General features: G+C 72.9%; 107 protein-coding genes and 1 pseudogene (2 of these 108 only partly in view). 34 read left to right on the plus strand and 74 right to left on the minus strand.

All coding sequences use genetic code 11. The features are described from left to right. A protein-coding gene (locus AC5L30_RS14560) for an ABC transporter ATP-binding protein (protein ID WP_494867776.1) crosses the window boundary here: on the minus strand, window positions 1–66 show its beginning. It extends 1,818 nt beyond the left edge of the window; only the first 66 of its 1,884 coding nucleotides appear in the window; it begins with the start codon at window positions 64–66; its stop codon lies off the left edge, out of view. Between the two features lie 173 nt (window positions 67–239). Here AC5L30_RS14560 and AC5L30_RS14565 point away from each other — a divergent pair, with 173 nt between their 5' ends. The 3 genes from AC5L30_RS14565 (at window position 240) to AC5L30_RS14575 (ending at window position 3,908) form a co-directional block, all read left to right on the plus strand. Then, window positions 240–869 carry a TIGR03085 family metal-binding protein gene (locus AC5L30_RS14565; protein ID WP_494867777.1) on the plus strand — a complete coding sequence of 210 codons (630 nt, stop codon included), beginning with the start codon at window positions 240–242 and terminating at the stop codon, window positions 867–869. Window positions 870–1,067: 198 nt separating this feature from the next. Then, the gene (locus tag AC5L30_RS14570; RefSeq protein ID WP_494867779.1) at window positions 1,068–1,943 is read left to right on the plus strand and encodes a terpene synthase family protein; all 876 of its coding nucleotides are present in this window, start codon (window positions 1,068–1,070) and stop codon (window positions 1,941–1,943) included. A gap of 138 nt (window positions 1,944–2,081) precedes the next feature. Continuing rightward, complete coding sequence (locus AC5L30_RS14575; RefSeq protein WP_494867780.1) at window positions 2,082–3,908, plus strand: AMP-dependent synthetase/ligase; 1,827 nt, start codon at window positions 2,082–2,084, stop codon at window positions 3,906–3,908. A 66-nt stretch (window positions 3,909–3,974) separates the two neighbouring features. Here the strand turns inward: AC5L30_RS14575 and yczR are convergent, their stop codons facing one another. After that, window positions 3,975–5,429 (minus strand): MocR-like transcription factor YczR, encoded by a 1,455-nt coding sequence (yczR, locus tag AC5L30_RS14580; protein WP_494867781.1) that lies wholly within the window; start codon window positions 5,427–5,429, stop codon window positions 3,975–3,977. Window positions 5,430–5,488: 59 nt separating this feature from the next. Between yczR and yczE the strand changes: the two genes are divergently transcribed. Together yczE and AC5L30_RS14590 are read left to right on the plus strand one after the other, a co-directional pair. After that, on the plus strand, window positions 5,489–6,160 hold the full coding sequence (gene yczE, locus AC5L30_RS14585; protein ID WP_494867782.1) for a membrane protein YczE: 672 nt from the start codon (window positions 5,489–5,491) through the stop codon (window positions 6,158–6,160). A 101-nt stretch (window positions 6,161–6,261) separates the two neighbouring features. Continuing rightward, on the plus strand, window positions 6,262–6,723 hold the full coding sequence (locus AC5L30_RS14590) for a hypothetical protein (protein ID WP_357712758.1): 462 nt from the start codon (window positions 6,262–6,264) through the stop codon (window positions 6,721–6,723). Window positions 6,724–6,728: 5 nt separating this feature from the next. Here AC5L30_RS14590 and hisF read toward each other — a convergent pair whose 3' ends face one another. From hisF to hisD, 12 genes are all read right to left on the minus strand, one after another. Further along, entirely contained in the window at window positions 6,729–7,496 is a 768-nt protein-coding gene (hisF, locus tag AC5L30_RS14595; RefSeq protein ID WP_112582731.1) for an imidazole glycerol phosphate synthase subunit HisF, read from the minus strand. Window positions 7,497–7,569: 73 nt separating this feature from the next. Further along, on the minus strand, window positions 7,570–8,565 hold the full coding sequence (locus tag AC5L30_RS14600; protein WP_494867784.1) for an NADP-dependent oxidoreductase: 996 nt from the start codon (window positions 8,563–8,565) through the stop codon (window positions 7,570–7,572). Window positions 8,566–8,612: 47 nt separating this feature from the next. Beyond that, entirely contained in the window at window positions 8,613–9,044 is a 432-nt protein-coding gene (locus AC5L30_RS14605; protein ID WP_494867962.1) for an organic hydroperoxide resistance protein, read from the minus strand. Window positions 9,045–9,049: 5 nt separating this feature from the next. Continuing rightward, window positions 9,050–9,496, minus strand: a complete 447-nt coding sequence (locus tag AC5L30_RS14610; protein WP_494867785.1) for a MarR family winged helix-turn-helix transcriptional regulator — start codon at window positions 9,494–9,496, stop codon at window positions 9,050–9,052. A gap of 81 nt (window positions 9,497–9,577) precedes the next feature. Beyond that, window positions 9,578–9,967, minus strand: coding sequence for a RidA family protein (locus tag AC5L30_RS14615; protein ID WP_350861187.1), 390 nt, complete (start codon window positions 9,965–9,967; stop codon window positions 9,578–9,580). Then, on the minus strand, window positions 9,964–10,689 hold the full coding sequence (gene priA, locus AC5L30_RS14620) for a bifunctional 1-(5-phosphoribosyl)-5-((5-phosphoribosylamino)methylideneamino)imidazole-4-carboxamide isomerase/phosphoribosylanthranilate isomerase PriA (RefSeq protein WP_238661682.1): 726 nt from the start codon (window positions 10,687–10,689) through the stop codon (window positions 9,964–9,966). The genes AC5L30_RS14615 and priA overlap by 4 nt, the downstream gene beginning before the upstream one ends. Before the next feature lie 14 nt (window positions 10,690–10,703). Further along, a complete protein-coding gene (locus AC5L30_RS14625; protein ID WP_184177053.1) occupies window positions 10,704–11,027 on the minus strand; it encodes a hypothetical protein in 324 nt (107 codons plus the stop codon). Window positions 11,028–11,063: 36 nt separating this feature from the next. After that, a complete protein-coding gene (hisH, locus tag AC5L30_RS14630; RefSeq protein WP_494867787.1) occupies window positions 11,064–11,696 on the minus strand; it encodes an imidazole glycerol phosphate synthase subunit HisH in 633 nt (210 codons plus the stop codon). Window positions 11,697–11,709: 13 nt separating this feature from the next. Next, the gene (locus tag AC5L30_RS14635; protein WP_494867788.1) at window positions 11,710–11,880 is read right to left on the minus strand and encodes a hypothetical protein; all 171 of its coding nucleotides are present in this window, start codon (window positions 11,878–11,880) and stop codon (window positions 11,710–11,712) included. A gap of 58 nt (window positions 11,881–11,938) precedes the next feature. Further along, a complete protein-coding gene (gene hisB, locus AC5L30_RS14640; RefSeq protein ID WP_030334475.1) occupies window positions 11,939–12,550 on the minus strand; it encodes an imidazoleglycerol-phosphate dehydratase HisB in 612 nt (203 codons plus the stop codon). Next, window positions 12,550–13,620 (minus strand): histidinol-phosphate transaminase, encoded by a 1,071-nt coding sequence (locus tag AC5L30_RS14645; RefSeq protein WP_494867790.1) that lies wholly within the window; start codon window positions 13,618–13,620, stop codon window positions 12,550–12,552. The genes hisB and AC5L30_RS14645 overlap by 1 nt, the downstream gene beginning before the upstream one ends. Before the next feature lie 76 nt (window positions 13,621–13,696). Then, a complete protein-coding gene (gene hisD / locus AC5L30_RS14650) occupies window positions 13,697–15,019 on the minus strand; it encodes a histidinol dehydrogenase (protein ID WP_494867791.1) in 1,323 nt (440 codons plus the stop codon). A 106-nt stretch (window positions 15,020–15,125) separates the two neighbouring features. Between hisD and AC5L30_RS14655 the strand changes: the two genes are divergently transcribed. Further along, the gene (locus tag AC5L30_RS14655) at window positions 15,126–15,830 is read left to right on the plus strand and encodes an LON peptidase substrate-binding domain-containing protein (RefSeq protein WP_494867793.1); all 705 of its coding nucleotides are present in this window, start codon (window positions 15,126–15,128) and stop codon (window positions 15,828–15,830) included. Here AC5L30_RS14655 and AC5L30_RS14660 read toward each other — a convergent pair. The 25 genes and pseudogenes from AC5L30_RS14660 to mraZ form a co-directional block, all read right to left on the minus strand. Next, window positions 15,745–16,509 carry a DUF2567 domain-containing protein gene (locus AC5L30_RS14660; protein WP_494867795.1) on the minus strand — a complete coding sequence of 255 codons (765 nt, stop codon included), beginning with the start codon at window positions 16,507–16,509 and terminating at the stop codon, window positions 15,745–15,747. The genes AC5L30_RS14655 and AC5L30_RS14660 overlap by 86 nt on opposite strands. Before the next feature lie 302 nt (window positions 16,510–16,811). Further along, window positions 16,812–18,518, minus strand: a complete 1,707-nt coding sequence (locus AC5L30_RS14665; RefSeq protein WP_494867796.1) for a MinD/ParA family ATP-binding protein — start codon at window positions 18,516–18,518, stop codon at window positions 16,812–16,814. A 74-nt stretch (window positions 18,519–18,592) separates the two neighbouring features. After that, the gene (locus tag AC5L30_RS14670; protein ID WP_494867797.1) at window positions 18,593–19,621 is read right to left on the minus strand and encodes a hypothetical protein; all 1,029 of its coding nucleotides are present in this window, start codon (window positions 19,619–19,621) and stop codon (window positions 18,593–18,595) included. A 42-nt stretch (window positions 19,622–19,663) separates the two neighbouring features. Then, the gene (locus AC5L30_RS14675) at window positions 19,664–20,608 is read right to left on the minus strand and encodes an RluA family pseudouridine synthase (protein ID WP_494867798.1); all 945 of its coding nucleotides are present in this window, start codon (window positions 20,606–20,608) and stop codon (window positions 19,664–19,666) included. Further along, window positions 20,605–21,219 carry a signal peptidase II gene (gene lspA, locus AC5L30_RS14680; RefSeq protein ID WP_494867800.1) on the minus strand — a complete coding sequence of 205 codons (615 nt, stop codon included), beginning with the start codon at window positions 21,217–21,219 and terminating at the stop codon, window positions 20,605–20,607. The genes AC5L30_RS14675 and lspA overlap by 4 nt, the downstream gene beginning before the upstream one ends. 64 nt (window positions 21,220–21,283) lie before the next feature. Next, window positions 21,284–21,703: a TraR/DksA family transcriptional regulator gene (locus tag AC5L30_RS14685; protein ID WP_124770807.1), complete on the minus strand. Its 420-nt coding sequence runs from the start codon at window positions 21,701–21,703 to the stop codon at window positions 21,284–21,286. Between the two features lie 225 nt (window positions 21,704–21,928). Next, window positions 21,929–23,428, minus strand: coding sequence for a potassium/proton antiporter (locus tag AC5L30_RS14690; protein WP_494867802.1), 1,500 nt, complete (start codon window positions 23,426–23,428; stop codon window positions 21,929–21,931). A 22-nt stretch (window positions 23,429–23,450) separates the two neighbouring features. Continuing rightward, window positions 23,451–23,756, minus strand: a complete 306-nt coding sequence (locus AC5L30_RS14695) for a DUF167 domain-containing protein (RefSeq protein WP_494867804.1) — start codon at window positions 23,754–23,756, stop codon at window positions 23,451–23,453. A 10-nt stretch (window positions 23,757–23,766) separates the two neighbouring features. Further along, entirely contained in the window at window positions 23,767–24,453 is a 687-nt protein-coding gene (locus tag AC5L30_RS14700) for a hypothetical protein (protein ID WP_494867806.1), read from the minus strand. An 80-nt stretch (window positions 24,454–24,533) separates the two neighbouring features. Further along, window positions 24,534–25,343, minus strand: coding sequence for a DivIVA domain-containing protein (locus AC5L30_RS14705; protein WP_036411965.1), 810 nt, complete (start codon window positions 25,341–25,343; stop codon window positions 24,534–24,536). A gap of 44 nt (window positions 25,344–25,387) precedes the next feature. Continuing rightward, window positions 25,388–25,693 (minus strand): YggT family protein, encoded by a 306-nt coding sequence (locus AC5L30_RS14710; RefSeq protein ID WP_030334503.1) that lies wholly within the window; start codon window positions 25,691–25,693, stop codon window positions 25,388–25,390. Window positions 25,694–25,723: 30 nt separating this feature from the next. Continuing rightward, complete coding sequence (locus tag AC5L30_RS14715; RefSeq protein ID WP_238660713.1) at window positions 25,724–26,416, minus strand: cell division protein SepF; 693 nt, start codon at window positions 26,414–26,416, stop codon at window positions 25,724–25,726. Between the two features lie 191 nt (window positions 26,417–26,607). Next, the gene (locus tag AC5L30_RS14720) at window positions 26,608–27,351 is read right to left on the minus strand and encodes a YggS family pyridoxal phosphate-dependent enzyme (RefSeq protein ID WP_494867808.1); all 744 of its coding nucleotides are present in this window, start codon (window positions 27,349–27,351) and stop codon (window positions 26,608–26,610) included. A 9-nt stretch (window positions 27,352–27,360) separates the two neighbouring features. Then, window positions 27,361–28,476, minus strand: a complete 1,116-nt coding sequence (gene ftsZ, locus AC5L30_RS14725) for a cell division protein FtsZ (RefSeq protein ID WP_494867809.1) — start codon at window positions 28,474–28,476, stop codon at window positions 27,361–27,363. Window positions 28,477–28,721: 245 nt separating this feature from the next. Continuing rightward, a complete protein-coding gene (locus tag AC5L30_RS14730; protein ID WP_494867811.1) occupies window positions 28,722–29,540 on the minus strand; it encodes a cell division protein FtsQ/DivIB in 819 nt (272 codons plus the stop codon). Beyond that, complete coding sequence (gene murC, locus AC5L30_RS14735) at window positions 29,537–31,102, minus strand: UDP-N-acetylmuramate--L-alanine ligase (protein ID WP_494867813.1); 1,566 nt, start codon at window positions 31,100–31,102, stop codon at window positions 29,537–29,539. Before murC ends, AC5L30_RS14730 begins: the two co-directional genes overlap by 4 nt. Beyond that, window positions 31,099–32,205, minus strand: coding sequence for an undecaprenyldiphospho-muramoylpentapeptide beta-N-acetylglucosaminyltransferase (murG, locus tag AC5L30_RS14740; protein ID WP_494867814.1), 1,107 nt, complete (start codon window positions 32,203–32,205; stop codon window positions 31,099–31,101). Before murG ends, murC begins: the two co-directional genes overlap by 4 nt. Continuing rightward, entirely contained in the window at window positions 32,205–33,647 is a 1,443-nt protein-coding gene (locus tag AC5L30_RS14745) for an FtsW/RodA/SpoVE family cell cycle protein (RefSeq protein ID WP_494867963.1), read from the minus strand. The genes murG and AC5L30_RS14745 overlap by 1 nt, the downstream gene beginning before the upstream one ends. A gap of 226 nt (window positions 33,648–33,873) precedes the next feature. After that, entirely contained in the window at window positions 33,874–34,998 is a 1,125-nt protein-coding gene (gene mraY / locus AC5L30_RS14750) for a phospho-N-acetylmuramoyl-pentapeptide-transferase (protein WP_030334519.1), read from the minus strand. Next, window positions 34,995–36,392: a UDP-N-acetylmuramoyl-tripeptide--D-alanyl-D-alanine ligase gene (locus AC5L30_RS14755; protein ID WP_494867815.1), complete on the minus strand. Its 1,398-nt coding sequence runs from the start codon at window positions 36,390–36,392 to the stop codon at window positions 34,995–34,997. The genes mraY and AC5L30_RS14755 overlap by 4 nt, the downstream gene beginning before the upstream one ends. Beyond that, window positions 36,389–37,951 (minus strand): UDP-N-acetylmuramoyl-L-alanyl-D-glutamate--2,6-diaminopimelate ligase, encoded by a 1,563-nt coding sequence (locus tag AC5L30_RS14760; protein ID WP_494867816.1) that lies wholly within the window; start codon window positions 37,949–37,951, stop codon window positions 36,389–36,391. Before AC5L30_RS14760 ends, AC5L30_RS14755 begins: the two co-directional genes overlap by 4 nt. A gap of 52 nt (window positions 37,952–38,003) precedes the next feature. Then, window positions 38,004–40,211 carry a peptidoglycan D,D-transpeptidase FtsI family protein gene (locus AC5L30_RS14765; RefSeq protein ID WP_494867817.1) on the minus strand — a complete coding sequence of 736 codons (2,208 nt, stop codon included), beginning with the start codon at window positions 40,209–40,211 and terminating at the stop codon, window positions 38,004–38,006. Between the two features lie 3 nt (window positions 40,212–40,214). Next, the gene (ftsL, locus tag AC5L30_RS14770) at window positions 40,215–40,820 is read right to left on the minus strand and encodes a cell division protein FtsL (protein WP_494867818.1); all 606 of its coding nucleotides are present in this window, start codon (window positions 40,818–40,820) and stop codon (window positions 40,215–40,217) included. Then, window positions 40,810–41,920, minus strand: a pseudogene (gene rsmH, locus AC5L30_RS14775) (16S rRNA (cytosine(1402)-N(4))-methyltransferase RsmH). Before rsmH ends, ftsL begins: the two are co-directional and overlap by 11 nt. A 206-nt stretch (window positions 41,921–42,126) precedes the next feature. Continuing rightward, on the minus strand, window positions 42,127–42,558 hold the full coding sequence (gene mraZ, locus AC5L30_RS14780; RefSeq protein ID WP_030488958.1) for a division/cell wall cluster transcriptional repressor MraZ: 432 nt from the start codon (window positions 42,556–42,558) through the stop codon (window positions 42,127–42,129). 355 nt (window positions 42,559–42,913) lie between these two features. On the opposite strand from mraZ, the gene AC5L30_RS14785 reads away from it, so the two are divergent. The 4 genes from AC5L30_RS14785 to AC5L30_RS14800 are packed head-to-tail and all read left to right on the plus strand — an operon-like array spanning window position 42,914 to window position 46,314. Then, on the plus strand, window positions 42,914–44,161 hold the full coding sequence (locus AC5L30_RS14785) for a MurT ligase domain-containing protein (RefSeq protein ID WP_091407686.1): 1,248 nt from the start codon (window positions 42,914–42,916) through the stop codon (window positions 44,159–44,161). Continuing rightward, window positions 44,151–44,870 (plus strand): type 1 glutamine amidotransferase, encoded by a 720-nt coding sequence (locus AC5L30_RS14790; RefSeq protein ID WP_091407683.1) that lies wholly within the window; start codon window positions 44,151–44,153, stop codon window positions 44,868–44,870. The genes AC5L30_RS14785 and AC5L30_RS14790 overlap by 11 nt, the downstream gene beginning before the upstream one ends. Further along, window positions 44,867–45,550: a TVP38/TMEM64 family protein gene (locus tag AC5L30_RS14795; protein WP_494867819.1), complete on the plus strand. Its 684-nt coding sequence runs from the start codon at window positions 44,867–44,869 to the stop codon at window positions 45,548–45,550. The genes AC5L30_RS14790 and AC5L30_RS14795 overlap by 4 nt, the downstream gene beginning before the upstream one ends. Further along, window positions 45,547–46,314: a phosphotransferase gene (locus AC5L30_RS14800; RefSeq protein ID WP_494867821.1), complete on the plus strand. Its 768-nt coding sequence runs from the start codon at window positions 45,547–45,549 to the stop codon at window positions 46,312–46,314. The genes AC5L30_RS14795 and AC5L30_RS14800 overlap by 4 nt, the downstream gene beginning before the upstream one ends. A 104-nt stretch (window positions 46,315–46,418) precedes the next feature. Here the strand turns inward: AC5L30_RS14800 and leuS are convergent, their stop codons facing one another. Further along, the gene (gene leuS, locus AC5L30_RS14805; RefSeq protein ID WP_494867822.1) at window positions 46,419–49,259 is read right to left on the minus strand and encodes a leucine--tRNA ligase; all 2,841 of its coding nucleotides are present in this window, start codon (window positions 49,257–49,259) and stop codon (window positions 46,419–46,421) included. Between the two features lie 402 nt (window positions 49,260–49,661). Here leuS and AC5L30_RS14810 point away from each other — a divergent pair, with 402 nt between their 5' ends. Genes AC5L30_RS14810 through AC5L30_RS14820 form a run of 3 tightly spaced genes read left to right on the plus strand, consistent with a single transcriptional unit; the run spans window position 49,662 to window position 54,502 of the window. Further along, entirely contained in the window at window positions 49,662–50,717 is a 1,056-nt protein-coding gene (locus AC5L30_RS14810; RefSeq protein ID WP_355494220.1) for an AAA family ATPase, read from the plus strand. 1 nt (window position 50,718) lies between these two features. Next, a complete protein-coding gene (locus tag AC5L30_RS14815; protein ID WP_494867823.1) occupies window positions 50,719–52,017 on the plus strand; it encodes a DUF58 domain-containing protein in 1,299 nt (432 codons plus the stop codon). A gap of 16 nt (window positions 52,018–52,033) precedes the next feature. Continuing rightward, window positions 52,034–54,502 carry a transglutaminase TgpA family protein gene (locus tag AC5L30_RS14820; RefSeq protein WP_494867824.1) on the plus strand — a complete coding sequence of 823 codons (2,469 nt, stop codon included), beginning with the start codon at window positions 52,034–52,036 and terminating at the stop codon, window positions 54,500–54,502. A 369-nt stretch (window positions 54,503–54,871) separates the two neighbouring features. Here AC5L30_RS14820 and AC5L30_RS14825 read toward each other — a convergent pair whose 3' ends face one another. The 12 genes from AC5L30_RS14825 to AC5L30_RS14880 all read right to left on the minus strand — a co-directional run bounded on the left by AC5L30_RS14825 (window position 54,872) and on the right by AC5L30_RS14880 (window position 68,405). Further along, window positions 54,872–55,270, minus strand: a complete 399-nt coding sequence (locus AC5L30_RS14825) for an SCO2097 family morphological protein (protein ID WP_030334542.1) — start codon at window positions 55,268–55,270, stop codon at window positions 54,872–54,874. A 116-nt stretch (window positions 55,271–55,386) separates the two neighbouring features. Beyond that, a complete protein-coding gene (locus tag AC5L30_RS14830; protein ID WP_494867826.1) occupies window positions 55,387–56,646 on the minus strand; it encodes a DNA polymerase IV in 1,260 nt (419 codons plus the stop codon). A 62-nt stretch (window positions 56,647–56,708) separates the two neighbouring features. Next, complete coding sequence (locus AC5L30_RS14835) at window positions 56,709–57,878, minus strand: alkaline phosphatase family protein (protein WP_494867828.1); 1,170 nt, start codon at window positions 57,876–57,878, stop codon at window positions 56,709–56,711. Then, complete coding sequence (locus AC5L30_RS14840) at window positions 57,875–58,642, minus strand: methyltransferase domain-containing protein (RefSeq protein ID WP_494867829.1); 768 nt, start codon at window positions 58,640–58,642, stop codon at window positions 57,875–57,877. The genes AC5L30_RS14835 and AC5L30_RS14840 overlap by 4 nt, the downstream gene beginning before the upstream one ends. A 4-nt stretch (window positions 58,643–58,646) precedes the next feature. Then, window positions 58,647–59,570 (minus strand): carbohydrate ABC transporter permease, encoded by a 924-nt coding sequence (locus tag AC5L30_RS14845; protein ID WP_494867831.1) that lies wholly within the window; start codon window positions 59,568–59,570, stop codon window positions 58,647–58,649. Beyond that, window positions 59,567–59,743: a hypothetical protein gene (locus tag AC5L30_RS14850; RefSeq protein ID WP_494867832.1), complete on the minus strand. Its 177-nt coding sequence runs from the start codon at window positions 59,741–59,743 to the stop codon at window positions 59,567–59,569. Before AC5L30_RS14850 ends, AC5L30_RS14845 begins: the two co-directional genes overlap by 4 nt. Beyond that, window positions 59,740–60,687: a carbohydrate ABC transporter permease gene (locus AC5L30_RS14855; protein WP_091407653.1), complete on the minus strand. Its 948-nt coding sequence runs from the start codon at window positions 60,685–60,687 to the stop codon at window positions 59,740–59,742. The genes AC5L30_RS14850 and AC5L30_RS14855 overlap by 4 nt, the downstream gene beginning before the upstream one ends. Before the next feature lie 6 nt (window positions 60,688–60,693). Next, complete coding sequence (locus tag AC5L30_RS14860; protein ID WP_494867833.1) at window positions 60,694–62,046, minus strand: extracellular solute-binding protein; 1,353 nt, start codon at window positions 62,044–62,046, stop codon at window positions 60,694–60,696. An 87-nt stretch (window positions 62,047–62,133) separates the two neighbouring features. Continuing rightward, a complete protein-coding gene (locus tag AC5L30_RS14865; protein WP_494867834.1) occupies window positions 62,134–65,535 on the minus strand; it encodes an error-prone DNA polymerase in 3,402 nt (1,133 codons plus the stop codon). Window positions 65,536–65,568: 33 nt separating this feature from the next. Then, window positions 65,569–67,131, minus strand: coding sequence for a DNA polymerase Y family protein (locus AC5L30_RS14870; RefSeq protein ID WP_494867836.1), 1,563 nt, complete (start codon window positions 67,129–67,131; stop codon window positions 65,569–65,571). Next, the gene (gene imuA', locus AC5L30_RS14875; RefSeq protein WP_494867837.1) at window positions 67,128–67,853 is read right to left on the minus strand and encodes a DnaE2-dependent mutagenesis accessory factor ImuA'; all 726 of its coding nucleotides are present in this window, start codon (window positions 67,851–67,853) and stop codon (window positions 67,128–67,130) included. Before imuA' ends, AC5L30_RS14870 begins: the two co-directional genes overlap by 4 nt. A gap of 102 nt (window positions 67,854–67,955) precedes the next feature. Continuing rightward, window positions 67,956–68,405, minus strand: coding sequence for an SAV_6107 family HEPN domain-containing protein (locus AC5L30_RS14880; protein WP_196918924.1), 450 nt, complete (start codon window positions 68,403–68,405; stop codon window positions 67,956–67,958). Window positions 68,406–68,850: 445 nt separating this feature from the next. Between AC5L30_RS14880 and AC5L30_RS14885 the strand changes: the two genes are divergently transcribed. The 6 genes from AC5L30_RS14885 to AC5L30_RS14910 are packed head-to-tail and all read left to right on the plus strand — an operon-like array spanning window position 68,851 to window position 74,168. After that, entirely contained in the window at window positions 68,851–69,339 is a 489-nt protein-coding gene (locus tag AC5L30_RS14885; RefSeq protein ID WP_494867838.1) for a YbaK/EbsC family protein, read from the plus strand. A gap of 17 nt (window positions 69,340–69,356) precedes the next feature. Further along, window positions 69,357–70,115: a monooxygenase gene (locus tag AC5L30_RS14890; RefSeq protein WP_494867964.1), complete on the plus strand. Its 759-nt coding sequence runs from the start codon at window positions 69,357–69,359 to the stop codon at window positions 70,113–70,115. Continuing rightward, entirely contained in the window at window positions 70,112–70,663 is a 552-nt protein-coding gene (locus tag AC5L30_RS14895; RefSeq protein ID WP_494867840.1) for a GNAT family N-acetyltransferase, read from the plus strand. The genes AC5L30_RS14890 and AC5L30_RS14895 overlap by 4 nt, the downstream gene beginning before the upstream one ends. Beyond that, entirely contained in the window at window positions 70,660–71,544 is an 885-nt protein-coding gene (locus AC5L30_RS14900) for a carotenoid biosynthesis protein (RefSeq protein WP_494867841.1), read from the plus strand. The genes AC5L30_RS14895 and AC5L30_RS14900 overlap by 4 nt, the downstream gene beginning before the upstream one ends. Next, a complete protein-coding gene (locus AC5L30_RS14905; RefSeq protein WP_494867842.1) occupies window positions 71,541–72,668 on the plus strand; it encodes a glycosyltransferase family 2 protein in 1,128 nt (375 codons plus the stop codon). The genes AC5L30_RS14900 and AC5L30_RS14905 overlap by 4 nt, the downstream gene beginning before the upstream one ends. A gap of 12 nt (window positions 72,669–72,680) precedes the next feature. Beyond that, window positions 72,681–74,168 (plus strand): phytoene desaturase family protein, encoded by a 1,488-nt coding sequence (locus AC5L30_RS14910; RefSeq protein ID WP_494867844.1) that lies wholly within the window; start codon window positions 72,681–72,683, stop codon window positions 74,166–74,168. A gap of 89 nt (window positions 74,169–74,257) precedes the next feature. Here AC5L30_RS14910 and AC5L30_RS14915 read toward each other — a convergent pair whose 3' ends face one another. After that, window positions 74,258–74,947, minus strand: coding sequence for a CDP-alcohol phosphatidyltransferase family protein (locus tag AC5L30_RS14915; RefSeq protein WP_494867846.1), 690 nt, complete (start codon window positions 74,945–74,947; stop codon window positions 74,258–74,260). A gap of 44 nt (window positions 74,948–74,991) precedes the next feature. Then, a complete protein-coding gene (gene metF, locus AC5L30_RS14920; RefSeq protein ID WP_494867847.1) occupies window positions 74,992–75,909 on the minus strand; it encodes a methylenetetrahydrofolate reductase [NAD(P)H] in 918 nt (305 codons plus the stop codon). Between the two features lie 345 nt (window positions 75,910–76,254). Between metF and AC5L30_RS14925 the strand changes: the two genes are divergently transcribed. Both AC5L30_RS14925 and AC5L30_RS14930 read left to right on the plus strand, forming a co-directional pair. Continuing rightward, window positions 76,255–76,644 carry a hypothetical protein gene (locus AC5L30_RS14925; RefSeq protein WP_494867848.1) on the plus strand — a complete coding sequence of 130 codons (390 nt, stop codon included), beginning with the start codon at window positions 76,255–76,257 and terminating at the stop codon, window positions 76,642–76,644. A 9-nt stretch (window positions 76,645–76,653) separates the two neighbouring features. Then, on the plus strand, window positions 76,654–77,736 hold the full coding sequence (locus tag AC5L30_RS14930; protein ID WP_494867850.1) for a polyprenyl synthetase family protein: 1,083 nt from the start codon (window positions 76,654–76,656) through the stop codon (window positions 77,734–77,736). Window positions 77,737–77,857: 121 nt separating this feature from the next. Here the strand turns inward: AC5L30_RS14930 and AC5L30_RS14935 are convergent, their stop codons facing one another. Continuing rightward, the gene (locus AC5L30_RS14935) at window positions 77,858–78,247 is read right to left on the minus strand and encodes an Rv2175c family DNA-binding protein (protein ID WP_494867851.1); all 390 of its coding nucleotides are present in this window, start codon (window positions 78,245–78,247) and stop codon (window positions 77,858–77,860) included. Window positions 78,248–78,435: 188 nt separating this feature from the next. On the opposite strand from AC5L30_RS14935, the gene pknB reads away from it, so the two are divergent. Both pknB and AC5L30_RS14945 read left to right on the plus strand, forming a co-directional pair. Continuing rightward, window positions 78,436–80,424 (plus strand): Stk1 family PASTA domain-containing Ser/Thr kinase, encoded by a 1,989-nt coding sequence (gene pknB, locus AC5L30_RS14940; RefSeq protein ID WP_494867852.1) that lies wholly within the window; start codon window positions 78,436–78,438, stop codon window positions 80,422–80,424. Then, window positions 80,424–81,293, plus strand: coding sequence for a deoxyribonuclease IV (locus AC5L30_RS14945; protein WP_494867854.1), 870 nt, complete (start codon window positions 80,424–80,426; stop codon window positions 81,291–81,293). The genes pknB and AC5L30_RS14945 overlap by 1 nt, the downstream gene beginning before the upstream one ends. A 125-nt stretch (window positions 81,294–81,418) precedes the next feature. Here AC5L30_RS14945 and AC5L30_RS14950 read toward each other — a convergent pair whose 3' ends face one another. From AC5L30_RS14950 to AC5L30_RS14965, 4 genes are all read right to left on the minus strand, one after another. Continuing rightward, complete coding sequence (locus AC5L30_RS14950; protein WP_494867855.1) at window positions 81,419–82,459, minus strand: threonine aldolase family protein; 1,041 nt, start codon at window positions 82,457–82,459, stop codon at window positions 81,419–81,421. A gap of 89 nt (window positions 82,460–82,548) precedes the next feature. After that, a complete protein-coding gene (locus AC5L30_RS14955; RefSeq protein WP_494867856.1) occupies window positions 82,549–83,955 on the minus strand; it encodes a class II 3-deoxy-7-phosphoheptulonate synthase in 1,407 nt (468 codons plus the stop codon). 87 nt (window positions 83,956–84,042) lie between these two features. Beyond that, window positions 84,043–84,555: a hypothetical protein gene (locus AC5L30_RS14960; protein WP_494867857.1), complete on the minus strand. Its 513-nt coding sequence runs from the start codon at window positions 84,553–84,555 to the stop codon at window positions 84,043–84,045. Window positions 84,556–84,736: 181 nt separating this feature from the next. Continuing rightward, the gene (locus tag AC5L30_RS14965; RefSeq protein WP_494867858.1) at window positions 84,737–86,362 is read right to left on the minus strand and encodes a glycosyl hydrolase family 18 protein; all 1,626 of its coding nucleotides are present in this window, start codon (window positions 86,360–86,362) and stop codon (window positions 84,737–84,739) included. A 167-nt stretch (window positions 86,363–86,529) separates the two neighbouring features. Between AC5L30_RS14965 and AC5L30_RS14970 the strand changes: the two genes are divergently transcribed. Both AC5L30_RS14970 and AC5L30_RS14975 read left to right on the plus strand, forming a co-directional pair. Further along, window positions 86,530–87,024 carry a glutathione peroxidase gene (locus AC5L30_RS14970; RefSeq protein WP_494867859.1) on the plus strand — a complete coding sequence of 165 codons (495 nt, stop codon included), beginning with the start codon at window positions 86,530–86,532 and terminating at the stop codon, window positions 87,022–87,024. Window positions 87,025–87,256: 232 nt separating this feature from the next. Further along, complete coding sequence (locus AC5L30_RS14975; protein WP_494867860.1) at window positions 87,257–87,931, plus strand: NADPH-dependent F420 reductase; 675 nt, start codon at window positions 87,257–87,259, stop codon at window positions 87,929–87,931. A 32-nt stretch (window positions 87,932–87,963) separates the two neighbouring features. Here the strand turns inward: AC5L30_RS14975 and AC5L30_RS14980 are convergent, their stop codons facing one another. Next, entirely contained in the window at window positions 87,964–89,565 is a 1,602-nt protein-coding gene (locus tag AC5L30_RS14980) for a glycosyltransferase 87 family protein (RefSeq protein WP_494867862.1), read from the minus strand. Between the two features lie 214 nt (window positions 89,566–89,779). Between AC5L30_RS14980 and AC5L30_RS14985 the strand changes: the two genes are divergently transcribed. Both AC5L30_RS14985 and AC5L30_RS14990 read left to right on the plus strand, forming a co-directional pair. Further along, window positions 89,780–90,643 carry a DUF4397 domain-containing protein gene (locus AC5L30_RS14985; RefSeq protein ID WP_494867863.1) on the plus strand — a complete coding sequence of 288 codons (864 nt, stop codon included), beginning with the start codon at window positions 89,780–89,782 and terminating at the stop codon, window positions 90,641–90,643. Continuing rightward, the gene (locus AC5L30_RS14990) at window positions 90,640–91,317 is read left to right on the plus strand and encodes a class F sortase (protein ID WP_494867864.1); all 678 of its coding nucleotides are present in this window, start codon (window positions 90,640–90,642) and stop codon (window positions 91,315–91,317) included. Before AC5L30_RS14985 ends, AC5L30_RS14990 begins: the two co-directional genes overlap by 4 nt. Window positions 91,318–91,448: 131 nt before the next feature. On the opposite strand, the gene AC5L30_RS14995 is transcribed toward AC5L30_RS14990, so the two are convergent. From AC5L30_RS14995 to AC5L30_RS15015, 5 genes are all read right to left on the minus strand, one after another. Continuing rightward, on the minus strand, window positions 91,449–91,799 hold the full coding sequence (locus tag AC5L30_RS14995; protein ID WP_036412622.1) for a DUF2203 domain-containing protein: 351 nt from the start codon (window positions 91,797–91,799) through the stop codon (window positions 91,449–91,451). A 46-nt stretch (window positions 91,800–91,845) separates the two neighbouring features. Further along, entirely contained in the window at window positions 91,846–92,664 is an 819-nt protein-coding gene (proC, locus tag AC5L30_RS15000) for a pyrroline-5-carboxylate reductase (RefSeq protein WP_494867865.1), read from the minus strand. 73 nt (window positions 92,665–92,737) lie between these two features. Further along, complete coding sequence (locus tag AC5L30_RS15005; protein ID WP_091408060.1) at window positions 92,738–93,766, minus strand: 6-phosphofructokinase; 1,029 nt, start codon at window positions 93,764–93,766, stop codon at window positions 92,738–92,740. A 161-nt stretch (window positions 93,767–93,927) separates the two neighbouring features. Further along, complete coding sequence (locus tag AC5L30_RS15010; protein WP_494867866.1) at window positions 93,928–94,431, minus strand: pyridoxamine 5'-phosphate oxidase family protein; 504 nt, start codon at window positions 94,429–94,431, stop codon at window positions 93,928–93,930. Between the two features lie 78 nt (window positions 94,432–94,509). Further along, window positions 94,510–95,007 (minus strand): polyadenylate-specific 3'-exoribonuclease AS, encoded by a 498-nt coding sequence (locus tag AC5L30_RS15015; RefSeq protein ID WP_112582786.1) that lies wholly within the window; start codon window positions 95,005–95,007, stop codon window positions 94,510–94,512. Between the two features lie 269 nt (window positions 95,008–95,276). Between AC5L30_RS15015 and AC5L30_RS15020 the strand changes: the two genes are divergently transcribed. Continuing rightward, window positions 95,277–95,969: a Crp/Fnr family transcriptional regulator gene (locus AC5L30_RS15020; protein ID WP_091407574.1), complete on the plus strand. Its 693-nt coding sequence runs from the start codon at window positions 95,277–95,279 to the stop codon at window positions 95,967–95,969. Window positions 95,970–96,120: 151 nt separating this feature from the next. Here the strand turns inward: AC5L30_RS15020 and AC5L30_RS15025 are convergent, their stop codons facing one another. Next, window positions 96,121–96,270, minus strand: a complete 150-nt coding sequence (locus AC5L30_RS15025; RefSeq protein ID WP_494867867.1) for a hypothetical protein — start codon at window positions 96,268–96,270, stop codon at window positions 96,121–96,123. A 210-nt stretch (window positions 96,271–96,480) separates the two neighbouring features. Here AC5L30_RS15025 and AC5L30_RS15030 point away from each other — a divergent pair, with 210 nt between their 5' ends. Further along, window positions 96,481–97,701, plus strand: coding sequence for an MFS transporter (locus AC5L30_RS15030; RefSeq protein WP_494867868.1), 1,221 nt, complete (start codon window positions 96,481–96,483; stop codon window positions 97,699–97,701). 56 nt (window positions 97,702–97,757) lie between these two features. Here AC5L30_RS15030 and AC5L30_RS15035 read toward each other — a convergent pair whose 3' ends face one another. After that, window positions 97,758–98,015, minus strand: a complete 258-nt coding sequence (locus AC5L30_RS15035; RefSeq protein ID WP_084597913.1) for a hypothetical protein — start codon at window positions 98,013–98,015, stop codon at window positions 97,758–97,760. A 137-nt stretch (window positions 98,016–98,152) separates the two neighbouring features. On the opposite strand from AC5L30_RS15035, the gene AC5L30_RS15040 reads away from it, so the two are divergent. After that, the gene (locus AC5L30_RS15040; RefSeq protein ID WP_494867965.1) at window positions 98,153–101,644 is read left to right on the plus strand and encodes an AAA family ATPase; all 3,492 of its coding nucleotides are present in this window, start codon (window positions 98,153–98,155) and stop codon (window positions 101,642–101,644) included. Between the two features lie 27 nt (window positions 101,645–101,671). Here AC5L30_RS15040 and AC5L30_RS15045 read toward each other — a convergent pair whose 3' ends face one another. Beyond that, the gene (locus AC5L30_RS15045; RefSeq protein ID WP_196918951.1) at window positions 101,672–102,364 is read right to left on the minus strand and encodes a lysophospholipid acyltransferase family protein; all 693 of its coding nucleotides are present in this window, start codon (window positions 102,362–102,364) and stop codon (window positions 101,672–101,674) included. Between the two features lie 325 nt (window positions 102,365–102,689). Between AC5L30_RS15045 and AC5L30_RS15050 the strand changes: the two genes are divergently transcribed. Both AC5L30_RS15050 and AC5L30_RS15055 read left to right on the plus strand, forming a co-directional pair. Continuing rightward, window positions 102,690–103,550 carry a DUF308 domain-containing protein gene (locus tag AC5L30_RS15050; RefSeq protein WP_494867869.1) on the plus strand — a complete coding sequence of 287 codons (861 nt, stop codon included), beginning with the start codon at window positions 102,690–102,692 and terminating at the stop codon, window positions 103,548–103,550. A gap of 157 nt (window positions 103,551–103,707) precedes the next feature. After that, window positions 103,708–105,204, plus strand: a complete 1,497-nt coding sequence (locus AC5L30_RS15055; protein ID WP_494867870.1) for an alpha,alpha-trehalose-phosphate synthase (UDP-forming) — start codon at window positions 103,708–103,710, stop codon at window positions 105,202–105,204. A gap of 19 nt (window positions 105,205–105,223) precedes the next feature. On the opposite strand, the gene AC5L30_RS15060 is transcribed toward AC5L30_RS15055, so the two are convergent. The 6 genes from AC5L30_RS15060 to AC5L30_RS15085 form a co-directional block, all read right to left on the minus strand. Further along, the gene (locus AC5L30_RS15060) at window positions 105,224–106,018 is read right to left on the minus strand and encodes an alpha/beta hydrolase (protein ID WP_494867966.1); all 795 of its coding nucleotides are present in this window, start codon (window positions 106,016–106,018) and stop codon (window positions 105,224–105,226) included. Window positions 106,019–106,209: 191 nt separating this feature from the next. After that, window positions 106,210–107,616, minus strand: a complete 1,407-nt coding sequence (locus AC5L30_RS15065) for a flavin-containing monooxygenase (RefSeq protein WP_494867872.1) — start codon at window positions 107,614–107,616, stop codon at window positions 106,210–106,212. 117 nt (window positions 107,617–107,733) lie between these two features. Next, window positions 107,734–108,426, minus strand: coding sequence for an endonuclease/exonuclease/phosphatase family protein (locus AC5L30_RS15070; protein ID WP_494867873.1), 693 nt, complete (start codon window positions 108,424–108,426; stop codon window positions 107,734–107,736). A gap of 11 nt (window positions 108,427–108,437) precedes the next feature. Further along, window positions 108,438–109,385: an ROK family glucokinase gene (locus AC5L30_RS15075; RefSeq protein WP_494867874.1), complete on the minus strand. Its 948-nt coding sequence runs from the start codon at window positions 109,383–109,385 to the stop codon at window positions 108,438–108,440. 75 nt (window positions 109,386–109,460) lie between these two features. Beyond that, window positions 109,461–110,165 carry a hypothetical protein gene (locus AC5L30_RS15080; RefSeq protein ID WP_494867875.1) on the minus strand — a complete coding sequence of 235 codons (705 nt, stop codon included), beginning with the start codon at window positions 110,163–110,165 and terminating at the stop codon, window positions 109,461–109,463. Window positions 110,166–110,196: 31 nt separating this feature from the next. After that, window positions 110,197–110,652 (minus strand): SRPBCC family protein, encoded by a 456-nt coding sequence (locus tag AC5L30_RS15085; protein ID WP_494867876.1) that lies wholly within the window; start codon window positions 110,650–110,652, stop codon window positions 110,197–110,199. 118 nt (window positions 110,653–110,770) lie between these two features. Between AC5L30_RS15085 and AC5L30_RS15090 the strand changes: the two genes are divergently transcribed. Then, window positions 110,771–112,585, plus strand: coding sequence for an AMP-dependent synthetase/ligase (locus AC5L30_RS15090; RefSeq protein WP_494867878.1), 1,815 nt, complete (start codon window positions 110,771–110,773; stop codon window positions 112,583–112,585). 14 nt (window positions 112,586–112,599) lie between these two features. Continuing rightward, window positions 112,600–113,950: the 5' portion of a sensor histidine kinase gene (locus AC5L30_RS15095; RefSeq protein ID WP_494867880.1), read on the plus strand. 341 nt of this gene lie beyond the right edge of the window; 1,351 of the gene's 1,692 nt are visible here — the first part of the coding sequence; it begins with the start codon at window positions 112,600–112,602; its stop codon lies beyond the right edge, outside the window.

A 113,950-nucleotide genomic window follows, 5' to 3' on the forward strand; every position in this document is an offset into this window, starting at 1 on the left:
CCGGATCGCCTGCCGCAGGACTCCCAGCCCTCGACTGAGAACGTCCCGACTTGTCTTGCTCGCCACGCTCTCCCCCGCCGTAAGCCGCAATTATCTCCCTCATCCTTACCGGTCGGAGCCAGCACCGCCGACCCTGACCGGATATGTCGACCATCACGTACCGGACGGCGGCGAGCCCGCCGGCGCCGACCGGCGTCCGCTGTCGCGCGCCGGCGGGCCAAGCGGCCTACGATCGGGCCATGCCGCGGTACGCCCGAGCCGAGCGCGAGGCGCTGGCCGATCTTTTGCTGGCCCTCGGGCCAGCCGCTCCGACGATCAACGAGGGCTGGGCGACCCGTGACCTCGCCGCGCATCTGGTGCTGCGGGAGCGCCGTCCGGACGCGGCGGGTGGGATCGTGCTGCCGCCGCTGCGCGGTTACGCCGAGCGGGTCCGTCGGCGACTGGCCGCACAGCCCTACCCCGACCTGGTGGCGCAGGTGCGGCGACCGCCGCTGTGGAGCCCGGTCAGCAACCCGCTGACCGACGAGCTGGCCAACACGATGGAGTTCTTCATCCATCACGAGGACGTCAGACGGGCCGGCGCGGGGTGGCAGCCGCGCGATCTGCCCACCGGCATGCAGAGCGCGCTCTGGAAACGCGCCGCCCCGATGGCCCGGCTGGCACTGCGCCGCTTTCCGGCGGACCTCTACGTGCAGGCCCCCGGCCACGGTGAGCTCTCCCTCGGTCGCGGCGGTGAGCCGTTGCGCCTGGTCGGCGCCCCGGCCGAGCTGGTGCTGTTCTGCTCCGGCCGGCAACGGGTGGCCCGGGTCCAGCTGAACGGTTCGGCGGAGGCGGCTCGGCGGCTGCGCGCCGCCAACCTGGGCATGTGACTGCTTGTACGTAAACGGTCACCAAAGAGCTGTGTAATTCCCCACACCCAGCGAACACGCTGATACCTCCTCCCGTACGCTTCACCGCGCCGCTCCGCGCCGAGCGGCACGAAGTGGGGGCGCATTGTGCGGGACTTCGCGATTTCGGCGCTGCGGGAACCCCCGTTTCCCACGGGCCGCCATCGGGCCACGGACCAGGTGGCGAGCGAGAGCGTCGAGTGGGCGCGCGCGTTCGGGCTGGTCGATTCCAGCCAACGGGTGCACCGCCTGGAACGGGCCGACGCCGCCGGACTGGCCGGCCGCGCCTGCCCGGACGGCTCGGTGGAGGGGCTGCGGCTGCTCACCGACCTGATCAGCTGGCTCTTCGTCATGGACGACGCCTGCGACGAGGACGGCCTCGGCGCCGACCCGGTCCGACTCGGTCCGGCGATCAGCACCCTGCTCGACGTGCTGGACCGCTGCGGTGACCCGGACGTCGTACCGCCCGCCGTCGGGCCACTGGGTGACGCGCTGCACGACCTCTGCCGCCGGACCCGGCTGCACGACCACGCGTCACTGCTGCTGCGGTTCGTCAGCCAGATGCGCGAGTACCTGTTGGCGCTGCTCTGGGAGGCGGGCAACCGGGAACGTCGGCGGGTACCCGAGGTGGCGGAGTACGTCCAGCTGCGCCGGCACATCGGCGGGGTGCACCCCTGCCTCACCCTGACCGACCTGGCGTCGACGCGGCCCTCCGGGCCAGCCCAGCGCGCCGACCCCGGGCTGGTCGCCCTGGACCTGTTGGCGGTGGACCTGGTCTGCTGGTGCAACGACCTCTTCTCCTACGGCAAGGAGAGCCGGTCCGACCCGGACGCGCACAACCTGGTCACGGTGATCGCCCAGCACAGCGACGCGGACGAGGCGACCGCGCTCCGCAGCGCGGCGCACCGGTTCAACCAGGGGCTGGCGACGTACCTGGACTCGGAGGAGGCGCTCCGTGCCGCCGGCGACGACGGGATCCGCGACGCGTTGGCCGCCCGGCGCAACTGGGTCCGGGCCACCTACGACTGGTCAGTGGTGGCCGCCCGGTACGCCTGATCCGACCGTACCGGTTGGCGCAATGGGCCGGCCGGACGATCACCGGGGCTAGCCGATGCACGCCGACAGGCAATACTCTTCGGTAACCATCATGACGTGACGACCGTCACGCCACCACCCCCGAAGGCGGCTACAGCGATGGCTCTCGATGTACCGTACCGCTCCATCCCGGACATGTTCCTCAAGCGCGTGGCGGCCACCCCCGACCGGTTCGCGTTCGCGTCCCCGAACCCCGACGACTCGGGGCCCGTCTGGCTGACCTGGGCGCAGGTCGGCCAGCGCGCCAAGGCGGTCGCCGCCGGCCTGCACGGCCTGGGCGTCGGCCAGGAGGACCCGGTCGCGATCCTCGCCAACACCCGGCTGGAGTGGGTGATCGCCGACCTCGGCATCATGTGCGCCGGCGGCGCGACCACCACCGTCTACCCGACCACCGAGCCGGCCGACGCGACCTACATCATCGCCGACTCCGGGTCGAAGGTGCTGTTCGCGGAGAACCCGGCCCAGGCGGCAAAGATCGCTGGCGCGACCCTGCCCGCGCTCACCCACGTGGTGCTCCTCGACGGCGTCGCCGACCCGGCCGCCGCGATCCCGCAGTTGACGCTCGCCGAGCTGGAGGAGCGCGGCACCCAGGCGCTGGCCGCCGAGCCGGATCTGATCGACATGCTGGTGGCCGGCATCGGCCCGGACCACCTGGCCACGCTGATCTACACCTCCGGCACCACCGGCCAACCCAAGGGCGTCGAGCTGCTGCACGGCGGCTGGTGCTGGGAGGCCGTGGCGCAGGCGGAGGTCGGGCTACTGCGCGACGACGACCTCCAGTACCTGTGGCTGCCGCTGGCCCACTCGTTCGGCAAGACCCTGCTCTGCGGCGCCATCCACGTCGGCCTGCCCACCTACGTCGACGGGCGGGTGGACAAGCTGGTCGACCTCCTCTCGGTCATCCGTCCGACGCTGATGTGCGGCGCTCCCCGGGTGTTCGAGAAGGTCTACAACAAGGCCGTGACCACCGCGCAGGGCGCCGGCGGCGCGAAGGCGAAGATCTTCGGCTGGGCCGTCGGCGTCGGCAAGGAGAAGGTCACCCTCGAGCAGGCCGGCAAGCCGGTGCCGGCCGGGCTGAAACTGCGCTACGGGCTGGCCGAGAAGCTGGTGTTCAGCAAGCTCCAGGCCCGCCTGGGCGGCCGGATGCGGGTGCTGGTGTCCGGCGCCGCACCGCTCAGTCCGGAGATCGCCACCTTCTTCGCCGCCGCGAACCTGCCGATCTCCGAGGGCTACGGCCTGACCGAGACCAGCGCCGGCAACTTCGTCAACCCCCCGGCCGGGCTGCGGATCGGCACCGTGGGCCGGGCGATGGGCGACCTGGAGTGCCGGATCGACACCGACGGGGAGATCCTGGTGCGGGGTCGGCCGGTGATGCGCGGCTACCACAACCTGCCGGAGGAGACCGCCGCCTCGTTCACCGAGGACGGCTTCTTCCGCACCGGTGACATCGGCACCCTCGACGAGCAGGGCTACCTCCGCATCACCGACCGCAAGAAGGACCTGGTCAAGACCTCGGGCGGCAAATACATCGCGCCGTCGCACATCGAGGGCATGTTCAAGGCCATCTGCCCGTACACCTCGCAGGCGGTCGTCGTCGGTCAGGCCCGCAACTTCTGCACGATGCTGGTCACCCTCGACCCGGACGCGATCCGGGGCTGGGTCGCCGGCGGGCCCCTCGAAGGGCGCAGCTACACCGAGATCGTCGCCTCGGCTGAGGCCCAGACGATGGTCGAGGAGTACGTCGCCCAGCTCAACGCCAAGCTCAACCGCTGGGAGACGATCAAGAAGGTGGCCATCCTGCCGCGCGACCTGACGATCGAGGACGGCGAGATCACCCCGTCGTTGAAGATCAAGCGGCGTGGGGTGGAGAGCAACTTCGCCGCCGAGATCGACAAGATGTACGCCGGCACCCTCGCCGAGCTCTGACGCGTCGCCGGTGGCCTCGTACCCGCTCGGGGTGCGGGGCCACCGGCGTTCGTGGCAGCGGGGCGCTCAGGCGATGACGGCGGGCTCGCGCCACCGCTGCCGGCCAGCCCGGTCCAGGTCGTAGCGGATCGCCGCGATCCGCCCGACGGCCTCCACAAGGTCCGCCGCGGGCAGGGTGAACGGCAGCCGCAGGAAGCGCTCCAGGGTGCCGTCCAGGCCGAACCGGGGGCCGGGTGCCAGCCGTACGCCGGCCTCCTCCGCGGCCCGGGCCAGCGCGCTCGAGACCGGGCCGTCCAACTCGGCCCACAGTGTCACCCCACCCCGTGGCACGGTGACCCGCCACTCCGGCAGCCGGTGCGCCAGCGCGCCGAGCAGGGCGTCGCGCTGGACGGCCAACTGGACGCGGCGGTCGGCGACGATCGCCTCGGCGTCGGCGAGCAGGTGCACCGCGACCAGTTGGTCCAGCACCGGGCTGGCCATGTCGACCCCGACCCGCACGGCGGCCAGCCGCTGCACCTGCGGCGCGGACGCGCGCACCCAGCCGATCCGCAGGCCACCCCAGTAGGGCTTGCTCATCCCCCCGATGCTGATCACCCGGCTGTGCCGGTCGTAGGTGGCCACCGGGGGCGGTAGCTCGGTGTCGTCCATCGACAGGTCCACGAAGGACTCGTCGATGATCAGATCGGTGCCGACCGCGTGCGCGGCGGCCACCACGCGCTCGCGCAGCGAGGCGGGCATCAGGTGCCCTGTCGGGTTCTGGAACTCCGGAATCAGGTAGGCCAGCTTGGGCCGGGTCTGCCGGAGACTGCCCAGCAGCAGGTCGGGCTCCCAGCCGGCGTCGGCGGCCAGACCGTGGGTGGTGATCCGGGCCCGCCGGCCGGCCAGCGCGGCGAGGGCGTTGGGGTAGGTCGGGGACTCGACCAGCACGGCGCCGCCCGGGGCCAGGGCGAGCCGCAGCACCAGATCCAGTGCGTGCTGGGTGCCGCTGGTGACCATGATCTGGTCGGCCGAGGTGGGCAGACCTCGGGCGGTGTACGCGTCGGCCACCGCCTCGCGCAGCTCGATGATGCCGGTCGGGTGGTAACCGGCCCCGCTCAGGTAGCGGGGCAGGTCCTCGGTGGCGGCCCGAGCGGCGGAGAGCAGTTGCGGCGGGGCAGCCAGCGCGGCGACGCCGAGGTCGAGCATCTCCCGGTCGTCCAGCGGGGTCCACAGGCCGGTGCTGGCCACCCGGTGGTTGCCGGGCAGCATCGTCCAGCTGCCGGCGCCCCGACGGCTGGCCAGGTGCCCGGTCTCGCGCAGTTGCCGGTAGGCGGCGGTGACCGTGGTCCGGCTGATCCGCAGCGCCTCGGCCAACTCCCGTTCGGCCGGCAGGCGGACGCCCAGCGGCAGCCGGCCGTCGGCGAGCAGCCCGCGTACCGAGCCGGCCAGAGCGGCGTAGTCGGGGCTGCGGCGGCGGCCCGGCAGGGCATGCCACTGCCCGAGCAGACGGGCCAATTGGACGCCGCGCACCTGCCCGGTCATAGCCACTCCTCGGATATTGGCTCCTTCCTCGACGAGGATTGGCACCTAGGGTGGCATGCATGGCACTGCTTGGCAATCTGCGGCACCGGCCGGTTCGACGGTTGGTCCAGCTCTACCTCGGGCTCGCGCTCTACGGCGTCAGCATGGCCCTGATGATCCGCTCCCACCTGGGCCTCGACCCGTGGGACGTGTTCCACCAGGGGCTCTCAAAGCTGACCGGGCTCTCCTTCGGCACGGTCACCATCGGCGTCGGCGCGCTGGTCCTGCTGCTCTGGATCCCGCTGCGACAGCGACCCGGCCTCGGTACGGTCAGCAACGTCGTGGTGATTGGCCTCGTCGTGGACGCCACCCTGGCCCTGCTGCCCGCGGGTGGCCCGCTCAGCGTCCGGATCGCGATGCTGATTACCGGGATCGTCGCCAACGGCGCCGCCACCGCTCTCTACCTCGGCGCCCGGCTGGGGCCCGGCCCCCGCGACGGCCTGATGACCGGGTACGTGGCCCGCCGGCCCGGCCGGTCGGTCCGGCTGGTGCGCACCGTCATCGAGATCACCGTGCTGGCGCTCGGCTGGCTGCTCGGCGGCAAGGTCGGCCTGGGCACCGTCGCGTACGCGCTGGCCATCGGTCCGTTGGCGCAGTTCTTCATCCCGCTGTTCGCCGTGCCGGAAGGCACCGAACCCGATCGCGCCGCGCCCCCGCCCGGTAGCGCCGCGCCGGCCGCCCCCACCGGCTGAACCCTCACCGACCGTCCGCGAACCGGTACGTGGCGGTGGTGCTGCGTACCGGTTGGAGGGTGGGTGTTCCCTTCCGCGACGCGCGCCGTCATCATCTCTGCATGGGGGAGAACGGTTGGCGCTGGACGGACGCCTGGATCTTCGTTTCGCTCGTCATCGCGAGCGGGGCCGGACGGCACCGTCGGTCGGCGACAAGTCGACGGCCGGAGGGCGTCCGCCTGACCGACGTGCTCTCCACCGCCGACCACCTCAACCACGCGATCCCGCAGCGACACGAGGTGGAGGCCGCCGTCCAGCGGCTGGTCGGCGCCGGGCTGGTCAGCGTCGCCGACGGCTGGTTCAGGATCACCGCCGAGGGTGAGCAGCTCTGGCGTACCCGCCCCCGCGCGGGCGTGGCGACCATGGTGGACACCGTGCAGGGTGTGTTGACCCGCCGGCACGCGCCCGGCAGCGCCGACTGGATCCTGGACGAGGCCGACCACGCGGCCGCCGTCCAGGAGTACGCGGTCCGTTCGATCCCCACCCCGCGTCGGTCACCGGAGGGGCACTCCGGCGAGCGCTGACCGGCTCAGCGCACCGGATGGCCGCCGAGGCGCAGCGCGTCCTTGACCTCGGCGACGGTCAGCTCGCCGAAGTGGAAGACGCTGGCGGCGAGCACCGCGTCCGCGCCAGCGCCGATCGCGGGCGGAAAGTGGGCCACCTCGCCGGCGCCCCCACTGGCCACCACCGGCACGTCCACCACCGCTCGCACCGCGGCGATCAACTCCAGGTCGAAGCCGGCCTTGGTGCCGTCGGCGTCCATCGAGTTGAGCAGGATCTCGCCCGCGCCCAATTCGGCGCCCCGGTGCGCCCACCACACGGCGTCGATGCCGGTGCCGCGGCGACCGCCGTGCGTGGTGACCTCGAAGCCACTGGGCGTGCCGCCGTTCGGTGACCGGCGCACGTCGAGGGAGAGCACGAGCACCTGCCGGCCGAACCGATCGGCGATCTCGGCGATCAGCTCCGGACGGGCGATGGCGGCGGTGTTCACGCCGACCTTGTCCGCCCCGGCGCGCAGCAGCGTGTCCACGTCGGCGACCTGCCGGACCCCACCGCCGACGGTCAGCGGGATGAACACCGACTCGGCGGTGCGGCGCACCACGTCGAGCATGGTGCCCCGGTCGCTGGAGGACGCGGTGACGTCGAGGAAGGTCAACTCGTCCGCGCCGGCCCGGTCGTACGCGGCGGCCAGCTCCACCGGGTCGCCGGCGTCCCGCAGGTCGAGGAAGTTGACCCCCTTGACCACCCGCCCGGCGTCCACGTCCAGACAGGGGATCACCCGTACCGCCACCGTCATGCCGCGAGCCTATCCTCCGCACGCGGCACGGCGGTCGACCCGATCGGGTCGACCGCCGTGTGGGAGGCCCGCGTCACACCTTGACGAGCATCTTGCCGAGGTTGTCGCCGCGCAGCAGGCCGAGGAACGCGGCCGGGGCGTTCTCGATGCCGTCCACGATCGTCTCGTCGTAGGACAGCGTGCCGTCGCGCAGCCAGCCCGCGACGTCGCGGACGAACGCCGACCGCACGTCGTTGTGGTCGTTGACCAGGAAGCCGCGCAGGGTGAGCCGCTTGCCGATGACCAGCGCCAGGTTGCGTGGCGCGGCCGGCGGCTCGGTGGCGTTGTACTGCGCGATCATGCCGCAGATGGCGGCCCGGCCGTGCAGGTTCATGGCCGAGATCGCCGCCTCCAGGTGGTCGCCGCCGACATTGTCGAAGTAGACGTCGACGCCGTCCGGGGCGGCGGCCCGCAGCGACTCGCGGACCCCGTCGTGGTAGTCGAAGGCGGCGTCGAAGCCCAGCGAACGCAGCCGCTCGACCTTGGCCGGCGAGCCGGCGCTGCCGATCACCCGACCGGCGCCCTTGAGCTTGGCGATCTGGCCGACCAGGCTGCCCACCGCGCCGGCCGCGGCGGAGACGAAGACCGTCTCGCCCGGCTTCATCGCGGCCACCTTCAGCAGCCCGGCGTACGCGGTCAACCCGGTCATGCCGAGCACGCTCAGGTACGCGCTGACCGGGGCGATGCTCGGGTCGACCGGACGGGCGGCGGCGGCGTCGAGCAGCGCGTACTCCCGCCAGCCCAGCCCGTGCAGGACGGTGGCCCCGACGGCGATGCCCGCCGCCTCGCTGGCCACCACCTCGCCGATCGCGCCGCCGTCCAGCGGCGCGTCGAGCGCGAACGGCGCCACGTACGACTTGACGTCGTTCATCCGGCCGCGCATGTACGGGTCGACGGACATGTACTGGTTGCGGACCACGATCTGGCCCGGTCCCGGCGTCGGAACCTGGGTCTCGACGAGCCGGAAGGTGTCCTCGGTGGGCCAGCCCTGGGGGCGGCTGGCCAGGTGGATCTCGCGGTTACTGGTCACGGGGTGGTCGTCCTCTCGTCCGCGGGTGGGGGCCTGGGGCCGCGAGGTCACGCGGGCAGGGTCTCGCGGACGGTCCGCGTGACGTCGACGTTGCCACGGGTGGCGTTGGAGTACGGGCAGACCTGGTGGGCCTGCTCGACCAGTTGCTCGGCGACCTCGCGGGGCGCGGCGGGCAGGTCGACGACGAGCTGCACGGTGAGACCGAAGCCGCCGCTGCCGTTCGGGCCGATGCCCACCTCGGCGCCGACCACGGAACCGGTCACGTCGGCCTTGGCCCGGCGGGCCACCAGCCGCAGCGCGCTGTGGAAGCAGGCCGCGTAGCCGGCGGCGAAGAGCTGCTCGGGGTTGGCCGCGCCGCCGGCGCCGCCCATCTCCTTCGGCACGGCCAGGTCGAGCGCGAACGTGCTGTCGGAGGTCTCGACGTGGCCGTCGCGGCCGTCGCCGCTGGCGGTCGCGGACGCGGTGTAGAGCACCTGCATGGTGGTCACTGCTCCTTCTGTCGGTGGATGGTGTCGGTGACCCGGGTGAGGGTGTCGCGCAGCGCGACCAGCTCGCCGAAGCCGAGGCCGGTGGCCTGCGCGATCCGCAGCGGAACGTCGCAGAGCCGCTCGCGCAGCGCCCGGCCCTGCTCGGTGAGGCCCACCTCGACCCGCCGCTCGTCGCGGGCCGACCGCCGGCGCACCACCAGGCCCGCCCCCTCCAGCCGCTTGAGCAGCGGGGAGAGCGTGCCGGAGTCGAGCCGCAGCTCGGCGCCCAACTCGGACACGGTGGGGGCGTCGTCGGGACGCTCCCAGAGCACCAGCAGCACCAGGTACTGCGGGTAGGTCAACCCGGCCTCGTCGAGGATCGGCCGGTAGACGTCGGTCAGTGCGCGCGACGCGGCGTAGAGCGCGAAGCACACCTGCCGGCGCAGCACCAGGTCATCGGTCACCGCTGAACCGTAGGCCACAATTAAGTTGTGCACAATTTATCGAGCCGCAGACCGACCAGCACGCCGCCCGGGGCGGGCACCTCAGCGATCGCCGAGGTACGCCTCCAACTCCACCTCCACCAGGTGCTCCGGGTCGAGCAGACCGGCCACCACCACCAGGGTCGCCGCCGGCCGGACCGCGCCGAAGACCGCGTTGTGCGCCCGGCCCACCTCGTCGGCGTGCAACCGGTCCGTCACGTACATCCTGGTCCGGACCACGTCGCCCGGCTCCGCACCCACCTCCGCGAGCGCGGCCAACCCGATCCGCAGCGCCTGCGCGGTCTGCGCCGCCGCGTCACCCACGTGCACCACCCGGCCGTCCACCGTCGCCGTGCAGCCGGCCGTCCAGGCCCGCTCACCAGCCCGGACCACCCGGGAGTAGCCGTAGCGCTGCTCCCACGGGCCACCCGACCCGAGCCGGGTCGCCGTCACGCCTCGGCCAGCGTCCGCAGCGCCTCAGCCACCGTGAAGGCGCCCGCGTAGAGCGCCTTGCCGGCGATCACACCCTCCACCCCGGCCGACTCCAGGGTCGCCAACGCCCGCAGGTCGTCCAGGGTGGACACGCCACCGGAGGCGATCACCGGCCGGTCGGTACGAGCACACACCTCACGCAGCAGATCCAGGTTCGGCCCGCGCATCGTGCCGTCCTTGGTGATGTCCGTGACCACATACCGGCTCGCGCCCGCCTTGTCCAGCCGCTCCAGCACCTCGTACAGGTCACCGCCGTCGCGGGTCCAACCCCGCGCCGACAGGGTGTGACCCCGCACGTCCAGCCCGATGGCCACCCGGTCGCCGTACTCCGCGACCACCCGGTCACACCAGACCGGGTCCTCCAGGGCGGCGGTCCCGATGTTCACCCGGGCCGCCCCGGTGCCCAGCGCCGCGCGCAGCGACTCGTCGTCACGGATGCCCCCGGAGAGCTCCACCTTCACGTCCAACTGGCGCACCACCTCCGCGAGCAGGTGCGCGTTGGTGCCCCGACCGAACGCCGCGTCCAGGTCGACCAGGTGGATCCACTCCGCGCCGTCCTGCTGCCAGGCCAGCGCCGCGTCCAGTGGCTCGCCGTAGATGCTCTCGCTTCCGACGGCGCCCTGCACGAGCCGGACGGCACGGCCGTCGGCGACATCCACGGCGGGTAACAGGGTGAGGCTCAAGGTCTTCTCCTCGATCAGGTACGACGGTCCAGGGCGATCACGACGATCGCCGGCAGTACGAGCAGCAAGAGCACGATCAGCGCGATACGCAACGCCAGGTTGTCGACGAACGTCCAGATCAGGATCAACGCCGCGCCGGTGAGCAGCACGATCGCGGCCCGCTCACCCCGAGTGTGCCGGGCCAGCCGCCCGGAGCGACCCCGCCGCAGCCGCGGCGTCAACCTCCGGACCACCGCGCGACGGCGCTGCCGGCGAGCGACCTGGCGCTGCCGTACCGCCCGCTCCCGGGCCTGCTCCGCCTCCCGCTCCGCCCGCCGGCGGGCGCGCTCCCGACTCACCGCGACACCCGCCGCTCGGGCACCGCGTGACGACGCTCAGCCACCGCTGGGCAACGTGGCGAGCCAGTTACGCAGCAGCGCGGCACCGGTGTCGGCGGACTTCTCCGGGTGGAACTGGGCCGCCGACAACGAGCCACGCTCCACCGCCGCGACGAAATCCGTGTCGTGGTGGGCGGTGGTCACCGTGGCGCCGGCAGCGGCCAGCGTCGCCGGGTCGCCCATGGCGTACGAGTGGACGAAATAGAACCGGCTCTGCTCGGTCAACCCGGCGAACAGCACCGACTCACGGGGCGCCCGGACCGTGTTCCAGCCCATGTGCGGCAACCGGGTGGCGGCCAGCCGGGTCACCCCGCCGGGCAGCAGCCCCAGCCCCTTGGTCACCACGCCGTGCTCCTCGCCGTGCTCGAAGAGCACCTGCATTCCCACGCAGATGCCGAGCACCGGCCGGCCGGCAGCCACCCGTTCGGCGATAACCGGGCCGGCGCCCAGCGCCTCGATTCCGGCCATGCACGCCGCGTACGCGCCAACACCCGGCACCACGAGACCATCGGCGGCAGCCGCCGCGGCCAGGTCGTCGGTCACCCGGACGTCCGCTCCGGCGGCGGCCAGCGCCCGCTCCGCCGAGCGCAGGTTGCCCGAGCCGTAGTCGAGCACCACCACGTCACTCATGTCGTCACCCCGATCACCCGTTCTCCGGCAGCAGCCGCAGCACCCCGGCGGCCGTGGCGAGCACCGCGAGCGCCGCGGTGATCAGCACGGCGGCCTTCGGCGCGCCCTGCCGGTAGAGCGACCAGGAGCCACCCACCAGCACCCCGGCCAGGATCAGCAGCAACGTCGGCAACGCGGCACCCATCAGAGCCACCTTTCATTCGCGGCTGCGGGGCTCCGCTGCGCTGCACTCCTCGCGCTCATCAGAGCGCGCCCTTCGTGCTCGGGATCGCCCCGGCCGAACGCGGGTCGATCGAGGTGGCCTCGCGCAACGCCCGGGAGACCGCCTTGAACTGCGCCTCCACCACGTGGTGCGCGTCCGGGTGACCGCCCGGCCGGGCCGCCCGCAGCACGTCGACGTGCAGCGTGACCCGGGCCGCCTGGCCGAAGGACTCCCAGATGTGCCGGGTCATGCTGGTCGCGTACACCGGCCCGATGTAGGGGGCGAGCACCGGCTCGTCGTGCACCACGTACGGCCGACCGGAGAGGTCCACCGCGGCCCGGACCAGCACCTCGTCCATCGGCACGGTCGCCGAGCCGTACCGCCGGATGCCGGCCTTGTCGCCCAGCGCCTGGTCGAACGCCGCGCCCAGGGCGAGCGCGGTGTCCTCGATCGTGTGGTGCGCGTCGATCTCCAGGTCACCCACGGTGCGCACGGTCAGGTCGAAGCCGCCGTGCCGGGCGATCTGGTGCAGCATGTGGTCGTAGAAGCCGACGCCGGTGCTGATCTCGGCGGCGCCGGTCCCGTCGAGATCGATCTCGACGAGAACCTTGGTCTCCTTGGTGATCCGCTCCACCCGGGCGGTCCGACTCATCACAAAGTCTCCATCGCAGAAAGAAAGGCGTCGGTCTCGGCGGCGGTGCCGGCGGTCACCCGCAGCCAGCCGGGCAGGCCGACGTCACGGACCAGCACCCCCTGCGCCAGCAGGGCGTTCCAGACAACGGTCTGGTCGCCGCCCACCTCGAAGAGCACGAAGTTGGCGTCGCTGTCGGCGACCCGCACCCCCCGCTCGCGCAGCGTCGCCACGATCCGGTCCCGCTGCGCCATGATCGCGCTCACCGTACCGAGAAGGGCATCGCGGTGGGCCACCGCCGCGCGCGCGGCGGCCTGGGTGAGCGCGGAGAGATGGTACGGCAAACGGACCAGCTGCACCGCCCGTACCACCGCCGGGTCGGCGGCCAGGTAACCCAGCCGGCCGCCGGCGAAGCCGAACGCCTTGCTCATCGTCCGGGTGACCACCAGTCGCGGGTGGCCGGGCAGCACCGCGAGGGCGCTGACCGTCCCGGGTCGGGCGAACTCGGCGTACGCCTCGTCGACGACCACCATGCCGGGCGCGACGTCGAGCACCGCGGCGATCACCGCCGGGTCCAGTGCCGTGCCGGTGGGGTTGTTCGGCGAGCAGAGGAAGACCACGTCCGGCCGGTGCTCGCGGACCTGGGCCACCGCCTCCTCGGCGGTCAACCCGAAGTCGACGCCGCGCGCGGCGGGCACCCACCGGGTGCTGGTGCCGAGGGCCAGCAGCGGGTGCATCGAGTACGCCGGAACGAAGCCGAGCGCGCTGCGCCCCGGCCCGCCGAACGCCTGGAGCAGTTGCTGCTGGATTTCGTTGGAGCCGTTGGCCGCCCACACCTGCTCGACGGTGAGCCCGTGCCCGAGATATTCGGCCAGGTCGGCGCGGAGCGCCACCGCGTCCCGGTCCGGGTAGCGGTTCAGCTCGCGCAACTCGGCCGCGAGCGCCTTGCCGATCGCCTCGACCACCGGCTCCGGCACCGGGTGGGAGTTCTCGTTGGTGTTGAGCCGCACCGGCACGTCCAGTTGCGGCGCCCCGTACGGCGACAGCCCCCGCAGGTCGGCCCGGATCGGCAGATCGTCCAGGCTGGTCACGCCGCCTCCCCGCTTCGCGACGAGGCGGCGTGACGCATTAAAGGTCTGAGCCAGCTGGTTCGCTCGCTGCGCTCGCTCACGCCGACCCTCCCGGGAAACGGGCCTGGACCGCCTGGCCGTGCGCGGGCAGGTCCTCCACGTTGGCCAGCGTGACCACGTGCGGGGCCACGTCGCGCAGCGCGGTCTCGGTGTATTCGATCAGGTGCACGCCGCGCAGGAAGGACTGCACGGACAGGCCGGAGGAGTGCCGGGCGCAGCCGCCGGTGGGCAGCACGTGGTTGGAGCCGGCGCAGTAGTCGCCGAGCGACACCGGCGACCAGGCGCCCACAAAGATCGCCCCGGCGTTGCGGACCCGCAGCGCCCACTCCCGGGCGTCGACCGTCTGGATCTCCAGGTGCTCGGCCGCGTACGCGTCGACCACCCGCAACCCCGCCTCGAGGTCGTCGACCAGCACCACGCCGCTCTGCTCACCGGTGAGCGCCGTGGTGACCCGCTCGGTGTGCTTGGTCGCCGGCACCTGCCGGGCCAACTCCGCCTCGACCGCCTCGACCAACGCCACCGACGGGGTGACCAGCACGCTCGCGGCGAGCGGGTCGTGCTCGGCCTGACTGATCAGGTCTGCGGCCACGTGCGCCGGGTCGGCCGTGTCGTCGGCCAGGATGGCGATCTCGGTCGGCCCGGCCTCGGCGTCGATGCCGACCACGCCACGCAGCAGCCGCTTGGCCGCGGTCACCCAGATGTTGCCGGGGCCGGTGATCAGGTCGACGGGGTCGCACCGCAGCTCACCCGCCGGGTCCACCGCCGCGCCGTACGCCAGCATCGCCACCGCATGGGCCCCACCCACGGCGTACACCTCGTCGACGCCGAGCAGCGCGCACGCGGCGAGCACCCGGGCGTCGGGCAGGCCGCCGTTGTCCTTCTGCGGCGGGCTGACCACCACCAGCGAGCGCACCCCGGCCGCCTGGGCCGGCACCACGTTCATCACCACGGTCGACGGGTACATCGCCAGGCCACCGGGCACGTAGAGGCCGACCCGGTCGACCGGCAGCCACCGCTCGGTGACCGTGCCGCCGGGCACCACCTGGGTGGTGTGGTCGGTGCGCCGCTGGTCGGCGTGCACCCGACGGGCCCGGGCGATGGACTCCAGCAGCGCGGCACGCACCGCCGGGTCGAGCACCCCCTCCGCCTCGGTGATCGCCTCGACCGGCACCCGCAGCACCTCCGGGGAGATGCCGTCGAATCGTTCGCTTGCCTCCCGGATCGCCGGGTACCCATGCTCACGGACCGCCTCCACCAGGGGCCGGATGCGCTCGACGGCGACGGACACGTCGAGCTGGGCACGGGGCAGCAGGCGGCGCGGGTCACCGAGACCGTCGCGCAGGTCGATCCGATTCAGCACTCTTGCGAGTCTAGGCGGCCGGCCCGACGAGCACCCGAGCCGCCCGTCCGCCGGGACGGTGAGCCGGGCCACGCCCCGGGGGGCGAGATTGGTTAGGCTCGACCATGTGACCGCACGGCTGCCGGTGTTCCCGCTCGCAACGGTGCTCTTTCCCGGGTTGGTGCTGCCGCTGCACATCTTCGAGGAGCGCTACCGGGCGCTGGTCCGACACCTGGTCGACCTGCCCGAGGGCGCCTCGCGGGAGTTCGGCGTGGTGGCCATCCAGGCCGGCTGGGAGGTCGCGCCCGCCGGTCCCGGCGGCCGGGCGACGCCGAGTGGCGGCGAGGTCACGCTGCACGAGGTGGGCTGCACCGCCGAGCTGCGGCAGGTGACCGAGCTGGCCGACGGTGGTTTCGACATCGTCACGGTCGGCCGCCGTCGGTTCCGGATCGCCGAGGTCGACGACAGCGCCGAGCCCTACCTGACCGCTGACGTCGAGTGGCTGCCCGAGCCGGGCGGCCCGGACGAGGTGGCCGATCTGCTGGCCGCCCGGGTGATCGCGGTGTTCCGGCAGTACCTCGGCCTGATCCGTTCCGACCCGGAGGAGATCTCCGAACAGCTGCCGGAGGACCCGACGGTGCTCTCGCACCTGGTGGCGGCCACCGCGGCGCTCACCGTCGACGACCGGCAGCGGCTGCTGGCGATCGACGACACCGCCTCCCGGCTCCGCGCCGAGCTGCGGTTGCTCAACCGCGAGGCGGCTCTGCTGCGTCAGGTGCGGGCGGTTCCGGTGCCGCTGGCGGAGCTGGCGTCCCCGCCGACACCCAACTGAACTCCCCCGGCTCGGGCTCCGGGCGTAGCCCCGGCCAGCGCGACCAACCAGCCAGCAGGGTGTACATGACCGCGGCCCCGAACGCCGGCAGCAGCAGGTTGCCGTGCGGCACCGGCAGCACGCCGAGCAGCCAGTCCACCCCGCCGGCGCGCAGGTCGGCAGGTTTGCTGAAGGCATGTCCGGCCGGGGCGGTGGCCAGCAGCCGGTCGAAGGTGGCCAGGCCGATCCGCCGCCCCACCTGCCAGGCCACCGGCGCGGCGACCAGAGCGCCGAGCACCGCGGCGAGCAGCCCGACCGGGCCGCGCCGCCGACGCAGCACGAACCACAGGGCGAGCGCCACGAGCAGCCCGAAGGCGAGCCCGAGCAGGCTGAACCAGCCGTCGGCGGCGATCGGCTGCTCCGGTTGCGGCTCGGCGTAGATCGCCCCCTCGGCGGTCTTGAGCACCGGGGTGTCCGGCGCGAGCGCGGCCCAGAGCAGCCCGAGCGGAACACCCAGCGTGGCCAGCGCGAGCACGGCACCCAGCACCGTCGCCAGGGCGCGCAGCGGACGCCGCGGCTCGTCGAACCGCAGCTCCAGCGAGCTCTGGTACGCCGCCGAGGCCGGCAGCGGGCCCGGGCCGAACCCGGCCGGCGCTGTCCCGGCCGGCGCTGTCCCGGCCGGCACTGTCCCGGCCGGCACTGTCCCGGCCGGCGCTGTCCCGGCCGGCGCTGTCCCGGCCGGCGCTGTCCCGGCCGGCGCTGTCCCGGCCGGCGCTGTCCCGGCCGGCGCTGTCCCGGCCGGCGCTGTCCCGGCCGGCGCTGTCCCGGCCGGCGCTGTCCCGGCCGGCGGGTCGACCTCCGGCGGTTTCGTGCCCGGCGGACGGGGTGACGCGGGCTGGTCGGGCTCGTCGACGGGCCGCTCAGGGTCGGGGTTGTCCGGGCTCACCCGATGATCCTCTCAGGCCCGGTGCGCGGCGAGGGCCCCGGTGGCGGCAGACCAGCTCACCGGGCGAACGGCTCCACCATCATCGCCGCGGCCCGCAGCCACGCCTGGCGGGTCTCCGGCTGGAGCTGGTGGTACTCGATCGACGACCCGGTCTCCAGAGCCGGGTCGTACGGCACGACGGCCACGCCACGGGTACGGGTGGCGAAGTGCCGCTCCAGGTCGTCCTGGAGCGTCGAGCGACCCGGGGTCGGGCAGGAGATGAGGGTGATCGCGTTGTCCGCCAACTCGCCCATGCCCTCCTCGTGCAGCAGGTCGAGCATCCAGTCCGCGCTGAACGCCGCGTCCTCCCGGGGCACGGTGGTCACCACCAGTTGGTCGGCGGCCTGCATCACGGTGCGCCAGTTGGGGCTCTCCACGTTGTTGCCGGTGTCCACGCAGACCACGTCGTGGGTACGCCGCAGCAACTCCAGCACCCGTCGGACGGTGAACTGGTCCAGTCGCTGGGCGAAGCGCGGGCTCTCCTCGCCGGCCAGCACGTCGTACGAGCCGTCGGAGGCGTGCCGCAGGTAGTCGTCCAGCCGGTCCAGCAGGGTCGCGCCCTCCAGGATCTCGATCTGGGCCAGGTCGCTGATCAGGTGCCGGATCGTCCGGGCGTGCCGGGCGCTGCCGGCGCGCAGGCCGAGGGTGCCGCGCAGCTCGTTGTCGTCCCAGGCCAGCACGCCCTTGCCGCGGACGCTGCCGACCGTCGCCGCGGCGAGCACGGTGGCGGTCGTCTTGTGCACCCCGCCCTTGGGGTTGGCGAAGGCGAACACCCGGGGCGTGCCCAGGTCCCGCTGGAGCACCCCGTTGGCGCGCTCCTGCTCCTGGTCGACGGCCGGTGGGCGCCATTCGATCCGGGCCGGGTAGGCACGTTCGGCGACCGCCGAGCCGACCACCGGGGCGGGTGCCGGGGGGACGGGCGGCGTGACTGGCACGGCGACCGGCGGCGCGGGCGGCGGGGCGACCGGCGGAGGCGGTGGCGCGGCCGCCGGGTAGCCGGTCTCCGGCTGGTAGCCGGTCTCCAGCAGGGCGTAGCGGGACTCCACCGGCGGGTCGCCCGGTCGGTAGCCGTTGTCCAGCAACGCGTAGCGCGACGGGACCGGGTCGGGGGCGCGCGCCGGCGGCTCGGGCTCGGCCCGGTACGTCGGCTCAGCCCGGTAGCCCGGCTCGGCGCGGTAGTCGGGCTCGGCCCGATAGTCCGGCTCGGCCCGGTAGCCGGGCGTGGCGCGGTAGTCCGGCTCGGCGCGGTAGCCCGGCTCGGCCCGATAACCCGGCTCAGCGCGGTAGTCCGGCTGCTCGGTCCGGTACGCCGGCTCCGCTCGATAGTCCGGCTCGGCCCGGTACGCCGGTTCGGCGCGGTAGTCCGGCTCGGCCCGGTACGCCGGCTCGGCGCGGTAGTCGGGCTCGGCCCGATAACCCGGCTCGGCACGGTAGGCGGGGTCGACCCGGTAGGTCGCCTCGGCCCGGTAACCAGGCTCCGCGCCGTACGACAGGTCGGCCGGATGCCCGATGGCGGGTGCCCGACCGGCGTAGCCGTTGGGGGCCGCACGCCGTGGCAGCGGGTCCGGTGGCAGCTCATCGGCGCGCCGTTCCGGCTCGGTCTGCTCCGCGCCGCGACCGCCCAGCCGGGCACGGTCCAACAACGCGCGCCACCGCGGCGCTGGTTCGGCCGGCCGGCCCCAGCCGGTCTCACTGCCCTCCACGGCCCGCCCTCCCAGCGCCATCGATCTCTGTCTGACAGGCTACGAACCCAACCCTATTCGGACCACACCTCAGAGCGCACACCAGCCGGCGCAGATCACGACGACGGCGGCGGCGACGACTGCCCGGCGACGGCGGCGTCCGGCGAGGTGGTGACGCTCGGCGGCGTGGACTCGGTGGGCTCCGGCTTCGACGGCTCGGGTGACGGAATCGTCACGAGGGGTGCGGGTTCCGACGATTCGCCCACGGGGGCCGGCACCGGTGCGCTGATCGCTGGCGCTGGCCGCTCGGCCTGGGTCGGCGCGGGGTTCGGCCCGGTGTCGGCCGGCGGGCGCACCACGTCGCGCTGCTCGGGCAGGGGCGGTGTGAAGACCGTGCGCTCCAACCGGTACACCTCGGGGGCGGGGTCGACCGCGCGCACGTCCGGCCGGGCCGCGACACCGCGCAGCGCCACCGGCGTCGCGCGAACCACCGCCGCGTAGACACAGGCGCAGCCGGTGCGGTACGCGGCCGCCTCGGCGGCGGCCACCTGGGCGCCGCTGACGTACTGCTCCCGCAACTCCCGCTCGCCCACCCCGTCGCCGTCGACCGCGGCGGCCCTGGCCCGGTAGTCCGCCGCCTCGGTCTCCTTGCGGGCCGCCACCTGTGCCATCCCGGCGACCACGTCGTCGGGCACCCGCAGCGCGGGGATCTTGACGATCTCGGTCTGCCGGCCGAGCAGTGGAACCCGCCCGAAGACGGTCGAGACGCCGACGTCACCGAGCACCGATTCCAGCCGCTGCGGTGGCAGATACGCGTCGAGCGTGACCAGCGCGTACGTCCCGCCCTCGGCGGCCGGGGCGGACCCGGGCAGCGCGGCCAGGTCGGCCGCGGCGGACCGCAGGTAGCCGGGGACGGAGTCGCCGTCGGCAACGCCGACCCGGGTCACCTCGCCCACCGTCCGGTCGCCGACCGGTCGGTCGTCGACCGCCCAGACCGCGGTGCCGAGCACCGCCGCCGCGGAGAGCACGGCGGCCCAGCTGAGCACGCCGGACCGCGCGGACCGGTCACCCAACCGGGCCACGGCCCGGGTCAGCGGCGGCAGCAACCGCTGGTCCAGCTGCCGCAGCAGGTTGCCGGCGCGCACGGGCGGGATCCCCTCTGTGGATCGGTGTCGGGCGGTCGCCGCTCAGTCACGCAGGATCTGGAGCGCACGGTCCAGGTCGTCAGGGTAGTCGCTGACGAACCGGACCTCGTCCCCCGTTCGGGGGTGCAAAAAGCTCAGTTCGCGGGCGTGCAGCCACTGTCGGGCCAGGCCGAGACGGGCCGAGAGGGTGGGATCGGCACCGTAGGTGAGGTCACCCACACAGGGGTGCCGCAGGGTGGAGAAGTGCACCCGGATCTGATGGGTCCGGCCGGTCTCCAGCCGGACGTCGACCAGACTCGCCGCCGGGAACGCCTCCAGGGTGTCGTAGTGGGTGATGCTCGGCTTGCCGCCGGAGACCACCGCCCACCGGTAGTCGTGGGTGGGGTGCCGGTCGATCGGTGCGTCGACGGTGCCCCGCAGCGGGTCCAGGTGACCCTGCACCACCGCGTGGTAGCCCTTGTCGACCTCGCGGTACTTGAAGGCCCGCTTCAACGCCGTGTACGCCTGCTCGCTCTTGGCCACCACCATGATCCCGGTGGTGCCCACGTCGAGCCGGTGCACCACGCCCTGGCGCTCGGCGGCGCCGCTGGTGGAGATGCGGTGCCCGATCGCGGCGAGCGCGCCGATCACCGTCGGCCCGGTCCAGCCGGGGCTGGGATGCGCGGCCACCCCCACCGGCTTGTCGACCACGACGATGTCGTCGTCGGCGTAGACCACCCGCAGGCCGGGCACCGCCTGCGGCACCACGGTCGGCGGTACGACCGGGGCGGGCAGCGTGACCTCCAGCCAGGAGCCGGCCTTGACCTTGTGCGAGTTGGGCCGGGCGGCGCCGTCGACCAACGCGTCTCCGGCGTCGACCAGGGCTGCGGCGGCGGTGCGGGAGAGCCCGAACAGGCGGGACACGGCCTGATCCAGGCGCATGCCGTCGAGGCCGTCCGGAACCGGAAGGGAACGGTGGTCGCCGCCAGCGGCGAACGCGGAGGTCATGCCCGCTCCCGCTGCTCGGCGCCCGACGCGGCGTCGGTGGTGGCCGGGTCGCTGTCGCGCCCCGCCCGCCGGCCGTCACGCTGGCGGCCGGTCAGCTCCAACAGGACGGCCAGCAGCACGCCGCAGACCAGCGCACTGTCGGCCAGGTTGAACACCGGCCAGACCTGACCGTACGGGTCGAAGAGGCTGATCATGTCGACCACGTGCCCGTGGAAGGGGGACGGGGCCCGGAAGATCCGGTCGACGAGGTTGCCCAACGCGCCACCGAGCACCAGGCCGAGAGATATCGCCCAGGGCAGCGAGCGCAGCCGCAGTGCCATCCAGACGATCCAGCCGACCACCCCGATGGTGATCAGCGGGAAGATCCAGGTGTGGTCCGCGCCGATGCTCCAGGCCGCGCCGCTGTTGCGGGTCAGGCTCAGGTAGACGAACCCGCCGAGCAGCCGAACCGGCTCCCGGTCGGTCAGCGCGGCCAGCGCGAGGTGCTTGGTGACCAGGTCGGCCAGCAGGGCCACCAGGGCGACTCCGGCGAGAATCGCGACGGCCCGGGGCCGGCGGGTGCCGCCGCCCGGGTCGGTGCGGCCGGGTTCGGCGGACGGTACTGCGGTCATTCGCTCCCCATCGACAGTCTTGGCGGTGATCGCTCACCGTCTCATCGCCGCCGGGGAACGGACCTCAGCGCCGCTCCTCCAGCTGCTTGCACGTCACACACTGGGTGGCCGACGGGAAGGCGGCGAGGCGCTCGACCGGGATCGGGTTGCCGCACCGCTCGCACCAGCCGTAACCACCCTCGTCGAGGCGCTCCAGAGCGCGCTCCACCTGCGTGATCCGTTCCAGAATGCTGTTGGCGAGAGAGATCTCCTGCTCCCGCTCGAGCGTCTTGGTGCCCGTGTCGGCCTGGTCGTCCCCGGCCGAGTCGGTCAGCCGATCGCGCTGCAGCTCGGTGATCTCACTCAGCGTCTGATCGTACTCGGCACGAAGCTCGTCCCGCCGCGCCGCCAGGGCCGCCCGGATCTTCTCGGTCTCCGCCGTGCTGCGGGTGGCCTTGGCCACCGGCTTGCGCCCGGCGGTCCTGGTGTCGGCTGGCTTCGCCATGGGTCGCTCCCTCGGCCGGGGAACCGCGCGGTCCGCGGCGCCTGGACAGGGGGCGCCGACCAGGGCGTCCCCTATGTACGAAAAGGGGCGCGCGGCGACGATGGCCGCGCACTCCGGAGGTTGGCAAGAATACGGAACGTACAGGCGTCCGACAACGTGCCGCACCGTCGCGCCGTCTAACAGCCCCTAGCCCTGCCTAACTGGGGCAAAGGGAACGCTAGCAGATCAATTGACCACCTCATCCCCGTACTCACCAAACCATCGGGCCAGACGACCCCGTCGACTGACCGCCCGCAAACGCCGTTCCGCAGCGTCCCGCACCCCGGCGGTCGCCACGATCAGCAGACTGTCGCCGGTCTTCAACCGGGTGTCCGGTGCCGGCACGAAGCCCACGCCGTCGCGCAGCACCAGGGTCACCGACGCGCCCAGCGGAAGCCGCAGCTCGTCGACGTGCACGCCGGCCAGTCGCGACCCCGGCGGCACCTCCACCTGGAGCAGGTCCGCCCGCATCCGCTCCAGCGGCGCGGTCTCCACATGGATCTCGGCGGCCTCGGCCGGCGCGGTCACCCGCAACCGGCGGGCGAACGGCCCCAGCGTCCCGGTCTGCACCAGCGTGAAGATCACCACCAGCACGAAGACCACGTCGAAGAGCCGCTCCGCGCCGGGCACCCGCTCGGAGAGCGGAATGGTGGCCAGCACGATCGGCACCGCCCCGCGCAGCCCGGCCCAGGACAGGAACGCCTGTTCGCGAAGGCCGACCCGGAACGGCAACGCCGAGACGGCCACCGACAGCGGCCGGGCCAGCAACACCAGCGCCAGCCCGGCGACCACCGCGGGCAGCACCGCCGCGTCCAGCCGGCCCGGCGAGGCCAGCAGACCGAGCAGCACGAACAACCCGATCTGGGCGAGCCAGGCCAGCCCGTCCGCGAAGCCGAGAATCGCCTGCCGGTGCGACAGGCGGGCATTGCCCAGCAACACCCCGGCCACGTAGACGGCGAGGAAACCCGAGGCGTGCAGAACCGCCCCCGCGGCGTACGCCAGCACGGTGATGCCCACCGCGGCGATCGGGTAGAGCCCGGCCGAGGGCAGCGCCGCCCGGCGCAGCGCCCAGGTGCCGGCGACGCCCGCGGCCACGCCGACCGCCGCGCCGACGCCAAGCTCGTAGCAGACCAGCGCGACCTCGTACCACCACGGGTGCGAGAAGCCGCTGTGGGACAGCAGCACCACCAGCAGCACCACCGGGGCATCGTTCATCCCCGACTCGGCCTCCAGGGTCGCCACCAGCCGGGGCGGCAGCCGCAGCCGGCGCAGGGTGGCGAAGACGGCCGCCGCATCGGTGGACGAGAGCACCGCGCCGTAGAGCAGCGCCAACCGCCAGTCCAGCCCCAGCAGCAGGTGCACGGCGACGCCGACCACCACGATGCTGACGATCACGCCGACCGTGGAGAGCGCGGAGGCCAGCCCGAGCACCGGGCGCAACGTGGTCCACCTGGCGGTGAGGCCACCCTCCGCGATGATCACGATCAGCGCGCAGAAGCCGAGGGTCCGGGTCAGCTCGACGTCGTCGAAGCGGATGCCCAACCCGCTCTCGCCGATCGCCACGCCCAACGCCAGGTAGACCAGCAGGCTGGGCACGCCGAGCCGGGTGGAGAGTCGCACCGCGCCGACGGCGACCAGCAGCACGGCCGCACCGAGCAGCAGCGCGATATCCAACCCGGGCGTCACGGCTGCCTTACCTGGGCTGTCCTCACTCGGCGGATCCGTCGCGCAGGCGGCGCAGCACCTCGGGCACCCCCGGGCCGGGCCGATCGACGAGGAAGAGCTTGTCCCGGCTGGCCGCGCCGGCACGCAGTGACACCGCGGCCGGTCGCACGCCCAACGCGCCGGCCAACGCCCGGCGGGCCGCCTCGGTGGCCCGGCCGTCGACGGCCGGGTCGTGGACTGCGATCACGAGGGCGGGCCCGTGCGGCCCGTCGAAGCGGCCACCCACCCGGTCCCGGGAGGCGCCGGGCTTCACCCGTACCGCAACGGTGAGCGTGTCCTGCGCGGGCACCGGCGCCGCTTCAGATCGGCCGGGCGTCGGCGAGCAGAGCGGTCGCTGGCGCGCAGTGCGCGCACGGAGTGAAGCCGAGTTCCACGGCCTCGGCGACCGGCAACGTCTCGGGCTGCCAGCCAATCAGGTGGGGGCAGTCGTCGAGGTGGTAGCGGGGGCGGCCGTCGACGACCTCGACGGCGTCGAGCAGTCGCGCCACCCGGGCCGCCTCGGCGGCCGTGATCTGCTGGGCGGCCGGCTCGTCGACCGCCGGGACCGCTGGGTCGACCATGTCGTCGGTCGACGCCGCGATCGGCGACGCCGGGCTGACGGGCCGGGCCCGCGAGGACACCTCGTCGATCGGGGGCGCCTGGTCGACCGGCGGCGCGGGTGGTTGCCGCCACCCGGTGCCGCCGGTACCAAACGTCGTGGGCACGTGCTGAACCGGCACCTCCGGCTCGACCAGCGGCGGCCCGTACGCGACACCCGGTGTGGCCTGGCTGGCCGTGCGGGGTGCGTCGGGGTGCCGTCGGTCGGTCCGGCCGGGATCCGCCATGGCGCGGTTGGCGGCTGCCTGGCGGGCGCCCACCACCAACGCCACGGCGGCCAGCAGACTGGCCGCGATGGAGATGACCAACAAGAAGCTGGAGCCACCGGCCAGGCCGAGCACCAGTAGCACCACCGCGACGAGGATGAGCAGAAGACTCGCGACTATCACGGCTCACCCCCGCCGCGTCGAACCATCCAGGCCGGGCCGGCGACCGTCACCATTGGCGGACAGCGATCGCCGGCCGGTGCTCAGCGTCCGGCTTCGAGGGCGCCGGAGCGCCCGCCGCCGCCGTACGAACCAGCGAGACCCGCTGCGGCCAGCCCGTTGCCGCCAGCGACCCGGCCGGCTTCGGAGCGGGTCATCTCGGCCTCGAGGCCCTGGCCACGACCGTCGAGGTCACGCAGCTGGCTCTCCAGGTACGCCTTGAGCCGGGTGCGGTACTCGCGCTCGAACTGCTTGAGCTCCTCGATGTGCTTCTGCAGCGCCGTGCGCTTGGCGTCCAGGCCGCCCATGGCCTCCTGGTGCCGCTGGCGGGCGTCCCGCTCAAGGGCGTCAGCCTTCGCGCGCGCCTCCCGGGTCACCTCCTCGGCCTTGCTGCGAGCCTCGGAGAGCAGCTGGTCGGCCTCGCGGCGCGCGTCGGACACGTGGTCGTCGGCGGTGCGCTGGGCCATCATCAGCACGCGCAGGGCCTGCTGCTCACCGTCGCCGGTGACGCCGCCGGCCGGGCCGCCGGTCGCGCGGACCTGCTCCAGCTCGGCCTGCATCGCGCGGGCAGCCTGCTCGGCCGCCGACTTGTCGCGCTGCACCCGGTCAAGTTGGGCCTTGACGTCGTTGAGCTCCGCCGCCAGTCGGGCGTCGCCGCCGGGGCCGGCGGGGGCGCCGCCACGGCCACCGCGCTCCACCTGGGCGCGCAGCTCGTTGTTCTCCTCGATGAGACGGGCGAGCTCGCGCTCGACCTCATCAAGGAAGGCGTCGACCTCCTCCTCGTCATACCCCCGCTTGCCGATCGGCGGCTTTTTGAAGGCGACGTTGTGGACGTCGGCCGGGGTCAGCGGCATCGAAACTCCTCGGGTCAGTTGCGGCCGCGAAAGCGCGTCGGTCATCAGGCAGATGCCCTGATCGACGGCCCTAACACGAACTCCATCAGCACGAACAGGATAACCAGGAGCACAAGGGAGGCCAGGTCGATGCTCACGGTACCAATTCGCAGCGGAGGGATCACACGCCTCAACGCGTTGAGAGGGGGATCAGTGACGCTCCACACGGATTCCAATCCTGCCGATGCTCCACGCCCCGGTTGCCAGCGACGGCCGTACTGCAGGACGGCGCTCAACACGAACCGGGACAGAAGAAGGAGCAGGAAGACATAAAGGATCAGGTACAGCACTTGCAGTAAGATCGACAACACGGTCAGCGACGTCCCTCGGGTCGGGCGGGGTCAACTCAGACTGAAAAAGCCGCCCTCAGCGATCTTGGCTTTGTCCTCAGCGGTGACCTGGACGTTAGCCGGTGAGAGCAGGAACACCCGATTGGTCACGCGCTCGATCGTACCGCGCAGGCCGAACGCCAGTCCGGCGGCGAAGTCCACCAGACGGCGGGCATCGGCCTCATCCATCTCGGTGAGATTGATGATCACCGGCACCCCGTCGCGGAAGTGCTCGCCGATGGTGCGCGCCTCCCGGTAGGTGGTGGGGTGCAGCGTGGTGATCTGGTAACGCTGCTCCTCCTCCGGCAGAGCCCGCTCGCGCGACGTGACCTGCGGCGCGAGGGCCAGGTTGTCCCGCGTGTGATAGGTCAGCGCACCGGACGTCTCGCCCGCCGACGACCGGGTGATCGACCGGACGCTGGACCGCTCGATCCGCTCCGGCCGCTCGCCGTCACCGCGCTCGGACTCACTCAACCGCCCACTCGGCCGCTCGGAGAGTCGACCCCGCCCGCTGTCGCGCGGCCGGGGAGCCGGCGGCTCCTCGGTGTCGTCCTCGTCGTCGTCGGCGAACTCCTCGGCGTACCGGCTCTGCCGGTAACGCGAGTCACGGTAGCCACCCTTGTCGTAGCCACCGTCGTCGTAGGCCCGCTCGTCGTCTTCTTCGACCAGACCGAGCCAGACCCCCGCCTTGCGCAGTGCACCCATCCCGCGCCCTTCCGTCCGCCGTGCGGCACGCGCCCCCGTGCCATGTCGCCCGTCGCGAGTGGACAACCATGCCCATCGGACCGGAACGGCAATCCCCCGGCGCGCGATTCGCGTCGCGCGCCACAACCCCCGACTAGGAGACGCCCGCCCCTGAAACAACACTGATGTAATTTGCTTGTCTCGCGGTCAGGCTACCGCAGCGTGGGACGCATTCCGAGCAACGCGCTACCGACGCGGACAAGTGTCGCGCCGTAACGGATCGCGATTTCGAAATCTCCGCTCATACCGGCGGACAACGCGGTGGCTCCCGGATGGACAGCCCGAAACGCGTCGGCGACCTCCGCGAGCCGGGCGAACGCCCGCTCCGGCTCCCACCCCAGCGGAGCGACCGCCATGAGACCGACCAGACGCAGCCCCGGCGCGTCGGCCACCGCCTCGGCCACCGGCTCCAACCCGGAGCCCGGATCCGCCGAGTCGGGCAGTGCTCCGCCCCGGGCCGCGTCGCCGTCGATACTCACCTGAATCAGGGCGTCGAGCGGCGCCTGCCGGTCGACGGTCGCGGTGGCCAACGCCCGGGCCAGCCGGACACTGTCGACGGAGTGGACCACGTCGGCGTAACGGACCACCGAGCGGGCCTTGTTGCGCTGCAACTGCCCGATGAAGTGCCAGCGGGGACGCACCCCGGCCGCAGCCACCTCGGCGGCCTTGCCGGCTGCCTCCTGGTCGCGGTTCTCCCCCATGTCGGTCACCCCGAGCCCGGCCAGCGCCACCACGTCACTGGCCGGGTAGGTCTTCGTCACCGCGATCATCGTGACCTCGGCACGGTCCCGGCCGGCCTGCGCGCAGGCATCATCGACCCGGGACCGAACCTGTGCCAGACCGGCCGCGAGTTCGGCGTGCCGATCCGGTCGTACCGTGGCTGAGCTGTCGGTCATCGGCGGTGCTCAGGACCCGTTCTTGAGGAAGTCCGGCACGTCCACGTCGTCGAAGAGCACGCGACGCGGCGACTGGGCCGGAGCCGGGTTGGTGGCCGGCGCCGGCACCGGAGTGCTCTGCGGTGCCGGCTGGTTGGTGTTGGTCTTGCGAGGTGCCTCGGCCGCCTTGTACGCGGGCGTGCCGCCGTCGAAGCCCGCCGCGATGACGGTCACCCGCACCTCGTCACCGAGCGCGTCGTCGATGACCGCGCCGAAAATGATGTTGGCGTCCGGGTGGGCCGCGTCGGTGACCAGCTGAGCGGCGTCGTTGATCTCGAACAGGCCCAGGTCAGAGCCGCCGGCGATGGAGAGCAGCACGCCCCGCGCGCCGTCCATGCTCTGCTCCAGCAGCGGGCTGGAGATGGCCGCCTCGGCCGCCTCGACCGCGCGGTTCTCGCCGCGGGCGCTGCCGATGCCCATCAACGCGCTGCCAGCGCCGCTCATCACGCTCTTGACGTCGGCGAAGTCCAGGTTGATCAGACCCGGGGTGGTGATCAGGTCGGTGATGCCCTGCACACCCGAGAGCAGCACCTGGTCGGCCGTGCGGAACGCGTCCATCATGCTGATGTTGCGGTCGCCCAGGGCCAGCAGCCGGTCGTTCGGGATGACGATCAGCGTGTCGCACTGGTTGCGGAGTTCGTCTATTCCCGACTCGGCCTGCACCTGGCGGCGCTTGCCCTCGAAGGAGAACGGCCGGGTCACCACGCCGATGGTCAGCGCGCCGAGCTTGCGGGCGATGTTGGCCACCACGGGCGCCCCACCGGTGCCGGTGCCGCCGCCCTCGCCGCAGGTCACGAAGACCATGTCGGCGCCCTTGAGCACTTCCTCGATCTCGTCGCGGTGGTCCTCGGCGGCGTTCTTCCCGACGTCCGGGTTGGCACCGGCCCCCAGGCCACGGGTCAGCTCCCGGCCGACGTCGAGCTTGACGTCGGCGTCGCTCATCAGCAGCGCCTGCGCGTCGGTGTTGATCGCGATGAACTCGACGCCCTTGAGCCCAACCTCGATCATCCGGTTGACGGCGTTGACGCCGCCACCCCCGATGCCGACGACCTTGATGACCGCCAGGTAGTTGTGCGGAGGTGTCATCTCCGGTCCTTTCCTTCGAGATTGGCTTCGGCCGACCGGGTACGGCGTGGCCAGCCCAGTGGCCGACGACAGCTGTCACCAGCGAGAATCAGGGATAAACCCTAACCCTCTACTAGAGGCTTACAGTTATGTCAACCACTGATCCTCTTCGGGGCAACGTAAGCGCCACCGCCCGATGAGCCAAGGACCCGGGCGGCGTGTCGCCGAGCGGAGCGCGACGGGTCACGTCCCCGCGCGCTCACCGGTCAGCGAAAGGTCACCACGTCCGGGGCGCTCACGTCGATCCGATCGGTCTCCTCGTCGAGCAGCGCGGTGGCCACCCGGGCCTTGTCCGTGCCCCGGGTCGCGTCGCCCCAGACCACCGTCCGGTCCCCCCGCAACCGCAGGCTGATCCGGGCCAGCCCCTCCACGTTCACGTCCACCAGCTCCGCGCGCAGCTGCGGCGTCAACGCGACGAGCACCTCCAGCGCGGCCCGGGTGCCCGGGTCGTCGGCGGCCGGCCGGCCCACCGTCACCTGCGGCAGCCCGGCGGGTCGTCGCTCCATCGTCCGGAACGCCACCCCGCTCTGGTCGATCAGAGCGAACGCCTCCCCCTGCGGCACCACCGCCACCGCGGTCCGCTCGGTCACCCGCACCACCAGCGCGCCGGGCCAGTCCCGGGAGACCGTGGCCCGCTCCACCGCCGGCAGCGCGCCGACCCGCCGGGCGGCGGCGGCCAGGTCCACCCGGGCCAGCGGCACCCCGTCCGGCACCCCGAGCGCGTCGTGCACCTGCACCGGAGTGACCAGGTCGGCGCCCTCCACGCGTACCTCCCGCACGCCGAACAGCCCGGTGCCGAGCACCGTCCAGGCGACCAGCCCGGCCAGGGCGAGCACCCCGGCGGCCACCGCCCACGGCAGCGCCGCACGCATGCGACGCTGCCGGGCCCGGGCCATGAACCGACGGGTCGACGGCGGTACCGCGTCGCGGCCCGCCCGGACCAGCTGCCACCGCCGGGCCGGACCCCGACGCGGGGCGCCACCGTCGGCGGCGCTGGTCCGCCCTCGGGCCGGGCCGGGACTCATCCGGCCGCGGGCGCCGAGCCGCCGGGCACGGCGGTGCCACCGAGAGCCGCGCCGTCGCCGCCGGCCGTGGCCCCACCCGGCACCGGATCACCGATCGCCGGGGTGGTGGCCACCGGGTCGACGGTCGCGGTCGGTGCCGAGCCGGCCGTCCGCTCACCCAGGGCGGCCAGCAGCTCGTCGCCCATCAACGAGATCGGCGGGGCGCCCATGGTGACCACCACGTCCCCCGAGCGGGCCCGACGGGCCACCTCGACCGGGGCCTGTTCCCACGACTCCACGAAGACCTTGCGGTCGGCGGGCAGGTCCACCGCCGCGATCAGCGCCGCCGAGCCCTCGCCGGGCTGACGCAACTCGCCCGGCCCGAAGACCTCCAACAGCACCACCTCGTCGGCGATGGCCAGCGCCTCGGCGATCTCCGCCTGGTTGTCGCGGGTGCGGTACAGCCGGTACGGCTGGAACACGACGATCAGCCGGCCGTCCCCGGCCACCTCGCGCAGCGTCTGCATCGCCAACGTCATCGAGGTCGGGTGGTACGCGTACTCGTCGTAGACCAGCACGCCGTCCGCGACACCCTTGCGCTCGAAGCGCCGGCGCACCCCCGGGAAGACCGCCAGCGCGGCCTCCGCCGCCTCCAGCGGCAGTTCCAGCAGGTACGCGGCCAGCACCGCGGCGGCGCTGTTCAGCCCCATGTGCCGCCCCGGCACCGGCAGCCGGAACTCGCCCAGCGGCCGGCCGTCGATCGCGGCCAGATAACGCACGCCACGCGCGGAGGAGACCATCTCGGTCAACCGCAGGTCGGCGTCGGCCGCCTCGCCGTAGGTGTACACCCGCCGCCCCTCGGACCGCAGGCTCTCGGCCAGCCGCCGACCGCCCGGGTCGTCGGCGCAGGTGATGATGAACCCGTCCGGGTCGGTGAGCCGGGCGAACTCCACGAACGCCGCCTCCAGCGTCGCGTAGTCGCCGTAGGTGTTCAGGTGGTCCGCCTCGACGTTCGTGATGATCGAGACGTACGGGCGGTAGATGAGGAACGAGCGGTCGCTCTCGTCCGCCTCGACCACGAAGTGCTCGCCGGTGCCGTGGTGGGCGCCCGAGCCGACCTCGGAGATCTCCCCACCGATCACGAAGGACGGGTCCACACCGGCCTGTTGGAGGACCATCGTCACCATCGAGGTGGTGGTGGTCTTGCCGTGGGTGCCGGCGACCGCCACCGCCCGACGGCCGGTCATCGCCGCGGCGAGCGCCTCCGAACGGTGCAGCACCCGCAGGCCGCGCCGCCGCGCCTCGACCAGCTCCAGATGATCCTGAGGAATGGCCGACGAGTAGACCACGGTGTCCACCCCGTCGAGGTTGCTCGCCTCGTGGCTGAGGTGGATGGTGCCGCCGAGCGCCCGCAGGCCGGCCAGGGACGGCCACTCCCGCAGGTCGCTGCCGGAGACCCGGATGCCGCGGGTGAGCAGCAGCCGGGCCACGCCGAGCATGCCCACCCCACCCACTCCGATCAGGTGGACGGCGCCCAGGTCCTCGGCGGTGAGCGTGCCGGCCGGGGTGAACTGCGCGGTCATCGGGCCACCGCCGCCAGCACGAAGGAGCGCAGCGCCTCGTCGCCGTCGCGCCGGCCGTACGCCCCGGCCGCGGCACCCATGTTGTAGAGCCGCTGTGGGTCCCGGATGAGGGGGATGACGGTGCGCTCCAGCCAGTCCGGGGTGAGCTCGGCGTCGTCGACCAGCAGCCCACCGCCGGCCTCCACCACGGGCAGCGCGTTGCGCCGCTGCTCCTGGTTGCTGTGCGGGTACGGCACGTAGATCGTGGGCAGCCCGATCGCCGCCACCTCGGCGACGGTCATCGCACCGCCCCGGGCGAGCATCAGATCGGCGGCGGCGTAGCCCAGCTCCATCTCGGACAGGTACGGCAGCGTCACGTACGGCACCGGAAGGTCGCTGGGGATCGGCACCGGCTCGTTGCGGGCGCCCATCACGTGCAGCACCTGCACGCCGTTGCGGGCCAACTCCTTGGCCGCTCCAGAGACCGCCAGGTTGATCGAACGGGCGCCGGACGAGCCGCCGGACACGAAGAGCACCGGCAGGTCCGGGCGGAGCCCGAAGTGGGCGCGGGCGGCGTTGCGCAGCGCGTACCGGTCCAGGCCGGTGATGGCGCGGCGCAGCGGCACCCCGACCACAGTGGCGTCCCGCAGCGACTCGGCCTGGCTCGGCTGATTCGGGAAGCCGACGGCGATGTTCTTGGTGAACTTCATGCCCAGCCGGTTGGCCACGCCCGGTGGCACGTTTACCTCGTGGATCACCATGGGCAGCTCACGACGCCACGCGGCCAGGTAGGCCGGCACCGAGACGTACCCGCCGAAGCCGACGACCACCTCGGCGCGCACCTCGTCGATCACCTTGCCCGCGGCGCGCGCCGCGGTCCACATCCGGCCCGGGGTGCGGACCAGGTTCATGTTGACCGACCGGGGCAGCTGGTACGCCGGGATCTGCCGCAGGTCGTAGCCCTGCGGCGGAATCAGGTCGTTCTCCATACCCCGGGGTGTGCCGAGGCAGGTGATCCGGACGCCCGGGTCGTGTCGGCGCAGGCAGTCGGCGAAGGCGAGCAGCGGGTAGACGTGCCCCCCGGTGCCACCTCCCGCGAGCACCACCGAACGCAGCGGACCCATCAGCGTCTCCTCTCGCTCGCCGTACCCCCGCGGTTGCGGTCCTGGCGGACCCCGCGCGGCGCGGCCTGATCGTCATGGCGCCGCTCGCGGGACCGGGGCACGGACCCTCGGCCAGCGGGCGGCGTCGCCGGTCGGCGACGCCGGCCGGGAAGCGGCGGCAACGGGGCCCAGAGTAGTCGGACCCACCGGGCCGGCGGACGGGCATGCAGTGCTCTGGCCGCATCGGGTTCGGCGCGGGCGAAGGACGCCAGCATGCCGACGCCGGCCAACGTCACCACCAGCGCACTTCCGCCGTCAGAGATGAACGGCAGGGGCAGGCCGGTGATCGGCAGCAGCCCGACCACCCCACCGATGTTGATCACGGCCTGGCTGACCAGCCAGGTGGTCACGGCGGTGGCGGCGAGCCGGCGGAACGGGTCGTCGACCCGTCGGGCGATCCGGAACCCGGTGTACGCGAGGACCGCGAACAGGCTGAGCACCACGGCGCACCCGATCACGCCCAACTCCTCGGCGATGACCGCGAAGATGAAGTCGTTGTGCGCCTCGGGCAGCCAGTCCCACTTCAGGCTGCCCTTGCCCAGCCCGACACCGAACCATCCGCCGTGCTCGATGGCCAGTCGACCCTGGTAGAACTGGTAGCAGGGGTCGCCGCACTTGTCCGGCGGCGGTGGGTTGAGAAAGAGCGTCAGGCGCGCCAGGCGGTAGTTGTCCGCGCCCCGCTCGCCGGAGCCGGCGCCCAGCGAAGCCACCGCGATGAGCAGACCGACGCCGAGCAGACCGACCACCGTCAGCGCGCCGAAGACCCGCATCCGGACGCCGGCGGCCCAGAGCAGGCCGATCACCAGGGCCAGCAGGCAGAGCATCGTGCCCACGTCGTTGTAGCCGACCAGCACGAAGAGCAGGCCCATCACCGGGAAGAGCGGGGTGGCCAGTTCCCTCCACCAACCCAGCGCGGCGCCCTTGCGGGCGATCAAGTGCGCGCCCCACAGCACCAGGGCGAACTTGGCCAGCTCGGAGGGCTGCACCTGGATCCCGCCGATGAACAGCCAGAGCAGCCGCGCCTCGATCGGGCCGATCCGGGCGGAATCCTGATCGGCCAGCCGGGCGTAGGCGAGCAGCAGGTTGAGTAGCAGCAACAGCCCGATCGAGGTGAACAGCAGCGGCCGGCCCAGCGAGCGGTAGGTGCTGGCCGGCAGGCGCTGGCAGACCCAGAACGCGCCGATGCCGATCACCGCGAAGATGGCCTGCTTGGTCACCGACGCCGAGGCGTTGCCGTCCTCGGCGTAGTCCTTCACGCTGGTCGCCGAGAAGACCATGGTCAGCCCGATCAGCAGCAGCAGGCCGGCACAGGACAGCAGCAGATAGTAGGAGGTCAGCGGCCGATCCAACAGGCCACGCAGCGCGGCGAGCCCACCGGCCGCGTCGACACCGCGCAGCGGCACGGGTGCCGCCGGTTCCGCCTCACGTGCCGCCGTGCCCGGCTCCGGCCCCCGCGCGTCGTCGGCTGGCGCAACCGCCTCCGCGGTACGCCCCGCCGCGCCCGGCGACCGACGCGCCCGCCCGTCTGCCCTGCCCTCAGTGCCGATGTCCTCCCCCACCCCGACATCATCACCGCTGAACACGCCCGACACCCCCAGAACGCCCCTCCGGGCGTGTCGGCCCCATGGATCAGGTCATGTTGGCGAGGAACTCGCTGTAGAACAGCCCCAGGGCGATCGCCACGCCGATGCCGGCGATGATCCAGAAGCGCACCACGATGTTGACCTCGCTCCAGCCGGCCAGCTCGAAGTGGTGCTGGAGCGGAGACATCCGGAACACCCGTTTACCGGTGGTCTTGAAGGAGATGATCTGGATCACCACGGACATCGTGATGATCACGAAGAGCCCGCCGATGATCGGCAGCAGCAGGATGGTGCGGGTGGACATCGCCATGCCGGCGATCAGGCCGCCCAGCCCCAGCGCCCCGGTGTCGCCCATGAAGATCCGTGCCGGGGACGTGTTCCACCAGAGGAAGCCCACACAGGCCCCGGCCGCCGCCCCGGCGATCAGCGCGATCTCCAACGGGTCGCGGACCTCGTAGCAGTACGGCTGGGTGTAGTTCGGGTCGGCGCACCAGTGCCGGTACTGCCAGAACGCGATCAGCGCGTACGCGGCGAGCACCATCACCGACGCGCCGGTGGCCAGACCGTCCAGGCCGTCGGTGAGGTTGACGCCGTTCGTCGCGGCCATCACCACGAAGATGAAGATGATCACCGCGCCGACCTTGCTGACCTCCAGGAAGTCGATGTCCCGGATGAAGCTCAGCGTGGTGCTGCCCACCGTCTCGGTGTTGGTCGCCAGGCCCGAACCGTTGGTCATCGTGCTCGGGAACCACAGCGCGATCACCCCGAAGACCGCACCGACCAGGATCTGGCCGAGCAACTTGCCGCGCTTGTTCAGCCCGGCGCTGTTGCGCTTGCGCACCTTGAGGAAGTCGTCGAGGAAACCCACCGCGCCGGAGAAGACCATCAGCCCGAGCAGCACCAGCGCGGTGATGGTCGGCTCCACCTGGGCGATCTGCTGGTCCGGCAGGGTGGTCAGGGCCAGGTGCCCGGCCACGTACGCGATCACCGTGGCCAGGATGAAGACCACGCCACCCATCGTGGGCGTGCCCTTCTTGCCCTGGTGCATGGCGGGGCCGTCGGACCGGATCGGCTGACCGGCCTTGAGCCGGGTGAACACCTTGATCGCGATCGGGGTGCAGAAAAGCGAGACGAGGAAGGCCACCCCGATGGCGACGATGACCGCCCTCATCGGGTCGACTCCCCACCGGCGTCGGCGCGCAGGGCGTCGGCCACCTCCCAGGTCCGGTACCGGGAACCCTTGACCAGGACGACGTCACCCGGTCGTAGTTCGCTCCGCAGCACCTCGACGGCCGCCGCCTGATCGGTGAGCAGCACCGACTCTCCTCCCCAGTTTGCTACCGCTGTCGCGCCTTCGTGGATCGGCGCGGCCGGCTCACCCACCACGAGCAGCCGGTCGACACCCAGCTCGGCCGCGAGTTGGCCGACCTCGGCGTGGCCGTCGTACTCGAACGGGCCCAGCTCGGCCATGTAACCAAGCACCGCGACGGTACGCCGTCCCTGGCCCATGCTGGCCAGCGCCCGCACCGCGACCGCCATCGAGGCCGGGTTGGCGTTGTACGAGTCGTCGATCACGGTCACCCCGTCGGGGCGGTCGAAGACGTCCATCCGTCGGGTCGAGACCAGCCCCAGCTCGCCAAGGGCCGTGGCCAGCTCGGCCAGCGGCATACCCAGCTCCCGGGCGACCGCCGCCGCCGCGAGCGTGTTCCCGACCTGGTGGCGGCCGGCCAGCCGGAGCCGCACCGGTGCGCGCCCCTCCGGGGTGACCAGGGTGTACGACGGGTGCCCCCGCTCGTCGAGCGTGACGTCCTCGGCGCGCACGTCGGCGTCGGGCGCCTCGCCGTAGCGGACCACCCGGGCCTGGGTGCGGCTCGCCATCGCGTCCACCCGGGGGTCGTCGGCGTTCAGCACGGCCAGCCCGTCCGGCGGCAGCGCCTCCACCAGCTCGCCCTTGGCCAGGGCGATGGCGTCCTGCGAGCCGAACTCGCCGATGTGCGAGGTGCCGACGTTGAGCACCACGGAGATCCGGGGCGGCACCAGCTCGCACAGGTACCGCACGTGCCCGACCCCGCGCGCGCCCTTCTCCATCACCAGGTAGCGGGTGTCCGGGTCGGCCTGCAGGGCGGTGTACGGGTGCCCCAGCTCGTTGTTGAACGAGCCGGGTGGCGCCACCGTGGCCCCGAGTCGGGCGGTGAGCTGACCGATCAGGTCCTTCGTGGTGGTCTTGCCGGACGAGCCGGTCACGCCGATCACGGTCAGCCCGGGCAGCCGGTCCACCGCCGCGCGGGCCAACCGGCCCATCGCGGTCAGGGCGTCGTCGACCAGCACCATCGGCACCCCGGGCACCTCGCGGCTGCCGAGCACCGCCACCGCGCCGGCCTGGATCGCCGTCGCCGCGTAGTCGTGCCCGTCGACCTGCTCCCCCGGGAAGGCCACGAAGAGCGAACCGGGCCCCACCTTGCGCGAGTCGAACTCCACCGAACCGGTGACGGTGGCGGCCGGGTCGGCGGCCACCAGCCGCCCGTGGACCGCCGCGGCCACCTCGGCCAGGCTCAGCGTGATCACCGCTGACCCGCCAGGTCCCCGAAGCGGGCCCGCAGCGCGTCGGCCAACTCGATGCTGTCGTCGAACGGAAGCACCTGACCCGCCACCTCCTGGCCGCGCTCGTGCCCCTTGCCGAGCAGCGCGATCACGTCGCCCGGCTCGGCCAGCCGCACCGCCTCGTCGATCGCGGCGCGGCGGCCCGCCACCTCGATGATCCGAGCGGCCGTGCCGGCCCGGTACGCCCCGGCGAGCACCTCGGCGCGAATCTCGCCCGGGTCCTCGGTACGCGGGTTGTCGTCGGTCACCAGCACCACGTCGGCTCCCTCCGCGGCGGCGGCGCCCATCACCGGTCGCTTGCCCCGGTCCCGGTCTCCCCCGGCGCCGATCACACAGATCAGTCGGCCGGCGCTCAACTCGCGCAGCGCGGCCAGCGCGGCCACGATCGCGTCCGACTTGTGCGCGTAGTCGACGACCCCGCGCACCGGCGCGGCCACGTCGACCAGCTCCAACCGACCCGGGACGCCACCGCAGGCGGCCACACCGGCCGCCGCGGTCACCGGGTCCACCCCGGCGCCGACCAGGGTGGCGATGGCCAGCAGCGCGTTGGCCACGTTGTGCCGGCCGGGCAGCGCGACACCGGTGGACAGGGCCACGCCGTTCGGGCCGTGCGCGGTGAACCGCTGGGCGTACCCCTCGCCGCCCACGCCGTCGGCCCACCAGGTCGCGCCCTGGTCGCCGGCCGCCGAGTAGGTGAGGGTGGTCGGCTTGAGCAGCGGCTTCAACGCCGGGTCGTCGTGGTTGAGGACCTCGACGGCGCAGCGCCCGTCGAACAGCTGCGCCTTCGCGGCGAAGTAGTCGTCGCTGTCGGCGTGGAAGTCCAGGTGATCGGAGCCGAAGTTCGTGTAACCCCCGACGGCGAACCGCACACCGCCCACCCGGCCCATGGCCAGCGCGTGGCTGGAGACCTCCATCACCACGGCGGTGACCCCCCGCTCGCGGGCGGTGGCCAGCATGGCGTGCAGGTCGGTCGCCTCGGGGGTGGTGCGCACGCTGTCGATCACCAGATCACCGAGCCGGGTCTCCACCGTCCCGATCAGCCCGGTGGTGTGCCCGGCGGCCCGCAGCCCCGACTCGATCAGGTACGCGGTGGACGTCTTGCCCGCGGTGCCGGTCACCCCGATCACGGTGAGATCGGCGGTCGGGTCGCCGTACACGGCCGAGGCCAGCTCGCCGAGCACGGCGCGCGGGTCGGGCACCACCAGGGCGGGCAGACCGGTCTGCGCCGCCAACTCCGCGCCGGCCGGATCGGTCAGCAACGCCACGGCACCCGCCTCGGCGGCGCCGGCGGCGAACTCCGCGCCGTGCCGACGGGCACCGGGCAGCGCCGCGTACAGGTCGCCGGGGCGAACCTCCTGGCTGGCGTGGGTGGCCCCGGAGACGACCACCGCGGCGGCGTCCGCCGGAAGATCGACGGCGAGCCGGCCGGCGAGATCACCGAGCCGGACTCCGGTCACGGTACGTGGACGTGGATTGCCGGGCACGGCGTCAGACCCTACCCGGTCGTTCGGTTCCGGCCGCACAGCCGCCCCGGTGGTTCGTCGGCACTCACCGATGATGTCCCGCCGTCGCTGCTCAGCGCGGATAGACCACGAACTTGGGCGCGGATCCGCCGGCGGACGGTGGCACCCGGTAGTGACGCAGAGTGAACTGCATCATGTCCCGGAACGCCGGCCCGGCGATCGCCGCGCCCCCGAAGTTGGGTGCGTACACGAAGACCGCGATCACGTACCGGGGGTTCTCGGCGGGAGCCATGCCGATGAACGAGGACACCTCGCCGGGTTGCTTCTTGCCGTTCACCAGCCGCCACCCGGTGCCGGTCTTGCCGGCGACCCGGTAACCGGGAACAGCGGCGGCCACGCCGGTGGCGCCGTCGATGGTGGTGACCGCCTCCAGCATGGTGCGCAGGGCCGCCGCGTTCTGCGGGCTGAGCACCGACCGGGTCACCGGGGCCGGCGCGGGGGTGCGCTTGCCGTCCGGGCCGATCACCTCCTTGACCAGGTGCGGCTGCACGTACGTGCCGTTGTTGGCGATGGCGGCGTACGCGGCGGTCATCTGCAACGGGGTGGCGTCGACGCTGTGCCCGATCGGCACCGACCCGTACGACGACCCGCTCCACTCGTCGGCCGGCAGCAGCCGCCCGCTGGCCTCCCCGGGCATCCCCTCGCCGGTGGGCTTACCCAGCCCGAACCGCTTCTGGTAGTCGATCAACCGGTCCCGGCCGAGCCGGTCGGCGACCGTGATCGCGCCGACGTTCGACGAGAAGGCGAGCATCCCCGGGACGCTCATCCGCTTGCCGTTGGCGGGGTGCGTGTCGGGGAACCAGGTGTCGCCCATCTTGATGGCGTTCGCGACGGGGAATGTGGTGTCCGGGGTGATCACCCCCTCCTGCAACGCCGCGCCGTAGGTGATCGCCTTGTGCACCGAACCGGGGTCGACCACGAAGCTGGTCGCCGCGTCCTCCCGGGCGACCGGGTCGCTGGGCACCGGCTTCGCCGCGTCGTAGGTGGGGTTGCTGGCCTGGGCCAGCACCGCGCCGGAGGGAATCTCCATGACCACGGCCGCGCCGGTGCCGCCCGGCACCTTGGCCATGCCCGCGCTGAGGATCTGCTGCGTCCGGAACTGGAGGTCGCGGTTGAGGGTGAGGGCGAGCGAGCTGCCCGGCTTGGCGGGAGTGGTGCGGCTGTAGCCACCCGGAATGGGCGCGGCGAGGTCGCCGAGGCCGGCTTCGTACACCCGCTTGCCGTCCTGACCGGCGAGCACGTCGTCGTAGCGGGCCTCCAGCCCTTCCAGGCCGACCATGTCCTGGCTGGTGAAGCCGATCAGATTGGCGGCCAGGTCACCGCCGGGCACCTCACGGCGCTCGTCGCGGTGCACCCCGACGCCGGACAGTTCCAGCGCCTGCACCCGCTTGGCGGTCGCGATCTCCACCCCACGCGCCAGGTAGACGAATCGGGACGCCTTGCCGTCCTCCAGCTTGCGGGGCTTCATCAACTCCATGAGCTTCGACACCGCGATGCCGAGCAGCGGGGAGAGCGCCTTGGCGACGCCGGCCGGGTCCTTCACCTCGGTCGGGTCGGCGTACACGTACCGCGCCTCGACGCTGCGGGCCAGCGGCGCGCCGGTGCTGTCGTAGATCGCGCCGCGCGGCGCCGGCAGCTCGACCGTGCGGAGTCGGTCGGCGATGCCGCCCCCGGCGTACGCCGGAGCGTCGACCGTCTGGAGGAAGATCAGCCGGATCCCGATGGTGGCGAAGAGTGTCAGGGCGAGCACGGTGCCCAGCCGCAGCCGCAGCCGCGAGTCGGCAAGCTTCGGTGGGCGTCGTGGCTTGCGGGACGGGCGCCGGGCCGCCGGCCGGTCGGCGCGACGCGGCGCGCGTGGCGTGGTCCGGCGACGCGGCGGCGGCTCGTCCACACCCGGGCCACGGGGGGTACGCGGCGCGACGGTGCGTACCACCCCACCGCGTCCGGCGGCCGGCGCGTCGCGTCGACCGGCCCGGGCGGCGGCCCGGCCGCCGTCGAGCACCTGCAACGCGGGCCGGAACGGGTCACCGGACCGGGTGCTGCGTGGCGTACGCCGCTGCTCGGCGCCCTGGCCGCGCGCCGGCGTGCCGCGCTCCTCGCGGACGGTCCGACCCCTCGGGGTGTACGCCCGGGCGCCGGAGATGCCCCCGATGCCCGGCTCGCCGGTGCGCGGCTCGCCGTCGGCGGGCCCGGCATCACGTGCAGAACCGCGCCGGGACCCCGTAGGGTCCCGGCGCGGCTCGTCCGACCTTGGTGGCACCGGTCAGCCTCCCGCACCCTGGCTGGTCACCGAGGGCTGGCCGTTCGCCGGCTGCGGCACCTCGAGGGTCTTGCCGTCCGGCAGCCGGATGTAGCCCGGCTCGCCGGCGTCGACCAGGCCCAGCCGCTTCGCCTCGGCGGTCAGGTTGCCCGGTGCCTCGGCGTCGGCGATCTGCTTGTCCAGTTGCTGCTTCTCCAGGTCCAGTCGAGCCTGCTGCTGCTGCAACCGCTCGAGCCGGAACGCGTTCTCATTGATCTTGGTGTTGACCGCCAGGATGCCCAGCACCCCGCCGACCACCAGCACCACGATCAGCGCCGCGAACGGCGCGCGCGGCACCGACACCGGCGCCGGCGGCGCCACCCGCAGCCGGGGCGGGCGGGCGCCGGCAGCGCTGCCGGCCTTCTCGACCGGCCGCAGCGCAGCGGTGCCCTGGGTCGGGAACTCGCGCGCCCCCCGGGCGCGAGTCTCCCCCTGCCGATTCGTTCGATCGATGCGTGGCGTACCGTTTCCGAGGCGCGGAGCCCGCTCCGCCGCGGTCCGGCCCCCCGACCGCGGTGCGCGCTGCCCGCCGCCGGTGACGTCCCGGCGGTCGCGCTTGTCAATGCTCATGTCCCTCCCCCTCAACATCCGTCCCTCTAGCCGTCCCGGTGCCCCTGACCCCCCACGGATCAGGCGGACCCCGTGCCCGGTTGGTGCATTCCCTTCACCCGTCGGCGAGACCGTTCGCGGTCGGTCCGCCCCTGTTCTGTCGCGTTCGGGTCGAGTCGCTCCGCGGCCCGCAGCCGCACCGAGGCGGCCCGCGGGTTCGCGGCGACCTCCGCCTCCCCGGGCAGTTCGGCGCCCCGGCTGAGCAGCCGGAACGTCGGACCGGACCCGGGAAGCTCGACCGGGAGGTCAATTGGGCCCTTACTGCGGACCCGATCCGTGAGGGCCGCCTTGGTGAGCCTGTCCTCCAGCGAGTGGTAGGACAGGACCACCATGCGACCGCCCACGGTCAGTGCGTCGAGTGCGGATGGCAACGCTGTCTCCAGCGCTGCCAGCTCTCTGTTTACCTCGATCCGTAAAGCCTGAAACGTTCTCTTTGCCGGGTGCCCACCCGTTCGTCGGGCTGGTGCCGGGATGGAGTCCCGAACCAGCTCCGCCAGCAGCGCGGACGAGGTGATCCGGGCCCGCTCCCGCTGCCGGATGATCGCCGAGGCGATCCGACCGGCGAACTTCTCCTCGCCGTAGACCCGCAGCACCCGGGCCAGGTCCGGATGCGCGTACGTGTTGACCACCTCTTCGGCGGTCACCCCCCGGGTCTGGTCCATCCGCATGTCCAGCGGCGCGTCCTGGGCGTACGCGAACCCGCGATCGGGCGCGTCCAACTGCAACGACGAAACACCCAGGTCGAACAGGATGCCGTCGATGGCCGGATAGCCCAGCCGCTCCAGCACGTCCGGCAACTCGTCGTAGACGGCGTGCTCCAGGTGCACCCGATCGGCGAACCGGGCCAGTCGGACCCGCGCGTGGGCGAGCGCCTCGGTGTCCCGGTCGAGCCCGATCAGGACCGTCTCCGGATGCGCCTCGAGCACCGCCTCCGCGTGCCCGGCCAGGCCGAGCGTCGCGTCGACGTGGACCGTCCGGCCGCCTCGACCCAGCGCGGGGGCCAGCAGCTCGAGACACCGCTCGAGCAGCACCGGCACGTGCGTGCCGCGCAACTCCCCCATGATGACCCCCACTGGTTGAAACGTCCGTTCTTCTCGTGCGCCTGTCGTCGGACGGCGCTGCCGTCGTACCGCCAGATCCCCATCCGCTCCCGCCTGACACCGGACCGTCGCCCGATGACTGGATCGTGCGCCTGGCACCGGGGAAGTGATGCCAGGAACTCGAAAGCGGCTGGAGATCTCGCAGTACGTCGGGCGCCGTTACCGCCCTACAGACCGCCGGGCAGCACCCCCTCCTCGATGTCGGCGAAGTCGTCTTCGCTCTCGGCGAGGTAGGTCTCCCAGGCGACCTTGTCCCAGATCTCCACCCGCGTGCTCGCGCCGATGACCACCAACTCGCGGTCCAACGCGGCATAGGCCCGCAGGTGAGCCGGAATGGTCACCCGACCCTGCTTGTCCGGAACCTCGTCGTGCGCGCTGGCGAAGAAGACCCGGCTGTAGGCCCGGGCCGCCTTGTGGGTCATCGGCTGTGCGCGCAACTGCTCCGCGATCCGCTGGAACTCAGGAGTCGGGAAGACGTAGAGGCAGCGCTCCTGCCCTTTGGTGACCACGACACCCCCCGCCAGCTCATCCCGGAACTTGGCCGGAAGGATCAACCGGCCCTTTTCGTCCAGGCGCGGAGTGTGGGTGCCGAGAAACATCGGCCCAACCCCCTCGCCCCTGAGCGGCGTTCGCGGCGCCGCTGACCCCCCGGGCCGGTGAGCCCTCCCGGCCTCACCATTGGTCCCCACTCTACTCCACTTCCCTCCACCCGCAACCAAATTCGCCCGCGTGGCGCGCCTGACCCGGGGGCAAAACCGCACGTCACAAGGGGTGGAGCGGAGTGGAGGGCTCCGGCCGCCCCTCGGCGTGGTCCGCTTTCCGACATAGATCGACTCCGTCCGGGGGACGCCGACCCGGCCGCCCGCGCAGCCACCACGGCCGAACGGTTCACCGTCGGCGGCGATCTGGTGGGGCCGGCGGTCCGGTAACCTCGCTCGCGTGACGGACGCGAAAATGCCCCTACGGGCCAAGGTGGCCAGCTCCGTGTCACGGACCGCCGCGGCGCTCTCCCGGGCCGCCGGCCGTGGCGACGGTTCGGTGATCGGCGGGTGGATCGGCCTGAAGATCGACCCGGACCTGCTGGCCCACCTGTCGGCCGGGCGCGCGATCGCGCTCGTCTCCGGCACCAACGGCAAAACCACCACCACCCGGTTGACCTCGGCCGCGGTCGGCGTGCTCGGCCGGGTCGCCACCAACTCGTTCGGCGCCAACATGCCCAGCGGGCACACCTCGGCGCTGGCCAAGGCCGGCAGCACCCCGTACGCGGTGCTGGAGGTCGACGAGCACTACCTGGCCCAGGTGTTGGAGGCGACCGAGCCGCACGTGGTCGCGCTGCTGAACCTCTCCCGCGACCAGCTCGACCGCGCCAAGGAGGTCGCCATGATGGCGCAGCTCTGGCGCGCGGCGCTGGTCCGGCACACCGACGTACGGGTGGTGGCCAACGCCGACGACCCGCTGGTGGTGTGGGCCGCCACCCCGCCGGGCGACCCCGCCCGGGGCATCAACCCGCCGCACGTGACGTGGTTCAGTGCCGGCCAGCGCTGGCACGACGACTCCTGGGTCTGCCCGGAGTGCGGCTCCACCATCCAGCGCTCCGGCGAGCAGTGGTGGTGCACCGGCTGCCCGCTGCGCCGACCGGAGCCACACTGGGTCGTCGAGGACGAGGGTGTGCTCGACCCCACCGGCGCCTGGCACAAGGTCTCCCTCCAACTACCCGGCAAGGTCAACCTCGGCAACGCGGCGACCGCGCTGGCGGTGGCCGCCGAGTTCGGCGTCCGTCCGGTCGACGCGGTGTCCCGCCTCGGCATCGTCACCTCGGTGGCCGGCCGCTACGCCCAGGTCGACAAGGACGGGCGCAACATCCGGCTGTTGCTGGCCAAGAACCCGGCCAGTTGGCTGGAGGCGTTCGACATGGCCGACGACGCGCCGACCCTGCTGTCCATCAACGCGCGCGACCCCGACGGCCTGGACACCTCCTGGCTCTACGACGTCGACTTCGCCCCGCTCCGTGGCCGGCAGGTGTTGATCACCGGCGACCGGGCGTACGACCTGGCGGTTCGGCTGGACGTCAACGACGTGCCGTTCCAGCACGTCCGCACGTTCGACGACGCGCTCCGGTCGGTCCCGCCCGGGCGGCTGGAGGTCATCGCGAACTACACCGCGTTCCAGGACATCCGAGCGGAGTTGGACCGTGTCATCTGAGAGTCTGCGCATCGTCTGGATCTACCCCGACCTGCTCTCCACCTACGGAGACCGGGGCAACGCCCTGATCCTCGCCCGCCGGGCCCGCCAGCGCGGGATGCCGGTCGAGGTGCTGGAGGTCCGCTCCGACGAGCGGCTGCCCGCGACCGCCGACATCTACCTGGTCGGCGGCGGCGAGGACGGCCCGCAGGCGCTCGGCGCGCAGCGGCTGCTCGCCGACGGCGGCCTGCACCGCGCGGTCGCCCAGGGTTCCGTGGTGTTCGGCGTCTGCGCCGGCTACCAGCTGCTCGGCACCTCGTTCTTCGCCAAGGGCGTGCAGTGCCGCGGGCTGGAGCTGCTCGACCTGCGGTCCGACCGGGGCGAGAGCCGGGCCGTGGGCGAGCTGGCCGGTGAGATCGACCCCCGGCTGGGCCTGCCCCCGCTGACCGGTTTCGAGAACCACGGCGGCCGCACCCACCTCGGTCCGGAGGTCTCCCCGCTGGCCCGGGTCACCGCCGGGGTGGGCAACGACGGCGCCACCGAGGGGGCGTGGCGCGGCAAGCTGCTGGGCACCTACTCGCACGGGCCGGCGCTGGCTCGCAACCCGGCCCTGGCCGACCTGCTGCTGCGCTGGGCCACCGGGGCACACCAGCTCCCGCCGTTGGACGACACCTGGTCGGACCGGCTCCGCAACGAGCGCCGCTCCGCGGTGGCCGCCGCCCGGGCATGATCCGTGCCGTCCGGCGGCTGTTCCGGCAGCCGTCGGCCGCCCGGTTCGCCCTGCTCGTGCTGCTGATCGGCGGCTGCGGGTTACTGCTGCTGTTCGTCCCCCGGCCGGATCCGGCGCAGCTGCCGCTGGTCGCCGACCGACTGGGCGACCTCGCCCCGGTGGCGGCGATCCTCGGGGGCGCGCTGCTGCTCGTCGCGCTGGTGCCCCGAACCTTCATCACCCTCGCCGCAGGCGCGATCTTCGGTGCCCTGGAGGGTGCCGCGTACGCCCTGGGCGCCGCGCTGGTGGCCGCGGCGATCGGGTTCACGGTCGGCCGGTTGCTCGGTCGGGAGTTCGTCGCCGAACGGGTCCGCGGCCGGCTGGCCCGCCTCGACGGCTGGTTCGCCCGGCAGAGCGTGCTCGGTGTGGTCACCGTCCGGCTACTGCCGATCGCCGGCTTCGGGCTGGTCAGTTACGGCTACGGAACGACCGGCGCCCGAGTGCTGCCGTTCCTGGCCGGCAGCGTGATCGCGTCCGCGCCGACCGCCTTCGGCTACGCGGCGATCGGCGCGGCGGTCAGCTCCCCCGGCCACGTCAACTGGTACGCCGCCGCCCCGGCCAGCCTCGGCCTGATCGCCAGCCTGGTCCTCATCCACCAGTGGTGGCGCGCCGAACGCCGCCGCCTGTCCGTGCCGACATGAGCGACGAGCAGCCACTCGCCGGTGGCTTCATCGCCGAGGTGGTCCGGGTCGGCGACACGGTACGGCGTACGCCGCCGGCCAACCTGGACCTCGTCGGCCCGCTGCTGGACCACCTCACCCGGGTGGGCGCTGACCTCGCGCCCCGCAACCTGGGCGTCGACGCGAGCGGCCGGCAGATGCTGAGCTACGTCGCGGGGCGGGTGCCGTGGCGGGACCGCGAGGACCGGGCGTTCTTCGCCGACCCGGCGCTGGTGCGGCTGGCCGAGCTGATCCGGCGGCTGCACGACGCGTGTGCGGGCACCGCGCTGGCCGGCGACGCCGAGACGGTGTGCCACCGCGACCTGTCCCCGAAGAACACGGTGTACCGGGACTCGCCGACCGGGCCGCTGCCGGTGGCGTTCCTCGACTGGGACCTGGCCGGGCCGGGCCGGCGGATCGAGGACGTGGCGTTCGCCGGCTGGCACTGGTCCGCGCTGGGCGAGGGCGCCGATCCGACCGAGCTGGGTCGCCGCTGCCGGGTCCTCTGCGACGCCTACGAGTCGGCGCCGCCCGCTGCGGTCCGGCTGACGCTGGACCGGGTTGAGCTGCTCGACGTCATGCTCGACCAGATCGAGGGCACCTGGCGGGGCATCGACGCCGGCGCCGACCGCGACGAGCCGGGCATGCGCCGGCTACGCGACGCGGGCGTGGCCGACGCAGTACGCCGCTGCCACGACTGGCTCCGAACAAACCGGGCCCCGGTGACAGCAGCCCTGACGACCTGACCCCCGCCCCTCGCACATCCCCGCGATCTTGCAGTTCCTGTCCCGGCAATCCTGGACGCAAAGGACAACCGGCGACCGAAACTGCAAGATCGCGGAGGGGGGCGTCACGCGACGACCGAGACCATCCGGCCCTTGACCACGATGACCTTGCGGGGTTCCTTGCCGTCCAGGGTCGCCGCCACCGCGTCCAGGGCCGCCGCGCGGACGACCTCCTCCGAGGCGTCGGCGGGGACCTCGATGCGGCCACGGACCTTGCCGTTGACCTGCACCGGGTAGGTCACCGTGTCGGCCACCAGCAGCGCCGGGTCGGCGGTCGGGAAGTCCGAGTAGGTCAGCGAGGTGTCGTGGCCCAGCTTGCGCCACAGCTCCTCGGCCAGGTGCGGGGCGAACGGCGCCACCATCAGCACCAGCGGCTCGGCCACCTCGCGGGGCGTCGCCGACAGCCCGGTCAGGCCGTTGGTCAGCTGGATCAGCTTGGCGATCGCGGTGTTGAACCGGATGCCGTCCATGTCGGCACGGACCCCGTCGATCACCTTGTGCAGCAGCCGGCGGGTCGCCTCGTCGGCCGGGTCCTCGGTGATCCGCAGGGCGCCGGTCTGCTCGTCGACGACGGCCCGCCACACCCGCTGCAGGAACCGGTACGAGCCGACCACCGCCCGGGTCTCCCAGGGGCGGGAGACCTCCAGCGGGCCCATCGACATCTCGTACACCCGGAAGGTGTCCGCGCCGTAGGCGGCGCACATGTCGTCGGGGGTCACCACGTTCTTCAGCGACTTGCCCATCTTGCCGTACTCGCGGTTGACCGCCAGGTCACCCAGGTAGTAGGCGCCGTCGCGCTCGAAGACCTCCTCGGCCTGCACGTAGCTGCCGCGCGAGTCGGTGTACGCGTACGCCTGGATCATGCCCTGGTTGAACAGCTTGCGGAACGGCTCGAACGACGACACGTGCCCCAGGTCGAACAGCACCTTGTGCCAGAACCGCGCGTACAGCAGGTGCAGCACGGCGTGCTCGGCGCCACCGACGTACAGGTCGGTGCCCCCGCAGTCACCGTCGGCGCGCGGGCCCATCCAGTACCGCTCGTTCTCCGCGTCGACGAACCGCTCGCTGTTGGTCGGGTCCAGGTAGCGCAGCTCGTACCAGCAGGAGCCGGCCCACTGCGGCATCACGTTGGTTTCCCGGGTGTAGCGCTTCGGCCCGTCACCCAGGTCCAGTTCGACCTCGACCCAGTCGCGCCGCCGCGACAGCGGGGTCTCCGGGTTGCTGTTCGCGTCGTCGGCGTCGAACGTCTTCGGGGAGAAGTCGTCCACCTCCGGCAGCTCGACCGGCAGCATCTCCTCCGGCAGAGCGATGGCCGCGCCGGTCTCGTCGTAGACGATCGGGAACGGTTCGCCCCAGTACCGCTGCCGGGAGAACAGCCAGTCGCGCAGCCGGTAGGTCACCGCGCCGGTGCCGTGCCCGTTCGCCTCCAGCCAGGCGATGATCGCCGCCTTGGCGTCGGTGACCCCCAGGCCGTTCAGGTCCAGGCCGCGCTCGGGCGCGGCGCTGTTGATCGCCGGGCCGTCCCCGGTGTACGCCTTGCCGTCGAAGCCCTCCGACGGCTGCACGGTACGGACGATGGGCAGCTCGAAGACCTCGGCGAACGCCCAGTCCCGCTCGTCCTGCGCCGGCACCGCCATGATCGCGCCGGTGCCGTAGCCGGCCAGCACGTAGTCGGCGATGAAGATCGGGATCTGCCCACCGGTGACCGGGTTGGTGGCGTACGCGCCGATGAAGACGCCGGTCTTCTCCTTGGTGTCGGACTGCCGCTCGACGTCGGTCTTGGCGGCCGCCGCCTTGCGGTACGCCTCGACGGCCTCCCGGGGGCTGGCGTGCCCGCCGGTCCAGGCGTCCCTCGTGCCGTCCGGCCAGCTGACCGAGGCCAGCGTGTCGACCAGCTCGTGCTCGGGGGCCAGCACCATGTAGGTGGCGCCGAAGACGGTGTCCGGGCGGGTCGTGAACACCCGCACCGGCGCCGCCGAGGTCGGGAAGTCGATGTGGGCCCCGGTGGAGCGGCCGATCCAGTTGCGCTGCATCAGCTTGATCGGCTCGGGCCAGTCCAGGCTGTCCAGGTCGTCCAGCAGCCGGTCACCGTACGCGGTGATCCGCATCATCCACTGCTTCAGGTTGCGCTTGAAGACCGGGAAGTTGCCCCGCTCGGAACGGCCGTCGGCGGTGACCTCCTCGTTGGCCAGCACGGTGCCCAGCCCTGGGCACCAGTTCACCGGCGCCTGCGAGACGTACGCCAGGCGGTGGTCGTCGACGACCTGGCGGCGCTCGGCGACGCTCATCTCGGCCCAGGCGCGGCCGTCCGGGGTCGGCCGGTTACCGCCCTCGAACTCGGCGATCAGCTCCGCGATGGGACGGGCCCGGCCGGCGTCGCGGTCGTACCAGGAGTTGAAGATCTGCAGGAAGATCCACTGGGTCCAGCGGTAGAAGTCGGTGTCGATGGTGGCCACCGAACGGCGCTCGTCGTGCGCCAGCCCCAGCCGGCGCAGCTGCGCCTTGTACCGCTCGATGTTCGCGACCGTGGTGGTCCGGGGGTGGGTGCCGGTCTGCACCGCGTACTGCTCGGCGGGCAGGCCGAACGCGTCGAAACCCATCGCGTGCAGCACGTTGCGGCCGGCCATCCGCTGGTAGCGGGCGTAGCAGTCGGTGCCGATGTAGCCCAGCGGGTGGCCGACGTGCAGGCCCGCTCCGGAGGGGTACGGGAACATGTCCAGCACGTACAGCTTCTCCGCGCCGGCGCGCGGGTGGGTCGGGTCGGCCAGCGGGCCGGTCGGGTTCGGTGCGTGGAAGGTGCCCTCGCGCGCCCAGGTGTCCTGCCAACGAATCTCGATCTCGTCGGCCAGGGCCGCGGTGTACCGGAACGGGGGGATGTCGCCCGCCGGTGCGGCTGCCTCACTCATCGTCTCTCCTCGCTTCGCTTCGCTTCGTCTCGGCACCACCGGGCCGGGCCGGCGGCGGGCACAAAAAAGCCCCTCGCGCAGGAGGGGCCGCCGTGCTGTCGCTGCGTTCAGCGCATCAGCACGGCCCGGTAAGAAGCAGGAAGACTCCGGCCATGCCCGCAGTGTACCTCGCCCAGGGTTCGTCCTGCCGGCCCCCGCCACGGGTCGAACCCGTTCCCCCGAGCTGGCGAATATCGGTGCGTAACCGACGGACTACCTGCGGGGGTCGGCGATAACGACAAACATGGTTAGCCTGAGAGACTAGTGAGATTCCTGCGGCAAACGAGGCTCGACGTCGCGAACCCAACGGCGGGTCCAGGTGCTCTCTACAGAGCTGCCGTGACGGCGACGAGGAGGAGGCCCGTGACACAACAGACCTGGGACGAGGTGGGCGGCCTGTTGCCGCACGACGAGTTCCGCGCCGCCAGCGAGGCCATTGTGGCCAACATCGAGCAGGTCATCGAGGGTAAGACCGCCACCGTGCGGCTCGCCCTGGCCGTCCTGCTCGCCGAGGGTCACCTCCTGATCGAAGACGTCCCGGGTGTCGGCAAGACCAAGCTTGCCAAGGCCCTCGCGCGGTCCATCGACTGCACCGTGCGGCGGATCCAGTTCACCCCCGACCTGCTGCCCAGCGACGTCACCGGGGTCAGCGTCTACAACCAGGAGACGCACGACTTCGAGTTCCGTCCGGGTGCCGTGTTCGCCAACCTGGTGGTCGGCGACGAGATCAACCGGGCCTCGCCGAAGACCCAGTCGGCGTTGCTGGAGTGCATGGAGGAGCGGCAGGTCACCGTCGACGGGGTGACGTACCAGCTCCAGACCCCGTTCATGGTGATCGCCACCCAGAACCCGATCGAGATGGAGGGGACCTACCCGCTGCCGGAGGCGCAGCGCGACCGGTTCACCGCCCGCATCGCGATGGGTTACCCGGACTCCAACGCCGAGCTGGCCATGCTCGACGGGCACGGCGCCACCGACCCGCTGAACGAGCTGCGGGCGGTCTCCGACGCGGCCATCGTCCGGCAGCTGATCGCCACCGTCCGGCAGGTGCACGTCGCGGACGCGGTCAAGCAGTACGCGATCGACCTGGTCACCGCCACCCGCGAAGCCCCCGACCTGCGGCTCGGCGCGTCCCCCCGGGCGACCCTGCAACTGCTGCGCACCGCCCGGGCGGTCGCCGCCCTGGAGGGCCGCGACTACGTCCTCCCCGACGACCTGCAGGCCCTGGCGGTGCCGGTGCTCGCCCACCGGATCATCCCGACGGCCGACGCGCAGCTCGCCCGACGCACCACCGACGCGATCGTCTCCGAGCTGGTGCACCGCCTGCCATTGCCACACGACCGGCAGCGCAACCCGTACGACACCCGGCCCCCCGCCACCGGCAACGGTCGCGCACCCTACGAGCCGCGGAGGCCATGACGTGCGTGCCGGGCTACGCGGGCTGACCACCCGCGGGCGGTCCTTCCTCGCCGCTGCGGTCGCGGCGGCGATCTCGGCCGGCATCCTCGGCGAGAAGGACCTGCTCCGGGTGGCTGTGCTGTTGGCCATCCTGCCGTTGCTGGCCGCCGCCTACGTCGGGCGGAGCCGCTACAAGCTGGCCTGCAACCGTTCGCTGGACCCGCACCGGGTTCCGGTCGGCGCCAACTCCCGGGTGGTGCTGCGCCTACAGAACCTCTCCCGGCTGCCGACCGGCACCCTGCTCCTGGAGGACCGGCTGCCCTACGCGCTGGGCAGCCGGCCCCGGGTGGTGTTGGAGCGGCTCGGCGCGCACCAGGCCAGCTCCGTGGCGTACACGGTGCGGGCCGACGTGCGGGGCCGCTACGACGTGGGCCCGCTGGTCGTCCGGATGACCGACCCGTTCGGCCTCTGTGAGCTCACCCGGTCCTTCCCCAGCACCGACCACCTGACGGTCATCCCGCAGGTCACCCCGCTGCCGTCGGTCCGGCTTCCCGGGGAGTACGCGGGCAGCGGCGACAGCCGGGCCCGCTCGGTGGCGGTGCACGGTGAGGACGACGCGGCGACCCGGGAGTACCGGCGCGGCGACGACCTGCGCCGGGTGCACTGGAAGTCCACCGCCCGCACCGGCGAGCTGATGGTGCGCCGCGAGGAGCAGCCGTGGGAGAGCCGGGCCACCGTCGTCCTGGACACCCGGGCCTACGGCCACCGCGGCGAGGGCCCGACGGCCAGTTTCGAGTGGTCGGTCTCGGCCGCCGCGAGCATCGCCGTCCACCTGCGGCAGGCCGGTTACAAGTTACGCCTGGTCACTGGCTCGGGGGCGGATGTGGACGCCTCGGAGGCCGGCGGGGACGGGGCGCTGCTCGACCACCTCGCGGAGGTGCGACTGGATCAGCGCGCCGAGGTCACCGGCCTCGTGCAGCGGGTCCGCCAACGCGCCGACGGCGGTCTGATCATCGGCCTGTTCGGCACGGTGAGCGTGGCCGAGGCGGAGCTGCTGGCCGGGCTGCGCGGCAACGGCGCCACCTGCGTCGGCTTCCTCCTGAACAGCTCCACCTGGCTCAGCCTGCCCGAGAAGGCCCGGGCCGAGGCGGAGCACGCCCACGCCGCCGCCGTCCTCGCCATGCTGCAGAGTGGCTGGCGGGTGGTCGGCGTCGACCATGGCGGCCGACTACCGGCGCTGTGGCCGCAGGCCGGTCGGGGGGCCCAGGGGTTCGCCCTGCGGGCCGCGCTGGCCGAGACCGTCGCCGGCGGTGTGCGATGAACGGAAGGCGCCCATCATGATCAGCAGTCGGAACATCGGCGTGGTCGCGGCCGCGGCCACGCTGCTGGCCGCCGCGCCGCTGTCGGCCATCTTCCAGGGCTGGACGTGGTTGATCGAGTCCATCATCGCGGTCGCCGTGGTGGCCGGGGTGGCCGCGCTGACCCGACTCGCCCGGGCACCGCTGTGGGGTCAGGTGCTGGGCATGCTGGCCGGCCTGATGCTCGCCCTGACCTGGTTGTTCCCCAGCGGCGAGGAGCTGCTCGCGATCCTGCCCACCCCGGGCACGGTCGCGTACTTCGGCGACCTGCTCGCCGGCTCCATGCAGGACATGCGCTCGTACGGGGTCGAGGTCCCGGACACCGACCCACTGCTGTTCATCGCCGTGCTCGGCGTCGGCGGGGTCGCCATCCTGGTGGACCTCCTGGCCGTGGGGCTGCGCCGGCCGGCACTGGCGGGGCTGCCGATGCTTGCCATCTACTCGGTGCCGGTCGCCGTCTACGTGGACAGCGTCCCCGCGGTGCCGTTCGTGGTGGGGGCCGCTGGTTACCTCTGGCTGCTGGTCACCGACAACGTCGACCGGGTACGCCGCTTCGGCCGCCGGTTCACCGGTGACGGCCGCGACGTCGACGTGTGGGAGGCCTCCCCGCCGGCCGCCGGCCGCCGGCTCGCGGCGGTCGGGGTGGCCCTGGCGGTGGCGCTGCCGCTGGCGGTGCCCGGGATGACCGGCGGGCTGCTCGACTCGCTCAGCCGGGGGCCGGGCAACGGCGGCGGCAACGGGTCCGGCTCGGGCGGCACGTCGGGTCGGATCGACCTGTTCGCCTCACTCGCCGGCCAGCTCAACCAGTCCCAGGTGGCCGACCTGGTCAAGGTGACCACGTCCGAGCCGAACCCGTTCTACCTGCGCTACGCGGTCGCCGACGAGCTGCGCCCCGCTGGCTTCCAGGCGCGCAACCCCAGCGGCCGGTCGGTCAACCGGGACCTGCCGAACCCGGCCGACCGGGCCGGTCGAGGCGTGCAGCAGACCACCTACCAGGCGACCGTCGAGGTCACCAAGAGCCTGAGCATGTCGCTGATGCCGGTGTACGCCGAGCCGACCCGCACCGACGACCTCAGCGACAACTGGCTTTACGACACCAACCAGCAGGTCGTCTTCTCCAACCGGGAGAACTCCCGGGGTCGGAAGTACTCCTTCGACTACGTCCGCTCGACCTTCACGCCGGCGGCGTTGCGGGCCGCGCAGTCACTGCCCACCGACCACCCCGTACGCCGACAGATGACCGCCACCCCCGGGCCGGTGCCCGAGGTGGAGGAGCTGGTCAAGGGGCTGATCCAGGGCAAGCGCACGGACTACGACCGGGTGCTGGGGATCTACCAGCACTTCTCGGCGGACAACGGCTTCAGGTACCAGTTGAGCACCGAGAGCGGCAGCAGCGGTCAGGACATCGTCAACTTCCTGACCAACAAGGTCGGCTACTGCCAGCAGTACGCCGCCGCGATGGCCTGGCTGGTCCGCTCGGCCGGCATCCCGGCCCGGGTGGCGTTCGGGTTCACCAACGGCAGCAAGCGCGACGGTGACACCTTCACGCTGACCAACCTCAACCTGCACGCCTGGACCGAGGTCTACTTCGACGGGGCCGGTTGGGTGCCGTTCGACGCCACCCCGGCGTACGGGGTGCCCGGCTCCACCCGGTCGGCCTGGGCACCGGACACTGACGCGCCGGAGCCGACCAGCCCGGACACCGGCGTCACCGACACCCCGACGGGGCCGGAAGCCTCGGCCGGGCCGGCCGGGCCGGACAACGCCGACCGGGACGCCGACGAGGGGCTGGCTCTCGGCGGGACGACGCCGAACGAGCAGCCGCCGGTCTGGCCCTGGTGGGCGGCGGGCCTGGTGGCCCTGCTGGTGCTGCTCGCGGTGCCCGCACTGCGCCGGATGGCTCTGCGCCGCCGACGGGGTGGCGGCGCGGTGAGCGGGGCGATGGCCGCCGCCAGGGTCGACGGGAACAGCGAGCCGGGGACGCGACCGGTGGTGGTCGGCGTGGACGCCAGCCGGGCCCGCGCGGACGCGCACGCCGCCTGGGCGGAGCTGCTCGACACGCTGGTGGACTTCCGGGTCCCGGTCGATCCGACCGAGACGCCCCGGGCGACCGCGGACCGACTGGTCCGGGACGCCCTCGACGACGACGACGCGATCGGTTCGGCGCGGCTGCTCGGCCGGGCGGAGGAGCGGGCCCGCTACGCGCGCGATCCACTGACCGGTGAGCGGTTGCTGCCGGCGCTACGCGCGGTCCGTGGGGCGCTCGCCGCGCGGGCCGACCGACGGACCCGGCTGCTCGCCGCGGTGCTGCCGCCCTCAGTGCTGCTGCGGTGGCGCACCGGCCTGGCGGACAGGTCCGGCCGGATGGTGGCGCTCACCGGGCTCGCCCGGTACCGACTGCTGCGGTGGAACCCTCGACGACTGCTGGCCGACCGGGCAACTCGCTGACCGAAACCCGCTCGGCCACTGCACCACCCATGATCACTCGATGACCGGTAGTCGCCGACAGCTTCTGGCGACTGCTCACCATCAAGTGATCATGGGTGGCAACGCCGGGCCGGGCCACACCGGGCCGGGCCGGGCCGGGCCGGGCCGGGCCGGGCCGGGCATGGAGCGGCGGCTCAACGACCACCCAAGATCGCGCTTGATCCAGGAAAAAGGTCCCTGGCGCACGATGCCACTACATCCAGGATCGAGCACGATCATGCGGAGAGTGGGCAGCCGGGGAAGGGCGCGCGGATACGACGGAGGTCGCCGGGGGCTGTGCCCGGCGACCGCTCGTCGCGGCGTACGGCCCGCCTCAGCGGCGGGACCGGCTCAGCGGTGCCCCTCCGGGCGCTGCCGCCACCTGTCCTCCATGCGGTCCAGGATTGACGACCGGCGACCGGATCGGCCACCGCGGGGACGACGACGACTCGTCGTGCCGCCCACCACGTGCAGGTCGGGTGACTGCGCCCGCCGGTGCGACTGCACCGCGAACGCGGCCGACGCCAGCATGACGACGAAGCCCGCCACCGCCAGTGGTGGAGTCTTGATCACCGCGCCATAGACCAGTAGAGCCAAGCCAGCGATGATGACGCCGGCGGCGACGAGCAGGCGACGCCGCGCATGGAAGCGCGGATCGCTGGCGCGCACGGCCGAGGCGAATTTGGGGTCCTCGGCAAGCGACCGCTCGATCTGCTCGAACAGCCGCTGCTCGTGCTCCGAGAGCGGCACGGCACTCCTCCCCGGTCACGTTGGTCGGGCCCACTCGGGCCGACAGACCGTGGCAGCCAACCGGCTGCTTACCCGCAAGTCTACGAGGGGGGTCGCGCGTCGGAAAGCGGGACGACCTATGGGCGGGGTGGATTTTCGTTTCGACGGGCATCACGGTCGCCCATCAGACTGGCCGGACCTATGACGGACCGCCCGAAACGGGCAGCGGCGGCGTCCGCGACAGCTTCCGCCTCGCGCCAGCCACGCTCGGGCGCGCCGAGGGTGAGTTGCCGGGGAGCACCCTGCGCCGGGGCGAGGCCCTCCACCCGGACACCGACGAGTCGGATCCGCTCACCCGGGTCCAACGCGGTGTAGAGCGCCCAGACCGTGTCGAACATCTCGCGGGCGGTGTCGGTGGGAACGTCGAGGGTGCGAGATCGGCTGACGGTGCGGAAGTCGGCCAGCCGGACCTTGAGGGACACGGTGCGCCCGACCTGCCCGGCGCCGCGCAACCGGACGCCGACCTTCGCGCTGAGCGCGAGCAACGCACGGCGGATCTCCAGTGGGTCGGCCACGTCGACGTCGAAGGTCACCTCGGCGCCGATCGACTTGTCGACGTGCTCGGGGCTGACCCCGCGCGGGTCGCGTCCCCAGGCCAACTCGTGCAGGTGGGACGCCGAGGCGGCACCGACGGCTCGGCGGAGCATGGCCACCGGCGCCTCGGCGAGGTCGCCGACGGTGGTCAGGCCGAGCCGGCGCAGCGCCTCGGCGGCGCGCTCCCCCACCCCCCAGAGGGCGTCCACGGGCAGCGGGTGCAGAAAATCGAGGACCTGCCCCGGGGGCACGACCAGCAGGCCGTCCGGCTTGGCCCGGGTGGAACCCAGCTTGGCCACGAACTTGGTGGGCGCCACCCCGACCGAGCAGGTCAGCGCCTGCTCGTCGGCGACCCGGCGACGGATCAGCCGGGCGATGGTGGCCGGGGAGCCGAAGAGCCGACGGGCGCCGGTCACGTCGAGGAACGCCTCGTCGAGGGAGAGCGGCTCGACCAGCGGCGTGACGTCCCGGAAGATCTGCATGACGGCTCGCGAGGCAGCCGTGTAGGCGGGGAAATCCGGTGGCAGGTAGACCGCGTGGGGGCAGCGGGCCCGGGCCTGACTGGTCGGCATCGCGCTGCGGACGCCGTACCGGCGGGCCTCGTAGCTGGCCGAACTGACCACCCCGCGCGGGCCGACGCCGCCGACGATCACCGGCCGGCCGCGCAGCTCGGGGCGGCGGCGCACCTCGACGGCGGCGAAGAAGGCGTCCATGTCGACGTGCAGGATCGGGCTGGCGGAGTCGTCGGCGTCCGGCCCGAAGCGCGGATCGTCGCCCCGGGGCAACGACTGGCTGCGGCCCATCCCGGCAGGTTAACCCGGGGGTACGACACCACCATCGGCCGGCGGGCCGAACCGTCCCCGGGTCAGCCCCGGACGACCAGCAGCGGCACGGTCAGCTCGGCGGCGGTGTCCGACCCGTGGTAGGCCACCAACTTCGACGCCATCGGCCGCTCGGTGCGACTGGCCATGACCGCGTACGTGTCGTTGCAGGTCACCACCACGTCGCCGATCCGGCCCAGGTGCTCCTCGGGCACCGGCCCGAACCAGCCGGTGGCCACCACCTCGTCGCGGGTGCGTACCCGGGCCGTGGCACCGAGCACCTCCGACCAGGCGGCCCGCACGTCGTCGACCGCGCCCGGCTCGACGTGCAGGTAGCGCACCCGGGCCTCGCCGGCCACCAGCCGCACGCCGGCCCGCAGTCGCGGGTCGGTGTCCAGGTCGAAGCGGTGCGCGGCGGGAATGTCGAGCTGCCCGTGGTCGGCGGTCACCAGCAGCGCCGCATCCGGCGGCAGCCCGTCGACCAGTCGGGCGACCAGGGCGTCCACCTCGGTGGCCGCGACCCGCCAGGGTGCCGAGTCGACGCCGCTGACGTGGCCGTACCGGTCCAGGTCGGCGTGGTAGCCGGAGACCAGGGTGGGCCCGGTGCCGGCGGCCAGCGCGGCCAGCATGGCGGTGGCCACCGCGTCCCCGCCGGCGGCGCCCCGGAAGTCGCCACCCCGATTGGCGGCGAGGGTCAACCCACTGCCGCCGAACTCCGGCCGACTCACCACGGTCGTCGTCACCCCGGCGGAGCGGGCCCGCTCCAACTGGGTGGGCACCGGCTGCCAGCGCAGCGGCGACGGATCGGCGGCCCAGTCGGTGTGGGTGAGCACCCGATCGGTGCCGGGCACCCGCACGGTGAAGCCGAGCACCCCGTGCGCGCCCGGCGCGACACCGGTGCCCAGCGACACCAGGCTGGTCGGGGTGGTGGACGGAAAACCGGCGATGAGCGGCCGGGCCGTCGTCGCGGCGAGCCCGGCGAGGGTCGGCGCGTACGGTGCCGCGGTCGGCAACTGGTACCAGCCGAGCCCGTCGACCAGCAGCACGGCGATCCGGCGCACCCCGGCCAGCGCGGGCCCGAGCCCGAGCGGGTCGGTCGAGCCGGCCACGCCCAGCACGGCCAGCGCGCTGGGCAGCACGTCGGCGAGCCGGCCGCCGCCGTGATCCGGCCCGAGGATCTCCAGCGCCGGCCCGCCACCGGCCTCGGCGATCATGCCGGCCGGCGGGCGAACAGGTGCAGTTGGGCGGCCAGGTCCCGGTACGGCGGTTGGGCGGCCAGCGCACGTTCCAGCTCGACCAGGCCGGCGGACTGCCCGTCGGCGACCGCGGCCGGCAGCAGGTCGGCCAGCACGCGTACCCCGTGGATCTCCTCAACCACCAGGCCGGCGGCGCCGAGCAGCGCGGCGGCGCCGGCGGCGTCGTAGCGTCGGCGCAGCGTGTCCCGCGGCCCCGCGGTGCCCGCCGGGTCGGTGGCCAGCGCGGCCGCGACGTCCAGGTGGCCGTTCATCGCGCGGCCCAGCACGGCGGCGGCCCGGCCGGCCACCAGCACACTGGCCGCGCCACCCGGCCGCAGCGCGGTGGCCAGCGCGGCCACCACCGGCGTCGGGTCGTCGACCACCTCCAGGACGGCGTGGCAGAGCACCAGGTCGACGCCGGCCGGCTCGACCAGCCCGGCGAGGGCGTCACCGTCGCCCTGCACGGCGGCGATCCGGTCGGCCACCCCGGCCTCGGCGGCGCGACGGGTGAGCGCGGCGAGCGCGTCGGGGCTGGCGTCGACGACGGTGACCCGGTGCCCGGCGCGGGCCAGCGGAACGGCGAAACCGCCGGTGCCGCCACCCACGTCCAGCACGGTGAGCTCGGCGTCGCCGCGCCGGTCCAGCTCGGCGCGGAGCACCGACCAGATCACGGCGGTGCGGGGTGTCAGCGGCGGCTCGGCGAACCGGCCTCGGGTCTGCTCCACCCGGTCGAGCCTAGTCAACCGGTCAGCCCTTGCGGCCGGTGGTGGCGATGCCTTCGACGAAGTGCCGCTGTGCCAGGAAGAACAGAATGATCATCGGGATGGTGGCCAGCACGCTGCCGGCGAGCACGATCTCCCACTGTTGCTCGCCGCCGTAACCGAACCGGTCCAGCACCACCTTCAGACCGCGCGGCAGGGTGTACAGCTGCTCGTTGCGCAGGTAGATGAGCGGCTTGAGCAGATCCGTCCAGCTGGCCTTGAACTCGAAGACGAAGGCGACCAGCAGCGCCGGCCGGATCAGCGGAAAGGCCAGCTTCCAGAACAGCTGCGGGTAGCTCGCCCCGTCCATCCGGGCGGCCTCGAAGTATTCCCGGGGCAGCGAGAGCAGGAACTGCCGCAGCAGGAAGATGTAGAACGCCGAGCCGAACAGGTTGCCGGCCCAGAGCGGCACCTGAGTGTCGGTCAGCCCCAGCTTCGACCAGATCAGATACGTCGGGATCATGGTGACCGCGAACGGCAGCATCATGGTCGCCAGCACCAGCCCGAAGAGCAGGTTGCGGCCGGGGAACCGGAAGTAGGCGAAACCGAACGCCACCCAGGCGCTGGAGAGGGTCACCGCGACGGCGGCGGCCACCCCGACCAGCACACTGTTGCCGAACCAGGTCAGCAGCGGCACGGCCCGCCACGCCTCGGCGTAGTTCTCCGGGGCGAACGGGGTGGGCAGAAAGCCGGGAGCGAAGACGTACTCGCGGGGGCGTAACGAGGCGCTGACCAGCCAGACGAACGGCAGCGTGAAGAGCACGGCGGCGCCGACCAGCGCCGCCACGAACAACACCCGATGCCAGATCGGCCGGCGGGCCGGCTCGGCGGGCGGGCGGCGCGCCGCCGACCGGCCCGGCTGGAGGCCGGGTACCGGTGCGGCGGCGCCCCGTTCGACGGCGGTCGTCACGACTGTTCCCCGGCCGCTGGATCATCCTCCGCCCGGGACCGTCGGGCGTTGGCCACCGGACCATCGGTGATCTGGTACTCGCGCGGCTCGAGGTGCTGCTCGGGCACCCAACCGTTGGTCAGTCGGGTCCGTCGCGCGTTGGCCACGCCGTTGTGGCCCATCATGCCCGTCACTTGTCTTCTCCCTCGTAGTACACGAATCGGTTGCTGAGTTTCACCTGTATCAGAGTGATGATCAAGATGATCACGAAAAGTAGCCAGGCCATCGCCGAGGCGAAGCCCATGTGCAGGAACTGGAACGCCTCCTGGAACAGGTGGATGACGTAGAAACTGGCCGCGTCGCTGTTGAACGTGTTCTGCGTCTCCCGGTTACCGAAGTACATGGTGTAGACCTCGGTGAACATCTGCAGCGACGCGATCGTGTTGACGATCAACGTGAAGAACAGCGCGCCCGAGATCATCGGCAGGGTGACCGAACGGAACCGGGCCCAGGGGCCGGCGCCGTCGATGGCCGCCGCCTCGTACAGGTCGCGGGGCACGTTCTGCAACGCGGCCAGATAGATGATCACAGTGGAGCCGAGGCTCCACAGGCTCATCAGGATGATGCCGGGCATCACCCAGTGCGGGTCGGTGGTCCAACTCGGACCCGCGATCCCGACCAGGCCGAGGGCGCGGTTGATCAGGCCGTCCTGAGTGTTGAGCAGCAGCAGGAACAGGATCCCGACCGCCACCGCCGGAGTCATCACCGGCAGGTAGAAGACGGTCCGGAAAAAGCCCTGCAACCGGCCGACCCGCTTGAGCAGCAGCGCCAGCCCCAGCGAGATGAGCATCACCAGCGGGACGTGCAGCGCCGTGTAGTAGACCGTGTTGCCGAGACTGCGGGCCACCGCCGGGTCGCTCATCAACTGCCGGTAGTTGTCCAGCCCGGTGTACTCCGGTGGGTTGATCACGTCGTACTCGGTGAAGCTCAACCAGAGGCTGGCCAGCATCGGCCCGGCGTAGAAGATCAGAAACCCGATGATCCAGGGCGCCAGGAAGAGGTACGCCCAGCGGGCCTCCCGCCGGGCCAGCGGCGTACGGTGCCGCCGGCCCGGGACGGGAGGGGTGACGGTGGCCATCGTGAACTACTTCGCGGCCTGGTCGAGCGCCGCGGTGGCCTCCCGCTGGGCTCGCTGCAACGCCTGCGCCGGCTGTTCCTGGCCGGCCAGCACCCGGTTCACCGCGTCGTAGTACGCCTTGTCGAACTCGGCGCCGGCCGGCGAGGCGGGCAGCGCGAACGCGGCGTCCTGCACCGAACGGATGGTCGCCACCGCGTCGTCGAAACGCTTGTTGCCGGTCGGCTGGTACAGCTCGTCGAAGATCTTCTTGTCGGCCTCGGCGTTGGCGGTGTAGACGCCGGTGAACGGCTGGCCGGCGGCCTTGCGGGCATCGACCCGGGCCTTCGCGGCGGCCAGCCAGGTGTCGGTGGCGGTCATCTGCTTGACGAACGCGCACGCGGCGTCCGGGTTCTTCGCGCCCTTGGTGATCACCCATGCCTGGCCGGCGGACTGGGTCAGCGGCTTGCCCTGCCGGTCCACGAACGGCCTGACCACCAGCTCGGCGGTCGGGGAGTTCTTGGCGGCCTGGTTGAGGAACCACTCCTCCATGGGCCACGCCACGATCTGGTTCTTCGACAGCGGGTTCTGGGCACCGAAGAAGTCGAAGGTGTCCCGGAACGACTTGAAGGTGCCCCAGCCACCCTGCTGCTGGATCAGGTTGACCCCGGTGGTCAACGCCTCGATCACCTTGGGATCGTCCAGCTTGGCGGCGCGACCGTCGGCGGAGAGCATGTCGACGCCGTTGGCCTTGGCCCACATCGGCAGGAACTCGGGGATCTTCGGGTCGATGCCGATCCGGGCGAGCCGACCACCGGAGACCGAGGCCAGCTTGGCGTTGAGCGCGGGCAGCGCGGCCCAGTCGGCCAGGTTCACCTGGTCGGCGGTCAGTCCGGCCTTCTTGAGCAGCCCCTCGTTGAGGTAGACCACCCGGACGGTGGAGAACTCCGGAATGCCGTAGACGGTGCCGTCCAGGGTGACCTGCTCACGGGCGGCGGGCCGGTACTGCGCCAGGTCGATGTCCTGCTTGTCGACGCACTGGGTCAGCGGCTGGATGGCGCCCCGCTTGGCGTAGGTGCCGATCAGCTTGCGGTCCATGTAGACCAGGTCCGGCGGGTTTCCGGAGGCGACCGCGGAGAGGAACTGCTGCTCGTCGAAGGCACCCTCGGTGACCTTCAGCTCGACGTCCGGGTGGTCCCGTTTGAACGCGTCGATCCGGGTGGTGGCGATCTCGTCGGAGAAGCCGAAACCCATGGTGCTGAGCGCGCCCTTGGTGGCGGTGCCGCCGCCGCCCTCGTCGTTGCCGCCGCCGACTCCTCCACAGCCGGTGAGTGCCAGGGTGAGCACCCCGGCGAACGCGGTCGCCCGCAGCTTCCGTGACATGAGCCCTCCCGAACAGGTCCCGGGCTACCTTGCCCGCGACCTGCACTTCTCCTCGAACGGTGGGGTTCAAACGTGGGAATCCGACGATCAGCGAAAGTCACGGGAGGCGGGGCTGACCGGCGGCTCGATGGCGTCCAGCCGGTCGGCGACCAGGTTGGTCACCCCCTCGTGCCGCTGCAACCGCCCCCGGACCACCAGTGCGGCGCTGGTCCGGGCCACCCGCCGGTAGCGCTGCCACAGCCCCGGCGAACAGGTGACGTTGAGCATCCCCGTCTCGTCCTCCAGGTTGAGGAAGGTGACCCCGCCCGCGGTCGCCGGGCGTTGCCGGTGGGTGACGATGCCACCGACCCGGATCCGTTGCCCCGGCTCCACCCGGCCGAGCCGGGCGATCGGCACCGCGCCGAGCACGTCGAGCTGACCCCGGATGAACCGGGCGGGATGGCTCTCCGGCGACAACCCCGTGGCCCACACGTCGGCGACCAGCCGGTCCACCGCCTCCATCCCGGGCAGCGTGGGCGCCGCCGCGCCGGTCACCGTGCCGGGCAGCCGATCCGGCCGGTCCTGGGCCGCCGCACCGGCCGCCCACAGCGCCTGCCGCCGGGTCAGCCCGAAACAGGCGAAGGCGTCCGCGGTGGCCAACGCCTCCAGCTGCGCGGCGGTGAGACCAAGCCGCCGGGCCAGGTCCGGCATGTCCCGGTACGGCCCACCGGCGACCCGTTCGGCCTCGATCCGTTCGGCCACGTCGGCGCCGAGGGTCCGCACGCTGGACAGGCCGAGCCGGACGGCGGGGCCACCCAGCCCCCAGGCGTGCGGCGGCTCCCCCGGCCCGCTGCCCCACCGGGTCTCCGGGGTGGACTCCAGCACCGCCAACGCCGCGCTGGCGTTGATGTCCGGACGACGGACCTCCACCCCGTGCCGGCGGGCGTCGTCGACCAGGGTCTGCGGCGAGTAGAAACCCATCGGCTGGGCGTTGAGCAGCGCGGCCAGGAACGGCGCCGGGTGGTAGCGCTTGAGCCAGGAGCTGGCGTAGACCAGGTAGGCGAAGCTCATCGCGTGGCTCTCCGGGAAGCCGTAGCTGGCGAACGCGGTGAGTTTGCGGTAGACGTCGTCGGCCAGCTCACCGGTGATCCCCCGCTCGGCCATCCCGGCGTAGAGCCGGTCGGCGATCCGGGTCATCCGCTCGACCGACCGTTTGGCGCCCATCGCCCGGCGCAGCTGGTCGGCCTCGGCCGCGTCGAAGCCGGCCAGGTCGATGGCGAGCTGCATCAGCTGCTCCTGGAACAACGGCACACCCAGGGTCTTCTCCAGGGCGTTGCGCATCAGCGGGTGCGCGTAGGTCACCGGCTCCTGGCCGTTCTTACGCCGGATGAACGGGTGCACCGAACCGCCCTGGATCGGCCCGGGGCGGATCAGCGCCACCTCGACCACCAGGTCGTAGAACTCGCGGGGCTTGAGCCGCGGCAGGGTGGCCATCTGGGCCCGGCTCTCCACCTGGAACACCCCGACCGAGTCGGCCCGGCAGAGCATGTCGTAGACCTCCGGGTCGTCCAGGGTCATGTCACCCAGGTCGAGCCGGGACCCGATCATGTCGTAGCCGTAGTGCAGGGCGGAGAGCATCCCCAGGCCGAGCAGGTCGAACTTGACCAGGCCCACCGCGGCGCAGTCGTCCTTGTCCCACTGCAGGACGCTGCGCCCGGGCATCCGCCCCCACTCCACCGGGCAGACCTCGATCACCGGCCGGTCGCAGATCACCATGCCGCCGGAGTGGATGCCCAGGTGCCGCGGGAACGTCTGCAACTCGTTGGCGTACTCCACCACCTGCTCGGGGATGTTCTCGACATCGACCGTGGCGACCGACCCCCACCTGTCGATCTGCTTGCTCCAGGCGTCCTGCTGCCCGGGCGAGTAGCCGAACGCCTTGGCCACGTCCCGCACGGCCGACCGGGGCCGGTAGGAGATGACGTTGGCGACCTGGGCGGCGTGCTCCCGGCCGTAGCGGGTGTAGACGTGCTGGATCACCTCCTCCCGGCGGTCGGACTCGATGTCCACGTCGATGTCGGGTGGGCCGTCCCGTTCCGGGGCGAGGAACCGCTCGAAGAGCAGTTGGTGCCGGACCGCGTCCACATTGGTGATCCGCAACGCGTAACAGACCGCCGAGTTGGCCGCCGAACCCCGACCCTGGCAGTAGATGTCCTGGTCACGGCAGAACGTGACGATGTCGTAGACCACCAGGAAGTAGCCGGGGAAACCCAACTCCTCGATCATGTTCAGTTCGTGGTCGAGTTGCGCGTACGCCGTCGGGTGCGCCTGCGGCGGCCCGTAACGCTCGTGCGCCCCGTCAGCGGTCAGCTTCCGCAGCCAGCTCATCTCGGTGTGCCCCGGCGGCACCGGGTACGCCGGTAGCTGCGGCGCGACGAGCTGAAGGTCGAAGGCCAGCTCGGCGCCGAACTCGGCCGCCCGCGCCACCGCACCCGGGTACGCGGCGAACCGGGCCGCCATCTCCGCGCCGCTGCGCAGGTGGGCGGTGGCCGCCGCGGGCAACCAGCCGTCGATCTCGTCCAGGCTGCGCCGGGCCCGGACCGCGGCGACGGTGGTGGCCAGCCGACGCCGGCCGGGGCTGGCGTAGTGCACGTTGTTGCTGGCCACCGTCGGCAACCCGGCCGCGGCGGCCAGGTCGGCGAGCGCGTCGTTACGGTCGGCGTCGACGGGATGACCGTGGTCGGTCAGCTCCACGGCCACCGTCTCCGCGCCGAAGAGCGCGGTCAGCCGGTCCAACTCGCGGGCCGCCGCGTCTACCCCCTCGGTGAGCAGCGCCCCCGGCACGTGCCCCTTGCGGCAGCCGGTCAGCACCAGCACATGGTCACGCAGCTCGGCGGCGACCTCCTCCAGGTCCCCGTAATCCGGGCGGCCCTTCTCCCCGCCGCGTAGCTGGGCGCGGGCGATGGTGGTGGCGAGCCGGGCGTACCCCTCGTGGCCGTGCGCGAGCACCAGCAGGTGCGCGCCGTGCGGGTCGGGCTCGCCGTTCTGCGGGCCGGGCAGTCCGAGGGACAGCTCCGCGCCGAAGATGGTCGGCAGGCCCAGCGTACGAGCCGCCTCGGCGAAGCGGACCACCCCGTAGAAGCCGTCGTGGTCGGTGACGGCGAGCGCGGTGAGCCCCAGCCGGGCCGCCTCCTCGGCCAGCTCCTCCGGGTGACTGGCGCCGTCGAGGAAACTGAAGTTGGTGTGCGCGTGCAGCTCCGCGTAGGGCACCACGCCGTCGGGGCGGGTCAGCTCCGGTGGCTGGTACTGCTCGCGTCGGCGGCTCCAGGCCGGGGAGTCGCCGCCATCGGCGTCCACGGCGAGCGGGTCCACCACGTGCAGGTGCCGCTCCTCGCGCGACCGCCCGCCGCCCGACCGCCCGCCGCCCGACCGGCCGGAGCCGTCGCCGGCCCGGCCGGAGAGCACCCGTTCCAGCTCCGACCAGGGCATCTTCGGGTTGTGAAAGCTCATCGAGCCGCCGCCTCCGGCCTGGGGAGCACCGGCTCAGTCATAGATCGCCTCCACCAGCCACTGCCCGGCCTCGACGGCCAGCAGCAGGGCGGCGCCGTCGGCCAGGCTGACCTGGAACCGGGCCCGGCGACGGGCCTCGACCGGCGCCCACCACCGCTCGTCCACCGGCCACGGGCCGGCCCAGCCCACGATCTCCGTCGGCTGGCCGGTACCGACCACCAGCCGGGCCGGTGGGGCGCTCACCGCCAACCGCGCGCTGATCACCACCGGCTCACCGGCGGCGTCGTGCACCGTCGCCGCGAGCGGACTGGGCAGCACCACCGCCGGCGCGGGCGCCGGCAGCCGGCCCGGCCACGGCGGAACTCCGGGACGGGCGGGGAGGCGTTCGTCGCCCCACGGCACCAGTCGCACCTGGTCGGCCGGGGAGCGCCCACCACCGAGCACCGCGGTGACCACCGCTTCCGGGCCGAGGATGCCCTGCACCCGGCTCAACGCCCGGTGCGCGCGTTCCCGCTCCTCGCCGGTCTCCCCCCAGAGGCCGGCCTGTAGACCGGACTGGGTGATCACCCCGTCCGGGATCAGTCGCAGCCGGATGATGCCGGCCGTCGGTCGGGCCGGTCGGGCACCGGCGCGGCCGTTGCTGCCGGAGAGCCACCCGTCGAGCTGCCAGCGCACCCGATCGGCGATGGCCGCGGCGGTGAGCAGGCCATCGTGCCGCCACACCCGGTGCAGCTCCTGCCCGTGCTCGGTGACCGCCTCGATGCCGAGCCGGGTGCAGGCCAGCCCGTGCCCGGCCAGCCGCTCGTGCAGCTGCTCAGCCAGCGCCCGGGCCACGAACGCCGCCGCGTCGACCCGGTCGATCGGCTCGTCGTGCTCCGCGGTCACCGTCAGGTCGGCCGGCGGCTGCCGGACGGCGAGTGGGCGGTGGTCCCGCCCGGCGGCCAGTCGATGGGCCAGCGCACCGTCGAATCCGAACCGGGCCAGCACGTCGCCGGCCGGCAGGGCGGCGAAGTCGCCGAGGGTTCGCACCCCCAGCCGGCGCAGCAGGTCGGCCAGCGCCGACCGGCCGAGCGCCTCGACCGGCAACCCGGCCAGGAACTCCGGTGTCCCGCCCGGTGCCACCACCCGGCCGGCGCGAGCGGCCAACCCGGCCGCGAACACCCCGTCGGCGATGCCGACCTGGCTCTCCACCAGGCACGACTGGGCCACGTGCTCGATGATCCGTTCGGCGGCCGCCTCCTCGCCGCCGAGGTAACGGCCCGGCCCCCGGGCCGCCACCGCGCAGGCGCCCGGACGGACCACCTCGACCCCGGCGACCAACTCCTCCACCGCGGCGACCACCGGCTCGAACGCCCGGGCGTCCCGGCCTGGGTCGTACTCCACGACGGTGAGCTGTGGGCAACGACCCTGCGCCTCCCGCTTGCGCAGCCCTCGACGCACCCCCTCGGCGCGAGCCCGCTCGGAGCAGGCGACCACCCGGTTGGCGTGCAGCACGGCGACCGGGCCGGTCGCCGGCACCCCGTCGACGATCTCGGCGGCGAGGACCGGCCAGTCCGGGCACCACAGCAGCAGAGTCCGTGCCGGCGCGCCGGTCACCCCCGACCGACCAGGGCGAGTGGCGCGGCCGATCGACCCACGGGTGACGGCAGCGTACGAGGGATCACCCGGGTCAGCTCGTCACCCGGGAGCCAGACCTTGATCTCCTTGGGTCGGGCGGCCGCCCCGCGCCCGCGCGCCGAGACGGTGATCTCCCGGCGACGCAACCGCCCCCGGCCCAACCCGAGCCCCTCCCAGACTCCACGGACCACCTGAAGCGTCACGTCCGCGCCGTCCCACCGGCCGTACGGGACGAGCACGCTGCCGCGCTGCCGGGCCCGGGCCGCCAACCGGGTGGCGACCGAGGCGGAGACCGTGGCCGGCACGGCGGTGACCACGACGTCCACCCCGTCGATCAGCGCGGCGACCACGGTGGCCCACTCGGGGCCGGGGTTGGGCACCAGGGCCAACCGGTCCAGGGCGATGCCCAGCTCAGCGGCCGCGCCCGCGCCGAACGTCGGCACCCCGACCACGGCGCACCACGAACCAGCCCGGGACGCCTCGGCGAGCAGGGCCAGCATCAGTGAGGTGCCGCCGCTGCGGCGGGGCTGGCCGGCGGCGACCGCGATGGTGCTGCCCCGGCGCAGCCCTCGGTTGGGCAGCAGGCCGGTCAACTCGGGCACCACCGGCAGCACCCGGTGGCCACCGACCGGATCGGGTGCGCTCGCCGGGCGCACCAGATCGGCCAGCGCGGCGGAACCGACCACCATGCGGCCCGCCATTGGACCAACTCCCCCGTCGTTGCTGTGGATCAGATCAGGACCGGCACGCCGTGCCACCGGCCGCCCGGCTCCCCCCGCGGGACGGCCGGTGGCACGGCGGGATCAGGCGGCGAGGCCGTCCAGGGCCGGTTGGTGGGCCACGCCGAGCGCGGTTTCCACCACCGTGACGAACTGTTCGGCGGCGCGGAGCAGATCGTCTGCCTCCCGGGCGCTGACCACCCGGGGAATGCCGGCCTCGGCGGCGGCGCGCTTGCTGGCCCCCGCGGCGAAGAACCGGGACCACTCGTCGAGCTCCGGAGCGACGGCGCAGAGGAGGACCCAGACGCTGGTGATCCGGTTGCGTCGAGTCGGCGCGGGTCGGGCTCGGGCGGCGAGCAGGGCCGCCGCCGCGCGCAGGGCCGCCAGGTGGGCAGCCGCGTAGCGCAGGCCGTCAGGTCGGGTCTGGCCGGCCTCGACCAGCCCACGGCGGGCCAACGTGAGGAGCTGGGCGGGGGTGCGATGCGGCAGCACGTGCGCCGGCACCGTCGGTGCCTGAGCCGGGTTGGTCGGCATGGGTGTCTCTCCTCCACGTGGCCGAGACGTCACTGCGGCGGCTGATGCCACCGACGAGACGCCGAGGTCGGGGTGGTGCGGAGGAAGACGCACCGGGTGTGGCCGGCCGGGTGTGGATGCTTCCCCACACCACACCCGGCCGGCGGACCGGCGGGTGCGTCGCCCGCCGCCCGGGGGTCGTGGGCGGCGGGCGACGCTCCTGCCTGTTGGGACCAGGCTCGCGACTGCCCGGAAACCCAGGTGCGGCCCGCGGAGCCGCACCGCCCGGAGGTGGCGCCGCGAAACGCCGCGCTCCGGCTGGTTGGAACGGGCGTTCGAGGCAATCGAACACTCGTTCTAACTGCTGCTGACAGTACACCTCGCCTCCGACGAAAATGCAACGTGTGACGCGCTGAGCGTGCCGACCGGCTGAACCGGCCACCAGCGGACCGGGAAGAATGGCGGAATGCAGCCACACCCGAACGTACGGGCGGTGCAGGACGCGCTCACCGCCGCCGGCACGCTCGACGGCGCCGGTGAGCCCAGCATGGTCCGCCTGCTGCCCGACGCGGTGCACACCGCCGCTGCGGCCGCCGAAGCGCTCGACGTCGAGGTCGGTCAGATCGCCAACTCGCTGATCTTCAACGCGGACGACACGCCGCTGCTCGTCCTCACCTCCGGCGCGCACCGGGTCGACACCGCCGGCCTGGCAGCATCGATCGGCGTCACCCGGCTGCGCCGGGCCACCCCGGAGTTCGTCCGGGCCCACACCGGACAACCGATCGGCGGGGTCGCCCCACTCGGGCACCCGCGCCCGCTACGCACCCTGGTGGACACCGCGCTGGCGGCGTACCCGGAGATCTGGGCCGCGGGTGGCGTACCCCAGGCGGTCTTCCCGACCACCTATGCCGAACTGCTGCGGGTCACCGCCGGCACCCCGGCCGACGTGGCGTGAGCGAGCTGAGCGAGCGCATCAGCAGGCCCGGCAACGACGCGAGCGCGGCTCCGGAGCTGGTCACGCTGCACGTGTGGCGGACCTCCCACGGCGCGCTGCCCCGGGCGCTGACCCGGATGGCGGTGGACCCCCGCCGGTTGCGCGCCCTCCCGGGCGTTCGGTTCGGCAAGCTGCTGGGCACCGGGACCGGCACCGACTTCGGGCCACGGGACGCCGACCTGACCCGGTGGGCGGCGCTGACCGTCTGGGACTCCCCCGCCGCGGCGGCCGGCTTCGACGACTCGTCGGTCGGGCGGGCCTGGGCACGCATCGCCCACGCCCAGGCGCGGATCGACCTGCGCCCGCTGACCAGCCGGGGCGAGTGGTCCGGTCGGCGGCCGTTCGGCGACCCGGCGGGCGGTCGGGTCACCGGCCCGGTGCTGGCGCTGACCCGGGCCCGGCTGCGGGCCCGCCGGGCGGCCACCTTCTGGCGGGCGATCCCGCCGGTGGCGGCCGCCCTGCGCGACGCGCCCGGGCTGCTGGCCCGGTTCGGGGTCGGCGAGGCCCCGTTGGGTTGGCAGGGCACGGTGAGCGTGTGGCGCGACCCGACGGACCTGGTGGCGTTCGCGTACCGTCACCCGGAGCATCGGGCGGCGATCATGCGAACCCCCACCGCGGGCTGGTACGCCGAGGAGCTGTTCGCCCGGTTCGAGGTGCGCGACGTGGTCGGCGACCGGTCGGTGCTCGGGTGGGTCGCCGACGGCGGCCCGGAAACGGTGAAGGGTGGACGGGCATGAGGTTGGTGCGCTGGACGCCGGACGATCTCGTCCGGCGGCTGGACGACGTGGTGGCCGTCTACGGCGAGGCGATGGGATACCGCACCGACCTGCTGGAGGCCCGGCGCGGTTACATCGCCACCCACGTCCGCCGGCCGGGTTTCCGGGCGGTCGCCAGCCTGACCAGCGAGGGTCACCTCGCCGGCTTCGGCTACGGCTACCTGGGCGCCTCCGGTCAGTGGTGGCACGACCAGGTGTACCGCGCGCTGGACGCCCCGACCCGCACGCGCTGGCTCACCCACTGCTTCGAGGTGGTCGAGCTGCACGTCCGACCACCGGCGCAGGGGCACGGCCTGGGCACCGGTCAGCTGCGCGCGCTGCTCGGCATGGCGGAGGGCGACACCACGCTGCTGTCCACCCCGGAGGCCGACGAGCAGACCTCGCGGGCCTGGCGGTTGTACCGACGGTTCGGCTTCGTCGACGTGCTGCGCGACTTCCACTTCCCCGGCGACGAGCGACCGTTCGGCGTACTCGGTCGGGATCTGCCGCTCGAGCCACCGGCGTCATGACCCGGCGGATCTCCTGGACGCTGCTCGCCGTCCTGGTGCTCGCCCAGATCTGCTACCCGCTCACCACCGGCGCCACCCGGGCCGGGCTCACCGTGGCCACCGTCGTGCTCGGTTGGCTGCTCTCGGTCGGCCATGCCCTGCTCAGCCGGGGCCTGCGGGTGGCGGCGGCGCTGATCGCGGTGGCCACCGGCGGCGGGTTCGCGATCGAGGCGATCGGGGTGGCCACCGGCGTGCCGTTCGGCAGCTACGACTACTCCGGGGAGCTGGGCCCCAAGCTGGCCGGCGTGCCGCTGATCATTCCGCTGGCCTGGACCTGGATGGCCTGGCCGGCCTGGCTGGCCGCCGTCCGACTGACCGGCGGCAACGCCGCCGTCCGGCTGAGCGGCGGCAACGCCGCGGCAGCCGGCGGCAGCGGGTCGACGGTGCGGCGATGGGTGGGGCGGATCGCGCTGGCCACGGTGGGGCTGGCCGCCTGGGACCTCTTCCTCGACCCGCAGATGGTGGCCGAGGGCTACTGGGTCTGGCGCGACGCCACCCCGGCCCTGCCCGGCCTGGCCGGCATCCCGGTCAGCAACTACCTGGGCTGGCTGCTCTTCGCGGTGCTGATGATGAGCGCGCTGCGCCCGCTGGCCGGGCCGGCCGCCGAGCACACCGACCGACGGGACCACCCCATGGTCGCGCTCTACCTGTGGACGTACTTCTCCAGCATCCTGGCCCACGCCGTCTTCCTCGACCTGCCCGCCTCGGCGCTCTGGGGCGCCGCCGGCATGTCGGTGACCGCCGTACCCCTGGCGGTTACCCTGCTCCGCGCCCAGCGCGGCCGTCACCTCCGGCCGGAGCACCACCAGCCACACCGCCCCGGCGTCGACGCGACCCGATGACCGTCCTGCTCGCCCTGGTGATCGCCGTCGCCGCGTTGACCGGGCACACCTGGCTCAACGCCACCCGGTGGCTGCGTCGACCCACCGACCGGCCCGGCGACGTCGACGAGCCGGTCGCCGTGCTGCTGCCGCTGCGCGACGAGGCCACCCGGGTCACCCCCTGCCTGCGCGCCCTGCTGGCCCAGCGCGGCGTACCCGGGCTGCGCGTCGTGGTCCTCGACGACGGGTCCACCGACGGCACCGCCGACGTGGTCCGGGCGGTGGCCGGCGACGACCCCCGGGTCACGCTGCTCACCGGGGTCGCCCCGCCGCCGGGCTGGCTGGGCAAGCCGCACGCCTGCTGGCAGCTGGCCACCCGGGCCCACCCGGACGCCACCGCGCTGGCCTTCGTCGACGCCGACGTGGTGCTCGCCCCGCACGCCGTGGCCGCGGCCGTCACCGAGTTGCGCGCCGCCCGGGTGACGCTGCTGTCGCCGTACCCCCGGATCGTGGTGGCGACGGCGGCCGACCGGTTGGTGCAGCCGCTGTTGCAGTGGCTCTGGCTGACCTTCCTGCCACTACGGGCGATGGAGCGCTCGCCGCGGCCGTCGCTGGCCGCGGCGGGCGGGCAGTTCCTGGTGGTGGACCGGGCCGGCTACACCGCCGCCGGCGGGCACGCCGCGGTCGCCGACAAGATCCTGGAGGACGTCGAGCTGGCCCGGGCGGTCAAGCGGGCCGGCGGGCGAATCGCCCTGGCCGACGGCTCCCGGCTGGCCACCTGCCGGATGTACGACGACTGGCCGCAACTGCGCGACGGGTACTCGAAGTCGCTCTGGGCGTCGTTCGGGCACCCGGGCGCGGCGGCGGCCGTGGTGGCGGCGCTGCTGCTGCTCTACACCGCCCCACCGCTGATCGCGCTGGCGGGCGCGGCGGCCGGCGCACCCGGGGTGGCCGCCGTGGGCCTGGCCGGCTACCTGCTCGGGGTCGCCGGACGGATGCTCACCGCCCGCTCGACCGGTGGCCGGTGGTGGCCCGACGCGCTCGCACACCCCGTGTCGGTCGTGGTCCTCGGTTGGCTGACCCTGCGGTCGTACCATCTGCGAAAGCGACGCCGCCTGACCTGGCGGGGCCGCCCGGTCAGCTAGGGAGGACGCGGCATGGCGCGGATCGTGGTCGTCGGCGCCGGGGTGGGTGGCCTCGCCACCGCCGCCCGGCTGGCCGCCACCGGGCACCAGGTGACCGTCTTCGAGCGGGCCGACACGGTCGGCGGCAAGCTCGGCCGGTACGCGCACGACACCCCGGCCGGGTCGTTCCACTTCGACACCGGGCCGAGCCTGCTCACCCTCCCCGAGGTCTTCCACGACCTGTTCGAGGCGACCGGGGCGAAGCTCGACGAATACCTGGACCTGGTCCCGCTGGACCCGATCGTCCGGCACGTCTTTGCCGACGGTGGCCCGACCCTGGACTCGTGCGCCGACCCGGTGGAGTTCACCGCCCGGATCGGGGCCGCCTTCGGTGACCGCGCGGCAGCCGACTGGCAGCGGCTGTGGCGTCGGGCGGCGCGGGTGTGGCATGCCTCCTCGCGGGACATCCTGCGCCGTACCGTCGACTCTCCCCGCGACCTCGCGTCGCTGGCCTGGCGCGTCGGCGACCTGGCCGCCATCGCCCCGGGTCGCAGTCTGCGCGGCCTGGGCCGCCGGCACCTGTCCGACCCGCGGCTGCGGATGCTGCTGGACCGGTACGCCACCTACACCGGCGCCGACCCCCGCCGGGCACCGGCGGCGCTGGTCGCGGTCCCCTACGCCGAGCTGGCCTTCGGCGGCTGGTACCTGCGCGGCGGGCTGGGCACGCTCGCCGACGCGCTGCTGACCCGCTGCCTGGACCTCGGCGTGGTCGTGCAGACCGACGCCACGGTCACCCGGATCGACGCCACCGGCGGCCGGGTGCACGGGGTACGCCTCGCCGGCGTCACCACCCCGGTGCCCGCCGACGTGGTGGTGGCCAACGTGGACGCGCTCACCGTCTACCGTGACCTGCTGCCGCACCCGCGTCGGCTGGCCGGGCTGACCGACCGCAGCCTCGCCGGCTTCGTGCTGCTGCTCGGTGTCTCCGGCAGCACCGGGCTGGCCCACCACAACGTCTTCTTCCCGGACGACTACGACGCCGAGTTCGACGCCGTCTTCGGTGACCCCGGGCGCGGCGTACGGGCCCGGCCGGCCGCCGACCCGGCGGTGTTCGTCACCGTGGCCGACGACCCGATGGTCCGCCCAGCCGGGCACGAGGCGTGGTTCGTGCTGGTCAACGCCGCTCGGCAGGGCACCGCGGCGGGCGCGGTCGACTGGCGACGCCCGGGGCTGGCCGACGCGTACGCCGACCGGATCCTGGACGTGCTGGCGCGGCGCGGCGTGGACGTGCGCGACCGGCTGCTGTTCCGCGAGGTCCGCACCCCCGCCGACCTGGACGTGGCGACCGGCGCGCCAGGTGGCTCAATCTACGGCACCGCCGGTGGGCTGCTCCGCCCGGCGAACCGGGGCCCGGCGAACGGCCTGTGGCTGGTGGGTGGCTCCACCCACCCTGGCGGCGGGTTGCCGATGGTGACCCTCTCCGCGCAGATCGTCGCCGACGAGATCGGCCCCGCCTGGTAGACCCGGCCTGCTCCGGCCGGCGCCTGTTCCGCTCGGGCCGGACCCAGCCGGCGTCGGCCCGGCCGGCCGCTCAGCCGGCCCGGGCCCGCTCAGTCGGCGTCGAGCAGGGCGCGGCGGATGCTGGAGAGCAGTTGCCCCAGGCCGAAACCGGCCAGCAGCACCCAGACCGCGGTCGCCATGGTGATGGTGCCGGCGGCCAGGTCCGGCTCGATCAGCCCGGCCAGCCCGGCGACCAGCAAGCCGGCCAGCGCCACCGAGACCCGGGTGGGACGTTCGCCAACGGTCACCGCGCCGATGTCCCGCATACCGGCGGCGACCGCCCGCGCTCGGACGTACTCGTGCAACCAGGACAGCGCGCCGGCCGCGACGACCAGCCCACCCGGCGCGCCCACCAGCCAGAACGCCAGCAGCCACGCCACCTCACCGAGCCGGTCGGCGACCGAGTCGTAGACGTAGCCGAGCCGGGTGGTGCGGCTAGTGGCGACCGCCACCGCACCGTCCACGCTGTCCGCCACGGCGGCGAGCAGCACGAACAGCGCGCCGAGGAACGGCCCGTCCCCCGGCCGGCCCACCAGCAGCGGTACGCAGAAGCAGAGCAGCACCCCGGCCACGGTGACCGCGGTGGGGCTGACCCGCAGCCGACCCAGCACATATCCGACGTGGTAGGCGAATCGCAGCCAGGCGCGCACCACCGGCGCCGCGACCCGAGGGTCGAACCCGCCGTGCAATCGCGCCCACGCCGTGGCGTACTGATCCCAGTTCAGCTGTGTGCCCACCACGGATCAACCGTCGTGCCGGGCAACAGGTGTCGCAGGCGCAGCGTTCACACGCGGGAGCCGGCCTTCAGGTTCTGCCAGACCTCGCGGGTCGCGGTGGACCGGTTGAGGGTGATGAAGTGGATTCCCGGCACGCCCTCGTCCAGCAGCCGGCGGCACATCTCGCTGGCCTGCTCGATGCCGAGCCGGCGGACGGCGTCCGGGTCGTCGGCGACGCGTTCGAAGCGGGCCGCCAACGCCGGTGGGAACGGCGCACCGGACAGCTGCACCGACCGCTCGATGGTGCTGAACTGGGTCACCGGCATCACCCCGGCCAGGATCGGGGTGTCACAGCCGGCAGCGGCCACCCGGTCACGTAGCCGCAGGTAGTCGTCGGCGTCGAAGAACATCTGGGTGACCGCGAACTCCGCGCCGGCCCGACACTTGCGGACGAACTGGGCGGTGTCGCTGGCCACGTCGGGCGAGCGGGGGTGCTTGTACGGGAAGGCCGCCACGCCGACGCTGAAGTCGCCGGCGTCACGCACCAGCCGGACCAGGTCCTCGGCGTAGTCCACGCCCTCGGGGTGGCGGATCCACTCACCGCCCGGGTTGCCCGGAGGGTCGCCACGGACGGCCAACACGTTGCGCACCCCCACCCCGGCGAGCCGGCCGACCACGTGCCGCAGCTCGGCGACGGAGTGGTTGACCGCGGTCAGGTGGGCCATCGGCAGCAGGGTGGTTTCGGTGGCGATCCGCTCGGTCACCGCCACGGTGGTGTCCCGGGTCGAGCCACCGGCGCCATACGTGATCGACACGAACGACGGGCGCAGCGACTCCAGCTCGCGGATGGCCTGCCAGAGCAGCTGCTCCCCCGCCTCGGTCTTGGGCGGGAAGAACTCGAACGAGAAGGTCGGCTGGTGCTCACGGATGAGCTCCCCGATCGCCGGCTGCGGATTGGGGAGTGTCGAGGGAAGACCGAGCGCCACGACCCGACTCTAGCGGTCGATGGCACCAGGACCCAGGCCCTTCCCACCCAGCGGCCGGTGCCGCCCGGTCCGCCCGACCCGGTGGGCGGTGCCGCCCGGGCGCTGCAACCAGGGCGGGCGGATGCCGCCCGGTCCGACCTGAGCCGGGGGGGGGTGACGCCGCCCCGCGCGCCCCGGCCCGGCGGGCGGAAAGGCGTCGTACCGGCGAGGTAGAAATGGGCGGTGCGGGAGGGGCGGCGGGGGTGGCCCAGGTCCCGTGCGGGGGTCAGCAACCGAGCGGTGACGCCGGTCCCGTGCGATCGGGCGGGTGGGTCGTCACCGCGCCGACGCCCGCCAGGAGGACCCATGATCCCGCCCGCATCGCCGCGCCCCGGGCAGCTCGGGCCGCTGCTGGCCCGGTGCCGAATGGCCCGCGGCTGGAGCCAGCAGCAAGCCGCCGCCGAGTTGTGTGCCGCCGCCGGGGTGCCGACGCTGAGTCGGCACGAGATTTCCCGGTGGGAACGACAGCGTCGTGTGCCGGGCGGGTTCTGGCTCGGCTGGCTCGCCGTCGTCCTGGACGTGCCGCTGGTGGCGCTCGCCGAGGCCGCCGCGACCACCCGTCGGGCCGGCTCGACGCGGGCCACCGGGCCGGGCCGCACCGCGCCGCACGGCACGCGACCGGCTGGACGGACGGGTCCCGGCCGCACCGGCCGCACTACGCGTGGCGGTGGAGCATCAACCATGACGACCGGCTAGCGTCGGGGCGTGACCCACGCTGCTCCCGTGTCCCCCGTCGACCGCGCCGGCCTGCGGGAGCGGGTCGACAAGGCTCTCACCGAGTTCCTGGCCGGCCAACGGGTCCGGCTCGCCGCCGTGGACGACGCGCTGGGTCCGGTGGCCGAGGCGATCGAGGCGTTCGTGCTCGGTGGTGGCAAGCGGCTGCGTCCGGCATTCGCGTACTGGGGGTTCCGGGGGGCCGGCGGGGTGGACGACGACCAGGTGCTCACCGCCCTGGCCTCGCTGGAGTTCGTCCAGGCCAGCGCCCTGATCCACGACGACCTGATGGACCGTTCCGACACCCGTCGCGGCGAGCCCGCAGTACACCGACGATTCGCCACCCGGCACCGGGAGGCCGGCTGGGGCGGCGACCCGGACGGTTTCGGCGACGCCGCGGCCATCCTGCTCGGTGACCTCTGCCTGGTCTGGTCCGACGAGCTGCTGCACTCCGCGGGCCTGGACCTGTGGTCGTTGGCCCGGGCCCGGCCGGTTTTCGACGAGATGCGCACCGAGGTAACTGTCGGGCAGTATCTCGACGTGTTGACGCAGGTCACCGGGGACACCTCGGTGGAACGGGCCAGCAAGGTCGCCCGGTACAAGTCCGCGAAGTACACCGTCGAGCGTCCGATGCTGCTCGGCGCCGCGCTGGCCGACGCGCCGGAGGACGTGCGGACGGCCTACTCGGCGTACGGGCTGCCGCTGGGCGAGGCGTTCCAGCTCCGCGACGACGTGCTGGGGGTCTTCGGTGACCCGGCGCTGACCGGCAAGCCGGCCGGGGACGACCTGCGCGAGGGCAAGCGCACCTACCTGGTGGCGGCGGCCGTGGAGGCCACCGACGACGCCGGCCGCGAGCTGCTGCTCGGCCGGCTCGGCGACCCGGAGCTGGACGAGCAGGGAGTGGCCCAGCTCCGTGAGGTGATCTCGGGGAGCGGGGCGCTGGCCCGTACCGAACAGCGCATCGTCACGCTCACCGACGCCGCCCTGGCCGCGCTGACCGCCGTCGACCTGGACACCGAGGCCCGCCAGGCCCTGGTAGACCTGGCCATAGCCGCAACCCGCCGAGCCGACTGACCCTGCCCCGTCCCCCGGTCCTCCCTCGCCCTTCCCAGGGTGATCATGAGGTTGGCGACCTTCGCCTCGGCGTGTCGCGCCGCCAACCTCATGATCAACGCGGGGGAAGCGGGGCGGGGGGTTAGAAGCCTTGGGCCTGGGCTCGGCGTTTCACCTCGCGGGCCTGGTCGCCGGAGAGAGCGGCGGCCGGGGTGGCGCCGGGGAGGGTGTCGTCCGGCTCGTAGAGCCAGCGCAGGGCCGCCTCGTCGTCGTAGCCGTTGTCGGCGAGCAGGTTGAGCACGCCGGGCAGGTGCTTGAGCACGGTCTGGTTGGCAACCAGGTCCGCCGGGATCCGGCGGACGCCGTCGCGGCGGACCGCCAGCAACTCCCGGTCACGGATCATCTGGTGCACTTTGCTGATCGACACCTCGAGTCGTTCCGCGACGTCGGGCAGGGTCAACCAGCCGGCCGGGTCGGTGGGTCCGGCGAGCTCCAGGCCGGGCGCGGCCTGGTCGGGTACGGGTTCGGTCACCCGACCACCCTGCCACGCCGCCGCCGCGACGAGCCACCGGCACCCCGGGCGACCCGTCGGCGCCCACTCTCCTGATCGCCGCTGACCAGCGGATAAGGGGCGAGAAGCGCGGCAGGACGGACCAGTTCGGCGGACGGCTGTAGCATCCTGTTCATCCTCTACCCCCTGGACACATAGACTGCCTGCCGATGGACACTCAGGTCGCCGACACGTTGCTGGGCTCGCTGATCGACGGGCGCTACCGCATTCGCGGTCGCGTGGCCCGTGGTGGCATGGCGACCGTGTACACCGCCACCGACGAACGCCTCGAGCGCACCGTCGCTGTCAAGATCATTCACCCGACCCAGGCGAGCGAGGCGCGGGCCCGGATCGCCAACTTCGTGGCCCGGTTCACCGACGAGGCGAAGACCATCGCCCGGCTGACCCACCCGAACGTGGTGGCGGTCTACGACCAGGGCACGCACGCCGGTCTGCCGTACCTGGTGATGGAGTACGTCCGTGGCCGCACGCTGCGCGACGTGCTGGCCGAGCGGCGCCGGCTCAACCCGGACGAGGCGCTGGCCATCGCCGAGCAGATGCTCGCCGCGATCGCCGCCGCGCATCGGGCCAGCCTCGTGCACCGCGACGTCAAACCGGAGAACGTGCTGGTCGCGGAGGCACCCACCGGTGGCGTCGCCAACCTGGTCGACAGCGTCGTGAAGGTGGCCGACTTCGGGCTGGCCCGGGCGGTCGAGGCGAGCGCCGACGAGGAGCAGGGCAACCAGCTGATGGCCACCGTGGCGTACGTCGCCCCGGAGCTGGTCACCGAGGGCCGCGCCGATCCGCGCACCGACGTCTACTCGGCCGGCATCGTGCTGTTCGAGATGCTCACCGGCCGCGTGCCGTACGACGGGGACCGCCCGGTGGACGTCGCCTGGCAGCACGTCGACCGGGACGTACCGACGCCCTCGACGCTGGTGCCGGGCCTGCCGTCGGTCCTCGACGACCTGGTGCAGCGGGCCACTCGGCGTGATCCCGACGCGCGGCCGGCGGACGCCGGCGCACTGCTGGCCGAGGTGCAGGTTGCCCGGGATCGCCTGGGCGACGCCAACAGCCACACCGCCGTACTCCGCCCGGTCAGCGACGAACCGTCGCTCTCCCAGCCGACCATGATGGTCGCGACGGTCCAGCCGCCCAGCCGCCCGTCGTGGGCACGACTGCCAGAGGGGGCCAGCGGCCAGGGGCCGGGACGGCGGCGGGCCGCCCCGGAGCCGGCCGAGGGCCTGGGCGCCCGGCTAGCCGCGCTGCGCAGCACGGTGCTGAGCAACCCCCGTGGCCGGCTGGCCGTCGCCGCCGTGGTGGTGACGCTGGGCCTGGTGGCCGCGATCGGAGGCTGGTGGTTCGGGGTCGGCCGCTACACGGACGCGCCGCAGCTGGTGAGCCTGAGCAAGGCCGAGGCGCAGGCGCAGGCCAACCGCGCCGGGCTTGTCCTCACGTACGCCGAGCCGCGCTTCGACGAGAAAGCCCCGAAGGACAGCGTGCTGGCGCAGAGCCCGGCGTCCGCCGCCAAGATCATCAAGGGTGGCACGGTCACCCTGACCCTCTCCCTCGGCCCGGAGCGGTTCCCCGTACCGGACGTGATCGGCAAGGAGTTCGAGCTGGCCGAGGCGGACCTGGTCAACGCGAAGCTGGTGGTGGCCAAGGGCACCGCCCGCTACGACGACAGCCTGCCGGCCGGGGTCGTGGTGGACAGCTCCCCCAAGGTGGGCGCCGAGGTCAAGCCAGGCGCGAAGGTCACCCTCATCCTGAGCCGGGGTAGGGCGCCGGTGACGGTGCCGAACCTGGTCGGCAAGAGCCTGACCGACGCCCGGACGGCCCTGGCCCAGCTCAACCTGGTGCTGGTGGAAACCTACAAGGACTCCGACAAGCCGAAGGACGAGATCCTCGGCCAGAGCCCGGCCGATGGCGCCGGCGTGGAGAAGGGCACCCAGGTCAAGCTGGACGTCAGCAAGGGGCCACCGCTGGTCGCCATGCCGCGGGTGATCGACCTGCCGTGCCAGCAGGCCAAGCAGGCGTTGGAGAGCCAGGGCTTCCCGGTGACGATGGCGATCAACCCGAACGCCGTGGTCCGGATCCAGCTCCCGGGCGAGAATTCGCAGGTGGCACCCGGCACCCCGGTCACCCTGACGTGCTTCTGATGCCGACGATCTGCGCGCGGCCGGTGGGCACGCACACTCCGACCTCGGGTGGGCTGGCGAAGGCCGCCCTGCCGTACGCCGACACGACCGGTGCGCGGGTGGTGCAGGTCTACGTCTCCAACTCCCGAGGCTGGGCACTGCCCAACGGCGACCCCGCGCAGGACGCCCTGTTCCGCGACGGTTGCGCCGAGCGGGGCATTCCCGCGTTCATCCACGCCGCGCTGCTGGTGAACCTCGGCTCGCCCACCCCGGCCACGGTCGAGAAGTCGGCCCAGACGCTGGCGCACGCGCTGCGTCGGGGGGTGGCGATCGGCGCGCGGGGGGTGGTGTTCCACGCGGGCAGTTCGGTCGACGAGGGGCACGCCGAGGCGGCGATGCGACAGGTTCGCGAGGTGTTGCTGCCGCTGCTCGACTGGGCCGCCGAGGCTGGCGGGCCGATGTTGCTGGTCGAGCCGAGCGCGGGTGGTGGCCGGTCACTGGCCTCCCGGGTGGAGCAGCTCGGGCCCTACCTGGACGCGGTGGACCGACACCCCATGCTCGGGGTCTGCTTCGACACCTGCCACGCCTGGGCGGCCGGCCACGACCTGGCGGCCGAGGGCGGCATGACGGCGACCCTGGACACCCTGGTGGCCACGGTCGGTGCGGACCGGCTGCGGCTGGTCCACGCCAACGACTCGAAGGACCTGTGCGGCTCCACCCGGGATCGGCACGAGAACATCGGCAAGGGCAGCATCGGCGAGCCCGCCTTCGCCGAGCTGATGGCCCACCCGGCTACCGCTGGCGTCCCGATCGTCGTGGAAACCCCCAGCGAGAAGCACGTAGGCCACGCCGCCGACATCAGCACCCTCACCCGCCTGTCCCACCCCTAACCCCCACCCCTCCCCCTCCCGGCGTCCTCCCGGCGTCCCCGGCTCGCTCCGGTGATCATGAAGTTATTGCCATGACACGCCGACGCGGGTGGCAATAACTTCATGATCACCGGGGACGGGGTGGGTCAGGGGGCGGCGAGGATGCGGGGTAGGGCTGCTACGGCGCGGTCGATGTCCGCGTCGCTGACGCCCAGGTGGGTGACCAGGCGGGCGGTACGGGGGCCGAGCACCGAGACCAGTACGCCCTCGGCCCGCGCCGCGGCGGCCAGGGCCCGTGCGTCCAGGGTGTGCTTGGTGAGGTCCAACGCCACCAGGTTGGTACGGGCCGTGGTGGCCAGCACGCCGAACGGCGCGACCGCCTCGGCGAGCCGGGCCGCCTTCGCGTGGTCGTCGGCCAGTCGGTCGATGTGGTGCGCGAGCGCGTACCGACCGGCGGCGGCGAGAATGCCAGCCTGGCGCATGCCACCGCCCATCCGCTTGCGGATCAGCCGAGCCCGTTCGATCTTCTCCGCGCTGCCCACCACCAGCGAACCGACCGGCGCGCCGAGCCCTTTGGAGAGGCACACCGACAGCGTGTCGAAGAGCCGGCCGTACTCGATCAGCGGCACCCGGTCGGCGACGTGCGCGTGCCAGATCCGTGCGCCGTCACAGTGCAGCGCGATGCCCGCCTCGTCGGCGACCCCGCGCAGATCGCGCAGCGTGGCCAGCGGAATCACCCCGCCACCGCCGCGATTGTGGGTCTGCTCGACGGCGATCGCGCGGGTGGGGACGGCGAAGTAGCCGTCCGGCCGGATCATCCGGGCCACCACCTCCGGGTCGATGTCCGCGCCCACCGCCGGCCAGGTCCGCGAGGAGATCCCGCCGTACGCGGCCGCGGCGCCGATCTCGTACGTGACGACGTGCGCGTCCGCGTCGCAGAGCAACTCGTCGCCGGGCGACACCAACAGTTGCAGGGCGATCTGGTTCGCCATCGACCCACTCGGGGCGAACAGCGCCGCCTCGTGCCCGAACAACGCGGCGACCTCGGCCTCCAGCGCGTTGACGCTCGGATCCTCGCCGTAGACGTCGTCGCCGACCTCGGCGGTGGCCATCGCCTCCCGCATCCCTGCGGTGGGTCGGGTCACCGTGTCGGACCGCAGGTCCACGAACAGCTCAGGCACTGTCATCCTCTCGCTGCCGACCGCGGGGCTCGTAAGCTCACTCCTCGCGTCAGCCATGATCATTCTATCGACTTGCCGACTGCGGGCTGGCAAGCTCAGCCACGGAGCATCTCCGCTACGAGGAACGCCAGCTCCAACGACTGCTGGGTGTTCAGTCGCGGGTCGCAGGCGGTTTCGTACCGGTCAGGCAGGTCAAGATCCTCAATCCCCTGGGCGCCGCCGAGGCACTCGGTGACGTCCTCGCCGGTCAACTCGACGTGCAGACCACCGGGGTGGGTGTCCAGCCCTCGGTGCACCTCGAAGTAGCCGAGCACCTCGTCGACGATGCGGTCGAAGTGCCGGGTCTTGTAGCCGTTGGACGACTCGTGCGTGTTGCCGTGCATCGGGTCGCACTGCCAGACCACCTTGGCGCCGGCGGCGGTGACCTTGGCGACGATCGGCGGCAGCGCGTCGCGTACCCGGTGGTTGCCCATCCGGCTGATCAGGGTGAGCCGGCCGGGGATGTTGTCCGGGTTGAGCTTCTCGCACAGCTCGATCGCCTCGTCCGGGGAGGTGGTCGGGCCGAGCTTGACCCCGATCGGGTTGGCGATCCGGGAGATGAAGTCGATGTGGGCGCCGCTGATCTGCCGGGTGCGCTCGCCGATCCAGAGGAAGTGTCCGGAGAGCCCGTACGCCCGACGGTCGGAGACCCGGGTGAGCGCCCGGTCGTACTCCAGGGCGAGGGCCTCGTGGGAGCAGTAGAGCGTGACGGTGCGCAGGGCCTCGTCGTCGGTCATTCCGCAGGCCCGGATGAAGGCCAGCGCCCGGTCGATCTCCCGGGCGATCGCCTCGTAACGCTCCCCCGCCGGGGAGTTCTTCACGAAGCCCTTGTTCCAGTCGTGCACGGCGTGCAGGTCGGCGAGCCCGCCGGCCAGGTACGCCCGGAGCATGTTCATCGCCGCCGCCGAGTTGGCGTACGCGCGGATCATGCGCTGCGGGTCGGCGACCCGGGCGGCCGGGTCGGCCTCCAGCGAGTTGATCATGTCGCCGCGGTACGCGGGCAGGCCGCGGGCGTCGGTCGGCAGCGAGCGGGGCTTCGTGTACTGCCCGGCGACCCGGGCGACCTTGACCACCGGCAGCGACGCGCCGTACGTGAGCACGATCGCCATCTGGAGCAGGGTGCGGGCGTTGGCCAGCAGGTGGCTCTCGGTGTTGTCCACGAACGTCTCGGCGCAGTCACCGCCCTGCAGCAGGAACGCCTTGCCCTCGCAGACCAGGGCGAGCTTCTGCCGGAGCTGGTCCACCTCGTAGGGCGCGACGACCGAGGGCACGGTGTCGAGGACCTTGCAGACCTCGGCCACGGCCGCCGGGTCGGACCACGGCGGAATCTGCTCGCGGGGCAGCTCCCGCCATCGGTCCAGACCGAGCGCGGCGTCCTCGGCGGAGTCGACGGTCGGTCGGCTGGTCTGTAGGCCCGGGCTGCCCACCGCGGGATGGCTCAGCTGATGCCACTCATGGCGCATGACAGAAAGCGTACGGCGACGGTCGGGGTGCCCGGGCGGCGAGGGGGACGGTTCCGGCAGATGGGAGATCAATCTGCCGGGCGCTGGTCAGGACGCGCGGGTGGGGGCGACGCCGGTCGGCAGCGGGCCTGCGGGCGGCGGGCCTGCGGGTGCTTCGCCGGCGATGCACCAGTCGCTGCCGTCCCGGGTCACGGTGAAGACCAGCGGCCGGGTGACGGTGCGCTTGCCGACCGCGACCGAGACCGAGACGCTGACTTCCTGCCCGAGCGGGCCGGACCGGATGTCGGTGATGGCCGCCTCCGGCACCTGGAAGTGGTCGGCGAAGTCACCGTTGGGGCCGGTGGCACCCAGGTCGAAGCCGTCGTGCAGCAGAGCGCAGAGCTGGCTGCGGCCGGCGGCGACGTCCTTGGCCGCCATCGCGTCGAGGTACGCCTGCACGCGCTCACGGGAGCGGGTGGCGGCCTCCTCGGCGGGGGCTCGGGCCGGCTTGGCGGCGGACTTCTCCTCGTCCTTGTCGCCGATTCCGCAGCCGACCAGGGCAACCGGCAGCAGCACCAGCCCGGCGGCGGTCGCCGCCAGCCTGCGGTGGGTCGGGCGCATGATCACCTCCGTCGGCGATGAGATCGAGACGTGCCGAGCCGCGAGTCTGCCACATCCAACTGAGCGAACCCAACGGCGGCGGCCCGGTCGACGCTGGGCGTCGACCGGGCCGCTGTGTCACGGGCGGGAAGGGACGGTGCGGGCCCCTTCCCGCCGTGTGGGTGGTGCGTCGGCCCTCGGCTCAGCCGAGACCGCCCTTGATGGCGCCGATGAGCTCGCCGTTGCTCGTGTCACCGGAGAGCTCCCAGAAGAACGCGCCACCGAGGCCCTGGTTGTTCGCGTACGTCATCTTGCCGTTGATGGTCGACGGGGTGTCGTAGCTCCACCAGTTGCTGCCGCACTTGGCGTACGCGGTGCCGGCGATCGTGCCGGTGGTCGGGCAGGTGTTCTTGAGGACCTTGTAGTCCTCGATGCCGGCCTCGTAGGTGCCCGGTGCCGCCCCGGTGGCGCTGCCACCCGGTGCGGCCTGGGTGACGCCGGTCCAGCCCCGACCGTAGAAGCCGATGCCGAGCAGCAGCTTGTTGGCCGGGACGCCCTTGCTCTTGAGCTTCTGGATCGCCGCGTCGGAGTTGAAGCCCTGCTGCGGGATGCCGGTGTACGAGGTGAGCGGTGAGTGCGGTGCCGTCGGACCCTGGGCGGCGAAGGCGCCGAAGTAGTCGTAGGTCATCGGCATCAGCCAGTTGAGGTTGCCGATGGCCCCGGCGTAGTCGGTGGCGTCGATCTTGCCGCCGTTGCTGCCGTCCGCGGTGATGGCGGCGGTGACCAGGGCGCTGGACCCGAACCTCGACCGCAGCGCGCTGATCACGTTCTTGAACGCGTTCGGGCCGCTGGTGTCACAGGTCAGACCGCAGGCGTTCGGGTACTCCCAGTCGACGTCGATGCCATCGAAGACGTCCGCCCAGCGCGGGTCCTCGACCAGGTTGTAGCAGCTCTCGGCGAACGCGGCCGGGTTCTGCGCGGCCTGGGTGAAGCCGCCGGACCAGGTCCAGCCACCGAACGACCAGATCACCTTGAGGTGCGGGTTCAGCTGCTTGAGCTTGCGCAGCTGGTTGAAGCTGCCGCGCAGCGGCTGGTCCCACGTGTCGGCGACGCCGTCCACGCTCTCCGCCGCGGTGTACGCCTTCTCGTAGTCGGCGTAGCTGTCACCGATGGCGCACCGACCGCCGGTGGTGTTGCCGAAGGCGTACAGGATGTGGGTCAGCTTGGCGGCCGAGCCGCTGGTCTGGATGTTCTTGACGTGGTAGTTGCGCCCGTAGACGCCCCACTCGGCGAAGTAGCCGACGATCTTCTTGCCACCCGGGTTCGGCGGGTTGGTGGTCGGCGGTGGCGTGGTGGGAGGAGGGGTGGTGGGCGGCGTCGTCGTCGGTGGGGTGGTCGTCGGCGGAGTCGTGGTCGGCGGAGTGGTCCCGCCGCCGCACGCGGCACCGTTGATGGTGCAGTTCAGCGGCGCCTTGTAGGCACCGCTGCCGTTGTAGCCCCAGCTGAACGACGCGCCGGGGGCGATCCCGCCGGCCCAGCTCTTCTTGACCGCGACGTAGTGGTTGCCGCTGCTGGTGACGTCGGCGTCCCACGCGCTGCTGATGGTGGTGCCCGACGGCAGGTCGAACTCGATGCGCCAGGTGGTGACGGTGGCGCTGGAACCGTTGGTGACGGTCACCCTCGTCTCGTGACCGGTCCCCCAGTCCTGCGCCTTGGTGAAGGTGGTGGTGACCGTGCCGGCACCGAACGCGGTGGTCACCGGCACCGCCGCGACGGTCACGGCGACCACGGCACCGGCCCAGAGGGCCCGGCGGAGCGATCTTTTCATGAGGCGTCTCCCGAACTGTTAGGAAACTTTCCAAAAGAGATGATGAGACGGTACTCACGGCGTCATCACTTCGTCAAGATGTGCATGTTTCGATTTCTCCTGGTGCACGGAGTGCGTACGCTGCGCCCACCCCGGTTCGACGCCCGATCGGCGCGTAGCCTCGGCCCATGACCGTCTTCGACATCCCGATCGACGCCCTCAACGGCGGCCCCGCCGACCTGGCCCGCCACTGGGGCAAGGCGTTGCTGGTCGTCAACGTGGCCTCCCGCTGCGGCCTCACCCCGCAGTACGCCGGCCTCCAGACGCTCGCCGACTCCTATGCCGACCGGGGCCTGGTGGTGCTCGGCGTGCCGTGCAACCAGTTCGCCGGACAGGAGCCGGGCAGCGCCGCCGAGATCAGCGACTTCTGCCAGGTCAACTACGGGGCCACCTTCCCGCTGACCGAGAAGGTCGACGTCAACGGCCCCGACCGGCACCCGCTCTACGCCGCGCTCGTGGACACCCCGGACGCCGACGGGCACACCGGTGACGTGCGCTGGAACTTCGAGAAGTTCCTGGTGGCCCCGGACGGCTCGGTCGCCGCCCGCTTCGCCCCCACTGTCGAGCCCGGCTCCGACGACCTACGCGCAGCCGTCGAAAAGGCCCTCCCCGCCCCGGCCTGAGGCTGCACCGCCCGCACGAACCGCTCGTCACCGGAGAGTGGCACGTCACCGGAGAGCCGGTCGGCGATCAGCGTGAGCAGTACGTTGTGCGGGACGGGCTCGCGGCGCGACCAGGGCCCGCCGGGGCGACGAAGGCCGCGGGCAGTCTGCGCAGCCGCCCGGCACCGGACTGTCGAATAACCCACCAGAATGGTCGGGAATGCGTCGTGGGTGGACGGAGTTGGGAACGAGCATGACAACTGTGGGACTGATCGGCAGCGGCAACATCGGCGGCACCGTGGCCCGGCTGGCCGTCGACGCCGGCTACGACGTGGTGCTGAGCAACTCGCGGGGCCCGGAAACCCTCACCGACCTGGTCGAGACCCTTGGCGCGCACGCCAGCGCCGGCACCACGCAGGACGCGGCGCAGGTCGGCGACCTGGTGGTGGTCAGTGTGCCGCTGAAGGCGTACCGCGCGGTGCCCGTCGAGCCGGTGGCCGGCAAAGTGGTCATCGACACCAACAACTACTACCCGCAGCGCGACGGGACCTTCCCGGAGTTGGACTCGGGCGAGGTCACCAGCAGCGAGCTGCTGCAGCGGCACCTGCCGGGGTCGCGGGTGGTCAAGGTCTTCAACAACATCAACTTCAGGGGCCTGGCCGCGCTCCCCCGGCCCTCCGGTGCGGCCGACCGCAGCGCTCTCGCCATCGCGGGTGACGACGCCGCCGCGAAGGCCGAGGTGACCGCCTTCCTGGACCGGATCGGCTACGACGCGGTCGACGTCGGCCCGCTGGCCGAGGGCTGGCGCTACCAGCCGGACACCCCGGCGTACGGCACGCTTTACTCCGCCAGCCCGACCGACTGGAAGCACCCGGCCCCGGGCGACGCCGCGAAGCTGCGCGCCGCCCTGGCCGCCGCCACCCGCTGAGCACGGCCAGCCGCCGCCCTCCCCGCGATCGCCTACCGGGTGGCCGTGCGGAGGGCGGCGGCGAGTTCGTCGTCGTAGCTGGCGATCCGCTGCCCGTCCGAGGCGTACGCGACGAGCCGGCCGTGGGCCATCGTCGCCGACCGGAACGAGAAGGTACGCGTACCCGGGTACGCGGTAAGCAGCGGAATGGCCCGCGGTGCTCCACCCGGGGCGGAGTAGTACTCCAGGCGGGTCACCTGCGGGGAGACCACGCCGTTGACCCGGACCTTGGTCTTCTCGGCGCGGGTGCCGAAGGTGACCGGCGCGTCGGTGGCGTAGGCGGCGCATTCGGCCGGACCACGGCAGACGAAGAAGTATCGCGGGTTGACCACGTCGTCGAGGCTGTACGCCTTGAAGGTGGGGTCGGCCCCGGCCGGCAGCGGCTGCACGGCGAAGAACGCGACCGCCACCGAGGCCGTGACGCCCACCCGCAGCCAGGCACGGCCGGCGGCCGGTCGTCTGCTCGTGTGCTGGACGGCGACGGCGACACCGCCGAAGCCGACGAGGCACAGGAGGCACACGCCGACGGCACGGGCGTTCTCGAAGAGGAACTGCACCCCCGGCCGCGTCGAGACCGGGCTGAGCATCGCGCCCAACGAGACGACCATGGCGGCGAGCAGCGCCGCGCCGGCGGCTCGCTGGGTGACGCCGGACGCGCCGATCAGCAGCATCGCGGCGAGCACCGGCCACACCTGGTGGTGGGTCCAGGACACCGGGGACGCGGCCACGGTGGCGCAGCCGACGAGCACGGCGGCGTGCCCGGGGCGGCCCTGCCGCGTCAACTGTCGGGCCCGGAGCAGCGCCGCCGCGCAGATCAGTGCCACCATGCCGGCCCAGAGCAGGGGCAGCGCCGTCTCGTCGACGCCGACGCGCAGCAACATTCCGTGCAGGGACTGGTTGCCCAACGAGGACAGATTGCCGATCCGCGAGGTCTGTCGCACGGTCTCGGTCCAGTAGGCCCAGCTCTCCCGGGGCAGCACGATCGCGGCGAGCCCCGCGCAGGCCACGAAGGTGGCCGCCGACCGGCCGGCGTCACGGTAGCGGCCGACGGCGAGGAAGTAGACCACGAACAGCAGCGGGGTGAGCTTGATCGCCGCGGCCACCCCGACCAGCGTCCCGCGCAGTCGGGGTGGGACGACGCCCAGCCCGTCGAGCAGGGCCATCAGCACGATGAAGATGCTGACCTGCCCGAAGCGTAAGTTGCTCTGCACCGGCGCGGAGAGCATCAGCACGGTGGCCGCCAGCGCCACGACGAGCGGGCGCCGGGACCGTCGGCTGGTCAGCGCGACACCGACCGACCCCGCGATGGCGACGACCGCCGCGCATGTCGCCACCAGCCAGATCCCCTGGAGTACGCCCTCGCTGACGGCGGTGATCGGCCACAGCACGAGAGCGGCGAACGGCGGATAGGTGAATGGACCGCCGTTCTCCGCCACGTACCCGTACAGCGGCTCGCCGGCGTGCAGGTCGGACAGCGCACCGTAGTAGATGTGCAGGTCGGAGAGGCGATCCGGACGGTGCAGAACGAGCACACAGGACACCAGCGCGACGACGACGAAGGCCGCCCACGCCAGCGCCACCCGGCGATCCCGCATCGCCCGAGAATAGGCGACCACGACGCTGCGCGACGGCCCCGTAGCGGCAGCCCGAGGGCGGAGTCCCCGACCTGTTCGGCCTCCTCGCCCTCCGAGACCGGTTACGACGACCATCCACAGAAACATCGCCGTGGCAACTTGCGTTGCAGTCCTGTTCACGGGACCCTGTTCACTGGGTTGCCGCCCGCTCACCGAACGTGCTTCCGGAGGCGCCATGCACACGCTCCGTACCGTCCCCCGCCGGCTGCTGGCCGGCTCCGGCGCGCTCCTGCTCACCGCCCTCGCCGCCGCCGTCCCGGTTCCGGCCACCGCCGCGACCGGCGCGGACACCGTCGGATACGTCCGGCTCGCGCACCTCTCCCCGGACACCCCGGCGGTGGACGTCTACCTGGCCGCGCCGGGCGCGGCGAAGCCGCAGGTCTTCCCCGGGGTCGGCTACGGCGTGGTCTCCGACTACCTCGAACTCGCTCCGGGCCGGTACGCGGTGGCCATGCGCGAGGCCGGGGCCCCCGCCAGCGATCCCCCGGTGCTCACCACCGAGGTCGCGGTGACCAGCGGCGCCGCCTACACGGTGGCCGGTGTCGGCCGGCACGCCGACCTCGGCCTGCGGGTGCTCAGCGACGATCTCAGCGCCCCCACCGACGGCCGCGCCAAGGTGCGGGTCGTGCAGGCGTCGGTGCGGACCCCGGTGCTCGACGTGGCCGCCGCCGACGGCCCGATGATCGCCAACGGGGTGCAGTTCGCCACCACGACCGAGTACCAGCAGGTCGAGCCGGGCAGTTGGCGGCTGAAGCTGACGGGTGCCGGCGGGCCGAGCACCGACGCCGAGGTGCGACTCACCGGCGGCGCGGTCTACTCGCTGCTGGTGCTCGACGCGAAGCAGGGCGGGCTCACCGCCGAGCTGCGCCGAGACGCCGAGGGCGGCACCGTCGTCCCGGCCGGCGGGGTGGACACCGGCGCCGGTGGCACCGCCGGGGCCGGGCTCGACGCGTACCCCCTGGTGGCCGGTGGTCTGGCCGCGGCGGCCGGCGCGGTGGCCCTGCTGCTCTGGCGTCGGCGGCGGCGCACCACCTGGTGAGCGCCGGGCCGGACCCGTCGATCCGGCGGCACCGTGACCGCCGGATACCGCTGGCCGCGCTGGTCGCGGCCGGCGCGGCGGTCTGCCTGGCCGCCGGCACCGGGGTCGGGCTGGCCACCACCGGCGCGCCACCGCCGGTCGCGAGCTGGCACCCCGGCTGCGGCGACGACTGCCCGTCGGTGGCCGCCGTGCCCGAGCCGCACGGTCCACCCACGCGGGTACGCGTACCGCGTATCGGCGTCGACTCACCGCTCACCGTGCTGGGTCTGGACCGTGTCGGCGCGCTGATTCCGCCGACCGACTTCCACACCGCCGGCTGGTACGGCGGCGGCCCGGCCCCGGGCGACACCGGCCCGGCCGTACTCGCCGGGCACCTGGACTCACGACGCGGCCCGGCAGTCTTCGCCCGGCTCGGCGAGCTACGGCCGGGCGACCTGGTGGAGGTCTGGCGCGGCGGGCAGCGGTTGTCGTTCCGGGTGACCGGGTCGCTGCGTACCCGCAAGGACCGGTTTCCGACGGCCGTGGTCTACGGGCCGACGCCCGGGGCGGAGCTGCGCCTGGTCACCTGCGGGGGCGACTTCGACCGGCGGCGGGGCCACTACGTCGAGAACGTGGTGGTGTTCGCGGTGACCGAGGCCCCCGAGCCGGTCCTGCCGACGTCCGCGGCGGGCTGAGCCGTGCACCCTTGATCCACTCGGGTTCACGGAAGTCGGGGCGTCCGCCGCGCTCTGACACCGCGGTTTCCATGAACCCGAGTGGATCAAGCGGGGCGCGGGCCCCGAGGGCGAGGCGCGGGCGCGGGGGGTCAGAGGGGGCGGCGGCCGGCGAAGCCGCACTCGGCCCGGTGGTACCAGCGCACGTCGGAGTCGCCCTCCAGCCAGCACCAGAGCACGGCGCGGCCGGCCCGCTCGCCAGGGAAGTCGAGCAGCACCGGGGCGATGCCCTTGACCTGGATGTCGTGCTGGTGCAGCTCGTCGACGACGGCGTGCAGTCGGGCCTCCAGCGCCTTCACCTCGGCCAGCCCGCCGAGCGCGCTCACGCCGTGGTCGGCCAGGTCGGCGCGCAACTCGGCCAGGTCGGCCCGGACCCGGATCAACTCGTCGACGCGCGGCTGCAGAGTGGCCACCAGGTGCCGGGCCTGGGCAAGTGTGAACACCGGGCCAGTATGCGGCACGTACGGCCCCACGACGCGCCCCGGACGCTCAGTCGGCCTGTGCCGCCAGTTCGCGGGCGCGATCCCGGGCGGCCTCCAGCGCGGCGAGGAGCGCCGCGCGTACGCCGTGCTTCTCCAGCTCGCGGATCGCGGAGATGGTGGTGCCGGCCGGCGAGGTGACCGCCTCGCGCAGCTTGACCGGGTGCTCACCGGAGTCGCGCAGCATCACCGCCGACCCGATCGCGGTCTGCACGATCAACTCGTGCGCCACCTGGCGCGGCAGCCCGAGCAGGATTCCCGCGTCGATCATGGCTTCGACCAGCAGGTAGAAGTAGGCCGGGCCGGAACCGGAGAGCGCGGTGACCGCGTCCTGCTGCGACTCGGGCACCCGGATCGTCTGGCCGAGCGGCTTGAACATCTCCTCGGCCAAGGTCAGGTGCGCCCCGGTGGCGTACGCGCCCGCGGAGATCGCCGTCATCGCCTGGTCGACCAGCGCCGGGGTGTTGGTCATCACCCGCACCACCGGGGTGCCGTCGGGCAGCCGGCGGCTGAAGAAGCTGGTGGGCAGGCCGGCGCAGAGCGAGATGACGAGCTTGTCGGCCGGCACCTTGGGGCCGATCTCGTCGAGTAGCGCGGCGGCGTCCTGCGGCTTCACCGAGACCGCGAGCACCGCTGCCTCGTCCACCGCGGTCAGGTTGTCGACCACCCGTACGCCGTAGCGGGCGGTCAGCTCCTCGGCGCGAGCGGGCCGGCGGGCGGTGGCCAGCAGCCGGTCCACCGGCCATCCCGAGCGCAGCAGCCCGGAGAGCATCAGCTCGCCGATCTTGCCCGCGCCGATCACCGCGACCGTGTGCACTCCGGCTGACATGTCGGCCCGTACCCCCCTCGCATTGGGTCGCGGCGCGGCGGACCCGCAGGCCCGCCGCGCCGCCGACGATCGATCAGCTGCCGAAGAAGACCTCGGCCTCGGCGTACCGCTCCAGCGGCACGGTCTTCAGCTCGCGGGTGGCCTCCGCGAGGGGCACCCGGACGATGTCGGTGCTCTGCATCGCGACCATCTTGCCCCAGTCACCGTCGTTGACGGCGTCGATGGCCTGCAGGCCCAGGCGGGTGGCGAGCACCCGGTCGAAGGCGGTCGGGGTGCCGCCGCGCTGGATGTGGCCCAGCACCACGGTGCGGGCCTCCTTGCCGGTCTTGGCCTCCAGCTGCTCGGCGAGCCACTGGCCGATGCCGCCGAGGCGGACGTGGCCGAACGAGTCGAGCTCCTGGTTGGCGAGGACCATCTGGCCGTCGAGCGGCTGGGCGCCCTCGGCGACCACGACGATCGGGGCGTACTGGTGCTGGAAGCGCTTCTCGACGTAGCCGGCCACCTGGTCGACGTCGAACTGGCGCTCGGGCAGCAGGATCACGTTGGCGCCGCCGGCCAGGCCGGCGTGCAGGGCGATCCAGCCGGCGTGCCGGCCCATCACCTCGACGACCAGGGTGCGGTGGTGGCTCTCCGCGGTGGTGTGCAGCCGGTCGATGGCCTCCATCGCGATGTTGACCGCGGTGTCGAAGCCGAAGGTGTAGTCGGTGGCGCCGAGGTCGTTGTCGATCGTCTTCGGCACGCCGACGACGTGCACGCCCAGCTCGTAGAGCTTGGTGGCCACGCCGAGGGTGTCCTCGCCGCCGATCGCGATCAGCGCGTCCACGCCCTGGGCGGCGAGGTTGTCCTTGATCCGCTCGACGCCGTTCTCGATCTTGAACGGGTTGGTCCGGGACGAGCCGAGGATGGTGCCGCCGCGGGGCAGGATGCCGCGGACGTCGGCGATGTCCAGGGGCCGGGACAGACCCTCGAGCGGGCCCTTCCAGCCGTCCCGGAAGCCTACGAACTCGTGACCGTAAGTGGCGACGCCCTTGCGGACCACCGCCCGGATGACCGCGTTGAGACCGGGGCAGTCGCCGCCGCCGGTGAGCACGCCGATACGCATGATCCGCTCATCCTCCTGGAGCATCAGGTAAAGCCCGATATGCCCCAGGGTATGTGTCAGGTCAGACCATCGGCGCCGTTGCCGGCCCGGGGCGGGCCGTCACTGCGAACTGTAGTCGGCCCGCCGGTACGACGACAGCGCGCCCCGGGCACCCGCCCCGGTCAGTAGGTCACCTCGTGGTTCTCGCCGGCCTTCGGTGGCCGGCCGGTGACCGCGGCCTTCGCGTAGCCGAGCAGGTTCACCACTGTGCTGTTCGGCGAGTCCCAGTACTCGGCGGAGCTGGCGTGCACCTTGATCAGGGTGAGACCGGGGGTGTCCAGCCCATCGGGGAACCACGCCTTGAGCAGCGGGCTCCACAACTGCTCGGCCCGAACCCGGTCGAACCCCTCGGTGGCGGTGCCGGAGATCGACACCCACCGGTTGTGCTTCTGGTCGGAGAAGGCGACGTTGACCTCCGGGTTCACCCGGAGCTGGCGAACCTTGGCCGAGTCCGCGTAGGCGAAGAACCACAGCTCGCCGTCGAACTCGGCCTCCTGGAGCCCCATCGGTCGACTCACCTGCCGCCCGTCCAGAGCAGTCGTGGTGAGCATGCAGATCCGCGCGGCCCGGGCCAGGCCGGTGACCCGGGCGCGTGCCTCCGCCGCGCTGGTCGGCTGGTCGCTCATGGCAATCTCCCTCGGCTCGGCTGGTCGAACCGATGCCCGGGACAGAACCGGTCAAACCTCCAGCGGCGCGGCCACCACTCAACGGGCGGTCATCGCCCGCCAGCGGGCCAGATTGTGCCGGGCGTCGACCAGAGCATCGTGCCGGGCCGCGTCCGCGTCCGGCAGGGGTGGGCGGCCACGGTCGTCCCAGAGCTGCCGCAGTTCCTTCGTGTAGCGGGGAATCTCCCGGGGCAGCGCCGGCATCGCGCCCCAGAGCTGGGCGAGCACCACGTGGTCGTACGCGGCGAACCAGGCCCACAGCTCCAGCTGCTCCCCCGGCCGGTCCCGGATCGGCTCGACCAGGAAGTCGTACAGGTCGTCGCGGATGCGCTCACGCGAGCGCCAGGCCCGGTCCGCCGGGGAGGGCAGCTTGTCCAGCACGTTGCGCCGGACCCAGGGCACGGCGCGGGAGTCGTCGAACTCGGTGGAGACCGCGTAGAACTCGCGGCCGTACTCGTCGACGACACCGATCGAGACGAGGTCGACGGTCGTGCCGTCCTCGATGAACTCGCAGTCGTAGAAGTAGCGGTAGACCATTCCGGGCATCTTCGCCCACCGCCGCTCGGCCGTGCCCGGCGGGGCCCGCCCGGCCGTCGGCCGAGCCGCAGCCACACCTCGTGAACAGCGCGTCGCAGCTTGTGACGGTCACGGAAGTGCTTCGAGGGGTGTACAGCAAGCGACCGGACCGTCATGATCTGATGTGTACCGCTACCGGACGCCGAATCGGTGTCAGTTCACCTTGTCGGGGCCCATCAGGTTCGCCCGGTGAGCGAGTTGTGGTCCATGACCGGGGGAGGGGTTGGGCCGTGGAGGTTCGCCTGCCAGAGCCGGGTGACGCGCTCACGGGTGTCGAGATGTTCGCCGGGCTGGAGCCCGAGGTGCGGCAGCGCGTCATCGCTGCCGCCGTGCCGCGTACCTACCGCAAGGGCCAACTGCTCTTCGTGGAGAACGACCCCGGCGAGTCGCTGATCGTGCTGCGCCGTGGCGCGGTGGCCGTGTTTCGGACCGCACCCACCGGCGAGCGGGCCGTGCTGTCGGTTATCCGTCCACCGGACGTGCTCGGTGAGGTCTCCCTGCTCGACGCGTCCACCCGGTCCGCCTCGGCGGAGGCCATCGAGGACTGCGCGGCGCTCGCGCTCTCCCGGGGCGCGTTCATGGAGTTGGTGCACTCCAACCCACGCATCCTGGACGCGGTGATGCGCTCACTGGGCGGGCTGATCCGCCGGCTCACCGAGCAGAACGCCGACCATGTCTTCCTCGACCTGCCCGGTCGGGTGGCGAAGACGCTGGTTCGGTTGGCCGGCGAGAGCCAGGCACCGATGATCACGATCGAGCTCAATCAGAGTCAGCTGGCCGAGATGGCCGGCGGCTCCCGGCAGAGCGTCAACCAGGCGATCGGCTCGTTCGCGAGCCGCGGCTGGCTGCGTACCGAGGGCCGCCGGATCGTGGTGACCGACGTGGCCGCGCTGCGCCGTCGCGCCGGCATGGCCGACCGCTGACCGACCGGTCCGCCTCGGTTTCGTCGACGGTCGGGCGTCCGATCTGGACGACTGTCACCCGTCGCCGGCCAGCTCCCCCACCCGTACGCACGGCTGCGCCGGCTGCCAGTGGCAGCCGGCGTCACCGTTCTCGCGGTTTAGCGCGTGGGGTTCAGCGGGTCGCGCCCGGCCAACGGGCCGCGACCGACTGGTAGCCGGGGCCCACCCAGAAGCCCGGTCCGGCCCAGAACCCGGGTCCGGCCCAGATGCCCGGTCCGGCCCAGCCGCTCGCGGTGGTGGTGGTCGTCGTCGTGGTCGCCATGTCGTCCCCCTGGTCGGTGTTGGTGCCTGTCGTGCCTGTCTTGCCGAGGACGCTACGGCGTAGAACTGTGCGACAAAATAGGACAAATCGACATGAATCACTGGCTGAAGAGCGGTTGTTGGCCCCCACACCGCACTGACAAGGTTGCCGCGCCCACCCCTGTTCCAGGGCCCGTGCCGACATACCCGCAGCAGTGAGGAGCCACCGGTCATGTCATTACTCCGCGGCAATGTCGCATTTCGTCGGTACTGGTCGGCGCGCCTGGTGTCGTACACCGGCGACCAGCTGGCCCGGACGGCACTGCTGATCGCCGTCTACGACCGGCACGGCGGCGGCGCGGTCGCCCTGCTGCTGCTGGCGTCGACGGTGCCCCGGCTGCTCGGACCGTTGCTCGGCGCCCTGGCCGACCGGTTCGACCAACGCCGACTGATGATCGGTTGCGACACCGCCCAGGCGTTGACCTACCTCGCCGTCGCGCTGCTCGCGCCGCCCCTGCCCGTCCTGTTGGCGCTGATCACCGCGGCTACCACGGCCGCCACCGCGTTCACCCCCGCCGGGCGCAGCCTGCTACCCCGCCTGGTCGAACGCGAGCAACTGCCGGCGGCGAACGCGCAACTCGCGACGGGTGTCAACATCGGGATCGCTGCCGGGCCGGCCGTCGGCGGCCTCCTGCTGGCGACCCTCGGGCTGACCGGCACGCTGCTCGTGGACGCGGCGACCTTCGTGCTCTCCGCGCTGCTGATCGGCGGAGTCCGGACGCTCTCGGCGACCGGGGCCACCCGGCGGTCCGAGCCACTGCACACGGTGCTGCGCGAAGGGCTGCGGGTGGTCCGGGGGCACAGCGTCGTCCGCGCGGTCTCGGCCGGGTTCCTGGTGATGGTGATGTTCGCCGCGCTCGACAACCTCGCCATCGTCCCCCTCGGACGCGCCGAACTGGGCGCCACCGAGGTCACGATCGGTCTGCTGGGCACCGCCTACGGCGTCGGCATGGTGCTCGGTCCCATGTGTCTGGCGAGAACCGGCGTACGCATCCGGATGGACCTGGTCCTCTACGGCGCCCTGCTCGCCCTCGGCGCCGGAACGCTGGTCACCGGCCTCAGCCCGGTGATCGCGCTCGCCATCGCCGGTCAGGCGGTGGCCGGTGTCGGCGCGGGCTGGCACAACGTCGCCGCGGACACCCTCATCCAGCAGAACGTGCCGGCCGAACGGCTCGGCGTGGTGTTCGGCACCGTCTACATGTTCCCGTACGCGGCGGAGGCACTGGCCTACGCCATCGGCGCACCGCTGTTAGCGGTGGTCGGGCCACGATGGGTGCTGGTCATCTCGGGGTTGGGTGTGCTGGCCACCCTGGGGCTGATCGCTCCCCTGCTCACCCGGGCCCTGGGGCTACGGCTGCCGACACCGGGCAGGTTCGCGGCGGCCAACGGGTGAGGCTGCCCCACGGGTGCGGCCGGCGGACCGTTGGCCCGCCGGCCGCACCTGGGCGATCAGTTCTCCGTGCTGTCGGCCGGCGGCGCACCCGGCCCCGGACCGATCTTCTTCGGATCGGTCGGCTTACCAGCCGTGGACGTGCTCGACGAGGTGGTCGTGGTCTCCCCCGACCCGCCCGACTGACCCTCAGGCTCTTCCACCATGCCCTGCTCCTCCAGTTCGGCGAGAGTGACCGCATCGACGTCGATCGTGTCGCCCGGCGCCCACAGCGTGCCACCCGGATCGGTCCACGAGGCGGACAGTCGTACCTGCACGGCACTCTCCCTGACATGAAACTTCCTGGTACGGAACACTAACCCCGACCGATCGATGCCGTTGCCCGTCCGCACGTCGGCTACCCGACTGGGCGGGTCGGACGCGATACTGACCTCTTTCGCCCACGGAGCTGAACATCGACCTCAAGTGTGGACACTGCGCCCGCGCGGCCGGGCCGGACGACCGCTTCTGCGGTGGGTGTGGCCAGCCGCTCGGGGTCAACTGTGCGCACTGCGGGCACGCCAACAGCACCGAGGTCAACTTCTGCACGAGCTGTGGTCAACCGCTGCGGGACCACGTCGTCGCGGTACAGGAGGACCGGCGTCAGGTCAGCGTGCTCTTCGTCGACATCGTGGACTTCACCAGGTACGCGGAGCAGGCCGACCCGGAGCAGGCCCGCGGTCTGCAGCAGACCTACTTCGCCACGGTGCGCCGGATCGTGCACCAGTACGGCGGGGTGGTCGAAAAGTACATCGGCGACGCGGCGATGGCGCTGTTCGGCGCGCCGGTGGCCACCGACAACGACGCGTTGCGGTGTGTCCGCGCCGGCCTGGAGCTGCAACGGAACCTGGCCCGCCAGCCCGCCGGTCCACAGCCGCCGCTCGGCTTCCGGGTCGGCATCGCGACCGGCGAGGCACTGGTCGACCTCTCCGCCACCCGGGACGGCGGGCAGGCCTTCGTGACCGGAGACGTGGTCAACACGGCCTCCCGTCTGCAAGGGTTCGCCCCGCCGGGCGGTGTCGTCGTCGACGAGAGCACCTGGTCGGCGACCCGACACGAGATGGAGTACGCCGACCAACCACCGGTCACCCTGCGCGGCCGCTCCGCGGTGAGCCGGATCTGGCTGGCCGTCCAGGTCCGACCACACCGGGACCCGCGCGGCGCCGAGCTGACCCCGATGGTGGACCGGGAACACGAGCGCGGCCTGCTGGTCAACGCGCTGCACCGGATGGTGACCGAGCGGACCTCCCAGTTGGTGACGGTCTTCGGCCCGGCCGGTGTGGGCAAGAGCCGGCTGCTGCGCGAGCTGGCCCGGCACGCCGGCAGCCTGCCCGGCCCGCCGATCACCTGGCTCGTCGGGCAGTGCCCGCCGTTCGGCGAGAACGTCACCTGGGCCGCCCTGTCGGACATCGTGAAGACCTGGGTGGGCGTGCCGGAGGTCGACGACCCGGCCGCGCTGCGCGAGCGGCTGCGGGCCCGCCTGGGGCAGCTCGCCGACCCGCACGCGACCCGACTGGCCGAGGCGCTCGGGCCGCTGATCGGCGTACCCGGCGAGCGGCTCACCCCCGGCGAGACCGAGGCCGCCTGGCGGCGGTTCCTGCTCGCCCTGGCGACCACCGGCCCGACCGTGCTGGTCTTCGAGGACATGCACTGGGCGGACCAGGCGATGCTCGCCTTCGTCGAACAACTGGGCGCGACAGCGCGCGGCGTACCGCTGCTGGTCGTCGCGACCGCCCGGCCGGAGCTGCGGGAACGGCACCCGGCCTGGACCGGCACCATCAGTGGCGCGATGTCCATCTCGGTGCCGCCGATGCACGACACCGACATCGACACGCTCTACTCGCTGCTCCTCGGGCAGGCGACGCTGCCCGCCAGCTCGCGTACCCCGCTGATCGAGTTCGCCGACGGCAACCCGCTCTACGCCCAGGAGTACGCCCGGATGCTGCTGGACGGCGGCCTGCTCGACGCGGTCGGTCCGACCCCCCGCCTCGACCTCGACGGCGGCGCGGAGATGCCCCGCACCGTGCAGGCGGTCATCGCCAACCGGCTCGACCTGCTGGACCCGGCCGACCGGGCGGTGCTCCAGGCCGCCGCCGTGGTCGGCGTGGTGTTCTGGGCCGCGCCGGTGGCGATGGCGCTGGGGCGGCCGGTGGAGTGGGTGGAGCGTGCGCTGGACCGCCTGCAACGTCGCGACCTGGTGTACGAGCAGAGCACGTCGACGATGCCCGGCCAGCCCGAGTACCGGTTCCGGCACATTCTGGTGCGCGACGTCTGCTACCAGCGGCTGCCCAGGGCCGAGCGGGTTCTGCGCCACCAACGCACCGCCGACTGGATGGCGCAGCTCACCGACGGCCGGCAGTACGACCTGGCCGAGGTGCTGGCCAACCATCGCTGGGCGGCACACGAGATCGCCCGTACCGTCGGGCTGGACACCGCTCCCTACGCCCCGTCGGCGCGGGCCGCGCTGCACCGGGCGGCCCGCCGGGCGTACGAGCTGCACGCGCTGGACACCGCCGCCGCGCTGGTCGGCCGGGCGCTGGCCCTGGACGTCGGACCGGACCCGGCGTTGGAGCTGTTCGACGCCGAGCTGGCGTTCTATCGGGACGGGGACGCCTTCCTGGTGGCGGGGGGCACGGACACCCTCACCCGGCTGGCCGAGCGGCTCACCACCAGCGGCGACCGGACGGGGGCGGCCCGCGCCTGGACGCTGCTCGCCACCGCCGCGTGGAGTCGGGCCGACCGCTCGACGACCCTGCACTTCCTGGACCAGGCGATCGGCATCTACAGCGACCTACCGGACAGTCAGGAGAAGGCGAGCGCCCTGCTGGAGCTGGCCCGGGTGCACATGCTGAACGCGGAGACCGAACCGGCGTGCACCGCGGCGCGGGCGGCGGAGTCCCTCGCCGAGCGGCTCCAGCTGCGCGAGGTCCAGGCCAACGCGCGGATCACCCTGGCCGTGGCGCGCTACCTGGCCGGCTCCGCCGAGGCGTTCCCGGAGCTGGCGGAGGTGACCGAGCACTGCCGGGTGGAGCGACTCACCAGTCGGCGCCGGGCGGTGCAGAACCTGGCCTGGGCGTTGCAGGAGGAGGGCGACCTGGCCGGCTCGGTCCGGTTGGTCGACGAGCAGCTCACCCTCGACCTGGGCGGCGAGCACAGCCTGGCCACCAGCTTCGAGGACCAGTGGGCGCGGTCGTACTACGCGGGTGACTGGACGGCGGCGCTGGCGATGGCGGCGGAGTCGACCCGACGGCCGACCGCCGAGTGGGACCTGCACATCGTGGCGGTCTCGGGTTGGATGCGCGGGCTGGCCGGGGCCGAGCTGACCGCCACCGCGGGGCCGGACGGGACTGGGGGGCCGGACGGAACGGCTGGGGATCTGGTCGAGCAGGCGCTGGTCGCGGCCCGGCGCAGCGGATTCCACCGGGTGCTGCGTTCCACCCTGGCGCACGCCGCGCTCTGCCGGGCGGTGCAGGGCCGCCGGGACGAGGCGATGGCGCTGCTCACCGAGCTGGACGAGGACTGGCGACGGACCCGGATGATTCCGTTCGCGGAGTGGGTGCCGGCCGTGGGGCACGTCGCCGGGGTGCTCGGTGCGGACGCGGCCCGGCTGGTCCGGCAACTGCTCGACCGGGCGCCCCGGATGACCCCGTGGGCTCACGCCGCCGGTCAGGTCGCCGACGCCACGCTGGCCCGGCACGCCGGGGACGCCTCGACCGCGGCGAACCTGCTGCGTTCGGCGGCGGCGAGCTACGCCCGGATGACCGACGTCACCGACGAGGTCATCACGCTGGCGCTGGCGATCGGCCCGCTGGCCGAGACGGATTCGCCCGCCGCCGCGGCGACCCGCGCCCGCCTGCACGATTTCGCCACCCGTCACCACGCTCCCGCCCTGCTCCACCTGCCCTGACCGCCGACCGGCCCGGCGCGGCGGTGGCTAGGCGGCCAGCGGTGCCGGTACGGGCTGCTTGAGCTTCTGGGCGTAGACGTCGACGTACTCCCGACCGGAGAGCTCCATCAGCTCGTACATGATCTCGTCGGTGACCGCACGCTCGACGAACCGGTCGCCGGCCAGCCCGGCGTAGCGGGAGAAGTCCAGCGGCGCCCCGAACCGGATCTTCACCCGGTCGATCTTGGGGATGAGCTTGCCCGGCGGCTGGATCTCGTCGGCGTTGAGCATCGCCACCGGCACCACCACCGCGCCGCTCTCCAGGGCGAGCCGGGCCACCCCGGTCTTACCCCGGTAGAGCCGCCCGTCCGGGGAGCGGGTGCCCTCGGGGTAGATGCCGGCCACTCCCCCGGCCCGCAGCACCTGCAACTGGGTGTCCAGGGCGGCGCGCGCGGCCCGGCCACCGGAGCGGTCCACCGGAATCGTGCCGGTGCCGACGAAGAACATCTTGGTCAGCCAGCCCTTGATTCCCTTGCCGGTGAAGTACTCGGCCTTGGCGACGAAGGTGACCTTCCGAGCGGTGATCAACGGTGTGAAGATCGAGTCGGAGAAGGAGAGGTGGTTGCTCGCCAGGATCACCGGACCCGTCGCCGGCACGTTGCGCAGGCCCTCCACCTGCGGGCGGAAGATCAGCTTGAGCAGCGGACCGAGGATGACGTACTTCAGCAGCCAGTAGAGCACCGGCGTCCTTTCCCGTGGTGTGCCCGCGACAGCGCCAGCCGTCGTCGCCGCCGAGCCTACGAAGCGAGCGCTCCCACCACAACGGACGACGTTCAAGGGCCGCGGCGTCGAGCCATGCCGCGATCACCGAGATCGCACTTGTCGCGCAAGAACGGACAAAGGATCCCCGCCGCGACCTGCGGGAGCAGCCGTGACTTTGGAAGACGCGACACAACGCACTCCCGGAACCATGCCCTGACGTGTCACGATTCAGAGCACGGCGTACGGACGGGCGCCGAGGGGCAGAGGTGGCCGCGCCGGAAGGCGCGTTAAGGGGGATGTCCGGGTGTCAGCGGGTGGGGCCCGCCGGGGACGGCGGGACAACGGGCTCGACGCGAACGAGTACGCCGTCGTCGGCGACGTCGATCCGCGCGTCGGTGAGCACCTGCTCGACGTGCTGGCCGCCGGTGGGATCGCCGCCTACCTCCAGCCCTCCGCCGACCTCAACCCGGTCACCCGCACCACCACCGTGCCGGCCCGGCCGGTCGACCGGCTCTACGTCGACCGCTCGCACCTGACCACCGCCCGGGACTACCTGACCCAGCTCGCCGACGAGACCGCTCCGGAGCAGCCGCCGGCTCGCGACGAACCGGACATCGACGCCGAGTGGGCGCGGATCGTCGCGGGCTTCCACACCACCTCCACGCCCGGTGACCACCCGTGGCCCGCCTCGGAGGACGTGGACGAACGGGACGGGCGGGACGAGCGGGACGAGCCGACCTCCGGGCCGCTGACCCGCTCCGGCGCCGACGAGCCCGGTCCGACCGCCACCGACGTTCGCCGGCTACCGTCCGCCACGGACATCTCCGGGATCTCCGTGGGGCGCGGCACCCGACCGGACGAACCCTCGCTGCTGGACGGGCTGGACACCTTCGGCGCCGACCTGCCCGACGACGAGGACGACGAGGGTTACCACCCGCCGCCACCGCCGCCGCTGCCGCGGGTCAGCAAGTACGCGGTGATCGGCGTGCTCGGGGTGGTCGTCGGGTTCGTGCTGTTCCTCTTCCCGTGGCTGCTTCCGATCGACCGCTCGGCGGTCACGCTGTTCGGGTTCACCGGCATCCTGGCCGGTTTCGTCACGCTGATCTGGCGGCTGCGCCCCGGCGACGAGGACGAGGACGACCCGGACAACGGCGCCGTCGTCTGAGCCGGCCCGCATCCCGGGACGGCAGCGCCCCGCCGGGGGCGTAACAGTGGTGTAACTTACTGTCAGTAGGAATACCGCTGTACGTCACTTCCCCCGCTGACTGACCGGTTTTCCCTTGCTCGCGGCGGTCAGTCCTCTGCTGATCGGAATGCCCGAGATGCGACAGAGTTCTCTCGTGGTGGTGGCCAACCGCCTCCCCATCGACGACAATCAGGCCCCCGACGGGGCCTGCGAGTGGCGGCGCAGCCCCGGTGGGTTGGTCAGCGCACTGCACCCGCTCCTGCGGCACACCCCGGCGACCTGGGTCGGCTGGGCCGGTGGCACCGGGCCGGCCCCCGCGCTGCCGGACGTGGACGGCGTGCGGATGCACACCGTCGCGCTCAGCCCGGAAGACCTGCGCGACCACTACGAGGGGTTCGCCAACGCCACCCTCTGGCCGCTCTACCACGACTCCGTGGAGCAGCCGCAGCACCACCGCCGCTGGTGGGAGGCGTACCAGCGGGTCAACCAGCGCTTCGCCGAGGCGACCGCCGAGGTGGCCGAACCGGGCGGGGTGGTCTGGGTACAGGATTACCACCTGCAACTGGTCCCCGGTCAGCTGCGAGCGCTCCGCCCGGACCTGCGCATCGGGTTCTTCCTGCACGTGCCGTTCCCGCCGCCGGAGCTTTTCATGCAACTGCCCCGCCGTGCCGAACTGCTGCGCGGCATGCTCGGCGCCGACCTGGTCGGCTTCCAGCGGGTGCAGGCGGCGCACAACTTCGCCCAACTGGTGACCCGGGTGCTGGAGCTGCCGGCCACCGACCGGCGGATCGGCATCGACGACCGGGTCGTCCGCATCGGCGCGTTCCCGGTCTCCATCGACACCGCCGAGATGGCCGCGCTCGCCGACCGCCCGGACGTGGCCGCTCGGGCCCACCGGCTCCGTCAGGACCTCGGCGATCCCCGGCAGGTCGTCCTCAGCGTGGACCGGATGGATTACACCAAGGGCATCGAGCAGCGGCTCAAGGCGTACAGCGAGCTGCTCGCCAGCGGCGACGTCAAGGTCCGCGACACGGTGCTGGTGCAGGTCGCCATGCCGAGCCGGGAACGCGTCGGCCAGTACCAGATCCTGCGCGAGCGCATCGAGCGCGAGGTCGGCCGGATCAACGGCGAGTTCGGCCGGGTCGGCGAGCCGGCGATCCACTACCTCACCCAGCCCTTCGACCGGGCCGAGCTGGCCGCGCTCTACCGGGTCGCCGACGTGATGGCGGTGACCCCGCTGCGCGACGGAATGAACCTCGTCGCCAAGGAGTACGTGGCCGCGCGGGTCGACGACACGGGCGCACTGCTGCTCAGCGAGTTCGCCGGCACCGCCGCCGAGCTGTCCCAGGCGTACCTGGTCAACCCGCACGACCTGGAAGGGCTCAAGCAGGGCCTGCGGGCGGCGCTGCGGGCCACCCCGGCCGACACCACCCAGCGGATGCGGGCCATGCGCGCCCACCTGCACCAGCACGACATCCGGGCCTGGGCCCGCTCCTACCTGCGTGCCCTCGACGAGGGCGGTGCCCTGATCAGTCGCCTGACCAGCTCCGACACCGGCTCCGACGGCACCGCTCGGGTGCCCCGGCCGGCCACCCCGACCGGCGGCCCGGCCGTCCACCAGGCCGGCGGCTGACCGCCGGCCGCCCGGCTGCTCAGTGCGCCGCGGGCTCCTTCTCCAGCCAGTCCAGGATCGCGTCGATCGGCTCCGCCCACCGCGCGTCCAGCATCAGGTCGTGGCCCATCCCGGGGAAGAGCAGCGGGGCCGACCCGTAGCGACGGGCCACCCGGGTCAGCGTCGACGCCGGCACCACCCGGTCGTCCGGGCTGCCCAGCACCAACACCGGGGGCGCGCCCACGGCCGGCTCGGCCGCCGGCTCAGCCAGCAGCGCCCACTGCGCCCGCCGACCCGCCCGACCCAGGCGTCCGACGTACCGCCGGGCCTCCTCGTCCGGCAACTCACGGCTGAACAGCTGCCCCCGGTTGAGCCGCAACGGCCCGCCGAACACCGCCGGCAGCGTACCGGCGGGGTTGCGGCGCAACGCCGCGCCCAACACTCCCCAGCCGCCGAAGACCGGCGCCACCAGCACCGCGCCCCGCGCCGGGTAGCGGGCCAACGCGTGCGCCACCACCAGGGCGCCGGCGCCGTGCCCCACCAGCACCGCCTGCCGCGGCAGGCTCGCGGCCACCTGCACCACATCGTGGGCGTACGCCCGCAGCGTCGCCTCCGGCGCCGGCTCGCTGGCACCGTGCCCGCGCAGGCTCACCGCGTACGCCGGGAAACCCCGCGAGGCCGCGTGACCAAGCCAGTGCTCGGCGAACGCCCACGCGCCGTGCCCAAACCCGGGAACGAAGAGCAGCGGCGGACGCCCCTCCTCCAGCTCGGGGATCGCGCTGAGCACCTCTCGCCGGGCCGGCCGGACCGGGCGGGACCACTCCCGGCCCCGCATGATCCGCAACTCGCTGCTCGCGCTCACCGTGCCAGCCTTTCGTTCGCGACTGCGGGGCTCGCAAGCTCACTCCTCGCGCTCACCTAGCCAGCCTTTCGTTCGCGACTGCGGGGCTCGCAAGCTCACTCCTCGCGCTCACCTAGCCAGCCTTTCGTTCGCGCCTGCGGGGCTCGCAAGCTCACTCCGCGCGCTCACTTGCCCTCCAGCTCGACCAGGGCGCGCTGGATGGCGCGCAGGTAGTCGGCGTGCCCGACCTCGAACCAGTGCCGGCTGCTCTCCTTGACCGGCCCGGAGTACCGCTCCCCGGCCCGGTCCCGCACCCGCTGCGCGAACGCCGCGGCCCGTTCCGGCCGGTCCCGACGGGCCTGTAGCAGTCGGGCGAAGAGCACCGTCTGCCAGTGCGACAGGGTGAACAGCCCGGAGTCCGGTTGCAGCAGGCCGGCGACGGCCAGGGTCGGATGCCCCGGGGTGAACGCGTTGAGCCACAGCGTGGGCCGGCCCGCGCCCGCGCTGTCACCGAACACCGACGCGTCGAGGAACTCGAAGCGCGGCAGGTAACCGGTGGCGAAGACGACCACCTCCGGGTCGATCTCGCGGCCGTCGGCCAACTCCACGGCGTACGGGTGGAACCGGGCGATGTCCGGCACCGGGCCGATCCCGCCGTGGCCCACGTAGTAGACGAGCTGACTGTTCGCGATCGGGTGCGTCTCGTACACCCGGTGGTCGGGCTTGGGCAGGCCGAAGCGGGTCAGGTCGCCGACGGTCAGCCGCAGCGTCCAGTGGTAGAGCCACTGCCGCACCCGCAGCGGCACCCGCAGCGCCAACAGGCTGTCGTTGACCTGGTCGGCGGGGCGACCGAGCACGTACTTCGGCGCGTACCAGTAGCCACGTCGGGTGGAGTGCCAGCAGCGCGACGCCTGCTGGGCGGCCTCGACGGCGATGTCGCAGCCGGTGTTGCCGGCGCCGACCACCAGTACCCGCTTGCCGCGCAGCTGCGCCGGGTCCTTGTAGGACGAGGCGTGCATGATCTCGCCGCGGAACTGTTCGAGGCCCTCGTAGCGGGGCAGCTTCGGCGACCAGTTGTGGCCGTTGGCGATCACCACGGCGGCGTACCGGGCGGTGCGCTCCGGGCCGTACCCGCCGGTGGAGCGGGTGGTCACGTCCCACCGGTCCCCCTCGACGGGCTCGACCCGGATCACCTCGGTGCCGAACCAGATGTGCGAGCGCAGGTCGAAGTGGTCGGCGTACCGCTCGAAGTAGGACAGCAGCTGACTGTGGTGCGGGTAGTCCGGCCAGGAGTCCGGCATCGGGAAGTCAGGGAACTGGGTGAACGGCTTCGACGAGATCAGGTGGGTGCTGGAGTACACCGGGCTGCGGTCGTGCCGCCAGTTCCAGGCGCCGCCGACGCCCGTCTCCCGCTCGTAGCAGTCCACGCCGAACCCGTGCTCGCGCAGATTCTTGATGGCCGTCAGGCCGCTGGCCCCGGCCCCGATGACGCAGACCGTGTCGCCCCGGTCGGAGACCGGGCGGCCGTCGCTGTTCGCCGTGGGCGAGGTCGCCTCCGGGTCGGGCCGGCCGTGGTCGGTGGAGGTGGACACCGGGGAGATCTCCTTTTGGTACGGCAGGCGTGCCGGTCGCCGCGAAATCCTCTCCACAACCGAGCCGGATGTCCAGTCCTGGGACGGACGCGTCGACGGTCGGACCGGGGTCGGGGGTCAGCCGGTGGTGGGCAGCAGCAGGTCGACCAGGACCGGGAAGTGGTCGCTGGCCCGCCGGGTCTGCGGGGTGTCCACCACGTCGTAGTCGACCACGGTGATCCGCGGATCGACGAAGAGCGCGTCGATGCGTCGACGCGGGTCGGCGCAGGAGTAGGTGAGCCGCTCGGCCCGGTCGGCCGCCACCGCGGCGTCGGTCAACCCGCGCGACACGGTGGCCCAGGCGGGACCGTCCGGGCCCTCGTTGAGGTCCGCCCCGGCCAGCACCGGGCTGGTCGCCGCGTCCAGCCCACGCTTGAACTCGGCGGCCTGGGACGGCCGCTCGGCCGGGTCGGTGGAGAGGTGCGAGCCGGCGAGGGTGAACCGGGCGTCACCGACCCGGCAGTCGGCGTACGCGGCGCCGCGCAGGTGCCGGCCGGGGGTCAACCGGAAGCGCTGGCAGCGGGTGTCCCGCACCTGGACCCGCAGGCTGGTCAGGAGCAGGTTGCCCAGGGCGGGCAGCCCACCGGCGGCCACCACCAGGCCGAACGACTCGGCCAACGTGGCGGACTTCTGCCGCCACCGGAACCGGCGCGGCCCCTCCTGCACGATCACCACGTCCGGCGTCGCGGCCCGGACCACCGCCGCCAGCGCGGCGGTGTCGTCGCGCTGACTGTGGATGTTGTACGACACCACGCGCAGCGGCACGCCCATCCCGGACCGCCTCAGATCCGGCGGGCCAGGTCAGCGGCGCCGATCACCCCGGCGCTGTTGCCCAGCTCCGCCGGGAGCACCTCGGCCACCGGCAGGCGACCGCGCTGGGCCAGCGCGTCGAGGTACGAGCGGCGGGTGGGGCCGAGCAGCAGGTCACCGGCGTCGATCACACCGCCGCCGACCACCAGGGTCTGCGGGTCGAGGATCTGCGCCATGTCGGCGAGGCTGGTGCCCAACCACCGGCCGATCTGGGCGAACGCCTCGGCGGAGACCGGGTCGCCGCCCTGCGCGGCGGCGGTCACCATCGGGCCGGTGATCGCCTCGGCCTCGCCACCGGCCAGCTCCAGCAGGGCGGTGGCCCGGTTGGGCTCCTGCCGGGCGCCGGCCCGGGCGAACCGGACCAGGGCGCTGCCGCTGGCGTACTGCTCGATGCAGCCCAGTCGGCCGCAGCCGCACTGGTGCCCGTCCGGCACGGCCAGCATGTGGCCCAGCTCCGCGGCGATGCCGTGCGCGCCGCGCATCAGGTCGCCACCGAGGACGATGCCGCCGCCCACGCCGGTGCCGATGGTGAACATGATCATCGAGTCGTCGGCGTCGCGGGCCGCGCCGTAGCGGAACTCGGCCCACGCGGCGACGTTCCCGTCGTTCTCCACGATCACCGGCAGACCGACGGCCTCGCTGACGTACTCGCGCAGCGGTTCGTCACGCCAGGCCAGGTTGGGGGCGAAGAGCACGGTCGAACGGCCGGCGTCGATCCAACCGGCCGCGCCGATGCCGACGGCCTCGATGGTCCGCCCGGCGGCCAGCTCGGCGACCAGTTCGATGATGACGTCGCGGGTCTTGGCGACGTCATCGGCGGGAGTGTCCCGTCGGGTCTGCACGAGGACCTTGCCGGTGTCGTCCACGACACCGCCGGCCACCTTCGTGCCACCGACGTCGACTCCGATGGTCAGCGTCACCGCTGCCGCCCCCCTCTGCTGTGCTGTCCGGCCAGGTCCCGGCCCAGTGCCGGTCCGGGTCGGAATGTCCCGCGCTCAGGCGCCGTCGCCCGATGCTTCCGCGCCGGCGTCATCGGGTACCCGCGAGGCGGGCACCACGGGACGGGTGGTCGGTGCCGGTACGGTCGCCGACCCGGCCTCGTCGACGGGTGGTACGGCGGCCGGGGCGAGTGGGTCCGCCGTCCGGGTGGCGACCGACCAGACATCCCGCTCCGGCGCCGGCTGAGAATCATGCCCGGTACGGGTGGCATCGCGCCACACGTGGTCGTCGACGGTCGCGGTGGGCGGGGCGCTCGGGGGTGGCTCGGGGAGCACGTCGTCGGTGCTCGCGGCGGGTGCCGGCGCGGGCGGGGTGGTCGGCTCGGCGGCCGGCGCGGTGGGGCTCGGCGCGGGCGGTTCCGGCGGGGAGAACGCGCGGAGCAGGCTGGCGACGCCCGCGGCGAGGTCGCCGGCGCCGGTCGCGAGCCGTTCGGCGAATTCCGGACTCGGGTCCCGCAAGGCGGCGATGCCCCGACAGACCGGGCAGACGCAGCATTCGGCCGAACCGGTGGCGAAAGCACCACCGGCGCCGGAGCGTGCGTCCGGGGCCGCGCTGTGACCGAGGACACCGGACAGCATCCCGCCCAACGAGCCGAACGCGCCGCCTGCCGAGCCGGCGGAGGCCAGTCGCGCCCCCGCCAGCAGGGTGGCGACCAGCCGCTCCGCCTCTTCCCGGGCCGAACCCGGATCCGTTCCGCCCACCGTCGGCTCCTCTACCGTGCCACCGGACACGTCACTGCGCCGCACCGGTTGCTTCTACCCGGCGCTTGAGCTGCTTCAACGCGGTGTCCATGATCATCTTTTCGGCTTTGCGCCGAAACATCCCGAGCATGCCGACCGACAGGTCGACCTCCAGCGTGTAGGTCACCGTGGTGCTGCCGTCCGGGTTACCCACCAGGTCGTACGAACCACGCTGGGCCTTCTGCATCTTCGAGGGGGCGACCAGGTGCCACTCGATCCGGGAGAGGTCCTCGGCGTACTCGTAGGCGAGCACGTACTCGTCGGCCATCACCCCGGCGTCGATGATGAAACGCACCTGACTGGGGTAACCGTCCTCGTACTCCTCGACGACCTCGGCGCGACGCACGGCGTCGGTCCACTCCGGGTAGCGCGCGAAGTCGCAGATGACCGCCGTCACCCGATCCGGTGCGGCGCCGATGATGATCGACTGGGTGGAGGAGTCCGCCATGGGGGGAGGCTACCCGCCGCCTGGTTGTCTCACCCCGACCGCCCGCCGGGTAGGTTTCGTCACAGGCCGACGCCACGGCGGCGGCCGGCCCAGCCAGTGCGAGCACGAAGGAGTGCAGGTGCGCGAGTTCTCCGTCCCGCCGATCGTCACCGTTGGCGACGCGGCCAACCTCACGGATCCGGTCTGGGACAACGCCGAAGTCGCGCCCGACACCGTTCAGTTCGCCCGCCCCACCCCGGGCGCCGACGGCGCCGTCACCGCCTGGACCGGGGTGACCTGCCTCCAGTTCCGCGACGAGGTGGCCGCCGTGGCCCGCGGGCTGATCGCCGCCGGCATCGAGCCCGGCGTCCGGGTCGGGCTGATGAGCCGCACCCGCTACGAGTGGACGCTGCTGGACTACGCCATCTGGGCCGTCGGCGCGGTGACCGTGCCGATCTACGAGACCTCCAGCGCCGAGCAGGCCGCGTGGATCCTCGAGGACTCCAACGCGGTAGCCGTCGTGGTGGAGACCGAGGCGCACGCCGCCCTGATCGCCGGTGTCCGGCACCGGCTGCCCGAGCTGGGCCAGGTCTGGCAGATCGACCTCGGCGGGGTCGACGAGCTGGTCACGACCGGCGCCACGGTCGAGCTGGCCGAGGTCGAGCGCCGACGCAAGGCCGTCCGCGCCGGCGACCTGGCCACGATCATCTACACCAGCGGCACCACCGGCCGGCCCAAGGGCTGCGTGCTCACCCACCGCAACATGTACGCCGACATCGCCAACGCGGTGCCGGTGCTGCCGAACCTGTTCAACGCCGGCGCGAGCACCCTGCTCTTCCTCCCGCTGGCGCACGCCTTCGCCCGACTCATCCAGATCGGCGTCGTGCAGGCGCGGGCCACCATGGCGCACTGCGCCGACACCAAGAACCTGGTCGCCGAGTTGCAGGCGTTCCGGCCGACCTTCGTGCTCTCCGTACCCCGGGTGTTTGAGAAGGTCTACAACGCCGCCAAGCAGAAGGCCGAGGCGGACGGCAAGGGCGGCATCTTCGCCCGCGCCGAGCAGGTCGCCATCGCGTACAGCGAGGCCCTGGAGACCCCGGGCGGACCGGGCCTGGCGCTGCGCGCCCAGCACGTGGTCTTCGACCGGCTGGTCTACCGTAAGCTGCGCGCCGCGCTCGGCGGACGGTGCCGGGACGCGATCTCCGGCGGCGCGCCACTCGGTGCCCGGCTCGGCCACTTCTTCCGGGGGGTCGGCGTGACGGTGCTGGAGGGCTACGGCCTCACCGAGACCTCGCCCGCCGCCGCGGCGAACCTGCCCGCCGGCACCCGGATGGGCACCGTCGGCCGTCCGCTGCCCGGCGTGACCGTGCGGATCGAGGACGATGGCGAGATCCTGATCTCCGGCGAGCTGATCTTCCAGGGTTACTGGCGCAACGAGACGGCGACCGCCGAGACGATCAGCGCCGACGGCTGGCTCCGCACCGGCGACCTGGGCCAGCTCGACTCCGACGGCTATCTGAGCATCACCGGCCGCAAGAAGGAGCTGATCGTCACCGCCGGCGGCAAGAACGTCGCCCCGGCGGTGCTGGAGGACCTGGTCCGGGCGCATCCGCTGATCAGCCAGTGTGTCGTGGTCGGTGACCGGAAGCCGTTCATCGCGGCGCTGGTCACCGTCGACGAGGAGGCGCTGCCGACCTGGCTGGAGAACGCCGGGCTGCCCCTCGACACCTCCATCGAGCAGCTGCGCGAGCACGAGGCCCTCCGCAAGGAGATCCAGGCCGCGATCGACACCGCGAACCAGGCCGTGTCGAAGGCCGAAGCGATCAAGGTGTTCCGGGTCCTGCCCCGCGACTTCACCGAGGCGACCGGCGAGCTGACCCCGTCGCTCAAGGTCAAGCGCCAGGTTGTCCACAAGACGTACGCGGCGGAGATCGCCGATATCTACCGAGGCTGACTACCATCCGTCACGTGCCCGCATCCACAGCAACCGCACCGCACCCGCATCCCCTCGCCGCGGCCGCCCGCCTGGTGATGCTGGCGCTGGTCGCCATCCTGACCCTGTTCGCCACCCGCGACGTCACCCAGCTGTGGTGGATCGGGTTGCTGGCGGTGGCCGGGCTGCCGTCGCTGCTGGCACCGCAGCACCGGGTGGTCGGCCCGCTGAGCCGGGTGGCCGAGGTGATGGTGCTGGGGCTGGCCGCGAGCCACGTCGCCGCGGTGGCGTCCATCGGCGGCACGGTCGACGGGCTGGGCGCGTCGGCGGTGCTGCCCTACCTGGCGGTCCCGGTGACCGTCACCGCGCTGCGCCGCCGCTTCCCGGAGGGCGCCGCGCTGCTCGTGGTCACCGCCGTCACCCTGCTGGTCAGCGGCGCGCTGACCCGGGTCGACGGCGGGTCCCAGCTCGGCCAGCCGGGTTACCTCGCGGTCTGCGCGCAGTGGCTGATCCTGGCAGCGCTGGGGCTCTACGCCGCCGGCACGCTGCACCGGGTGATGGCGGTGCGCGGTGAGGGCAAACCCCAGCCGTACGCCGAGGCCACCCGACTGCTGACCCAGCTGCGTACGGTGGCCCGGCAGCTGCCCGGGGCGACCCTGGACCCGGGCGGCATCTCCGAGCACCTGCTGGAGGAGCTGCGCACGGTGGCCCGCGCCGACCGGGGCGCGGTGCTGTCGGCCAGCGGCGGCGGTCGGCTGGTGGTGCTCGCCCAGGCCGGCGTCGACCGGGTGGACTGGGAGACGACGCTGGACGCGGACTCGGCGATCGCCGACGCCTGGGCCACCCAGCAGGCCACCACGGCCGCCCGGTCGCAGTCCCGCTCACACCGTGGCGGCGAGGTGTCAGCCCTGATCGTTCCGCTGGTCGCCGGGGTGCGCACGGTGGGGCTGGTGGTGCTGGAGGCCGACGCCGCGCACGCGTACCCGCCGCCGGTGGTGTCCCGGGTGACCGCGCTGACCCGCCCGGCCGCGCTGCGGTTGGAGGCGGCGCTGCTCTTCGACGAGGTGCGCTCGCTGGCCACCAACGAGGAGCGGCAGCGGCTGGCCCGGGAGATCCACGACGGGGTGGCGCAGGAGCTGGTGATGGTCGGCTACGGCATCGACAACGCCCTGGCCACCGTCTTCGACGACGCCGACGAGACGGCCGAGGCCCTGCGGACGCTGCGCGGCGAGGTGACCCGGGTGATCCAGGAGCTGCGGCTGAGCCTCTTCGAGCTGCGCAGCGAGGTGGACCGGCAGGGCGGGCTGGCCGCGGCGATCGCGGAGTACGCGCGCACCGTGGGCGCGTCCGGCGGGCTGCGGGTGCACCTCTCGCTGGACGAGTCCA

The sequence above is a fragment of the Micromonospora sp. BQ32 genome, from assembly GCF_059358895.1.

Excerpts from the sequence above, each read along its gene's own strand:
- AC5L30_RS14565 (WP_494867777.1), top strand. The coding sequence starts at position 240 with ATGCCGCGGTACGCCCGAGCCGAGCGCGAGGCGCTGGCCGATCTTTTG.
- AC5L30_RS14575 (WP_494867780.1), top strand. The coding sequence starts at position 2,082 with ATGGCTCTCGATGTACCGTACCGCTCCATCCCGGACATGTTCCTCAAG.
- yczR (WP_494867781.1), bottom strand. The coding sequence starts at position 5,429 with ATGACCGGGCAGGTGCGCGGCGTCCAATTGGCCCGTCTGCTCGGGCAG.
- yczE (WP_494867782.1), top strand. The coding sequence starts at position 5,489 with ATGGCACTGCTTGGCAATCTGCGGCACCGGCCGGTTCGACGGTTGGTC.
- AC5L30_RS14590 (WP_357712758.1), top strand. The coding sequence starts at position 6,262 with ATGGGGGAGAACGGTTGGCGCTGGACGGACGCCTGGATCTTCGTTTCG.
- hisF (WP_112582731.1), bottom strand. The coding sequence starts at position 7,496 with ATGACGGTGGCGGTACGGGTGATCCCCTGTCTGGACGTGGACGCCGGG.
- AC5L30_RS14605 (WP_494867962.1), bottom strand. The coding sequence starts at position 9,044 with ATGCAGGTGCTCTACACCGCGTCCGCGACCGCCAGCGGCGACGGCCGC.
- hisH (WP_494867787.1), bottom strand. The coding sequence starts at position 11,696 with ATGAGTGACGTGGTGGTGCTCGACTACGGCTCGGGCAACCTGCGCTCG.
- AC5L30_RS14635 (WP_494867788.1), bottom strand. The coding sequence starts at position 11,880 with ATGGGTGCCGCGTTGCCGACGTTGCTGCTGATCCTGGCCGGGGTGCTG.
- hisB (WP_030334475.1), bottom strand. The coding sequence starts at position 12,550 with ATGAGTCGGACCGCCCGGGTGGAGCGGATCACCAAGGAGACCAAGGTT.
- AC5L30_RS14665 (WP_494867796.1), bottom strand. The coding sequence starts at position 18,518 with ATGGCGCTGGGAGGGCGGGCCGTGGAGGGCAGTGAGACCGGCTGGGGC.
- AC5L30_RS14675 (WP_494867798.1), bottom strand. The coding sequence starts at position 20,608 with ATGACCTCCGCGTTCGCCGCTGGCGGCGACCACCGTTCCCTTCCGGTT.
- lspA (WP_494867800.1), bottom strand. The coding sequence starts at position 21,219 with ATGACCGCAGTACCGTCCGCCGAACCCGGCCGCACCGACCCGGGCGGC.
- AC5L30_RS14685 (WP_124770807.1), bottom strand. The coding sequence starts at position 21,703 with ATGGCGAAGCCAGCCGACACCAGGACCGCCGGGCGCAAGCCGGTGGCC.
- AC5L30_RS14705 (WP_036411965.1), bottom strand. The coding sequence starts at position 25,343 with ATGCCGCTGACCCCGGCCGACGTCCACAACGTCGCCTTCAAAAAGCCG.
- AC5L30_RS14715 (WP_238660713.1), bottom strand. The coding sequence starts at position 26,416 with ATGGGTGCACTGCGCAAGGCGGGGGTCTGGCTCGGTCTGGTCGAAGAA.
- AC5L30_RS14720 (WP_494867808.1), bottom strand. The coding sequence starts at position 27,351 with ATGACCGACAGCTCAGCCACGGTACGACCGGATCGGCACGCCGAACTC.
- ftsZ (WP_494867809.1), bottom strand. The coding sequence starts at position 28,476 with ATGACACCTCCGCACAACTACCTGGCGGTCATCAAGGTCGTCGGCATC.
- AC5L30_RS14730 (WP_494867811.1), bottom strand. The coding sequence starts at position 29,540 with ATGAGTCCCGGCCCGGCCCGAGGGCGGACCAGCGCCGCCGACGGTGGC.
- murC (WP_494867813.1), bottom strand. The coding sequence starts at position 31,102 with ATGACCGCGCAGTTCACCCCGGCCGGCACGCTCACCGCCGAGGACCTG.
- murG (WP_494867814.1), bottom strand. The coding sequence starts at position 32,205 with ATGGGTCCGCTGCGTTCGGTGGTGCTCGCGGGAGGTGGCACCGGGGGG.
- mraY (WP_030334519.1), bottom strand. The coding sequence starts at position 34,998 with ATGAGGGCGGTCATCGTCGCCATCGGGGTGGCCTTCCTCGTCTCGCTT.
- ftsL (WP_494867818.1), bottom strand. The coding sequence starts at position 40,820 with ATGAGCATTGACAAGCGCGACCGCCGGGACGTCACCGGCGGCGGGCAG.
- mraZ (WP_030488958.1), bottom strand. The coding sequence starts at position 42,558 with ATGTTTCTCGGCACCCACACTCCGCGCCTGGACGAAAAGGGCCGGTTG.
- AC5L30_RS14785 (WP_091407686.1), top strand. The coding sequence starts at position 42,914 with ATGCCCCTACGGGCCAAGGTGGCCAGCTCCGTGTCACGGACCGCCGCG.
- AC5L30_RS14795 (WP_494867819.1), top strand. The coding sequence starts at position 44,867 with ATGATCCGTGCCGTCCGGCGGCTGTTCCGGCAGCCGTCGGCCGCCCGG.
- AC5L30_RS14800 (WP_494867821.1), top strand. The coding sequence starts at position 45,547 with ATGAGCGACGAGCAGCCACTCGCCGGTGGCTTCATCGCCGAGGTGGTC.
- leuS (WP_494867822.1), bottom strand. The coding sequence starts at position 49,259 with ATGAGTGAGGCAGCCGCACCGGCGGGCGACATCCCCCCGTTCCGGTAC.
- AC5L30_RS14820 (WP_494867824.1), top strand. The coding sequence starts at position 52,034 with ATGATCAGCAGTCGGAACATCGGCGTGGTCGCGGCCGCGGCCACGCTG.
- AC5L30_RS14830 (WP_494867826.1), bottom strand. The coding sequence starts at position 56,646 with ATGGGCCGCAGCCAGTCGTTGCCCCGGGGCGACGATCCGCGCTTCGGG.
- AC5L30_RS14835 (WP_494867828.1), bottom strand. The coding sequence starts at position 57,878 with ATGATCGCCGAGGCCGGTGGCGGGCCGGCGCTGGAGATCCTCGGGCCG.
- AC5L30_RS14855 (WP_091407653.1), bottom strand. The coding sequence starts at position 60,687 with ATGGCCACCGTCACCCCTCCCGTCCCGGGCCGGCGGCACCGTACGCCG.
- AC5L30_RS14860 (WP_494867833.1), bottom strand. The coding sequence starts at position 62,046 with ATGTCACGGAAGCTGCGGGCGACCGCGTTCGCCGGGGTGCTCACCCTG.
- AC5L30_RS14865 (WP_494867834.1), bottom strand. The coding sequence starts at position 65,535 with ATGAGCTTTCACAACCCGAAGATGCCCTGGTCGGAGCTGGAACGGGTG.
- imuA' (WP_494867837.1), bottom strand. The coding sequence starts at position 67,853 with ATGGCGGGCCGCATGGTGGTCGGTTCCGCCGCGCTGGCCGATCTGGTG.
- AC5L30_RS14880 (WP_196918924.1), bottom strand. The coding sequence starts at position 68,405 with ATGCCGACCAACCCGGCTCAGGCACCGACGGTGCCGGCGCACGTGCTG.
- AC5L30_RS14885 (WP_494867838.1), top strand. The coding sequence starts at position 68,851 with ATGCAGCCACACCCGAACGTACGGGCGGTGCAGGACGCGCTCACCGCC.
- AC5L30_RS14895 (WP_494867840.1), top strand. The coding sequence starts at position 70,112 with ATGAGGTTGGTGCGCTGGACGCCGGACGATCTCGTCCGGCGGCTGGAC.
- AC5L30_RS14900 (WP_494867841.1), top strand. The coding sequence starts at position 70,660 with ATGACCCGGCGGATCTCCTGGACGCTGCTCGCCGTCCTGGTGCTCGCC.
- AC5L30_RS14905 (WP_494867842.1), top strand. The coding sequence starts at position 71,541 with ATGACCGTCCTGCTCGCCCTGGTGATCGCCGTCGCCGCGTTGACCGGG.
- AC5L30_RS14910 (WP_494867844.1), top strand. The coding sequence starts at position 72,681 with ATGGCGCGGATCGTGGTCGTCGGCGCCGGGGTGGGTGGCCTCGCCACC.
- AC5L30_RS14925 (WP_494867848.1), top strand. The coding sequence starts at position 76,255 with ATGATCCCGCCCGCATCGCCGCGCCCCGGGCAGCTCGGGCCGCTGCTG.
- pknB (WP_494867852.1), top strand. The coding sequence starts at position 78,436 with ATGGACACTCAGGTCGCCGACACGTTGCTGGGCTCGCTGATCGACGGG.
- AC5L30_RS14945 (WP_494867854.1), top strand. The coding sequence starts at position 80,424 with ATGCCGACGATCTGCGCGCGGCCGGTGGGCACGCACACTCCGACCTCG.
- AC5L30_RS14950 (WP_494867855.1), bottom strand. The coding sequence starts at position 82,459 with ATGACAGTGCCTGAGCTGTTCGTGGACCTGCGGTCCGACACGGTGACC.
- AC5L30_RS14955 (WP_494867856.1), bottom strand. The coding sequence starts at position 83,955 with ATGCGCCATGAGTGGCATCAGCTGAGCCATCCCGCGGTGGGCAGCCCG.
- AC5L30_RS14960 (WP_494867857.1), bottom strand. The coding sequence starts at position 84,555 with ATGCGCCCGACCCACCGCAGGCTGGCGGCGACCGCCGCCGGGCTGGTG.
- AC5L30_RS14965 (WP_494867858.1), bottom strand. The coding sequence starts at position 86,362 with ATGAAAAGATCGCTCCGCCGGGCCCTCTGGGCCGGTGCCGTGGTCGCC.
- AC5L30_RS14970 (WP_494867859.1), top strand. The coding sequence starts at position 86,530 with ATGACCGTCTTCGACATCCCGATCGACGCCCTCAACGGCGGCCCCGCC.
- AC5L30_RS14975 (WP_494867860.1), top strand. The coding sequence starts at position 87,257 with ATGACAACTGTGGGACTGATCGGCAGCGGCAACATCGGCGGCACCGTG.
- AC5L30_RS14980 (WP_494867862.1), bottom strand. The coding sequence starts at position 89,565 with ATGCGGGATCGCCGGGTGGCGCTGGCGTGGGCGGCCTTCGTCGTCGTC.
- AC5L30_RS14985 (WP_494867863.1), top strand. The coding sequence starts at position 89,780 with ATGCACACGCTCCGTACCGTCCCCCGCCGGCTGCTGGCCGGCTCCGGC.
- proC (WP_494867865.1), bottom strand. The coding sequence starts at position 92,664 with ATGTCAGCCGGAGTGCACACGGTCGCGGTGATCGGCGCGGGCAAGATC.
- AC5L30_RS15005 (WP_091408060.1), bottom strand. The coding sequence starts at position 93,766 with ATGCGTATCGGCGTGCTCACCGGCGGCGGCGACTGCCCCGGTCTCAAC.
- AC5L30_RS15010 (WP_494867866.1), bottom strand. The coding sequence starts at position 94,431 with ATGAGCGACCAGCCGACCAGCGCGGCGGAGGCACGCGCCCGGGTCACC.
- AC5L30_RS15015 (WP_112582786.1), bottom strand. The coding sequence starts at position 95,007 with ATGGTCTACCGCTACTTCTACGACTGCGAGTTCATCGAGGACGGCACG.
- AC5L30_RS15025 (WP_494867867.1), bottom strand. The coding sequence starts at position 96,270 with ATGGCGACCACGACGACGACCACCACCACCGCGAGCGGCTGGGCCGGA.
- AC5L30_RS15030 (WP_494867868.1), top strand. The coding sequence starts at position 96,481 with ATGTCATTACTCCGCGGCAATGTCGCATTTCGTCGGTACTGGTCGGCG.
- AC5L30_RS15055 (WP_494867870.1), top strand. The coding sequence starts at position 103,708 with ATGCGACAGAGTTCTCTCGTGGTGGTGGCCAACCGCCTCCCCATCGAC.
- AC5L30_RS15060 (WP_494867966.1), bottom strand. The coding sequence starts at position 106,018 with ATGCGGGGCCGGGAGTGGTCCCGCCCGGTCCGGCCGGCCCGGCGAGAG.
- AC5L30_RS15070 (WP_494867873.1), bottom strand. The coding sequence starts at position 108,426 with ATGGGCGTGCCGCTGCGCGTGGTGTCGTACAACATCCACAGTCAGCGC.
- AC5L30_RS15085 (WP_494867876.1), bottom strand. The coding sequence starts at position 110,652 with ATGGCGGACTCCTCCACCCAGTCGATCATCATCGGCGCCGCACCGGAT.